Source organism: Agrobacterium pusense, assembly GCF_013285525.1.
GTDB classification, from domain to species: domain Bacteria; phylum Pseudomonadota; class Alphaproteobacteria; order Rhizobiales; family Rhizobiaceae; genus Agrobacterium; species Agrobacterium pusense.
Map to the genome: position 1 here is coordinate 622,574 of NZ_CP053856.1, position 112,364 is coordinate 734,937.

The following is a 112,364-nucleotide window of genomic DNA, read 5'->3' on the forward strand; positions in this document are numbered from 1 at the left end:
TCGCTGGAGCTTTCGGACACCGACGCTTCCAACACCGCCTGCCCGGGGCTGACAGTCTCCATGGTTTTTCCAGACAATAGCCGCTGAAGAGAGCCGGCGAGTGTATTCCGGCGGGGAGTTGTGCCCCGCCAGATGACAACCCTCGCGTTAGAACGTGTAGGCCAGGCCCACCATCGCAAACGGCTGGATATCTTTTTTGGACAGCGGGCTGTCCTTGGCATCGCCCAGCAGGAAACCGACGCCTCCGGTGCCGGTGATCGACCAGTTCTCGGTCATCAGGTAGGTGACGGAGGCGCTGGCGTCGACGCGCTTGAAGCCGGATTTGGCGTCGAAGCGGCGCAGGCCCGAACGGGCGGATTGCGCCGAGGTCACACCGAAATAGGATTTCATGTGCTTGTCGTCAGCCCAGGTGGCGGAGAGGTCCGCTCCGAGGATGAACTGGTCGACCTTATGGGAAACGCTGGCGCCGATCGAGGCTGTCAGGCCCTCGCTGCCATTGATGGTCTTGTCGACCTTGGCGTAGATTTCGAAGGGTTCAGCGTCATAGGCGATAACGCCGCCAATGACGCCGCCTGCCTTGATATCGCCCATCCCGCGCAGGTTTTTCCTGTCGTCCTTTTCCTTGCGCCCGGGCTCCCAGCCGCCTTTCACTCCCAGCCGGAATCCGTTGCTGTTCAGCAGGTTGACGGTGACGCCGCTGAAATCAATGCTCAACATGTCCCCATAGGCGACGGAGACCAGCGGCACGGCGCCGGCCTCCAGCTTGTCCGACCCCTCATATTTCGGGGCATAGGCGGCGCCGACACCGAGCGTGATTTTCCAGTCGCTGGAACTGCTGTAGCGGGAATTATCGAAACCGGCCTGCAGATCGGCAATGCGGTCCGATTTGCCGATATCGGCGGCGAAAACCGGCGCGTAGACCGCTTGTGCCACCGGCACCGCCGTCAGGCAAAGCGCCATGGCGCACAGGCTCTTTTGCCATTTCATTGTAAAAATCTGTTTCATGATCATATCCGTTGCAGCACCGCGTGTTTGAAAACCGGGGAGTCGGGTTTCGTTGAGGAGAACGCTACGTGGGCACAATTGCGGAGACATTACGCGGCATTGCGATGCGCCGGCGAAACCGTGGTCGCGCCAGCAGGGTTTCGGAAAATTCGGCAAAAGCGGTTTTCCTGATCGCAAAGCGCGCCGCATTTGTTACAACGCAGGTGATATGTGCCTGCAGGCTTCGGTGATGCAACGGCAGGATGGCTAGCGTGGGGAGAGCGGCCCGTCCTGAAAATCCGGTATGGCCGAAGGACAAACGGGCTCGGGAGAGGGAGAGAAGCATTGACGAAACCGGAAAGCGCCGAAAGGCGGCTGAACGACGTGCTGGCGGGCGTGATCCGCCCCTATACGCAGACCGAGCTGAAATCCGTGCTCTCCACTCTGAAAGACATCGGCAGAAGCGAGCCGGCGGTGGCCGCGCTGCTTGCCGACGAAAGCGCCCTGAAAGACTTCGTTGCCGCGGCCTTCACGCTCTCCCCCTACCTGCGCGACATGGCGGCGGCCGATGAGGGGCTGTTGTCACTGGCCATTTCAAAACCTCTGGAGCCACTGCTCGCCGATCTTGTACGTCAGGCGCGCGATTGCTGGAAACCGGGAGAGGACGGCGGCATACCGAGCGAAAACGAGGTAATGTCGAGGCTCCGGATCGCCAAACGGCGGCTCTCCTTCGTCGCGGCACTTGCCGATCTCGCCCGAATCTTCACTGCGCGTGACACAACCCGCTGGCTGAGCGACATGGCGGATGCAGCACTCTCCGCTGCCATCGATCACCTTCTGCTGTCGGCCCATGAGAGTGGCAAGCTGAAACTGAAGGATGTTGCCGCCCCCAGCGAAGGATCGGGCCTCATCGTGCTCGGCATGGGTAAGCTCGGTGCCCGCGAACTCAACTATTCCTCCGATATCGACGCCGTGGTGTTTTTCGAACCCTCCGCCGGGATCATGGACGACCCCTACGACGCGACGGAGAATTTCGGACGCATGATGCGCCGTCTGGTGCGCATCATGCAGGAGCGCACGGCCGATGGTTATGTCTTCCGCACCGATCTGCGGCTGCGGCCAGACCCGGGCTCCACACCGCTCGCCATCCCCGTGGAAGCGGCCCTGCTTTATTACGAGGGCAGGGGCCAGAACTGGGAGCGCGCTGCCTATATCAAGGCACGGCCGGTGGCGGGCGATATCAAGGCGGGTGAGAATTTCCTGCGCGAGCTCACGCCCTTCATCTTCCGCAAATATCTCGATTATGCGGCGATTGCCGATATTCATTCCATCAAGCGGCAGATCCACGCCCATAAGGGCCACGGCGCGATTGCGGTGAAGGGCCACAATGTCAAGCTCGGGCGCGGCGGCATCCGCGAGATCGAGTTTTTCGCCCAGACGCAGCAGCTGATCGCCGGCGGCCGAATGCCGGCGCTGCGGGTGCGCGCAACACAGGAGGCGCTGGCGGCGCTGACCGAGGCGAAATGGATCGACGCCGAAACCCGTGACAGCCTGACGGATGCCTATTGGTTCCTTCGCGAGGTGGAACATCGCATCCAGATGGTGCGCGATGAGCAGACCCATGTGTTGCCCGATACCGAAGCCGAACTGAAGCGCATCGCCTTCATGCTGGGTTTCGAGGATACCAAGGCCTTCTCGGAAAAGCTGGAAGAGGTGCTGCGGCTGGTGGAGCGGCGTTATTCGGCGCTGTTCGAACAGGAAGTGAAACTGTCAGGCGAGGCCGGCAATCTGGTGTTCACCGGTCAGAAGGACGATCCCGATACGTTAAAGACGCTCTCCGCCCTCGGTTTCGAGCGGCCGGAGGATATCTCCCGCGTCATCCGCACCTGGCACAATGGCCGTTACCGGGCGACGCAGTCGGTCGAGGCCCGCGAGCGGCTGACGGAATTGACGCCGGACCTGCTGCGCGCCTTTGGTGAGAGCAAGCGGGCCGACGAGGCGCTGCTGCGCTTTGACAATTTCCTCTCCGGCCTGCCGGCAGGCATCCAGCTTTTCTCGCTGCTCGGCAACAACCCGGCGCTGCTCGACCTGCTGGTAACGATCATGTCCTCCGCGCCGCGTCTGGCGGAAATCATCGCCGCCCGCCCGCATGTCTTTGACGGCATGCTGGACCCGGCTTTGATGAGCGACATCCCGACACGCGACTATCTCGCTCACCGCATGGGCAGTTTCCTCTCCAATGCCCGCCATTACGAGGATATTCTCGACCGGCTGCGTATCTTTGCCGCCGAGCAGCGCTTCCTCATCGGCGTCAGGCTTCTGACCGGCGCGATCCGTGGCGAAGTCGCCGCCCGTGCTTTCACCCATCTTGCCGATCTGGTGATCGAGGCGGCGTTGAATGCGGTGCTGGCTGAGATGGAGGCGGCACATGGGCCCTATCCCGGCGGCCGTGTCGCCGTGATGGGAATGGGCAAGCTCGGCTCCTTCGAGCTGACGGCCGGATCGGATGTCGATCTCATCCTGCTTTACGATTATGATGATGCCGCCCATGAATCGACCGGCGCAAAACCGCTCGATGTGGTGCGTTATTTCACCCGCGTGACCCAGCGGTTGATTGCCGCCCTGTCGGCCCCGACGGCAGAAGGCGTGCTTTACGAGGTCGACATGCGGCTTCGCCCCTCCGGCAACAAGGGGCCGGTGGCGACCCGCATTTCCGCCTTCGAAAAATACCAGCGTGAGGAGGCCTGGACCTGGGAACACATGGCGCTGTCGCGCGCCCGCCTGATCTGCGGCGATGCCTCGCTGATGGAAGATGCGCGCCGCATCATTGCTTCCGTCCTGTCGCAAAAGCGGGATGTGGCCAAGGTCTCGGCCGATGTGCTGGAAATGCGCAGCCTCATCGAGCAGGAAAAACCGCCGGAAAACAATTGGGACTTCAAACTCATCAATGGCGGCCTGATCGACCTCGAATTCATCGCGCAATATTTGGCGCTGGTAGGGCCTGCGAAGGGGCTTGCCGCGCACGAACCGGGGCGCAACACGGCCGAGGCGCTCCAGGCGCTCGCCGCTCCGGTCATGGAGCCGCAGGCCTTCGATGACTGCATGGCGGCGATGGGGCTTTATACCGAGATATCGCAGATCGTTCGGCTTTGTATCGATGGGGCGTTCAATCCGAAGGAAGCGCCGGCGGGCCTCACTGATCTCGTGTGCCGAGCGGGGGATTGCCCGGATATTCCGACGCTGGAGGGAGAGGTGAAGCGGCTGGCGAAGGCGGTGCGGAAGGCGTTTGTGGCGGTGGTGAAGAATGGGGGGTGATGTCGGTGGGTGTGGCTTACCCCCCTCTGCCCTGCCGGGCATCTCCCCCACAAGGAGGGAGATCGGCAAGATGCGCTATCGCCACTTCATTCTCTAACGTCGAGATGGGCAAAACCTTGCCGCATATCTATCTCCCCACCTGTGGGGGAGATGCCCGGCAGGGCAGAGGGGGGTGAACCACGCCCACCAAGCTTCAATGCACCGTCCCACAAACCCCCGCCGCATGCGGGATGATAATCGTCACCACCGTGCCACGCCCCTCACAGGAACGAATTTTCATCGTTCCGCCATGCAGCTTCACCAGCGAGCGGGAAATCGCAAGCCCGAGACCGGAGCCGCCCTGGCTCTTGGCATATTGGCTCTGCACCTGCTCAAAGGGCTGACCGATCTTTTCCAGCGCCTGTGTCGGAATGCCGATACCGGTGTCGGCGATGGTGAGGATCATCGCAGCCTCATGCACATGGGTGCGCAGCGCAATGCTGCCGCCGTCGCCGGTGAATTTCACCGCATTGGAGAGCAGGTTGAGCATGATCTGCTTCATGGCGCGGCGGTCGCCCTGCATGGTGAGGCCGGCGCAGACCTTCTGCTGCACGGTGATGTTCTTCTGTTCGGCCTGGATAGCGGTCAGACGCAGGGTCTCTTCGATCAGCGGCGCGAGATCGATGGTCTCGCGGTTAATGCGCATATGGCCCGCCTCAATCTTCGACATGTCGAGAATATCGTTGATGACGTTGAGCAGATGTTTGCCACTGTCATGGATGTCGCGCGCATATTCGGAATATTTGGGAGAACCCACGGGGCCGAACATCTCGTTCAGCAGTATTTCGGAGAAGCCGAGGATGGCGTTGAGTGGCGTGCGCAGCTCATGGCTCATATTGGCAAGGAATTCCGATTTCGCCCGGTTGGCGGCCTGGGCGCGCTCTTTTTCGGCAAGGTAGTTGGCGTTGGCGTCAGAAAGCTCGGTCTTCTGGCGCTCCAGCTTGTGCTGCGAGGCGGAGAGATCGCCGATGGTGGCCATCAGTCGCCGCTCGGAATCGCGCAGCCGTTCCTGGTGGCGCTTCAGAAGCGTGATGTCGGTGCCGACTGAGACGAGGCCGCCATCGCGGGTGCGGCGTTCGTTGATCTGCAGCCAGCGATCGTCGGCAAGCTGCACCTCCGTGGTGCGGGACAGGCCGGACTGATCGGGATCGGCAACGCGACGTTCGACGACCGGCCGGGCTGCTGCGGCATAAACCGTGGATTTCTCCGTGCCTGCCACCAGCACGCTGTCCGGCAGGCCATAGGCCTTCTGGTAATGGGTGTTGCACATGACGAGACGGTCGTTCTTGTCCCACAGCACGAAAGCTTCGGACGTGGATTCGATGGCGTCGGCAAGGCGCTGGTCGGCCTCGGCATAGCGCTGCGCAAGGCGGTGCTGTTCGGTGACATCCATGGCAATGCCGATGACACGCGGCCCATTATTGGTGCGGATGACCTGGGCGCGGGCACGCAACCAGACATAATGGCCCTTGGTGTGGCGCATGCGGAAGATCTGGTCGATCTGGCGCAGGTTGCCGCAGCCGACAGCCCGGGCAAGCTCATAGAGATTGCCGTCTTCGGAATGCATCATTCGCGCCGCATCGGAGAAGGACAGCGGTGTCGCCTTGGGCGGCATACCGAGAATCTCGTAAAGCGAACCGGACCAGAACATGCGCCGGGTGGAAAGGTCGAAATCCCACAGGCCGCAACGGCCGCGCGAGAGCGCCGTCTCTACCCGCAGGTTGGATTCGGCGAAGATGTCGTCGGCATCGCGGGCGCGCTTCACCTGCATGTAATAGGCATAGAGCACCACGAGCAGGATGGAGGAAATGCCCGCGAACAGCGTGACATTCATGGCGATTTCGCTGCGCCAGAACGAGCGGATCGGCTGCAGCGACCGCGCCGCGATGACCATGGCACCATCGTTTCCGAAGGGGATCATCGTCGCGTAATGCTGCTGGCCGTCTATATTGGTCTCGATGGTTCCGGGAGCGCCGGGAAAACGCTGCACGATGGCGATTTCCGGCAGCAGGGCAGGCAGGGAGGTGCCAATGTAAAGCATTGCCTCCTTGCCGGAACCGGCAAAAATACGACCGTTGCTGCCCGACAGCAGCACCATGGTGCCATCGGCAAGACTGCCCTGCGGCAATGCGGCGACAAGGCTTGCCTCGGCGCGGGTGCGGTCCTGCGAGGTGAAAACAGTGCCGTCGTTCAGCAGGGCCGCCTTCGCGGTCAGCGCCGTCAAAGCCGTGGAGTGGCGGGCGGCTTCTTCCATGCGGCTGTATTCGGCGACGATGCCCAGCATGCGCGAGGCCGCCACGACCACCAGAAATGCGAGGATCAGAATGGGAATGAGGCGCTTCAGCAGGGTCTCGACCTGCGGCATGGGCCGTTCCGCGCCGCTCATCAAACCCATCAGGTCACTGGAAAGCTTTTCGCCCCAGGCCGCTAGATCAGAAAATTTGGCATACGGCCGCTCATCGCCCGCAGTCGCCCGCCGCACGTTCGTCATTGTCCCGCCTTTTAGATGTCCCCGTGATTCGAAGCGCCGCCGCTCGAATATCTCTAATGAATCAAATGCGATTCGCCCTGTCCAGAGGCAAAAGTTAAAAGAATTTTAACCCCTTGAACCGACTCCGTATTTTTTCGGGACAGTCTGTTTCCGCTTCGGCAAAAGCGGGATTCATGAAGAAAAACAGTGAGGCGGCGCTTCAATTCCGGCTGCTTGGGAATGCCGCGTGTAACGTTTCAGGCTCCGTCGAAGGCATCGAGAGCAGGACCAAGCGCGCTGATCACGCCATTTCCGGCGGCAGGGAGACCGGTGAGCACCGCGCTGATGATATCGTCACGGCTCGCACCGCGCGCCTTGGCTTCCATCACATGAAAACCGACGCCGCTTTCCAGGCGGAGGGCGGCAAGAATGCCGATGTAGATCAGGCTCTGTGTCTTCACGTCGAGCGTGGACGCGGCCCCGAGAGCCTGCACGGCCTGAAACCACGCCGCCTTATGGTCTGGAGCATCGCTGATGAAACGCTGAAACGAAGCGCTTGTTCTGGACATATCCGTCATCTGAGGTTCCTGTCTGATCCCGGGCCAACCGCGGCCCTTCGCACGAAAGATGCTGCATGATGCACGACGCCGCCTTGATGGAAATCAAGACGGCGTCGCGGAATGGGTCAGAATGTCGGAGCTTCGGCGGAAAGTCAGCCCTTCAGGACACGCCCGACGATATCGCTCACATCCGTCGAGAGGCCTTTCGCCTCGGCAATGGTGGAAAGCGCTGCTTTCGCATGGTCGGCACGGCTTGCCTCAAGTGAGCGCCAGGAGCGCATGGACGTGAGAATGCGGGCGGCAAGCTGCGGATTGCGTTTGTCGATGGCGATGATCTGCTCTGCGAGGAACCGATAGGCGGCGCCATCGGCACGGTGAAAGCCGGTAGGATTGGAAAAGGCGAGCGTGCCGACGAGCGAACGCACCCGGTTCGGATTGGTGGCGATGAAATGTTTCGATTTCATCAGTGCCTTGATACGATCAAGCGCGCCTTCGCCGGGAATGGCGGCCTGCAGCGAAAACCACTTGTCGAGCACGAGTGCATTGTCGGCGAAGCGTTTTTCGAAAGCGGCAAGCGCTTCCTTCGTTTCCGCGCTGTCGGGGAAGCGCTGCGTCAGCACGCTGAGTGCATGGGCGAGATCGGTCATGTTGGTGGCGCCGGCATAGGCCTTCGCCGCCCGCTCCGGCGTTCCCTCGGCAAAGGCGAGGAAGGTCAGCGCACCGTTGCGCAGTGAACGCCGCCCGGCGCTTCCGGCATCGGGGCTGTAGGCCTCGCCATTGGCAGCATCGTCGGCAAGCCGCCGCAGTGTGTCCTGGCCGGCTGTCGCAATCGCCGTGATCGTGGCGTTGCGCGCCTTGTGGATGGCATCGGGATCCGTGTTTCCGCCGAGTTCGCGGGCGATATCGGTCTCGCTGGGCAGGGCGAGTGCCTGCGCCCGGAATGCTGGTTCAAGCGCGTCGTCGCCGATGATTTCGATGAGCGTCGCGATCAGGTCGGCATCGGTGCGGACGTCTTCGCCTTTCTGCACCGCCTTGGTGGCGGCGATCAGCACGGGCAGGGCGAGATCGGTCAGCGCCTGGAAACGCGCGAACATATCCGTCTCATGCCGGGCAATCTGCACCAGGTCGGCAGCATTCTGCTCGAAATGCAGGTTGATCGGCGCGGAGAAGCTGCGGTTGATCGATAGCACCGGCCGCGAGGAAATGCCGGAGAAGGAGAAGGTCTGGTTGCGCTGGGTCAAATGAAGTACGCCGTCGCGATACTCGCCGCCTTCAACGGCCTGCGGTTCGGCGATCTGACCATTATCGAGGATCAGCGCCAGCGAAAGCGGAATGTGGCGTGGCTGCTTCACCGGCTGGCCGGGGGTCGGCGCGGTCGTCTGTTCCAGCGTCAAGCTGAAAGTGGCCTTGCCGGCATCGTAAGCGGACGAAACGGAGACTAGCGGCGTGCCGGCCTCGGTGTACCATAGCGAAAACTGCGAGAGATCGCGGCCGCTGGCATCGGCAAAGCTCCTGACGAAATCTTCGACTGTTGCAGCTTCGCCGTCATGACGTTCAAAATAGAGGTCCATGCCCTTTTTGAAGTCTTCAGCGCCGAGGATCGTGGCGATCATGCGGGTGACTTCGGCACCCTTTTCATACACGGTCGTCGTGTAGAAGTTGTTGATTTCGCGATAGGTATCCGGGCGCGGCGGATGCGCCAGCGGACCGGAATCCTCCGGGAACTGCTCCGACTTCAGGTGGCGCACATCGGCAATGCGCTTCACCGGCCGCGAGCGCATGTCGGAAGAAAATTCCTGATCGCGATAGACCGTCAGGCCTTCTTTCAGGCACAGCTGGAACCAGTCACGGCAGGTGATGCGATTGCCTGTCCAGTTGTGGAAATATTCATGCGCAATGATGCGCTCGATATTGGCATAGTCCGCATCCGAGGCGGTTTCCGGGTCGGCCAGCACGAATTTGTCGTTGAAGACGTTGAGACCCTTGTTCTCCATCGCGCCCATGTTGAAATCCGACACGGCGACGATCATGAAGATGTCGAGGTCGTATTCGCGGCCGAAGCGCTCTTCGTCCCATTTCATCGAACGCTTCAGCGCATCCATGGCATAGGCAGCGCGCGGCTCCTTGCCGTGCTCGACATAAATCTTCAGCGCCACGTCCCGTCCGGACATGGTCGTGAAAGTATCTTCCACCACGCCGAGATCGCCGGCAACGAGAGCGAACAGGTAGCTCGGTTTCGGATGCGGATCGAACCAGGCCGCGAAGTGACGGCCTTCGTCGTAATTGCCGCCGCCCAGGAAATTGCCGTTCGAGAGCAGCAGCGGATTACCTTCCTTTGCCGCGATGATCGTCACCGTATAAGGCGCCAGAACATCCGGACGGTCGGGGAAATAGGTGATGCGGCGGAAACCTTCCGCTTCGCATTGGGTGCAATAAACGCCATTGGTGCGGTAAAGCCCCATCAGCTGCGTATTGACCTGCGGGTTGATGTAATTGGTGACGCAGATCTCGAAGGGAGATTCAGCGGGAAGGTCGCGGATGGTCAGGCTGTCCGGTGTGGCCTCGTATTGAGCGGCGGGCAGCTCCACCTGGTCGAGCAGCAGGCTGGAAAGCTTCAGCTCGTCGCCATCAAGAACCAGCGGTGCATGCCGGTCGGCGCTTTCGCGCCGGTGGAAGATCAGACGGGCTTCGACCTTGGTATTTTTAGGGTCGAGTTCGAAGGTGAGATCCACCCGCTCCAGAACGAAATCGGTGGGGCGGTAATCCGCCAGGTGAACGATCTGGCCCGTGTCTGTTCGCATGACTGTCCCTGAATAACTTTGCGTGGTCTTCCCGGCATCATGTCGTCATAAGGCCCGGATGTAAAATGGGTAGAATATTCGTCACGATCATGTGCGCGTCGGAGGACATTCTGTCCCGCCATGGAAGGCTTTGCCGGCCATGCAGACGATCCTCCCCGCTGCCGGACCAACGGACCATCGCAGCAAATGTTGAACGATTGCTGAAATTATATTTTATTTTCTTCAAATTTTAGCACGTGCCACTTTTTGCCCTCGCGCCTGCCTTGCGAGGCTTCGATTTCTCCACGCCATCAACTGAATTCAGGGATAAATCACATTTTTTGTTGTAAAGCGCCGGAGGAATGCTCTAGCCTTGCGCAAATCCAATTCCCCGCGTCGTCTCCCCCGCATGAAACCTCCCGATGGCGTGTCTGCGCAGCCGATATGAGTAACTGCTAATGAACGCCGAACCGATGAATCCCTTCCGCGGGATCAGCATGAAGCTGATTTCGGTTGGCTTTTTTCTTGTCATGCAGACCTGTATAAAGGCCGCGGGGGATGTGCCGGCCGGCCAGATCACCTTCTTTCGTTCGGCTTTCGCCATCATTCCGATTGTCGTTTATCTTGCCTGGCTTCACGCGCTCGCAAGTGCGCTGCACACCAACAATCTCCTCGGCCATTTCAAGCGCGGTTTTCTTGGAATCCTCTCAATGGCCTGCGGCTTTTACGGGCTGACCATGCTGCCGCTGCCGGAATTCATCGCCATCGGTTATGCCTCGCCACTTCTCGCCGTGGTTTTTGCCGCCTTTATCCTGCATGAGAAGGTGCGCATTTATCGCTGGAGTGCAGTCTTCGTGGGAATGATCGGCGTGCTGGTCATTCTCTGGCCGAAGATGACGCTTCTCAGGGAAGGCGGGTTTGCCGCGGGTGAGGGGCTGGGCGCCATTGCCGTGCTGTGTGGTGCCGCCCTTGGCGGGCTGGCGATGATCCAGGTGCGGCAATTGGTGGAAACGGAAAAGACGCCAACCATCGTGCTTTATTTTTCGCTCACCGCCACCCTGCTGTCGCTCATCAGCGTTCCCTTCGGCTGGAGCGTGCTGACAGTGACGCAGACCCTGCTTCTGATAACCAGCGGCATCTGCGGCGGCGTCGCGCAAATCTTCCTGACGGAGAGTTACCGGCACGCCGAGGTCTCGGTCATCGCGCCCTTCGAATACAGTTCCATCGTCTTCGGCATCGTGGTTTCCTACGTCCTTTTCGGAGACATACCCACGCTGACGATGCTCATCGGCACGGCGATCGTGATCCTGGCCGGCATCTTCATCATTTTCCGTGAACATCAGCTGGGATTGGCGCGACGCGCGGCGCGCAAGGCCTCGACGCCGCAGGGGTGATGTTGCATCTGCGGCTGTGTGTTGAGTCGGCCTTTATGACGAAGCGAAATTTCTCTCGCCGTCATCCTCGGGCTTGTCCCAAGGATCTGCAAATGTTTCGATTTTGGATAAGTGCCTAGATCCTCGGGTCAAGCCCGAGGATGACGGCGAGAGCAAGTGGCGTGTCCATCACTTCACCGCCCTTGATCGTACACCCACAAAAGCAAAAGGCGCCTTCCCGAGGAAAGACGCCAGCGCGCAATCATATCTGTAAGCCGGTGTAAGCCGGCCTGAGTGCTTCTCAGCGCTCGCGGAAATCCGCGAAGACTGCCGAGGGACGCGTCACGCGGACCTGCTGCATGGCAGCGCGTGCGGTCAACTGTTCGTTAGCGGCTGCGCCGAAACGATGGTAGCCCTGACTGGAGCGAGGGCCGAGGCCCGCCAGGCGGAGCGATTCAAAGCCGGAATGCACCGGACGGAAGCGAGTGGTCATTGCCTTGGTTCCTTTAACCGAAATTCCTCCCAAGACATGGCCGTATATCGCAGCGCAGCATGGATTCGGCAAGTTGACCAAATGCGCCGCTGTTATGCGTAATGCGCATGGCTATTTTCATAATTCATTTACATTGAGCACGAATGAGGCAATCAGCCTTCGGCGATCTTTGCCCGAAACATCAATAAATCCTGCCATGCCAAGGACTTACTGGCCGGTGCGTTCAATAGTTCCTGGGGGTGCAGGCTGGCGAGCGCCGGCAAAACAAGGTGTCCGGCTGCGACATCACGCCACTGTCCCCGCAATGTATGGATCGTGCCGGTGCCGCCAAAGAAGAAACGTGCGGTAAAGTTGCCCAGAAGCAACAGGTGTTTTGGCTCCGCAAGGGCGATCTGGCGCTCGATGAAGGGGCGGCAGATATCCATTTCGGCTTGGGTCGGCGGGCGGTTGCCCGGTGGCCGCCACGGCACCACATTGCCGAGCATGATGGTGCTGCGCTCAAGGCCGATGGCCGCCAGCATCCGGTCAAGCAGCAGGCCGGTCTTGCCGGCAAAGGGCAGGCCCTCGCGATCGTCATCCGCATCCGGCATGGGGCCGATGACCATGATGCCCGAGGAAGCGTCACCTTCGGTGAAGATCGTATTGCGGGCGCTGTTCTTGAGGTTGCACCCCGAAAAACCCTCGAGCGCGGTTTTCAGTTCGGCAAGCGATCTCGCGCTTTCTGCGGCAAAACGCGCCGCTGCCACCGCCTGCTCATCCGGCATGGCGACATTCTGCTGAACGGCTGGACTTGCCGGCGCTCCGCGCGCGGGAGCACTGCGCGTTGCTCCCTGCCGCTGCGGCACATCGGCGCCGCGATCCGCGGGCCTTTCAGTCTGCCGTGCAGATGTCGCCGCCGCCTGAACAGGCGCGGACCGGGCAGGGCGGGCGGCGGCAAATTCGGCGAAACGGTCTACGGGCGCCTCTTCCAGCAACCAGTCGACGCCCGCATCCGCATGGAAATGCAGGAGGGCGGCGAGTTCGGCCGGGGAGAGGTCTTGAGCGGCGATCATGGGCGGAAATTACCCCATGTTCCCCGCCCGGGGAACCCGCAAATCACACTGTCCAGCGCTGAATATCGCCGCTTTCGCCGATCATGGCGAGACCATGGGCAATCGAAAGCAGCTCGCCGCCGCTTTCGATGCGGTCGGCGTCGAAACGGCGGGTGAAAAGCTCCCGCACCGCCGGCACGAAGGAGGTTCCGCCGGTCAGGAACACCTTGTCGATCGCACCTGGCGCAACCTGCGTCTTTTCCAGAACCTCGTCGAGCGCTTCTTCTATCTTGGCAAGGTCCTCGGCGATCCAGCTGTTGAAATCGCTGCGCTTCACCATCTTGCGTCCGGCCTTGCCGAGCGGCGCAAAGTTGAACTCCGCTTCTTCCGCCGAGGAGAGCGCCATCTTGGTGGCGGAAATAGCCTGATAGAGCGGGTAGCCCTCGTCATGCTCAACGAGGTCGATGAACATTTCCAGCTTTTCCGGCTCCAGCGCCGAGCGCACCAGCGACTTCAGATCGGTGAATTCCTTCGAGGTCTTGAAGATCGACAGCTGGTTCCAGCGGCCGAAATTCACGTAATAGCCGGAGGGCACATCCAGCACCTTGTCGAAACTCTTGAACTTGCTGCCCTTGCCGATCTCCGGCGACACCAGATTGTCGATCATGCGGAAGTCGAAATGATCGCCCGCAACACCGACGCCCGAATGGCCGATGGGGGTGGCGGAAAGCTTGCCGGCATGGGTTTCGAAACGGATGAGCGAATAGTCGGTGGTGCCGCCGCCGAAATCCGCCACCAGCACGTTGGCGTCCTTCTTCAGGCTTTGCGCGAAATAATAAGCGGCCGCCACCGGCTCATAGACATAGTGGATTTCGGGAAAACCGGCCCGGCTCAGCGCCTCGTTGTATCGGGCAAGCGCCAGCGTCTCGTCCGGATTGCTGCCGGCAAAACGCACCGGCCGGCCGGCAATGACAGTCGATACATCATCGGGCCATTCCGTCCCGGCATAGGTCTTCAGCTTGCGCAGGAACACTTCCATCAAATCCTCGAAGCTCTGCCGCTTGGCGAAGATCAACGTGCCCTGAAACAGCGGGGAGGCCGCAAACGTCTTGATCGACTGCAGGAAACGGCAGTCGCCGGCATTGTCGATGAACTGGCGGATAGCGGCGTGGCCCGCCTCCACATGCAGGGCGGCCGCGCCGAGGCCGGCATCCTTCATGAAGGAGAGGGCCGTGCGCATGCTGTCATCCGTACCGGCGCTGCTGGTAAAGCGCATGGAATGGCTTGCGCCGCCATTGTCGGAAAGAGCCATGACCGTATTTGTCGTGCCGAAATCGAGGCCGAGAGCCCGCTTTTGCGTCATCGCCATATTCCTTGTGTCGATAGAAGAACCCGCCCGGCCTTGGATGGCCCGGCGTGAAAATAAGGGATGCTCTTGGCACCCCGATGTCAGAGGAGGGCGGTTGATTGCACAGGGCGGGCGGAATGGCAAGCGCCGTGGGTCTTTTTTCGGTCGAACGCCCGTGCCCGCGTGCCAGTCGCAAAGTTGCGGCAATCCTGGCAACGCACGGTAAACGGGATTACAATTCCTTTAAGAAAGAACAGTGTAGTTCTAGGCGACGGCTTTAAGGGAATTCTGTTAAAGCCAGCTTTGTCGAAGTAAGCGGATCGAAGACGTATCCATTTTGCTGTCGGGCGTAAATATTTATTAAATTTCGGAATGTCCATATGGACATGCTGTATTTGGTTTTCGGTCGTTTTTAGTTTTGGAAATTATATGCCCCACAAAATCAGCCAGCATGCAGTGGAGGATGCAGCGCCGGACGATGCCGGTGTCGTTCAAGGCGATATGGGCGTTTTCTCCCGGCAGCTCATGGCCCTTCTGGAAGCATCGCAGCAGGGATACGCTTTGTTTGATGGCAGCGATGAGTTGCGGTTCGCCAACAGCGCCTTCCGCGCCGCGCTCGGTATCGAACAGCGAGATTTTCCGAGCTGGGTGGAACTGATGCGCAGTGGTTTTCGCAACGCGACCGGTACGGCCATCGAGACATCGGATTTCGAACTCTGGCTGCGCTCGGCCAAGACGAGGCGCGGCAAGCTGCCGTTCCGGACCATTGAGACCAGTCTCAATGACGGGCGCTGGATACTGACGACCGAGACCACGCTGCCGGGAGGCTGGATGCTATGCGTCGTCACGGATGTTTCCGAACTTGGCATCGAATTGCGCGATCTGCGCCAGGAGCGGGACAGGGCGCTGAAATCCGCCCTGAGCGACGAGCTGACCGGGCTCGGAAACAGGCGTTACGCCATGGATGCGCTCAACCACCTGCTTGGGCCCAACAAGGCGCAGGCGCTCGCCGTCATCATCATGGATATCGACCACTTCAAGAGCGTCAACGATCGCTTCGGCCATGCCTACGGCGATCTCGTGCTGAAAGATTTTGCAGGACGGCTGTCCGCCGCTGCCGGGCGTGACGACCTTCTCGGCAGGATTGGCGGGGAAGAGTTTTTGCTGGTGCTCAGTGGCTCGCGCATGCACGGCGCCGAAAGCCTGATGCGGCAGCTCCTGTCGTCACTGGCCGATGCAGCCCCTCTGCGCGACATGCCCGAGTTTCGCTACAGCTGCTCCGCCGGGATCGCCTTTGCCAATCCCGGGGAGAGTACAAGCGACGTTTTGCGCCACGCCGATACCGCGCTTTATGAAGCCAAGAATACCGGGCGGAACCGCTACGTGATTTACGGAACGGCGTCGTGACAGCACCCAGTCGTCAGTTCGACTTTGCCGCGCCGCCATCCACCCTGAGCATCGTGCCGGTGATGTAGCTTGCGGGCACCGAGCAGAGGAAAGCGCCGGCGGCAGCGAACTCCTCCACCGTGCCGAGGCGGCCTGCAGGAATGCTCTTGACCGAGGCCTCGCGGATTTCCTCGATGCTCTTGCCGAGACGCTTTGCATTGGCGCCATCGAGCTCATCGATGCGGTCGGTGTGGATGCGGCCGGGCAGAAGCAGGTTTGAGGTAATGCCGAAACCGGCCACTTCGGAGGACAGCGTCTTGCTCCAGCCCACAAGCGCGCCGCGCAACGTGTTGGAAAGGGCAAGATTGGCAATCGGTTCGAATACGCCTGACGAGGCGACGGTGAGGATGCGGCCGAAACCCTGCTCCTTCATGCCGGGCAGAAGCGCATTGGTCAGCGTGATGACCCGCAGCACCATCGACTGGAAGAACGTATCCAGCTTCTCCGCCGTCATCTCCTGAGCGAGGCCCGGCGTCGGGCCGCCGGTATTGTTGACGAGAATGTCGATGCCGCCGAGCTTTTCCCTGACGGCCTGAACCATGGCCTCGACAAAATTGTCGTCGGCAAGATCACCCCAAACCCAGTCGGCCTTGCCTTTGCCAAGGGCGTTGATGGCCTTGCAGTTCGCTTCCAGCTTTTCACCGCTCCTGCCGACGAGAAGGACATTTGCACCCTCCTTTGCCAGCGCCGTCGCAATGCCAAGCCCAAGGCCGCGTGAAGAGGCGAGAACGAGGGCGCGTTTGCCGGAAATGCCGAAATCCATGGGTTTTGTCCTGTCTTGTGAGTGCTGTATGTGGTGTTTATAGAGCATTTCCAGGAAAAGTGGACCCCGGTTTTCCGTCTGGAAATGCGCCGAAACAGAGAGTTAGGCGTTTTCTCGATTCGAGGAAAAGCAAAATCCCCCTGTGAAGGCGGGCCCGGTTTTGAAGGTCGAACAAGTGTCATGACAGAACAATCTTTGCTGAAATTCTCGATTGCCGTCACGGTTCTGCTGGCGTTGTTCGGCATCGGGGCGGGCCTGTTTTCCGGCTCCTTCGCGGTCGTCTTCGACGGTGTCTACGCCCTGACGGATGCTTTCATGACGGTGCTCGCATTGCTCGTGGCGCGGCTGATCTCCGCCGCCGCGGCACCCAGGCCGGGCGGCCGGCTGGTGGAGCGCTTCACCATGGGCTTCTGGCATCTGGAGCCAATGGTGCTCGGACTCAACGGCACGCTTCTGATGGGGGCGGCGATTTACGCGCTCATCAATGCCATCGACAGCCTGATGGATGGCGGCCGGTCGATCGAGTTCGATTACGCCATCATCGTCACCTTCGTCAGCTTCGCCGTCTCGCTCGCCATGGCATGGTTTGTCAAACGGCAGAACCAACGGCTGAAATCCGCCTTCGTGGCGCTGGACGCTAAAAGCTGGCTGATGAGCGCGCTGCTGAGCGTGGCGCTGTTCATCGCTTTCGCCATCGGTTACGGGCTGACGGGAACGTCGCAGGCATGGCTGTCGCCCTATGTCGACCCGGCCGTGCTGGCGCTGGTCTGCCTCGTCATCATTCCCATGCCACTCGGCAATGTGAAACAGGCGCTGGCCGACATACTTCTTGTCACCCCGCTGGAGTTCAAACAGCATGTCGACAGGGTGGCGGGGGAGGTCGTGGCGAAGTTCGGCTTTTCCTCGCATTACTCCTATGTGGCCCGGGTTGGCCGCGGTCGCCAGATCGAACTCTTCTTTATTGTTCCCAGAAACTGGCCGCCGCGGCGGCTTGAGGAATGGGATGCGATCCGCGACGAGATCGGCGAAGCGATAGGCGGCGAGGGGAGTGACCGTTGGCTGACGATCGTGTTCACGACGGATGAAGAATGGGCTGTTTGAGCGGGGTGTTGGAAAGCAAGGTCTGCTTCGTCCCCGGGAGTGGGCCAAGTGGCCCGCGCCTTTAAAACTGGCGGCGCTCACGGTCCCTTGGTTTCGTTTTCCTTCTTCGCCTGATCATGATGCCATTTGATGGCGAAGAACATGCCCGTTCCCAATACGAGAATTTTGAACGGCAAGAAGACGATAGGGAAGAAGTCCCACATTTCAGATATTCCAGCTATGACGTGACGATATATTTCTTAGGAATATTAGCTCAAAACCGCTGCGTCCGACACCGGCCATATTGACGCAGATGCGGTCGCGATCTCCCTTGTCATGCGATCGGCCCGCCCATCAATCGCTTTTGGCCGCCTGATTATAGGTTGGCTATGCCCGCCCAATGCCCGCAACCCTTGACGCATTCCCCCGTCGATCATATCCTCATTATTACGTGAACGTAAAAGTAATAAACAATCATCAGGTTGTCTGACAATTGACTGGCGTGCGACATGTTTTGCCGCTATAGAAGCTCGACAAAGGCGTGCCGCTTTGCAAAGACGGATGCTGATGGATACGGTGTCGCGGATGGACTTTTTGTCCGGCGCAGGCGGTGCGTCGCAGGTGTGGAAAAGACGATAACAACAGCCGGATGGGACCGGCGATCTGAGAGGATGGAAATGACGGAAGCGATGGAACTGCCCGAACGCGAAGCGATGGAATTCGACGTTGTTATCGTCGGTGCGGGTCCGGCCGGTCTTGCCGCCGCAATCCGGCTGAAGCAGGTGGAGCCGGAGCTCTCGGTCGTTGTGCTGGAAAAGGGCGCGGAAGTCGGTGCCCACATCCTCTCCGGCGCCGTGGTCGACCCCATCGGCATCGACAGGCTGCTGCCGGGATGGCGCGACGAGGAGGGGCATCCCTTCAAGACCGAGGTCAAGGACGACCAGTTCCTGTTCCTGGGGCCGGCGGGCTCCATCCGCCTGCCGAACGCCATGATGCCGCCATTGATGAACAATCATGGCAATTACATCGTCTCGCTTGGCCTCGTCTGTCGCTGGCTGGCGGAAAAGGCGGAAGGGCTCGGCGTCGAGATCTATCCGGGCTTTGCCGCCACGGAAGTGCTTTATAACGACGAAGGCGCTGTCATCGGCGTTGCCACCGGCGATATGGGCATCGAGAAGAATGGCGAGCCGGGCCCGAACTTCACCCGTGGCATGGAACTGCACGGTAAATACGTGTTGATCGGCGAGGGCGTGCGCGGATCGCTCGCCAAGCAGCTGATTTCCAGATTCGACCTGTCCAAAGATCGCGAGCCGCAGAAATTCGGCATCGGCATCAAGGAGCTCTGGCAGGTCAAGCCGGAGAAGCACAAGCAGGGCCTCGTGCAGCACTCCTTCGGCTGGCCGCTCGGCTTCAAGACCGGCGGTGGCTCTTTCCTGTATCACCTGGAAGATAACCTCGTTGCCGTCGGTTTCGTGGTGCATCTCAATTACAAGAACCCCTATCTCTATCCCTTCGAGGAATTCCAGCGGTTCAAGACGCATCCGGCGATCCGCGATACGTTCGAGGGCGGCAAGCGCATTTCCTATGGCGCGCGCGCCATCACGGAAGGTGGTTACCAGTCAGTGCCGAAGCTCACCTTCCCGGGCGGCGCGCTGATCGGCTGTTCCGCCGGCTTCGTCAACGTGCCACGCATCAAGGGAAGCCATAATGCGGTTCTCTCGGGCATGCTCGCGGCGGAAAAGATCGCCGCGGCGATTTCCGCCGGCCGCGCCCATGACGAGGTTACCGAGATCGAGGCCGAATGGCGCGAAGGCGATATCGGAAAGGACCTGAAGCGGGTCCGCAACGTCAAGCCGCTCTGGTCGAAGTTCGGCACGCTCATCGGCGTCGGCCTCGGCGGTCTCGACATGTGGACGAACCAGCTGTTCGGTTTCTCTTTCTTCGGCACGCTGAAGCACGGCAAGACGGATGCGCAGAGCCTGGAGCCCGCCTCCAAACACAAGCCGATCGCCTATCCGAAGCCGGATGGCGTTCTGACCTTCGACCGCCTGTCCTCCGTCTTCCTGTCGTCCACCAACCATGAAGAGGACCAGCCGGTCCATCTTCAGGTGAAGGACATGGAGCTGCAGAAGCGCTCCGAACACGACGTCTTTGCCGGTCCCTCCACGCGTTATTGTCCAGCCGGCGTTTATGAGTGGGTGGAGAAGGACGGCCAGGAAGTCTACGTCATCAACGCCCAGAACTGCGTGCACTGCAAGACCTGCGACATCAAGGATCCGAACCAGAACATCAATTGGGTGCCGCCGCAGGGCGGCGAGGGGCCGGTTTACGCCAACATGTGACGGTGAAGCGATCCTGCCTCATGATGCTCGGGCTTGTCCCGAGCATCTGCAACGGTGATTTTACGATAGGTGGACGGATACTCTGCGGAGCGCCGTTTCCGTCGGCGAAAGCTCGTCGCGGTCATGCAGTTCGTCGGTCCGCCTGGTTCATTGTGTCTGCCACGGCACCAGAGCAGCGCCATTGCCCTCTTTCCCGTCAGTATTTGTGGATTGCTCTTCGATTTCTTACATATAGGATGTTGGGGTGTTGTAGCATCATGTGGCCTGTGGATCGCGGGCAGTGAATGCGATAACGCCTTGAACGTGCATATGGTCCTAGGTGCCGTCGCCAGACGGCAGGGAGTGAAGGAATGTCCGGCTTTCAAAGGCTGAATATCGTGCGGAAGACAGGCTTGGCTGGCAGCGTCGCGGCGCTTGCGATGGCTGCCTTTTCTTTCACTGGCAATCCGGTGGCTGCCGCGAGCTGTCGTTCCGATGCCATGGCCGGCATAGACTGGCGCGAATGCAACAAGCGCCTCCTGATGCTGGGCGGCAGCAATCTCGACTCGGCGATGCTCTACGGTACGGATTTCACTTATACGGATCTGCGCGGTTCGTCGCTGAAGGGCGCTAACCTTGAGAAGGCCAAGCTCATCCGCGCTGCCCTTGGCGAGGCGAACCTTCAGGGCGCCAATCTGACGAAGGTGGAAGCCTATCGAAGCGATTTTTCCGCCGCCGACGCCACCAACGCGAAATTCGTGAATGCCGAAATGCAGCGAACCAAATTCGAAAACACCAAGCTGGACGGCACGGATTTCACCAAGGCTGAACTCGGCCGCGCCGATTTCGAGGGCGCAACGCTGAACGGCTCGAAATTCTCGCTCACCAACCTGTCGCGGGCCCGGTTCGGTGGCGCGAAGCTGGGTGGCCCGGTCGATTTCACCAGCGCCTTCCTGCTGCTGACTCGGATTGAGGGGGTCGATCTTTCCACGGCCACCGGCCTTGACCAGAAACAGATCGACATCGCCTGCGGCGACGCCAAGACCAAACTGCCGAATGGCCTGACGGCGCCCGCCTCCTGGCCGTGCCCGGAAGATCCCGACGACGAGTGATAAAAGGCCGCGCGGTTTTGCGCGGCCCGAACCTCGCCGTAAGCGGAAGGGAAGCGTTCGCCATGCGAACGCTTCATCGGCGATCAGAAGCCCGAAAGCACGATCTTGCCCTTGGCCTTGTTGCTCTCGATCAGTGCATGCGCCTTGATAAGATTTGCGGCATTGATGGTGCCGAAAACCTCGGTCAGCGTCGTCTTGATCTTGCCGGCATCGACAAGCTCGGCCACGTGGTTGAGCAGCTTGTGCTGCTCGATCATGTCAGGCGTCTGGAAAACGGCGCGGGCGAACATCATTTCCCAATGGATGGATATGCATTTGCGCTTGAACGCCATGATGTCGAAACCGCCAGCCGGATCGTCGATCAGGGCGAAACGGCCCTGCGGTGCGATGGTCGCCACGCTGTCGGCCGCGTGGATGTCGCTGTGGGTGGTGGAGAAGACGAAGCCCGGCGCACCAAGGCCAAGCGCTTCCACCTGCGGCGCGATGGGTTTGCTGTGATCCACGACGTGATGCGCGCCGAGCTCCTTTACCCATTCGATCGTTTCCGGCCGCGAGGCAGTCGCGATCACGGTCAGGTCGGTCAGCGCCCGCAGAAGCTGAACGGCGATGGAACCGACGCCGCCCGCGCCGCCGATGACGAGAACGGCGCTGGCTGCACCCGGAACCGGCTCATTCACCCGCAACCGGTCGAATAGGGTCTCATACGCGGTGATGGCGGTCAGCGGCAGGGCGGCGGCTTCCTCGAAATTCAGGGACTTCGGCTTGGCACCGGCGATGCGCTCGTCGACCAGATGGAATTCGCTGTTGGAGCCGGGACGGTTGATGACGCCGGCGTAAAACACCTCATCACCCGGTTTGAACAGCGAAACCTTGTCGCCAACGGCCTTCACCACACCCGCTGCATCGAAGCCGAGCACACGGGCCTCGCCGTTTTCCGGCGACTGGTTCCGACGTACCTTGGTATCGACGGGATTTACCGAAACGGCTTTCACCTCCACCAGAATGTCGTGTCCCTTCGCTTCCGGCTGTGGCAGATCGATGTCGATGAGGGCATCCTTGGCAGTGATGGGCTGGCTCGTCCTGTAACCGATGGCGCGCATGAAAAGTCTCCTTTGCTTGTTTGCGTGCCTCTTACTTGATACATATGAACAACGATCGCAAGAATGCACATTTTGTGATGATACATACAAAAAGGATACTGTGATGTCGCGACCACGCGCCAAGCTCACCGGCAACTTTCCCGGCTGCCCGGTGGAATCGGCCCTGAGTTTTCTCGATGGCAAATGGAAAGGCGTGATCCTCTATCACCTCATCAATGAGGGGACCCTGCGCTTCAACGAACTGCGCCGCCATATTCCAAGTGTCACCCAGCGCATGCTGACCAAGCAGCTGCGGGAACTGGAGGAGGCGGGTTTGATTTCGCGGACCGTTTTCCCCGTCGTGCCGCCGCGCGTGGATTATGCGTTGACACCGCTTGGCGAGACGATGCGGCCGGTGATTTCGGCGCTGAAAAGCTGGGGCGATGCGCACGTCGTCTGCAAAAACGGCGCGAAATACACGCAGCTTCCGCAGGTGGCGGAGAAGGCGGCCTGAAAGAAATCACGGGTAAGAGCGCGTGCCGGGACATCATTTTTCATGGTGCGATGCAACACGGATTTGCCCCGATTGATGCATAATGCTGCGATCTCGATTCGCAGCAGGGACATCAAAGCACATGAGCATGGGTTGGATGGAGGCCGGATTTCTCGGTCTTTTGCAAGGACTTACGGAGTTTCTCCCAATTTCGTCGAGCGCGCATCTGAGGATCGCCGGGGAGTTCCTGCCCTCCGGCGCCGACCCCGGCGCTGCCTTCACCGCCATTACCCAGATCGGCACGGAAATGGCCGTGCTGGTCTATTTCTGGTCCGACATCATGCGGATCGCTGCCGCCTGGCTCCGGCAAAACCTTCGTCTCGGCCCCTATGACAAGGCCGATGCACGTCTCGGCTGGCTGATCATCGTCGGCTCCGTGCCCATAGTGCTGCTTGGCCTTCTCTTCAAGGACGCCATCGAGCATTCGCTCCGAAACCTCTACATTACTGCCGTGATGCTGATCGTGTTCGGTATCGTTCTTGGCGTCGCCGACAGGATCGGGAAAAAGCGCTACAAGCTCAACCAGCTGATCTGGCGTGATGGTATCCTCTTCGGTTTCGCGCAGGCCATGGCGCTCATCCCCGGCGTTTCGCGTTCCGGCGGCACCATCAGCGCCGGCCTGCTTCTGGGTTATACCCGCGAGGCGGCGGCCCGTTATTCCTTCCTGCTCGCCGTACCCGCCGTCTTCGGCTCCGGTTTCTACCAGCTGTTCAAAAGCATCGGCGAAGACAATCCGGTGGGCTGGGGCCCGACAGGCCTCGCGACCCTGATCGCCTTCATCGTCGGTTACGCCGTTATCGTCGTTTTCCTGAAGCTGGTTTCGACCAAAAGCTACATGCCCTTCGTCTGGTACCGCGTGGTCATCGGCTTCGTCCTGCTTGGGCTTTTGGGAACCGGCGTCATCAGCGCCGGCGGCTGAAGGGCTTCGCCAGTTGACCGGATACTATTAAGCTGAGTGGCACCATCCGTACTCCGTCACCCCGAACTTGATCCGGGGTCCAGCGCGATCAAGTCATTGATCGCAAAAGACTCTTCTCACGGTGCAGACGCGCCGTGGCTGGATGCCGGATCAAGTCCGGCATGACGGAGGAGAGATTATGACGTGCCGCGAAATGTAGAAGGCCCGCTCTTTCGAACGGGCCTTTGTGTTTAGAGCAATGTACCGCTCAAGATCACCAGCGCCACCGAGAAATAGATGACGAGCCCGCTGACATCCACCAGCGTGGCGACGAAGGGGGCCGAAGCGCTGGCGGGATCAAGCCGCAGACGTTGCAGCACGAAGGGCAGCATGGAGCCGGCGAGCGAACCGAAAGTGACGATACCGACGAGGGCCGCAAAAACCGTGGCACCAACGAGCAGCCAGTGCTCACCGTAGTCGTAGAAGCCAGCCTGCTGCCAGACCGTGAGCCGCAGGAAGCCGATGGCGCCCAGAATGCAGCCGAGCGTCAGGCCCGTCGGGATTTCCCGAAGCAGCACCCGCCACCAGTCGGAAAGCTTCAGTTCGCCCAGCGCCAGCGCCCGGATGATGAGCGAAGTGGCCTGCGAACCGGAGTTGCCGCCCGAAGACATGATGAGCGGTATGAACAGCGTCAGCACCACGGCCTTTTCCAGCTCGCCTTCGAAATGCTGCATGGCGCTGGCCGTCAGCATTTCGCCGAGGAACAGTGCTGCGAGCCAGCCGGCGCGCTTGCGGATCATGTCCGGAAAGCCGATCGTCATGTAGGGCTTGCCCAGCGCCTCCATACCACCGAACTTGTGGGCGTCTTCCGTGGTATCGGCGATCATGGTGTCGATCACGTCGTCAACGGTGACGATGCCGAGAATATGCGAGCGGTCATCCACTACGGGCAGCGCCAGAAGGTCGTGCTTGCGGATCAGCCGCGCGACATCCTCCTGTGACATCAGGGGGCTCGCACAGACAATGCCTTCCTTGGATGCGACCGAAAGAATGGAGGCGCCCGCTTCGCCGGTCAAAAGGCGGCGCAGCGTCACGACGGTGGTTAGCGTCCCGTCCTCGGCCAGCACATAGATGGCATAGACCGTTTCACGCGACCGCTCGACGACGCGGATGTGCGAAAGGGTCTGTTCCACCGTCCAGTTGTCCGGCACGCTAACGAATTCCGTGGTCATGATCGAGCCGGCCGTGCGCGGCGGGTAACCCATCAGGTGCTTGATGGAGAGCGCCGTGGTGCGGTCCAGCCGGGCAAACAGCTTGGCACGCGGTTCTTCGGCCATTTCCGCCATGACGTCGGCCACGCGGTCGTCCGACATCAGGTTGACGAGGCGCGCGGCCTGTTCGACCGGAATATCGGCTATGATCGCGGCGGCACCATGCAGTTCCGGCCGGTCGAGAATGGCGACGGCCTTTGCCTGCGGCATGGCGAGAAGGGCGGCTGCGGCGGCGCCGACATCCAGCGTGTTGAGGTGCTCGACGCGTTCGGCAATGGTGGTGGAGCCGGCATTTCCGCTACGAAGAAGGCGTGCGGCCTTGCTGGCCCTCTGGGAGAGGTTGTGGAAGTTCATGATTGCTCACCTTTCCGTCGATTCGCCGATCACGGCGAACGCGGTGGTGAGCCGACAGCGGTCGGATCAGTTCACGTTCGCCGGTCTCGGCAAAGGCAATCGACTGCTACTGTCGCTAGACATCTAATGATGCTCCGTTGAAATCCGCGCCGTGCCCAAGGCATGCGCGTAAGGCCGTGTTGCGCCTGAAACCGGAAAGAGTCAAGCGCCCGATTGTGAATTTTCCGTAAGCTTCGAAAGGGCCGGGTCAAGCCGCCTTTTGACGCCTCTCTACGGTGACGGAAACAAGAAAAACGCCAAGCCCGAGAAGGGAAAGAACGGCGCCCACATAACCCGTCGAGGCGTAACCGAAGCCCATGGCTATGACGAGGCCGCCGAGCCAGGCGCCAAGCGCATTGGCGATGTTGAAGGCGGAATGGTTCGAGGCGGCAGCCAGCGTCTGCGCATCCTGCGCCACATCCATCAGCCGCGTCTGTACGGCCGGGCAGGCGGCAAAACCGCAGCCGATCAGGAAGACGCAAAGGCAGAGCATGAAGGGATCCTGCGCCGTCATGCCGAAAACAGCCATGACAAGCACATTGAAGGCCAGCATGCCGCCAATCGTGCCGTTGAGCGAGATATCGGCGAGCCTTGAGCCGACGACATTACCGACATTCATGCCGATGCCGAACAGCGCCAGCACCACGGAGACCGTGGAAACCGGCATCATCGCCACGTCAGTCGTGGTCTTCGCGATATAGCTGAAGACCGAGAACATGCCGCCAAAGCCGACGGCGGCAATGGCGAGCGTCAGCCATACCTGTACGCGGCGGAAGGCGCCGAGTTCGCGCCATACGCTGGCGCCTTCTTCCACCCTGTCACGCGGCTGGAACAGCCAAAGCAGGGCCACCGTCAGAAGTGCGATGCCGCCGACAAGCATGAAAGCCGCGCGCCAGGACAGCAGCTGGCCGAAGAAGGTGGCGAGCGGAGTGCCGAGCAGGGTGGCGATGGTGAGGCCGAGCATGACGCGGCCAACAGCGCGGGCGCGCTTGTGGATTGGCGCCATCGAGGCCGCCACGAGCGCCGCAACGCCAAAATAGGCCCCATGTGGCAGGCCGGTGATGAAGCGCAGAATGGTGAAGCTCACAAAATCCGGCGCGACGGCGCTCAGGATGTTTCCAGCCGCAAAAAGTCCCATCAGACTGAGAAGCAATGTCCGGCGCGTGATGCGCGCGGCGAGAACCGCGATGATCGGCGCGCCAATGACGACGCCCAGCGCATAGGCGGTGATGACATAACCCGCTTCCGGCACCGTGACGCCATAGGTCGAGGCGACGTCGGGCAAAAGGCCCATGATGGCGAATTCGCCGGTACCGATGCCAAAACCGCCGGCAGCCAGCGCCAGCTCTATAAGCGCAATGGCAAGTGGGGAGAGGACCACGGCAGGCGCAGCCGTGTAAACGGTTTCATTCTCCCCGCCAGGGCGGGCTTCGGAGATGTTCGAGTGGCTCATCGTGACCTGAAAGCGGGAAGGGCCCACAGAAAAAAGGGCAAGACCGTATGGGAGCGGTCTGCCCTGACTGGAGATGCGCGGTCATGAAAATGACCTTAAGTGACCTCTAACATGAAATGATGCGTTGCGGTAGAGCGATTCTCGGCAAAAGACGATCTTCACGCGATGGTGTTCGGAACTCTATATAAGGCCAGGCATTTACGCGCGGCTGCGAATGTTACGGGACCGGGTTGGAAACATGAAGCTCATTGCAATTTTCAATCGTGACGGCGGCACATTTCGCACCACCGACATGGAAGCCTATTGTGATCATGCCCGCGAGGTCTTCACCCGCGCCGGACACGTGATCGATTGCCGTCTTGTCTCCGGAAAGGACGTCGTCGAGGAAATGGAACGCGCCGCCGAGGAGCCGGGCATTGAAGGCATTATTGCCGGCGGCGGAGATGGCACCATTTCGGCGGCTGCCGGCATTGCCTGGAAACAGGGCATCGCGCTCGGCATCGTGCCGGCCGGCACCATGAACCTCTTCGCCCGCTCGCTGAAGCTGCCGCTCGACATTCGTCAGGCACTGGAGACGCTGGCGAATGGCGAGATTGCCAGTGTCGACATCGCCAGCGCCAATGGCCGCCTCTTTGTCCACCAGTTTTCCGCGGGCCTGCATTCGCGCATGGTGCGCTATCGAAACAATCTCGCCTTTGCCTCCCGTCTCGGCAAGATCAAGGCGAGCATCCGCGCCGCCATCAGCGTCATCCTCAACCCGCCTGTCTTCGAGGTGGAATACACCGTTGATGGCCGGACGCAGCATCGAAAGGTATCCGCCATTTCCGTCTCCAACAATGAATTCGGCCAGAATTCGCTGCTGGTGGCGGATAACGTCTCCGGCGGCCATCTGGGTTTTTATCTCACCGATCCGTTACGGCCGTCCGGTGTCGCCAGACTCGCCCTGGATATTCTGCGCGGCAAGTTCAAGCAGAATGCCGCCGTGACAGCCATGACCGTGACGGATGTGGAGCTGCATTTTCCCAAGAAACGCCATGATGTCCGCTGCGTCATCGATGGCGAGCTGCTGCCGATGGAACGCGACGTGGCGCTGGAAGTGCACGCCGGCGAGTTGAAGGTGCTGGTGGGGCGGGCGTTCTTCGCTTAGCACAAACCGACTGTGAATTAGGCCATCGCCGCCTGTTCTTCTGCCGGCGGGGAGAAAAACAAGCGGCGATGCCGTATCCTCCCTAGCCCCCGAAAACCTCCAGTCTTGCCAAATCGAAGCCGCCCGGCCATGGTCGGCGGGTGCGATGGCGTGCGCGCTGTCGCTTCTATGGGAGTGCGATCTGTCATGAATGAAATCTCCAACCCCCTCTCCAACCTTGCTGCCATCGATGCCGCCCATCATCTCCATCCCTTTTCAGACATGGGCAAGCTCAACGCCGCCGGCACCCGCATCATCGAGCGCGCGGAAGGGGTGTTCATCTACGACAGCACCGGCAGGAAATATCTCGACGCTTTCGCAGGCCTCTGGTGTGTGAATATCGGTTACGGACGCCGCGAGATCGCCGATGTGGTACGGCGTCAGATGAACGAGCTCCCCTACTACAACGCGTTTTTCGGCACCACCACGCCGCCCGCGACGCTGCTGGCGCAGAAGATCGCTTCGCACGCCGGGCCTGGCATGAACCACGTGTTCTTCACCAATTCCGGCTCGGAAGCCACCGATACCTGGTTCCGCATGGCGCGGGTCTACTGGAAGGCCCTCGGCCATTCCGCGAAGACGAAGGTTATCGCCCGCCGCAACGGCTACCACGGCTCGACGGTGGCCGGAGCCTCGCTGGGTGGCATGAAGTGGATGCACGAGCAGGGCGGCCTGCCCATCGATGGCGTCGCCCATATTGGCCAGCCCTATTGGTATGCCGAGGGTGGCGATCTTTCTCCGGCCGAATTCGGCCTGAAGGTGGCTCGCGAACTCAATGAGAAAATCGACGAATTGGGCGAGGAAAACGTTGCTGCTTTCGTGGCCGAACCGATTCAGGGAGCCGGTGGCGTCATTGTACCGCCGGAGACCTACTGGCCGGAAATCGCCCGTATCTGCAAAGCGCGCAATATTCTGCTAGTCTCCGATGAGGTGATCTGCGGTTTCGGTCGCCTGGGCTCCTGGTTCGGCTACCAGTATTTCGGCGTGGAGCCGGACTTTGCCCCCATCGCCAAGGGCCTGTCCTCGGGTTATCTGCCGATTGGCGGCGTGGTCGTGTCGGATCGGGTGGCGGAAGTGATGTTGTCCGAGGTCGGTGATTTCAACCACGGCTTCACCTATTCCGGACATCCCGTCTGCGCCGCCGCCGCGCTGGAAAATCTCCGCATCATCGAAGCGGAGGGTCTGGTGGAGCGGGTGCGCGACGATATCGGCCCTTATTTTTCCGAGGGCTGGAAAAGCCTTGAGGATCACGAACTGGTGGGCGAAGCCGTCAATGTCGGCTTGATGGGTGGACTGCAGATCACGGTGGACAAGGCGACCCGCAGACGCTTCGGCAAGCCGGACGATGTTGGTATAACGGTGCGCAATCATTGCCTTGCAAACGGCCTCGTCATGCGCGCAACGGGCGACCGAATGCTGGCTTCGCCGGCGCTGACCATCAGCCGTTCGGAAGTGGATGAGATCATAGAGACGTTGCGCAAGGGGCTCGACCACCTGCGTGATACGCGCGAGCATTTCTAGGGAAAGTGGACACCGGTTTTCCGTTAAAGAATGCGAAAAGAGATGCCAAGGGAGGACTGAAATGGCAGGACAGGAACACCATTACGCCGTAAAGGTGACATGGACGGGTAATCGCGGCAAGGGCACGTCGGGCTATGGCGACTACGAACGCGACTACACGATTTCCACCGAGGGAAAGGCTGATATAGCCGGCTCGTCCGATCCGGCTTTCCGTGGCGATCCCGCCCGCTGGAACCCTGAAGACCTGCTGGTCGCTTCGCTCTCGGCCTGCCACAAGCTCTGGTACCTGCATTTCTGCTCGGTCAACGGCATCATCGTCGAAGACTATGTCGACGATGCCGAAGGCACGCTCGTCATGGAAAAGGATGGCGCCGGGCAGTTCAGCGAAGTGGTGCTGAAACCGGTCATCACCATCTCGAAGGGCGATCCCGCCCGGGCGGATGCGCTGCACCATGACGCGCACGACAAGTGCTTCATCGCGCGGTCGGTGAATTTTCCGGTGCGGGTGGAGGGGACCGTGAAGGTGGTTTGAGGCTCATGCCAGTTGCAGACCGAGATGATCGGCCATCGGCTGAAAGTCTCGGTCGTTTTGCAGCAGCTTATGGCCATGCTCAATACAGTAGGTGCCGATGATGAGGTCGTTGCTTTTTCTAATCGTATAGCCGTGATTGCGTAGAAAGCGATAATTTGCGGCAGCCTTGATGGCGAGTTGGGGAGACATCATCGCGACGCAGGGAAATTCTCCCAGCATTTGTTCAAGATGCCGTGCATGATGACCGTCCCGTGCGCCTCTAAGCACCTCAAGAAGAATGATATCGCCGATCAGAACTTCGCCCTGCGCCATTAAGGCGCGAAACTTGGCGGAGAGAGTTGGCATGTCTTTTCGAATGAATGAAATCCAGGCAGAGCTATCTGCTACGATCATTTTCCCTTCTTCACATCCCAATCCGTTTCAGCGTCCCAATCCGTCCGCATCTCGTCCAGATTGCCCTCCCAATCCGTGCCTTCCAATGCATCGAGGGCACGCATCTGGCGGTGAATTCGCACCAGATCGCGCAACGCCTTCTCCACCGTCGCCTTTTTTGTCGAAAGGCCGGTAATTTCCATCGCTTCGGCGATCAAGGCGTCATCAAGATCAATATTCGTACGCATGGATAATCCTTGGTGTATCGATTTTCAAAATCATACACCAAGGCATGCTTCTGCGATATCTCTTTTTACTGGAACGCCGTCTCGTAGAAGCTTCTGAGCTTGCGCGAGTGCAGCGTTTCCGTCGGCATGGCGGCAAGCTTCTGCACGGCGCGGATGCCGATCTGCAGATGCTGGGCGACCTGGGTGCGGTAAAATTCCGTCGCCATGCCTGGCAGCTTCAATTCGCCATGCAGTGGCTTGTCGGAAACGCACAGCAGAGTGCCGTAGGGCACGCGGAAGCGGAAGCCGTTGGCCGCTATGGTGGCGGATTCCATGTCAAGCGCGATGGCGCGGGACTGCGACAGGCGCTTGACGGGACCGGCCTGATCACGGAGCTCCCAGTTGCGGTTGTCGATGGTAGCGACGGTGCCGGTGCGCATGATGCGCTTCAGTTCGAAGCCCTCGTAACCCGTGACTTCGGCGACTGCACCTTCCAGCGCCAGCTGCACTTCGGCAAGCGCCGGGATAGGCACCCACACCGGCAGGTCGTCGTCAAGCACGTGGTCTTCGCGCACATAGGCGTGGGCCAGAACGTAGTCGCCCAGCCGCTGGCTGTTGCGCAGGCCGGCGCAATGACCAACCATCAGCCACGCATGCGGGCGCAGCACGGCGATGTGGTCGGTGATCGTCTTGGCGTTGGAGGGGCCGACGCCGATATTGACGAGCGTAATGCCGGCATGACCTTTTTTCTTCAGGTGATAGGCCGGCATCTGCGGCAGTCGGGCCAGCACCGCGTCCGTCTCGGGCTTATCGGAACCCGCATGGGTGATGATGTTGCCCGGCTCCACAAAGGCCGTGTAACCCTCGCCGCCATTCTTCATCATCTGCCTCGCCCAGGCAGCGAATTCGTCGATATAGAACTGGTAGTTGGTGAACAGCACGAAGTTCTGGAAATGGCTGGCGCTCGTCGCCGTATAATGGCTGAGGCGCGCCAGCGAATAATCGATGCGCTGCGCCGTAAAGGGCGCAAGCGGCGCCGGCTCGCCCGGCACCTGATCATATTCGCCATTGGCGATGAGATCGTCGGTATTGTTGAGATCGGGCGTATCGAAGAGATCACGCAGCGGCACGTCTGACAGCGACGAAGCCGCCGCTGCCTCGACATACGCGCCTTCACCGAAAGCGAAATGCAGCGGAATGGGCGTAGCCGATTCCGACACCGTGACCGGAACGCCGTGGTTCTTCATAAGAAGCCCCAGCTGTTCCTTGAGATAGTGGCGGAAAAGCTCAGGCCGTGTGATCGTTGTCGTATAGACGCCGGGCGCGGTTACGTGGCCATAGGAAAGGCGGGAATCGACATGGCCGAAAGTGGCGGTCTCGAGGCTGACCTGCGGGTAGCAGGCGCGGTAACGCCCGGCAATCGGCGCGCCCTTGGCAAGGTCTGTGAAGGAATTGATCAGGAACGCCGTGTTGCGTTCGTAGAGCGCGCTCAAAGCCGCAACAGCTTCTTTCGGGTCCGTGAATGTCTGCGGCGCGAAGGGCTCTGGACTGATGAAGGTGAGGGGCGGAATCGTTGGTTTTGCTATTGTCATGGCCCATTATAAGAGGCCAATTTCGACAGGCAAGCGACAGAAATACGAAGAAACTGAAAAGAAACGCGAAAATGCAGCCGGACAATGCTGGCGCGGCAGAAACTCAGCCGAGCGCGCCGCGCTGGAGGCTCATCAGCAGCACGAAGCCGGCGCCTTTGGAGGCGGGGCGGGGATCGGCCTTGTAAACCGCAAGTCCGGCCACCGGGCCGAGAAAGATCGAGGCCATCAGCATCAGCCGCAGTGCGGAGAACAGGCCGTTGGAAAAACTGGTGGTCATTGGCCGGTCCTCACAATACGACGGGGCAATTGGCGGCGGGCGCCGGGCCGTGCTGGCATGCGATTGCCGCACCGGCATTCACGCGCTGGAAACTGCGGTTCGGATTAACGACGAGCGAGGCGAAGGACATGGCGAAGATCGCCATGAGAAACGCGAAGATTGCCAGTCGGCTGATCAGCTTTGTCATGTCCATTCCCCTTTATCGGAGTTGATGGACAGAGTTTTGCCATAGTCGGACTGAACGCACCCTGAGGCCCCGGTTCATATGGTGTTCAGGGATGTTAACGGGCGGTGACATGGCGGATTGATGCCGCAGTGGTGCGCATGCCCAGCTTCAGGACAGGGGGATGTCCGCGCCTGGCGCAAGATCGGTTAGCAGTTTCTCCAATTCTTCACCTTGGGTCACGTCGACAATCGGCACCCGGTGTTCCTGCGCGGATGCCAGCATCTCGGTGTTCTCACGTAGCGAGCGTTCGATGAAGGCGTCCATGATCCGCTGCCTCATCGCCGTTGCATCTTGGTAGCGTGCTTCAGAGCGCATTCTTTCGAGAAGAAAATCATTGTCGGCATGAAGAAATACGCCCGCCACCGTGCTGTCGAGGAGAGGCGATATGAACTCCGGTCGCAGGGCGGCGCCCTCGAAGATCGTCGTAGTCCCTGTGCCGGATCTTCTGTCAATCATCGCGCGGATCAGCGGCCAGATGTTCTGGTGATGGACCTTGAGAAACCAGTGGATCGTATCCGCCGACAGCTGTGTGTAATATTCCTCAACCGGCACCGGAATACCCGGCCATGGCCTCCCCGGATGGCGGGCGAGACTGTCGGTCGATATCGCCTCGCAGCGCAGCCTTTCGCTGAGCAGGCCGGCCAGCGTGCTTTTGCCGACATGCGAGGTGCCCGCGATCAGAATTGTCGAAAGGGTGGGGCGCATATCGTTGCTCTCATTGGCATCGGATGCAGCGATAATAAACGGATATATGGTTTCCATGCGACGTCTGTTCGCAGCCTGCGCGCGATTCCTGGCAGCCACCGCGCTCTGCGTCGCGAGACGGCAGGCTGGGGGACAAAAGCCCGCCTGCCGTTCCCTGTATTACAGCCGTGTCCAGGTCTGCGATTTGCACAGAACCTTCAGCACGCAACCCTTCATGCTCAGCGAATTCCCCGAAACGGTGCCGGAGCCGCTATAGGTCTTGTCATTGGCGGGATCGGTGATCTCACCCGAGTAGCTGTTTCCCTTTCCCGAAAGCTTGCCGATCTGTTTTCCGGCATGCTTGCCGGTCTTCAGCGTCACGCAGAAAGCACCGCCGCAGGGGCCGATCACGGCGGTTTCGCCGCTGGCCGTCTTCCAGTTGCCTTCGATCGCCTCGGCGGCAAAGGCAATATTGCCGCTCATCAACAGGGCAGCTGCAATCGTCATCATAAGCTTCATGAAATTCCTCCCGAAATTCGCGCAGGCTTTTCCCAGGCCGTAGCGGCCAAAGACGCGATGCGCAGATCAAACTCTCTTCAGCATGCCTCCACCATCTCTGGCCGGCGGCCGCCGTGCGGTGCAACGATTGCTCCTCCCACCGCGCTCTTCCGTGTCCGTTTTATCCTCGTGACAGGCAGGGCGGATAGTATTTGACGTTCACGTAAAAGGAAACAGAAATTTGCGGTGCCGGTGCAGCGTTGGCGTGTGCGGGAAGGGCGAAGGAGAGCAGTTTCGAAAATCTCGGTTCTTATCGTGGTGAAGGAAGGGTTTAAATCCAATTGTAAAGCTTTCGTAAAATTCACCGGAAAGTCCTTAATTTCCGCAGGCAATGATATTTAACAAAAACCCAATTTTACCAATCGTTTGCAGTTTGTTTGCGGCACATTAATCATGCCTTTTAAGCGAGCGTTGAAAGCCTCCTGGCATAGTGAACTCATCAAAAGCGCAGGGAAAACCTGCCGGACGGAAGGACAAAAAAGCCGCAAAAGACGGCAGTCCGGAAGACGCCTCGGCAAGAAGGCGCACGATGAAAACAGGTAGAACGACAGGGATTAAAACAATGGCACGCTTTGACATCAGTAATATCGAAATGGCTGCCGGTGGCGAAACCCGCGCCGACACCCTTTGCAATCTCGGCCTGGTCTATGCGACCGGCCGGGGCTGCAAGGTGGACCTGATCGCGGCCCACAAATGGCTTAACATCGCCGCGATCCGCGGATCGGAGAGAGCGGCTTCTCTCCGTGCGGATCTCGCCCGCAACATGACGAAAGCGGAACTGGCCGAAGCCCTTCGCGCCGCCCGCGACTGGATGACGATGCACTGATCCATCCCCGCGACCCATGAGATTGCCGGTCCGGTTCCCTCCAGTCCCGACGACCGGCCCAAACGAAAGTAAAACCCGAAGGGGAACGCGGCGAGGGCTCCGAAACGAAGCTTTTGCGCTGACACATCGAACCGCGACCGGCAGGAACAAGGCCGGCGCGGTTTTCTTATGTTCTGCAATGTGTCTTCGCCGGAAAATGATTCTCGCGCAGGGGCTTGCGGGAGGATGTTGATTCGATGCGTGTAACGCGCGGCACTTTCCAACCCTCATTCCTGTGACAAACACAGGAATGAGGGTGGGTTGAGAGCTTACCCGATGGCCTTGAGAACCTTCGGCAATGCCTGCTCGAACAGATCGAGCTTGTCACCCGGCCCAACGCTCACGCGGATGCAACGGTTAAGCGGGGCCACGCCCGGCATGCGGATGAAAACCCCATGGTCCATCAGCCCGTCAACGATGGCGCGCGCATAGGCGCCGTCGCGGTGGCAATCGATGGTAACGAAATTGGTAGCGGAGGGCAGCGGTGAAAGGCCGTTATTGCGGGCGACAGCGGAAATACGATCCCGTGCCTCGGAAATCTTGCCAACCACCTCATGCAGATAGGACTGGTCCTTGAGCGCTGCCAAAGCGCCGGCGATAGAAATACGCGCCATGCCGAAATGGTTGCGGATCTTGTCGAAGGCTTCGACATTGCCAAGCGTACCGATGGCGTAACCCACGCGGGCGCCGGCGAGCCCGTAAGCTTTGGAGAAGGTGCGCATGCGCAGGATATTGGGCTGGCCGATCAGCGCGTCGATAGCAGGCACCGCGCTCGCGGGCGCGGTTTCGCAATAGGCCTCGTCCAGAATGAGCAGGCAGGTTTCCGGCAACGCACGGGCAAATGCCACCACCTCGCTCGCATCCCACCAGCTTCCCATGGGATTGTCCGGATTGGCGAAATAGACGAGCGGCGCGTTTTCCCTGTGAACGAGGTCGAGAAGCCCGTCGAGGTTTTCGTGGTCGTCTACATAGGGCGTGGTCACCAGTTTTCCGCCAAAACCGTTCACGTGATAATTGAAGGTGGGGTAGCCTCCCAAAGAGGTGACAACAGGCGTGCTTGGTTCCACGATCAGCCTGGCGATTTCACCGAGCAATCCGTCCACTCCGCCGCCTATGGCGATGTTGCCGCGGGAAACCCCGTGGTGGATGGCAAGCGCTTCCTTCAGCTCGAAATTTTCCGGATCGCTATACATCCAGGTTTCAGCCGCCGCATCGCGCATCGCCAGAAGCACCGATGGGGCAGGGCCGAAGCCGCTTTCGTTTGCACCGATTCGCGCCTCCACCTTCACGCCGCGGTTCCTTTCTATGGCCTCCGGGCCGACGAAGGGAACGGTGGAGGGAAGCGAAGCGGCAAGCGGCGTGAGGCGTGAAAAAGCGGACATTGACAGAAGTTCCGGGACCTGTGTTTGAAAACCCGGCTCACAATAGGTGCAAAAAAACCGGACGCAAGCCGCGCCCGGGGGTTAGATGAGTGTTTGGCAACAGATTTTTGGTTCGCCACGGCACAACGCAAAGATCGGCGGGCTGACGCGCGGTTGCCGCTCAGACGCTGGTCTCGAAGCTCAGCCGGCGGACATGGTGCAGAAATTCGGCATCGATCAGCATGTTGAAGCCGATCGTCACTTTTTCCTCTTCCCGGCGGATAAGCGTGCAGCCGATTTCGTCACGGATACCGAGAATTTCCAGATAGAAGTTGACCGGCATTTCCAGATCGGCACTGACATCCAGCTCCGCGCCGTAGAGCGAAATGGTGCGCACCAGGCAGCGCATGGTGTCCTTGGCGCTCAGGTGGTGCCCTATGAAGGTGATCTTGCCGGGCCGGTCGATCTGAAATTTCTCATACATCTCGTCCTGCGGGACGTTTTGACCGATATCCATATGTAGAGCCATGACAACCTCCCGGATTGCCTCTTCCGTCTGATTTTAACGCGGCTTCCTTGCCAGGGCGTGAAGGAAATATCCGCAATTGTCTCTTGTCCGTATCGACATGGGCCAGCTTTGTGTACGCAACCCGTGTTTCGCCTGTTTAAAACGCACTTTATCTCGACTGGTTGCAGAAGGCGGGCGCCCGTTTTGATAATCGGGCACGCTTGCACAGGGCTGGAGCCTCGTGCGGTTGACGCCGGCCGTACTTGGCGTTACGCCTGATCGCGCAACATCGCTTCACAGCCTCGGGCGTCATCGGCCGGCTGTGATTGTCCTGGGAGTGGAAAGTGACTGGAAGGCTGGTAATCGTCGGGGCGGGGCAGGCCGCTTTTGCGCTGGCGTCGAAGCTCCGTGTGCTGAAGGACGAGCGTGCCATCACCATCATAGGCTCGGAAGATGCCTACCCCTATCAGCGGCCGCCGCTCTCCAAAAAATACCTCCTCGGCGAGATGAGTTTTGACCGGCTGATGTTCCGCCCGGAAGAATGGTATGCCGAAAACAATGTCGATATCCGGCTTTCCACCTGGGTGGAGGAGATAGACCGCGCCGGCAAGACCGTGCGCATGCAGGATGGCAGTACGCTTTCTTATGACCGGCTGGTTCTTGCGACCGGGGCCGCGCCCCGGCTGCTGCCCGCCAGCATCGGTGGCGATCTCGACGGCGTGCTTACCGTCCGTGACAGGCGCGACGCCGACCGCTTGACGGAGGAGATGAAGCCGGGCCGCAGGCTGCTGGTCATTGGCGGCGGTTATATTGGCCTTGAAGCTGCCGCCGTTGCCCGCAAGCTTGGCCTCGAGGTGACGCTGATCGAAATGGCCGACCGTATTCTCCAGCGCGTGGCGGCGAAGGAAACTGCGGATATCATGCGCGGCATTCATCAGGCCCAGGGCGTTTCCATCCGCGAAAAAACCGGCCTCGTGCGCCTCGTCGGCATGGACGGGCGGGTTGCTGCGGCCGAACTTTCAGATGGTTCGACGATCGACGTTGATTTCGTCATCGTCGGCATCGGCGTGACACCGAACGACCGGCTTGCCCGCGAATCGGGTCTCGATGTTGGTAACGGCATCGTGGTTGACGAATATACCCGCACATCCGACCCCGCCATTCATGCGGTGGGCGATTGCGCGCTTCTGCCCTGGCGCGGCCAGCAGGTGAGGATCGAATCGGTCCAGAACGCGGTCGATCAGGCTGAGGCGGCCGCCGCCGTACTGGCCGGCATGGAAGCGGTATACGACGCGAAACCCTGGTTCTGGTCGGATCAGTACGATGTGAAGCTGCAGATCGCCGGCTTCAATCTCGGTTACGGCGAGACGATTTTGAGGCCCGGCGCAAGGGAAGGCAGCTGGTCCATCTGGTATTTCCGTGATGGCCGCTTCGTGGCTGTCGATGCCGTCAATGACGCCAAGGCCTATGTTGCGGGTAAGAAACTGCTCGATACAGCCGCCCAACCCGACCGCACAATCCTGGCGGATCCGTCCGCCGATCTGAAATTACTGCTCTCCTGAGGATATCATGCCCGTTGCCGAAAACCGTTTCAAAACCGCCATTCATGCCGGCAAGCCGCAGATTGGCCTGTGGCTCGACATGGGCGAGGCCATCACGGCGGAAATCGCCGGAACGGCTGGCTTCGACTGGCTGGTGATCGACGGTGAGCACGGGCCGAACGACCTGCGCAGCATCATCGACCAGCTGCGCGCGCTTGCCACCTCTGCCGCCGAGCCGGTGGTGCGTGTGCCTGTCGGGGAGAGCTGGATGATCAAGCAGCTTCTGGATGCTGGCGCCCGCACGCTTCTTGTGCCCATGGTCGATTCAGCGGCACAGGCGGAAGCTCTCGTCAGCGCCATGCATTACCCGCCGCGCGGCATTCGCGGCATGGGAGCGGCCGTCGCCCGCGCTTCCGCTTTTAATACGATAACGGATTATGCCGACAGCGCCTCGGCCAGCGTCTGCCTGCTGGTGCAGGCGGAAACCCGCGCGGCAATCGAAGATCTCGACAATATTCTTGCGGTGGACGGCGTGGATGGCGTCTTCATCGGCCCGGCGGATCTCGCCGCGGACATGGGTTATCTGGGAAGGATTGACGAAGCGGCGGTGCAGGCGGTTATCGAAGCGGCGATCGTGAAAATCGTCGCGGCTGGCAAGGCCGCCGGCATCCTCACCTTCAATGAAACCTATAATCGCCGTTATCTTGAACTCGGCGCGTCGTTCGTTGCCGTGGGAGCCGATGTCACGGAATTCGCCAATACGCTGCGTGCGCTTTCCGCCCGCTACAAGGGTGGGCCGGCAGTGACGCCGTCCGGATCAGGATATTGATCAATCGTCGTTACTGGCGTTCAGCTTCTCCGGCGGAATACCTTCCTCGCCGGAGGCGAGATAACCGCCATTGATGAGGGCGGAGCGGACGATGCGCTGGATTGCCTCGTCCCTGTCGATGCCGTGATCCCTTGCAAAATCAGACAATGCTGCCTCAAGATCGTCGCTGAACCGCATATTCGCCCCCTTCATTCCTGCTTTTTCGCCAATGCATAAAGGCAAGGCGGGCAAACCCGCCTTGCCTTGATTTAATGCCCCGTTCGTCATCAGCGCCAGCGATAAAGGCTGCTGTTCGACGAACTCTGCTGCGTGCTCGTGCCCACCGCATAACCGATCGCGAAACCGAGTGCGCCGACGATCGTCAGCAGGGAAGTGGCGGTGCCTGGATTTTCCTTCACGGCTTCCACGACATTCTGGCCCTGCGCCCGGACATTATGCGCCGCCTTGCGAACGCGACCGCGCGCCTCATCCAGAAATTCCGATGCATCCTCGCCAACACCTTCCGCACGGGCGGAAACGGATTTGGACAGGGATGCGATCTGCGAACGCAGTTCTGCGATCTGGTTTTCGATCGTGTCTTCGACAACATTCAGTTTGGTCTGAGCCATTAGAACACCTCTTTTGTTACCGAGGCGGAAACGTGCGGGCCCTGAAGAAGTTCCGCAACCGGGCGTAAAGTTTGACCCGCGGTTTATTTGGCCAACAGGTTTTTTGGCTTCTTGGCGAAAAAGCCTTGCAATCATTTTTCTTACGCAATAATCAGGCCGCACCGGAGAGGTGGCCGAGTGGTCGAAGGCGCTCCCCTGCTAAGGGAGTATACGTCAAAAGCGTATCGTGGGTTCGAATCCCATCCTCTCCGCCATTCATTCCTTTAGAACCCACCGACAACGATCGATAATCCCTAGCGTGCGAATCGCAAGTTGTTGCCTCGATTATCTTTAAATTACGTAGGGCGTAATTGCTGCGGGCCTGTTCAGGCCCGGTTAAGCCCGCACGCGGGAATTTAGCGGTTTGGGAACTAAGGACTCCTATGTGCGTTTGAGTCCGCTATCGGGAGCTAAAATCATGAAGCTATTAAACGCAGCAATCTGTCTAGTGTCTCTGGGAGTTCTGGCCGGATGCGTCGACGAGCCGGGTTACCGTTCTGGAGGATATTATACGACTGGTGTGTATTATCGATCGTATGACCGCGACCGCTACTACCGGGACTACGACCGCCGTCACTGGGGTGACCGCAGGGAATGGCGCGACCAACGCGATCGCAGGGACTGGCGCGACCGCAACCGGAGTCAAACCGATTGGAGGGATCGGGGACAGCCACGTATGGAGCCGGGGACGGGAAGTCGCCGGGACTCGGGAAAGGCACCGGTTATCTTGCCAAATGGTCGCGCGATTTACCCTGACTAAAAACGTCATCACAGGCGTTAGCTCTGAGGGCACCGCGGTGCAAGAGAGGGCTCTCTGCATTTAGAGGAGCGGCCGTGGGTGATCACGGCTTAAAGCGATGGGTACATTTCAGTCGGTTCTATCGGCTCGGGCGCGCAGGAATCATCGTGTGTGCGCCGTCGGGTCCCACCAGTTGCCCCACACCATGTGGCGAGCTTTTACTGATACATATCCAAAAATCGTGATTAGGATTGGCCGATAAAGTGTGATTCCTGGCCGGCTGGATGCCGCGAGAATACGTGTCTGTCTGACAGATATCGCGGAGCACGGCAGCCTGTTGGGCACTTTGTCGCATATTCAACGTCCAGAGATAAAACACTGGAGCCGCGTCGCCCACTCTACGGCTGCTTAGACTGTCGCGTGCGAATTTGTACGCCGTGTTCTGACGAATCATTGCACGAGAATCGCTTGCCTCATCATCTCTTTCTCCATTGTTGTTTCGCTCCCATACGATGCCGGAGGCGGGAGGACGCGGAATAGAGCAAAAAAATCCATGCGGCTTTGCCTGCTTAGCAAGGGTTCTCTAAAAACGCCATTAGATGAGAAACACCCTACCGGTTGCCCTAACCAACGGATTCTCAACGGAAATCTTAACGTATCGTAAAGTTTATGCAGGCCCGCGCAGGGCTGTGTGTTGTTTCCGCAACAAACCGAAATGAAGCATGTACGTAAATGCTATTTATCGAATGTTGGCGATTGCAAGCGACGAAACCTTTTGTATTTTCACCACCAGAAGCGAGGCGGTGGATCGTTTGGCTTCTAAGAACACGGGAATGGGGCAGGGAATGCTGTCCTTCAGCGAAAAAACCCAGACCCACTTAAAAACTTTGACTGGAGGTCAACCATGAACATCAAGAGCCTTCTGATCGGCTCCGCTGCGGCTCTCGCAGCAGTATCCGGCGCTCACGCTGCCGACGCTATCGTCGCTGCTGAGCCTGAGCCCCTGGAATACGTTCGCGTTTGCGACGCTTTCGGCACCGGCTTCTTCTACATCCCCGGCACCGAAACCTGCCTGAAGTTCGACGGTTACATCCGTTTCCAGACTGACTTCGGCCGTAATCTGTCCGGTACGTCTGACTGGGATTCCTTCACCCGCGCTCAGTTCAACATCGACACCCGCACCGACACCGAGCTCGGCGCTCTGCGTGGCTACATCGGTTTCCGCGGTCAGGCTGACAACGACACCAACCGTGGCGTTGTTGTCGACCAGGCGTTCATCGAACTCGGCGGCCTGAAGGTCGGTTACTACTACAACTGGTGGGACGACGGTCTGTCTGGTGAAGTTGACCAGCTGTCCTCGAACGACACCCGTCTGAACGCTATCCGTTACACCTACGATGCTGGCTCCTTCTATGTTGGCGTTGCAGTTGAAGAACTCGAAGCTCCGCTCGACGCAATCTCGACGCTCGGCGTTGTAAAGGGCGGCTCGATCGAAGGCCCGAACAACGTTGGTATCAGCGGTATCATCGGCGCCAAGTTCGGCGGCGTAAACGCTAACCTGCTCGGCGGCTACGACACCGACCAGGAAAACGGTGCGATCCGTGCAATCGTCACGGCTGACATCGGTCCGGGTACGTTCGGTATCTCCGGCGTATGGGCTTCGGGCGCTAACGCGTACTACGAAGAGTCTGAGTGGACTGTTGCTGCTGAATACGCAATCAAGGCAACCGACAAGCTGACCATCACCCCCGGCGTTCAGTACTTCAGCAAGATCGATATCGGCGCTGACAACGACTTCGTTGGCGATCGCGATGCATGGCGCGCTGGTGTAGCTGTTGGCTACAAGATCACCCAGGGCCTCTCCACGCTCGTTTCGGTTAACTACCAGGACGTCGACGGCACCGAAGGTGTAAACGGCGGCGGCGACAGCTGGGTTGGTTTCGTTCGCCTTCAGCGTTCGTTCTAATCTGATCTGACATTGTCAGTGATGGAAACCCCGGCAGAAATGCCGGGGTTTTTCTTTTGGGTAGGCGCTTTAGCCGGCTATGAGGCAAAGGCAGGAATCGCGCGAGGCAAGGCTTCGGCGCTTTGCTGAAACACCCAATGTGACTTGCATTGATTCGCCATCAAGGAATTCAAATTTACTTCTGAGGCTGATTCTCCAAGGAAGAGAGGGCTGATCCTCGCTCGCGCCCGTGCCTTTGGACAATTTCTCATGACCTTGTTGTGTCAGAATTTTGGAGAAATGCGTCGCTTCATGTTGTCGGTTTGGCCGGACTCTTCGTTAAGTGACTGAAAAGCATAGTTTATTAACTCATTTTTAACAAACAGCTCCCCGTCGGTTAGAATTGTAGCTATTTCGCAACAATGAGAAACTAAGGACACCTTACTGTCTTCCTTCTGTCATGATTACGATTGCCTGTCCGGCCGGTTTTGGCTCTAATCATCCTCATAAGCGGCACGCATTTCAGAAGTGCTTCCCACCCGCTGCTTAGAAGATTAAGTTTGACTGGAGGTCAACCATGAACATCAAGAGCCTTCTCATCGGCTCCGCTGCGGCCCTCGCAGCAGTATCCGGCGCTCATGCTGCCGACGCTATCGTCGCTGCTGAGCCCGAGCCCCTGGAATATGTTCGCGTTTGCGACGCTTTCGGCACCGGCTTCTTCTACATCCCCGGCACCGAAACCTGCCTGAAGTTCGGCGGTTACATCCGTTTCCAGACGGACTTCGGTCGCAACCAGTCCGGTACGTCTGACTGGGATTCCTTCACTCGCGCTCAGTTTGAAATCGACACCCGCACCGACACTGAACTCGGCGCTCTGCGCGGCTTCATTGGTTTCCGCGGTCAGGCTGATAACGACACCAACCGTGGCGTCAATGTTGACCAGGCTTTCATCGAACTCGGCGGCCTGAAGGTCGGTTACATGTACACCTGGTGGGATGACGATCTCTCCGGCGAAACCGACATCCTCTCTTCGAACACGACTCGTTCGAACGCTCTGCGTTACACCTACGATGCCGGCTCCTTCTATGCAGGTATCTCGGTTGAGGAATTGGAAACTGCACTTGACAGCGTTTCGAACCTCGGCGTTGCTAAGGGTGGCTTCATCGAAGGCCCGAACAACGTTGGTATCAGCGGTATCATCGGCGCCAAGTTCGGTGCGGTTAGCGCAAATCTGCTTGGTTCCTATGACACCGACCAGGAAAATGGTGCGATCCGTGCAATCGTCACGGCTGACATCGGTCCGGGTACTTTCGGCCTTTCCGGCGCATGGGCTTCCGGTGCAAACTCTTACTACGAAGAGTCTGAGTGGACCGTTGCTGCTGAATACGCCATCAAGGCAACCGACAAGTTGACCATCACCCCCGGTGCACAGTACTTCGGTACGGTTGATATCGGCGCTGACAACGACTTCGTAGGCGATCGCGACGCTTGGCGCGCTGGTGTAACGCTTGACTACCAGATCACGCAGGGCCTTGCTACGAAGGTTGCTGTTAACTACCAGGACGTTGACGGCACCGAAGGTGTTGACAGCGGCGCTGGTGATCAGTGGACCGGTTTCGTTCGCCTTCAGCGTTCGTTCTAATCTGATCTGACATTGTCAGTGATGGAAACCCCGGCAGAAATGCCGGGGTTTTTCTTTTTGAAGACCGGATGGGACTGTAAGTCGTCGGGCATCGCGTGTGCTTTGAAGTATCGACCAGCCTACCTGTCGCTCATCAGCCCAAGCCGTCGGTGTCATCCCTGGGCTTGCCCCAGTGATCCAATCACGTCGCATGAAATCTGAACGCTGCAGATGCTCGGGACAGGCTCGAGCATGACGCGAGGAACCTTAGGCTTCACAGTGGTCAGAAGCGCTCGCCGGCAGGTGTTTGAATGCGCCGCTCGTCGGCTGAGGAAACCGCCTTTACCCGGAGCGCCCATGGCGCAGATCATCAACGATATCGGCCTGTTGGCCGAGCCTCGTCTTGTAGACCTGATAATTCTCCATCACCCGCTGCACGTAATTGCGTGTTTCGGGGAAGGGGATGCGCTCGATCCAGTCAACCACCTCATCGATAGGCTTGCCGCGCGGGTCGCCATAACGGGCGATCCATTCCGGCACACGTTTCGGGCCGGCATTATAGGCGATGAAGGTGAGGATGTAGGAGCCGCCGAAGCTGTCGATCTGCTCGCCGAGATAATGGGCCCCGAGCGTGGCGTTATAGCCCGCATCGCTGGTTAGCATCGCCTGCGTGTAGGGCAGGCCGTGGCGGCCGGCCACGCCCTTGGCGGTTCCCGGCAGCAGTTGCAGCAGGCCGCGGGCATTGGCGGCGGAGACGGCGGCGGGGTTGAAGGCGCTTTCCTGCCGGGCGATCGCATAGGCAAGCGCCTTTCCGGAGCCGGCAATATTGGCGCTGGTGGGAATGACGCCGAGCGGATAGGCGAGTGCGGCCGCATCGATACCGCGGCTGAAGGCCGTCTTGCCGATCTGCAGCGAGACCTGATGATTACCGTTGCCCTCAGCCCGCGCCGCCAGAATGGCAAGCTCGCCGGGACTGTCGAGCTGTTCGGCCAGCGACCTGTAAAGGCTGTCGGCGCGCCAGCCGTAACCTGCCGCCTCCAGGCGGTCTATGGCGCGCACGGCTTCGCGGCCGGCAAAGCGTTCTCGGTCGCCATTGCTCGGGCTGGGATAGGTCACGTTCAGCGTCTTCGTGCCGATCCGTGCAGCGGCAAGCTGGCCGTAAAACGTACCGGGATGGGCTGCCGCCTTTGCAAAGAAGTCGCGTGCATCGCCGGGTCCTCCGGCTTCGGCCGTCCTTCCGAGCCAGTAATAGGCGCGGGAGGCTGAAAGTGGCCGGTTTGATGTCTGGAGCAGGGCGTTGAAATGACGCGAAGCCGTGGCCGGGTCGCGCATCGCCCGCAGAGCATACCAGCCGGCATGAAACTCGGCATCGGCGACATCCACCGCTGATGTGGCATTGTGATTGGCGACGATACGGTAGGCTTCGGCAAAATCGCCGAGATCGGCGAGACCGCGAGCGATGATTCGCCGCTCGTTCCACCATTCGCCGGGATTGACCAGCTTGGCAGTATCCTTCGGCGCCTGCCGCAGAAGAGCCGCCGCTTCCGGATATTTCTGCTGGTTGCGCAGGTTCTCCACGCGCGCGAACAGGAACGCGGGATCATCGCGCCAGCCGGCATCCACCTTGCCGAGCAGGGCGCCGGCATTGGCGGATCGCTGCAGCACAGCCGCCCAGGCATTGTAAAGGGACTGCGCCTTGCCGAGTTCGCCGAAACGTTTCGCCTGGCTGATGCGGCTGCGATACATCAGATAATCCATGCGCGCCTTGTGGTCCGCGGCCGTCAGATAGGCAGGGAAGGCGGCCAGCACGCGGTCTTCCATATCCTTGTCCATGCCTTCGCTCACCCACAGCTGGCGAATGAGGCGCTGCGAATCCACGACCTTGCCGGAGGCGGCCAGCGCCTTGGCGAGAACCACCGTGCCCTCCGCCGTTTCCGGCTTGCTGCCGCCGAATGCAGCAAGCACCTGCTGTGCCGGCGGGTCCTCGCGATAAAGCGCTTTTTCGGAATTGGCCCGCAAAGTCGCGGCGCCCGGCCAGCCGGCGAGTTCCCGCTGTGCCGCAGCGATTTCGGCTGAAGGCACATCCTTCTGGCCCGAAACGGCGATTGCCCATGTGAGGATGTGACGGTCCAGACTGCCGGTCGGCATGGCGTTGCGCAGCGCGATGCCCCGCGCCGCATCGCGCCCGGAAAGCGCGTCGAGGCCTGCCTTCAGCTGGCTCGCATCATCGGGCCGGTTAAGGCGGGGAATGGCGCCGGTCACCTCTGGCGAAGCGGGCATGAAAGCGGGAACGGTGGGCGCATCCGGCTTCACATAGGGAACCGGCGCGGCGCCCTCGGGCAGCGGCCCGGCCAGCGCGTTCCACACGGTTGCGGCAAGGCCCGCCGCCATCAATCCCCAGACTGTTTTTTTCATGCCGTTCTTCATCGTGTAACGGAGTTGCCGACTTTCTTCTAATATCGCTACATTGCAGCGGGATTGCCGAAAAAAGGTCTGATCTCCCGCCTGGAAATCTTGGGATTTCAGGCTTAATGAAATGTTAAGCGCGACCCTGCAATTCAATCAACTTTTATTCACCGGCCCGCGAGCAATGTCGCTTTTCGCTATGTGCATTTAATGCTTGCAGATCACGGCCCGAACACTGTCACACTTCCGACAATTTCGGACAAAATACGCTGCCTTTGCGCTTGTCGGCGCCAAGGGCTGGCACTAATGTGTGCCGGTTTTAACCATCGAATGCGGCCGAAGCATGAACCGGCTCGGCGCCAGGAGCTTTGCATGTTCAAGGGATCAATTCCCGCCCTCATTACCCCGTTCACGGACAATGGCGCCGTGGACGAAAAGGCTTTCGCCGCCCATGTGGAATGGCAGATCGCCGAAGGCAGTAACGGACTTGTGCCGGTGGGCACGACGGGGGAATCCCCGACGCTTTCCCACGACGAGCACAAACGTGTCGTTGAACTGTGCATCGAGGTTGCGGCGAAACGGGTTCCGGTCATTGCGGGTGCAGGCTCCAACAATACCGATGAAGCGATCGAGCTGGCCCTGCATGCGCAGGAAGCGGGTGCGGATGCGTTGCTGGTGGTTACCCCCTATTACAACAAGCCGACCCAGAAGGGCCTGTTCGCCCATTTCTCCGCCGTCGCGGAAGCGGTGAAGCTGCCCATCGTCATCTACAATATTCCGCCGCGCTCGGTGGTGGATATGTTGCCGGAAACCATGGGCGCCCTGGTCAAGGCCCATAAGAACATCGTTGGCGTCAAGGACGCGACGGGCAAGATCGACCGTGTTTCCGAACAGCGCATTTCCTGCGGCAAGGATTTCGTCCAGCTCTCGGGTGAAGACGGTACCGCTCTAGGCTTCAACGCCCATGGCGGTGTCGGCTGCATTTCCGTCACGGCCAACGTGGCACCGCGCCTCTGTTCGGAATTCCAGGCGGCGATGCTTGCCGGCGATTATGCCAAGGCGCTGGAGTACCAGGATCGCCTGATGCCGCTGCACAAGGCCATCTTCATGGAGCCAGGCGTCTGCGGCACAAAATATGCGCTGTCGAAGACGCGCGGCGGCAACCGCCGTGTGCGTTCGCCCTTGATGAGCACGCTGGAACCGGCAACCGAAGCAGCCATCGATGCGGCGCTGAAGCATGCCGGCCTGATGAACTGAGACAGGTCTGAAAAGCCAGAAGGCGCGCAATGGACCGCTTCGCAGCAGAAGCCGTCCCGCGCGCCTTTTCTTTTCGTGGCGACGATACTAAATAGAGGTTCGAAAACCGCTCTCGGCGGCAGGCCGAAGGCGCAATAAGAAAAACAAGGGATTGAAATATCATGGCCCCCAAAGGCAGCCAGCGCGTGGTGAACAAGATCGTTGCGGAAAACCGCAAGGCCCGTTTCAACTACGAAATCGTCGACACCTATGAGGCAGGACTGGTGCTGACCGGCACCGAGGTCAAGTCGCTGCGCGAAGGCAAGGCGAACATTGCCGAATCCTACGCGTCGGACGAGGGCGATGAAATCTGGCTCATTAATTCCCACCTGCCGGAATATCTGCAAGCCAACCGTTTCAACCATGAGCCGCGCCGCCGCCGCAAGCTGCTCCTGAGCAAGCGCGAGATCAACCGCCTACGCGCTGGCATCAACCGCGAAGGCATGACGCTGGTGCCGCTCAAGATCTACTTCAACGACAGGGGCCGTGCGAAGCTGGAACTGGCGCTCGCCAAGGGCAAGAAGCTGCACGACAAGCGCGAGACGGAGAAGGAACGCGACTGGAACCGGCAGAAGTCGCGGTTGTTGAAGGGTGGGGCGGCCTAAGTTCGCCGCCTTTCGCAGCATGCTCCTCCGTCATGCCGGACCTGATCCGGCATCCAGTCGCAGCGCGTCTGCGCTGTGAGAAGAGCCCTTTCAGCCCAAGGACTTGGGCTGGCTGGATCCCGGCTCAAGGCCGGGATGACGGGAGTGTGTTACTGCCCGCTGCGCCCGTCACGCCGCCCGGTACGTCCGCTCCACATGCGTCTTCGTCGTCGAAACGCTGAACCGGCTGACAAGCGCCGCCAGGTTGGCGCTGACATCGCTCAGATTGTGCGTGGCTGCATTGGTCTCTTCCACCATCGCCGCATTCTGCTGCGTCAGATTGTCCATGCTGTTGATCGCCGCACTGATTTCCTGAATGCCGACGGATTGTTCCTGCGCCGCCTTGGTGAGCGAGGTGATGTGATCCTTGATGTGATCGACCTTGCTGCCGATCGTATTCAGGGATTCACCCGTTTTGTTCACCAGCGAAACGCCCTGCATCACATCCTCGGAAGACTTGGCGATCAGTGTCTTGATTTCCTTTGCGGCGGTGGCGGAGCGTTGCGCCAGTTCACGCACTTCCTGGGCGACGACGGCGAAACCCTTGCCAGCCTCGCCGGCGCGCGCGGCTTCCACGCCGGCGTTCAACGCCAATAGATTGGTCTGGAACGAAATCTCATCAATGACGGAAATAATCTGGGTGATCTTCTGCGACGAGTCCTCGATGGCGCCCATCGCTTTCACCGCATCCGTCACCACATTGCGAGAGCGTGCTGCTTCGATGGCCGAACTTTCGACGATGGCCTTGGCCTCCTCGGAACGTTGCGCCGACAATCTGGAAATGGTGGTGATTTCCTCAACGGCTGCGGCGGTTTCCTCAAGCGCGGCCGCCTGCTGCTCCGTCCGGCGGGCCATGTCATCGGTGGCGGAGGTGAGCTCGCGCGTATTGCCGGAAATCTTGTTCGCTTCCTCCACGATCTGGGCGAATGCACCGGCGAGATTGCCGACGGCGGTGTTGAAATTGGCGATCAGCCCTTCGAATTGCGGCGCGGTCTTTTCGTTGATGCTGGAGGTGAGGTCGCCGTTGGCCAGCCGGTCGAGGGCACTGTTGAGGAGCGTGAGAATATGGTCCTGCTCCTTCTTCATCTGCGCCTGTTCGGCCTCTACCTTATGCCGCTCGGCGGCGAGCACGTCGAGATAGACGGAAATCGAATAGTCCATGTCCAGAAGGGCGGCCTTGATGGTGGCGGACAAGGCGTCCTTCACCTTCCTGGCCTTCTTCTCCATGAATAGGCCCTTCAACTCCGACTCGATCAGGGCCTTGACGATGCCGTCAAGCATCAGCGCATAACCGCCAATGTACCATCGCGGCTCCAGCCCCAGTCTGGCATGGGTGCGGCCGATCGCGGTCACGGCATTTGTATAGTCCGCGTTGAATGTACCGGAGGCGATTCTCGTCCAGTGTTTGAGTTGCATGCCCTTGGCGTGCTGCACATGTGCGTCATTGGCAAAGAACTTCGCCGTCTCCGGCACCGAGCGCACTTTCGCATAGAAGCGGTCCAGCGACGCATCGAGAGAGCCGGTGATGACGCCCTTCATGTCTGAGAGATTCTGTCGCTGCTCGTGGCCGAGCCCCAGAAAATTCAGTCTTTCTTCGAGCTGTCGGTCGGTTTTTTCTTGGCCATGCATGTCTAGTCATCCTGCTTTGGCACCCAAATCATGTCTTTGGTGCCGTTACTTGATTTAGACACGTCTAAAATTAACCAAGATATAATTTTCCCCGGCCGGATTTGACGGTTGTTAATTTCAGCGGGAATTTTTCCCTGCCGATAGGGGGTAAACAAAAACGCGTCAGTCTTTGAGACGGACGCGTTCTTGAAATATCGGTGATTGCGAAATCGGGATCAGACCGTCTCGGGGCCTTCCGCGTGCCGGGCAGGGCGCTCATTCGGATCGCGTCCGATTTCGGCTTTCAGCGTCATCAGGTCGATGAAGTGATCGGCCTGGCGGCGCAGGTCGTCGGCGATCATCGCGGGCTGGGTGGCCATGGTGGAAACCACGGAAACCTTGCGGCCCTTGCGCTGCAGCGCGTCCACCAGCGTGGTGAAATCGCCGTCGCCGGAAAACAGCACCAGGTGATCGACCGTTTCGGACTGCTCCATGGCGTCGACCGCCAGTTCGATATCCATGTTACCCTTGATCTTGCGGCGGCCGAGCGCGTCGGTAAATTCCTTCGCCGGCTTCGTCACGACCTTGTAACCGTTATAGTCTAGCCAGTCGATCAGCGGGCGGATCGAGGAATATTCCTGATCTTCGATCAGGGCCGTGTAATAATAGGCGCGCAGCAGATAGCCGCGCTTTTGAAACGCCTTCAGAAGCTTGCGGTAGTCGATATCGAATCCCAGGCTTTTCGATGCTGCATAAAGATTGGCTCCATCTATGAAGAGCGCAATTTTCTCCCGTGGATCGAACATTCCATCCCATTCCTTTTTTTTGGAAAGGCCATTATCTGGCTTTTATATCCGGTCGATAGCGCTAAATATCATGTCGTATCAACGCGCTTTGCGTACCGCCGTTGCGTTTAAGTAAGCTACCTTCCCCCTTATTCCAAGACAATTCTTCCAGACATTTTGTTCATCAGGCGCCAAACATCGAGGATAAGGTGCCAAAAGACGCCAAAGACAGGAAAAACTTGAATTCCGCGGCCAATGGCTGTATCGGAAGCTGGAAAGCTTCGTCGCGAGAAATTCCAGGTGTTTTCCGCAAGGCACGAAGCGCAGATTCAATAGGTTAGAGCAACCCTTGTGCATCCTGAAGACCGCACGGCGCTCTGATCCACGACATTACGACCCGCAAAGGACAGGCAATGGCCCGCGTCACAGTTGAAGATTGCATTGATAAAGTAGACAACCGTTTCGAGCTGGTGCTTCTCGCCAGCCACCGTGCGCGCCAGATTTCTCAGGGCTCTTCCATCACGGTTGACCGCGATAATGACAAGAACCCCGTCGTTGCGCTGCGTGAAATCGCCGACGAGACGCTGTCTCCCGACGATCTGAAGGAAGACCTTATCCATTCGCTGCAGAAGCACGTGGAAGTGGACGAGCCCGAGCCCGATCCGGTCACGCTCGCTGCCGCCGCTGCCGACAGCGAAGAAGACGACCAGCCGGAGACCGTCACCTTCGACCAGATGTCGGAAGAAGAACTGCTGGCCGGTATCGAAGGCCTTGTGCCGCCGGAAAAAAATGACGATTATTGATCCGGTTTTATGACGCCTTTGGCAGATGGCGGTTACCGTCTGTCAATAGTTGCCGTCATAATCTGATCCTTATTGATGCAGCATTGTGCGCCGACCCCAAGGTTGGCGCGCTTTCTTTTTGTGGAATATCGCATGATGCGGCAATACGAACTCGTTGAGCGGGTTCAAAAATATAAACCGGATGCGAATGAGGCCCTGCTGAACAAGGCCTATGTTTACGCGATGCAGAAACACGGCCAGCAGAAGCGGGCCAATGGCGACCCCTACATCTCGCATCCGCTGGAAGTTGCCGCAATCCTCACTGAAATGCATCTCGACGAATCGACCATCGCGGTGGCGTTGCTGCACGATACGATCGAGGACACCACCGCAACTCGCGCTGAAATCGACGAATTATTCGGCGAAGACATCGGCCGGCTGGTGGAGGGGCTGACCAAGCTCAAGAAGCTTGATCTCGTCACCCGCAAGGCGAAACAGGCGGAGAACCTGCGCAAGCTGCTGCTCGCCATTTCCGATGACGTGCGCGTTCTCCTGGTGAAGCTCGCCGACCGCCTGCACAACATGCGTACCATGGAATACATGCCGGCCGACAAGCGCAGCCGCATTTCCGAAGAGACGATGGAAATCTATGCGCCGCTCGCCGGCCGCATGGGCATGCAGGACATGCGCGACGAGCTGGAGGACCTGTCCTTCCGTTATCTCAATCCGGAAGCCTATGAGACGGTGACAAACCGTTTGCAGGAACTGGAAACGCGCAATGAAGGCCTCATCAAGAAGATCGAGGACGAGCTGCGTGAATTGCTCGTGGCGAACGGCCTCATCGGCGCGGGCGTCAAGGGTCGGCAGAAAAAGCCTTATTCGGTGTTTCGCAAGATGCAATCGAAGTCGCTCTCTTTCGAGCAGCTGTCTGACGTCTACGGTTTCCGCATTCTGGTCGACGACATTCCCTCCTGCTATCGGGCGCTCGGCATCGTGCACACACGCTGGCGTGTGGTGCCGGGCCGCTTCAAGGATTACATCTCCACGCCGAAGCAGAACGACTATCGCTCCATCCACACCACCATCGTTGGCCCGTCGCGCCAGCGTATCGAGCTGCAGATCCGCACCAAGCGCATGCATGAGATCGCCGAATTCGGTATTGCCGCCCACGCGCTCTACAAGGACGGCGAAAACGGGGAGGGCGATCTGCTTTCGCCGGAAAGCAACGCCTATTCCTGGCTGCGCCACACCATCGAATCGCTGGCGGAAGGCGACAGCCCGGAAGAATTCCTTGAGCATACCAAGCTGGAACTCTTTCAGGATCAGGTGTTCTGCTTCACGCCCAAGGGCAAGCTGATTGCCCTGCCGCGCGGCGCGACGCCCATCGATTTTGCCTATGCGGTGCACACCAATATCGGCGACACCACCGTTGGCGCCAAGATCAACGGCCGGATCATGCCGCTCGTCACCCGGCTGAACAATGGCGACGAGGTGGAGATCATCCGCTCCGGCGTGCAGGTGCCGCCCGCCGCATGGGAAGAGGTGGTGGTGACGGGCAAGGCCCGCTCGGCCATTCGCCGCGCCACCCGTATGGCCATCCGCAAACAATATTCCGGCCTTGGTTATCGCATTCTCGAGCGCACCTTCGAACGCGCCGGCAAGGCCTTCTCCAAGGAGGCGCTGAAGCCGGTCCTGCATCGGCTGGCGCAGAAGGATGTCGAGGACGCCATCGCGGCCGTCGGCCGTGGCGAGGTTTCCTCGCTCGATGTGCTGCGCGCGGTATTCCCGGATTATCAGGACGAGCGCGTGACGGTGAAGATGACCGGTGACGACGGCTGGTTCAACATGCGCAGCGCCTCGGGCATGGTCTTCAAGATACCGGGCAAGTCCCGTTCGGCGCTGGAGGATGACGGTGCGGCCGAAATGCTCGACGGGCCTGACCCGCTGCCCATTCGTGGCCTTTCCGGCAATGTCGATGTGCATTTCGGGCCGGCCGGTGCCGTTCCGGGGGACCGCATCGTCGGCATCATGGAAAAAGGCAAGGGCATCACCATCTATCCAATCCAGGCGCCGGCGCTTCAGCGCTTCGACGACGAGCCGGAACGCTGGATCGATGTGCGGTGGGATCTGGACGAAGCGAACAAGTCGCGCTTCATGGCGCGGGTGATGATCAATGCGTTGAACGAGCCGGGCACGCTTGCCTCGGTGGCGCAGTCGATCGCAACGCTCGACGTCAATATTCGCGGGCTGAACATGGTCCGCATCGGTACTGACTTCTCCGAGTTGGCGCTGGACGTGGAAGTCTGGGATCTCAGGCAGCTGAACCAGCTTCTGTCGCAGCTCAAGGATCTGGATTGCGTCTCCACGGTCACGCGTGCCTTTGATTGAGGCATTTTTGATGCCTTTGAGATAGCGGAAGGCCGCTGTTATGCGTTCTGCGCATGGCAGCGGCCTTTTCCTGTCTCTGGTGGTTAATGCGGTTTGCGACTATTTTCCTCTCAGAAATTGAAGAGAAGGAAACGCGGCGTGCCGGTGGATGAACACCGATGAGAAACGCCAGTTCCAAACCGAAAGGACCGAAAATCATGTTTACTCCGCTTCGCAAGATCGCCCGCGCCGTTCGTGGCAAGACCACCCAGGAACGCGAATTCGAATATCTCAGCGGCTCGGTATCGAATGTCGACCTCGAGTTCCGTCAGCGCGAAATCGACCGCGGCCTGTTCCGCCGGTAATGCGCTCAGCGCATGGCAGCCAATCGCCATGCGTATGGACACGGAAAGCGCGGCGGTAATGGCCTGTGTTTTCCTGTGCACCGAAAGCCCAGGAGATACGCGCCTCAGCGCGTCTCCTCCATGCCGCTGTCCAGTGTGACTGATCGGGTATGCTGCATTTGCAATGATCAGCGTGGGATAACCGGGCAAAAGTTCTTTGTTGCCTACCACGCTCTTGGCTCGGCCGGGGTGATGAAGTAGACTGCCCCCATGCCGTTTCGCCGCCGTGAACCCCTTGGTTTTTCAGAGAAGATTCGCGACCTCTTCTGGCCGCGAACGGGTTTTTCCCGTTCGTTGCGCTATATGAAGTTGCGCCTGCTCAGGCTTTCCGCCTCTCCCCATTCCATTGCCGCCGGTGTCGCCATCGGTGTGGGTGTGGCGTGGATGCCGTTTCTCGGTGTTCACATCATCATTGCCATGGCGCTCGGTTTCCTCATGCGCGTCAACCTCGTGGCGGCGGCACTCGGTACGACTTTCGCCAATCCGCTGACATTTCCTTTCATCTGGGCCTCCACCTGGGAGCTGGGACATGTCATTCTCGGGCGAAAGACGTCGGAAAGTGCTGCGCATGTGGATTTCGTGGCGCTGTTTAGCCATCTTGAATTCCGGCAGATATGGACGCCGGTACTGGAACCCATGACCATTGGTGCGGTTCCGCCAGCCATCATCAGCGCGGTCATCGCCTATATCGCCGTTTATGGGCTCATCAACGGTTTTCAGCGCCGCAAGATGGAAAATCTCGCGCATCGCGCCGCCAACAAGAATGCTTCTCTGGAGATGTTGAAATGATCATTGGATTGGGAAGCGACCTGATAGACATCCGGCGCGTTGAAAAATCGATCGAGCGCTTCGGCGAGCGTTTCACCCATCGGTGTTTCACCGATATCGAGCGCGCCAAATCCGATGGCCGCAAGAACCGCGCCGCGTCCTATGCCAAGCGTTTCGCCGCCAAGGAGGCCTGTTCCAAGGCGCTTGGCACCGGCCTTGCGAACGGCGTTTTCTGGAAGGACATGGGCGTCGTCAACCTTCCGGGCGGCAAGCCCACCATGGTGCTGACAAACGGGGCAGGGGAGCGACTGGCGGCCATGCTGCCCGCAGGCCATCGCGCCAATATTCACCTGACGATCACGGATGACCACCCTTACGCTCAGGCATTTGTGATCATCGAGGCGCTTCCCGTGATCGATTGACGCCTGGGGGCACCGTTGGGCGCGCTCTATTTGCACGGCTGTCACAGAAGCGCTTCCCTTCGGGCTGGAAAGGTTCTAGAGAAGTCGCAGAAATATGAAAGCGTTGCGGGCCGCGTGAAACAGCATCACCCGCCCCAGGCGCGATAAGCAACGGCCCGTCAGCTTCTTGGATCGAAGAAGCCGGGAAACAATCAGGCAGGTCTTTAAGTGTCGGAAAAAGCGGAAAAGAAGCAGAACGCCCTTTGGGAGAACGTCAAGGTCATCATTCAGGCGCTGCTGCTGGCGATGGTCATCCGCACCGTGCTGTTTCAGCCCTTCACCATCCCGTCGGGCTCGATGATGCCGACGCTGCTGGTCGGCGACTATCTTTTCGTCAACAAGTTCTCCTACGGCTATTCTAAATATTCGCTGCCTTTCTCGCCGAACCTGTTTTCGGGCCGCATTCTGGAATTCAGCAAGCCGAAGCGCGGCGATGTCGTGGTCTTCCGCCTGCCGCCCAATCCTGAAGTGGATTACATCAAGCGTCTGGTCGGCCTGCCGGGCGACCGAATTCAGGTCACGAATGGCGTGCTGTTCATCAACGGCCAGCCGGTGCCCAAGCAGCCCGACGGCACCTTCACGTCGGATTATCGCGCCGATCCGGGCGCCAACGTACCCGTTTTCCGCGAAACGCTTGACAATGGCGTTACCTACGACACGCTCGATCAGTCGCCCGACTCGCGCGGCGACAACACCCGCGAATTCGTGGTCCCCGAAGGCCATTATTTCATGATGGGCGACAACAGAGACAATTCGCTAGATAGCCGCTTCGATGTCGGTTTCGTGCCGGAAGAAAACCTGATTGGCCGCGCCAGCGTCATCTTCTTCTCTTTGGGCAACGACACGCCGTTCAGCCGCATTTGGGAATGGCCGGCCAACATGCGTTGGGACCGCCTGTTCAAGGTTGTGGGATGAGCAAGACCAAGCCGCTTTCCGCGGACGAGATTTCCCGTCTGGAAGCGTTGATCGGATATGAGTTCAAGGAAAAGGCCCGGCTCGACCGGGCCTTGACCCATGCCAGCGCCCGCTCCGCCGCGGCGGGCAATTACGAACGTCTGGAGTTTCTGGGCGACCGCGTTCTGGGTCTCTGCGTTGCAGAGCTTCTGTTCTCCATCTTCCGCAATGCGTCCGAAGGTGAGCTTTCGGTGCGTTTGAACCAACTGGTCAGCGCCGAATCCTGCGCGTCGATCGCTGACGAGATGGGCCTGCACAATTTCATCCGCACCGGATCCGACGTCAAGAAACTCACCGGCAAGGCGATGCTGAACGTGCGCGCCGATGTCGTCGAAAGCCTGATTGCCACCATCTATCTGGATGGCGGCCTCGATGCGTCGCGCAAATTCATTCTGAAATATTGGCAGGGCCGTGCCACGAGCGTGGATGCCGGACGGCGTGACGCGAAAACGGAACTGCAGGAATGGGCGCACGCAAAGTTTGCGGTCACCCCATCTTACCGGGTTGACGATCGCTCCGGACCGGATCACGATCCCCGCTTTACGGTGACTGTTGAAATTCCCGGCGTAAAGCCGGAAACCGGCGTCGAGCGTTCCAAGCGCGCGGCCGAGCAGGTGGCGGCAACCAGATTGCTGGAACGCGAAGGCGTCTGGCAGAAAAGCTCTACCTGAAACTGAGCTGACCGGCGACGGCAGCTGACTATCAAGCGCATGGCGAGCCCTCTGGCCGCATGTTGAATACCTCTGACCTTGAATGGATATCATGACCGATCACGAAAACCCCGCCTCGACAGGCGAAGACAATGCCCTTCCGACCCGCTCCGGCTTCGTTGCCCTCATTGGCCCTACAAATGCCGGTAAGTCGACGCTGGTAAACCGGCTGGTGGGCGCCAAGGTTTCCATCGTCAGCCACAAGGTGCAGACGACGCGTGCGGTCATGCGCGGCATCGCCATTCACGACAACGCGCAGATCGTGTTCATGGACACGCCCGGTATCTTCAAGCCGCGCCGTCGGCTGGACCGCGCCATGGTCACCTCCGCCTGGGGCGGCGCGAAGGACGCCGATCTCATTCTTCTTTTGATCGACAGCGAGCGCGGCCTGAAGGGCGACGCTGAGGCGATTCTCGAAGGCCTGAAGGACGTCCCCCAGAAGAAAATCCTCTGCCTCAACAAGATCGACCAGGTAAAGCGCGAAGACCTCCTGAAGCTCGCCGCCGCCGCCAATGAGACGGTCGCCTTCGACCGCACCTTCATGATCTCGGCGACCAATGGCTCCGGTTGTGAAGACCTGATGAACTATCTGGCTGCCGAATTGCCGGAAGGCCCATGGTATTATCCGGAAGACCAGATCTCCGACCTGCCCATGCGCCAGCTTGCCGCCGAAATCACCCGCGAAAAGCTGTTCCTGCGCCTGCACCAGGAACTGCCCTATGCCTCGCATGTCGAGACGGAAAAGTGGGAAGAGCGCAAGGATGGCTCAGTGCGCATCGAGCAGGTGATCTATGTCGAGCGCGACAGCCAGAAAAAGATTGCGCTCGGCAAGAACGGCGATGCCATCAAGGCGATCTCCACCGCCTCGCGCAAGGAACTCTCGGAAATCCTCGAACAGCCGGTGCATCTCTTCCTGTTCGTCAAGGTGCGCGAGAACTGGGGCGACGACCCGGAGCGTTTCCGCGAAATGGGGCTGGAATTCCCGCGAGGCTGAAAGCGCGTCATTCCCGCGTTTCTGTGAGGATACAGAAACGCGGTGGGAGGAGCGCGATGTCTTTGTTCCCGGCAGGGAACCGAATATCCTTGGAACGGGTTGTTCCAAAAACAATTGGGCGCAACCTTTTTTCATGATGGATAATCATGTCACCCAAAAAACCGAACGGGATTTCCACCACCCCCTGCCAGCAATGCCCGCTGCGCGATCTACCGCATTTCAGGGACTTTTCTTCTTCGGAACTGGATTTCGTGTCCCGTTTCAAGACGGGGGAATTGGCGGTGGAGAGCGGCTCCGTCATTCTGATGGAAGGCTCACACAGCGCTCACCTCTACACGGTTCTTGCGGGCTGGGCATTTCGCTACAAGACTTTGGAGGACGGCCGGCGGCAGATCCTGAATTACGTGATGCCGGGCGACCTCGTCGGCCTGCAGGGCACGGTGATGGGGGAGATGCAGCACTCGGTTGAGGCCTTGTCGCCGGTCACGCTATGCGTCTTCGAGCGATCGCGCCTCAACAATCTCTTTACCGACCACCCGACGCTTGCCTATGATCTGACATGGATTGCGGCGAGCGAAGAGCGCATGCTCGACAGTCATCTGCTCAGCATCGGCCGTCGCACGGCGCTTGAGCGCGCGGCCTACCTTATCGCTTTCCTTTACAGCAGGGCGAAAGCGGTCGCGCTGCTGCAGGGGGAGGCGACGATCCCTGTCACCCAGCAGCACGTGGCCGATACGCTCGGCCTCTCCATCGTCCACACCAACAAGACGCTGAGAAAGCTCGTCGATCGCGGGCTTATCCGCTGGACGGACAAGGGCTGTCTGGTGCTGGATGACGCCGGACTGGCGCAAGTTGCGGGCTGGGAAAGCGACGGCAAGCGGCAGAGACCGTTTATCTGATCTTCCGACATGTCTTTTTTAAATGACGGGCGAGCCGCAATTTGCGACTGCTCCCATGATATCTCACTGGAGAATCGTTTCGAAGACGACGGCTTCGAGCCTGACGGCTCTCTTTGTTAGGAAGAAAAATATGGTGCCACAACGGGTTATCATCGTTGAGGATGAATATCTGGTGGCGCTCGATGTTGAGGCGGTTCTCCAGTCGATGGGTGTGGAGACCGTTATCATCGCCACGACGCTTGCGCAGGCGAGGAAGGCTCTCGAAGAGGATGGCGCCGATTGCGTGCTTCTCGATGTCAGCCTTTCTGACGGTAAAAGCTATGATTTTGCACGCCACTTGCGGTCTGCGTCCATTCCTTTCGGTTTTGTCAGCGGTTACGGCGACACGACCGGATTCCCCGAAGATCTCCTGCATGCGCCCTTGCTCGGCAAGCCTTTCGGAGAAAACGAAATCACCGATTTCGTCCTCCGCCTCGTCGATGCGGCGCGTGTTACCGTAAAAGAATAACGTTTCGCCGCCGGATCGGTTATGATCGGGCTTGAATCGAAATTCGGACAGGTTTCATGCAGTGGCAGGATGAGGCGATCATTCTCGGCGTAAAGCGCCATGGCGAGACGAGTGTCATCGCCGAGGTGATGACCCGCACACGCGGCCGCCATCTCGGCATGGTGCGCTCCGGGCGCTCCCGCAGCATGCAGCCGGTGCTGCAGGCGGGAAACCGGGTAGACGTCGTCTGGCGCGCGCGCCTTGACGATCATCTCGGAGAATACCGCATCGAGCCCCTGCAACTGCGCGCGGCGCAATTGATGGAAACGGCCACCGCCGTATACGGCGTCCAGGCCATGGGGGCGCTGCTGAGGCTTTTGCCGGAGCGCGATCCGCATCCGCATCTTTATCAGGCGCTCGATATCATTCTCGATAATCTCCACGACCCGGCCGATGCAGGCGAACTTTTCGTGCGCTTCGAGTTGGCGGTGCTGAATGATCTCGGTTTCGGGCTTGATCTTACCGAATGTGCGGCGACGGGGCTGCGCAACGATCTCATCTATGTCTCGCCGAAAACGGGAAGGGCGGTCTGCCGCACGGCGGGAGCGCCCTATGCGGACCGGATGCTGTCGCTTCCGGCTTTTCTCGGCGAAGGCCAGTCGAAAGCCGCTGATCCCGAGAGCCTTGCGGCAGCTTTTCGCCTGACCGCCCATTTCCTCAACCGCCATGTCTACGATCCGCGCGGGCTCAATGAAAACGCCGCCCGCGACGGTTTCGTGCAGGCGGCGCTGAAGGCTTTGGAGCGCAGGGGGTCGCCGCCCGCACTGGACAGGGCCGGTTAATTCCGGGCCATCGCTATTGGGCGAAGGCCGGCCGTGGGGCGGGGCGTTCTTCAATTGGCCAGTGCACGACGGCCGCAAAAATCCCCATGCCGACGCCAAGCCACCAGACGAGGTCGTAAGAACCGAACCTGTCATAAAGAAAGCCGCCCAGCCAGACGCCAAGGAACGAGCCAATCTGGTGGGTGAGGAACACGACGCCGCCGAGCATGCCGAGATGGCGCGTGCCGAACATGATGGCCACCAGCGCATTTGTGGGCGGCACGGTGGAGAGCCAGAGGATGCCCATGACGGAAGCAAAGAGAATGACTGAAAGCGGCGATTGCGGCAAAAGCAGAAAGGCAGTCACGACCACGGAACGGGCAATATAGATATAGGCCAGGAAATAGGGCTTGGAATAACGCTGTGCGATGACGCCGGCGGCCAGCGATCCGATGATGTTGAAGAAGCCGATGAGCGCCATGGCAATCACCGCGTAGCGTGGTTCGATACCGATATCGCCGAGATAGGCCGGGAAATGCGCGGTGATGAAGGCCACCTGGAAACCACAGACGAAGAAGCCCGTCGTCAGCAGCAGATAGCTCTTGTGGCCAAGCGCTTCCTTCAGCGCTTCGCCCGCGGTCTGCTGGAACTGCGCCTGCGACTGGGTGCCGGAGGACGAGTTTCCGCGCATGAAAAAGGCGAGCAGCGGCACCAGCATCATCATGGCGGCGAGCCAGACGAGACTGTCCGACCAGCCATAGGTGGAAATCAGCCCCTGGCTGATAGGTGCAAACAGGAACATGCCTGCCGAACCCGCCGCCGTGCCGATACCAAAGGCGAATGAACGCTGCTGCGGCGTGACATGGCGGGCGAAGGCGGAAAGGATGACGCTGAACGACCCTGCGGCAATGCCAAGCCCAACGAGAACGCCGCCGCCGAAATGCAGCCAGAAGGGCGATGTGCCGAAGGACATGCAGATGAGGCCCGTCGCATAAAGAAAGCCCGAGAGCACGAGCACGCGGCCCGTACCGAACTTATCGGCGATGGCGCCGAAGAAGGGTTGGCCGAGACCCCAGAAGAGGTTCTGCAGCGCCATGGCAAGGCCGAAGGTTGAACGATCCCAGCCGGTATCGGCCAGCATCGGCAACTGGAAAAAGCCCATGGCGGAGCGGGGGCCGAACGTCATGACCGCAATCAGCGACCCGGCTGCGATAATCAGCCAGGGCATGCTCTGGCGAGTGGCTTGCGACATGAATATTCCCCCCTCGCAGCGCCCGCCTCTGAAAGAAGCGCAAAGCATGCCGCGGATTCCACAATGATGGGATGAATATTATCTTTTGTCAGCCGGCCCCACTAGCGACTTTTCTTGACGGCCATTATTCATGCGATTGATGGAATGCGGCCTAAGAGGCGACGATGAAACAGAATATCTACGACGATCCCGGGTTTTTCGAGCGCTACAGCGCCATGCCGCGTTCCGTGGAAGGTCTGCGTCAGGCCGGCGAGTGGCACGAATTGCGCGCCATGCTGCCCCCGCTGAAAGACAAGTCCTTTCTCGACCTCGGTTGCGGTTTCGGCTGGCATTGCCGCTTTGCCGCGGAGCTGGGCGCACGCCATGTCGTCGGCATCGATCTCTCGGAGAACATGTTGCGCCGCGCTGCCGAGATCAATGGTGGGCCCGGCATCGAATATCGCCGCGCCGCTATCGAAGACATCGATTTTCCGCGGCAGAGTTTCGATGTGGTGCTGAGTTCCCTTGCCCTGCATTACGTCCGCGATCTCGACGTGGCATTCGCAGGGATTTTCGCCGTGCTGAAGTCGGGCGGCGATTTCATTTTTTCCATCGAGCATCCCGTTTTTACGGCGCTGGAAAAACAGGACTGGTTTTACGGCGAGGATGGCGAAATCCTGCACTGGCCACTCGACAACTACCAGAACGAGGGCGTGCGCCGCTCCAACTGGATGGCGGACGATGTGGTAAAATATCACCGCACCGTGTCAGCTATCGTCAACGGCCTCCTGTCCGCTGGTTTCAACCTGACGCGTCTGGCGGAACCACGTCCGGATCCGGCTTTGATGGCCGAGCGCCCGGAGTTGAAGCATGAAAACCGCCGCCCGATCTTTTTGATCGTCGGTGTGAAGAAGTCGTGACATGACCCTTGCGTTGTATCGCCGGGGTGCACAAAGATTGAGATCGGGGCGTCAGGCTCGAAGCTTGCCTTGTTTCATAGTGCTCCGTCCCTCCTCATCTCTGTGCTTGTCACAGAGATCCAGCCAGCCCAAGTCTTTGGGCTGAGGGATTGTTTCGCCGCGCAGACGCGCATCGGCTGGATTCCTGTGACAAGCACAGGATGAGGGGAGCGAGGGTTTGACGACAGGTTAAAGCGCTGCCTGATGCCCAGAGGATTCCGTTTGAACCGGACTGACTTAGCGCCTCTTGATCGCCCAGCCTTCGGGCCTTTCCTCGATCACCTTTGCGACGTCGCCGACAGACAGCCTGCCTTCACCGCGCGGTGTCACGTTCCAGCCGAACAGCGGGCCGGGCACGCGCCGGTCTGCGGACATGCGGATGCGGCCCATGGCCTTCATGGGAGAGGACACATCGCGGGAGCCGGTCGTCTGATCCTGCGTGGTCATGATGCAGCGGGCGCAGGGTTTGACGAGATCGAAGCGAATGCCGCCGATCTCGATGGCCTCCCACGCGTCTTCCGCCCATGGTTCGTCCGTCTCAAGCACGATATTGGGCCGGAACCGCTCCATGCCAACGCCGTCTTCGCCATTTTCGCGCATGTTGTCGTTCAGCGCGGCAAGCGAGGCGGTGGTGGTGACAAGGATCTGGTAGCCATCCGCAAAGGTGACGGGCGTTTCATTGCCTGTCCACTCGAGGCTCGCGATGCGTTTGGAAGCGTTATCGAAAAAGGCGAGCTTCACTTCGCGTCCGAGCCATGCCGAGAGCGTGTCATTGGTCACAGCGTCGGCCATATTGGCGCTGACGATCGATTTCCATACCGCCACATCCATGCGCTCGCCGGATGGCCTTGCGACGATCTCGCCGTGCTGGTCGCGCGAAAGCAACATGCCCCCGTCCTCGTGCCGCGCCAGAACCGTGGCAATGGCAGGCAATTCACGCTGGGTGATGAAGTGGCCCGACGGGTCCACAAGCATGGCGCGACGGTCACCCGGCAGACCCTCGGCCGACACGGCGCTGTCCGGGAGGGAAATGCCGCGCGCGCTTTTCAGCGGGTAGATATTAAGCTCTGTCACGCGCATCATGCTTCCTCATATTTCATCGAGAAACAGGTCCAGCACCTGTTTCAGCCGCTCATGGCGGGCTCTGGCCATCTGCCTGCCGGTCTCTGTGCGAAAACCATCTGCCAGCTTGAACAGCTTGGTCTCGAAATGGTCGATGGCAAAAGCGCGGTCATCAAGCGGCCGTTCCTTCGCCAAGGGGTCGACCGGATCGTAAAGTGCGGAGCCCATGCGTCCGGCAATATAAAAGCAGCGCGCCGCGCCCACCATGCCTATGGCATCCAGCCGGTCGGCATCCTGAAGGATTTTAGCCTCCAGCGTCTGCGGCTCGATATTGGCGGAAAAGCTGTGGGTGATGATCGCATGCGTGACGGCGTCGATATCCTGCTTCTTCCAGCCGAGGCCGGCCAGAATGCCTGAAGCCTTTTCTGCCGCCAGCCGTGATGCCTGTGCCCGCAAGGGCGAGTTTTTCTCCACGGCCACACAATCATGCAGCAGCACGCTGGCCGCCAGCACGGTGCCATCGCCGCCTTCACCCGCATGGATGCGCATGGCATTGCGGAAGACGCGGTGAATATGGGCCAGATCATGCGACCCGTCGCCCGCATCGGCGGCGTGCGGGATCAAATCCTGCGCAAGCGCCGCATGGGGCGCGAAAGCCTCCGCAGCGATCATGCCTGCGGCTTCCGGGTGAGGATTTTCTGGTAGAACAGGCCGATGCCGATGAGCACCGCGCCGAGCCCGATGAAGGACAGCGCCCGGAGCACGCCTTCGAGGTTGCTCATGTCGATCAGGAAGGCCTTGGCAACCGAGATCAGCACGAAGGCGGCCGATGCCAGACGCAGGCTGCGGGCATTAAAGCGCGAGCCAAGCACGAGCAGCAGGACGCCGATCAGCAGCCAGACCACCGAGTAGCTGTAGGTCTCGCCCTGCATAAAGCCCTTCCAGTCAGCAATGTTCTCGCCTTGCCAGAAACGGCGCACCGAAAGCGTGGCCCAGGCAAAACCGAGCGCTGCTCCCGCCACCGCCAGCATGCTGACATAGGGCGGCGGACGTTTTCCGCGCGCGTAATAGGCGAGGCCGCCATAAGCGAATGCCGGCAAAAGGTAACCGATCAGCAGCAGGTTGAGGACCGGTATGCGGCCGGTATTCTCGCCGGTGAAATAGGGGTTGAGCGTGAAGAAATGCATCGTCAGCACGTTGATGACGGCGATGACGCCGGCGATCATCGAGCCGTAACGGAAGACGGGGCTGGGGCTTTTCAAATCCAGCGTCATCAGGACACCGGAGAAGCCGATGGTCAGCAGCGTGTAGATCGACTGCTCGCCGAGAGTCGGCACATTGCTGTCGAGCGTACCGCCATTCATTGCGTGGCGAACGAGGATGGCCACGGCCAGAAGTCCCATGACGCTGGCGATGGCCTGCAGGAAGTTCTTGATCCGCATGCCCGGCCAGTCGCGCAACAGCCACGCGGAGACGATGGCCAGCAAGGCAGGGATGCCATAACCCGGCAGCAGCGCGTTGAAGACCGGCGTCGTGCCGAGATTTTGCGGCCCGACGATTGTCGGCTCCCAGGCGATCCGGCCAAGAACGGCAACACTTGCGACAGCCATGACCCAGGGCAGTATATCCCAGTTGCGGTAGCGGCTCGCCAGCACGTAAAGGAAGCCGATGACGGACAGCAGCACTGTCGTCGCGAGCCCTTCCGTCAGCGTGTGCAGGCAGAGCGCGAAGGCGGCGAAGGAGCCGAGCACAAAAATGTTCAGCGGCTTGCGATAGGCCTCACTGTTGCGCCGGTGCAGCCATTCAGCACCGGCAAGCAGCACGAAGCCAAGGCCGAGACCATAGGCCGCGTGCAGCCAGTCGCGGCCGAGATTGCCATATTCGACGAAGCTCGCCGTGGCGAGCCAGACAGGGAACAGGGCGGCAATGCCAGCCCAGAGCTGGGCGAAATCCGCATCTTCTGCGCCCTTGCGTTTCAGGAAGGAAAAGGCGCACAGCACGAAGATAGCCCCAAGGCCGAGCGCCATGGCAATTTCCGCAGCGTAGCCTGTGCCCACGGGCGGAAGCGTCACGCCGGTATCATTCACGAGACCAATAAAATCGATGCCACGCCGCGACATGAGCGACACCGCAGACTGCGCGCCGAGCGCGGCGATGATCGCCGGCCAGACGGCATAGTCACGGGCAGCACCGAGTGCTGCAAGAGCTGCAATAAGCGCTGAAACGATAAGCGCCGGGTGAGTATCGACGCTGCCTTCGGCAAAGAGGAAGCCGATGGCCGGCAGGATCACCGCCATCGGTACGGTGAGGTTGAGGGCGAGCGACGGGCGCAGCAAAAGCCGCATGATGCGAATCGCGCGCCGCTCGGGAGCCGCCGTTTCGGCAGCGTCCGGAGGCGTGGTGTCGTACTGTTTTCCGGGCCAAAGGAAGATCGTGCCAGCGAGCATAATGAGCAGGGCAAGAGTCGGCGGTTCGGCACTGATTGCATCCGAAAAGCCGATATATCCGAGAGCCCAGAGGCCGAGTCCGGCATTGGCAAGCGACGGGACCACCGTCCAGCCCTGCCGGCGCGCCGCTGCCGCGGTTGCGAGCCAAGAGACGGTGAGGAAGACGAAGAGCGCCCAGATGTTCGGCGTTTCGGTGGAAATCAGCGCCGGCGTCAGCATCGAACCGAGAAGTCCGAGACCGGCGAGCGCCTGTCCGTGCAACAACGACAGGCCGATGGTGGCGAAGGCGACGAGGCCGAGCAGGATAAAGGCGGTGCCGGGGCCGATATAGTCGTAGATGCCATAAGCCGCATAAACCACACCGAACAGCGTCAATGCGCCGGCCGCAGTGAGCACACCCGGTATCATGGCATTGGAGTAGGTGGTGGCGATGCCTGGCACCGCCTTGCGGCGTATCGCTTCACCGGCAAGCCCGAGAAAGAGGCCGAAAATGGCGGCGAGCGATAGCCTGACCGCCGGGCTGAGCAGGCCTGATTCGATTGAATATTTGACGAGGAAAATGCCGCCGAGCGCCAGCGCCAGCCCGCCCGCCCAAACCGCCCAGCGCGCGCCGAGCAGGCTTTCGAAGCTTTCTTTCGCTGCCGGGGCAGACGCGGTATCAGAAGCCGCCACGGATACGGCATCGGCGAGTGGCGCAGCGGGGGCGTCTTCGCGCGCCACGTCTTGATCCGCCGCAGCGGTGCTGGCTTCTGAACGCTCGAAGGCATCTTCATCCCGGATGCCCGCTGGTTCCAGCGCCGTTTGGCCTTCCGTCTCTGCTGCGAAATCAGTCTTTTCGGCGGTTTCCGTGTTTTCCGCCAGTGCCGCAGCAGGAGCGGCCACGCCCGCCGCCATCAGCCGCTTGAGGCTGTGAACCTCCCGTTCGAGCGACTTGATGCGGCTTGAATTGCGGATGCTTGCGACCAGCGTGTAGATGAAGGCCGCGACAAGGGCGAGGATAAACAGCGGGATTTCCAAACGGACTCTCCAATTATGAAGCTGTTTTTAAAGCCCTTTTGGTGAATTTATGCAAGGCCCGGTTGATGAGGTTGTGGGTTACCGAGGGGAGCGAGCGCTCGCATCCGCGTCTTCTCCCCGAGGGGAGAAGTCTGCGGCAGTGGGATGAGGGGGCGAGGGTAGAAATAAACCGAGAGCTTGCCCCCCCCCTCAACCGACCCTTCAGACCACTTTCTCCCCTGGGCGAGAAGAAATGGGCGACATCCGCTCGGCTTATGCGCATCCCCCGAAAATCAGGGAACATCCGCCAGCCAGCGCCGCGCCACTTCGATATCCGTGAGCCCGAGTTCGTGCCCATCCTCCAGCGTTTCCACCTCAACCCTTGCGCCGTTTGCCGCAAGCCTGTCATGCAGCACGCTCGCCCCGTCGCGGTATTTGTCGCGTTCTCCCGCAACAAGCAGGAAGCTGCGGCCGGAAAGATCACTTTCCGGCCATGTTTCGAGAACAGGCATCGGGCGGTACAGCAGGGCGTCCCCGGCAAGCTCCGGATAAAGCGCGGCAAAGGCCGCATAGAAGTTTGCCCCATTGGAATGGCCGATAAACCGCAGTTTCGAACGATCGAGCCCATAGGAGCGGATTGCCCCTTCCACGAATGCGGCGAAGGCTTCCGCTTCCGAGACGATATCGTTCTGGTCGAAGCTGAAATCGGGATAACGCCGGAACCACCGGGCAATCCCTTCTTCCGTACTGCGGCCGCGGACGCCGAGAAGCGTCGCGCCCGGTGCTGCCCGGTGCGCCAGCGGCATCAGGCTTGTTTCACTTCCGCCGGAACCGTGCAGCAGAATCATGGTGCTGCCATCAGGCTCTTCGGGCGTGTAGAAACGGTGTACAAAGGGCAGGTCGCGATAGACGATGCGCTCTTCGCCAGGCATCGCAAATTGCGGCAGGGCGACACGCACATCCGCCTCATCCTTCATGAAGAGCGGCGGGATGAACAGTTTTTCGCCGAGCGATTCCAGCGGTTCGTCCACTGTCATACCCGGCCCGTCGGTTGCCATTTCGATCAATACCCCGCCCGGTTCGCGGACGTAGAGCGAATGGAAATATTTGCGGTCATGGGCGTTGGTGGTGCTGGAGTTCAGTGATTTCAGCCCGGTTAGAACCGAGTTCAACTCATCCATGTCTTTCGCGCGGAAGGCTATGTGATCCACCGTGCCAGTGCCCGGCGCGCTGGACCAGAAGCCCGTGGCGTCGCGCACATCGATAATGTCGCCGCTCCCGGAAACGAGCCGGCGAATTGCGCCCGTCTGGCTTACCTGCCTATATCCGAAGTGTTTTTCGAGAAAAGCCACGGTTTCTTCCGGCACTTCGCTCAGCACGGTCGCACCGTAGATGCGGCGAATGGCGTCCTCTTCGGTAATGTCTTTCGTCACGTGCGGCGTAGCGTCGTCAAACGCCTGAGTGCCGACCAGCTTGACGATCAGGCCGTCAGGGTCTTTCAGCCGAATCACGGGCTCCCCGAATTCGTCGGAGGGACCTTCCGCCCGGATGCCGAATCTCAGCGCCCGCGTTAGCCAGAAGCCGATGGCGGCAGGATCGATCGCCACGGAAATTTCCAGCGTCTGGCCATAACCCACGCGACCTTGGCCACCATCCTCCCACACCAGAAAAGTCAGCAGGGAACCGGGCGAGGCGATGTCATCGCCATAGAGCAGATGAAGCTGCATGGCGTCTTCGAAGCCCGCCGTGCGTTTGGCCAGCCGCAAGCCCAGAAAGCCGGCGTAAAAATCCACATTCGCCTGCACCTTTCGGGTGATCATCGTGATGTGGTGTATGCCCAGTGCAGAATTCATCTTGCCCCCGCTGTAGCCGCCTGCTGTTCGTGGCCTATTTGTCTCACGCTGCCCCTGATCCGCAACCCCGGCAAATGAGAACGCTGTGTTCTCTGCGTGAACGATACTGCTCTCGCTTCGTTGCATGCGCGATGTGCAGAATGCCGGCTTTTTGCCTGGCTCGCGAGTAATTGTGCATATAAAATAAGCATACAAAATAACGGCTATTTTGTATGCAATTTTGTCTTGCCTTGGAGGTCGGAATTGGGTCTTATGCAACCAATCCAACAAAACCATCAGGGGGAACAGATGATTTTAACGCGCAGGTTGTTGACCAGAGCTCTGGCCATTACCGCCATCGGTGTGTCCGCCGGCTTTTCGCTGCCAGCGGGGGAGGCGCGGGCAGAAACGCCGGTGAAATTCACGCTCGACTGGAAGTTCGAAGGTCCGGCCGCCGGTTTCCTGCTGGCACTCGACAAGGGGTACTTCAAGGCCGAGGGCCTCGACGTCACCATCGACAGCGGCAACGGCTCGGTCGAAGCCATTCCGCGTGTCGCGACCGGCGCCTACCAGATGGGTTTCGGCGACATCAACTCGGTGATGAAGTTCCTCGATGAGGATCCGAGCCAGAAGGTCAAGGCCGTCTATATGGTTTATGAGCGGCCCACTTTTGCCGTTGTTGGCCGCAAGTCGCTTGGCGTCACCGGCGATCCGAAATCGCTGGAAGGCAAGAAGCTCGGCGCGCCGCCGCCGGATGGCGCTTTTGCGCAATGGCCGGCTTTCAAGCAGGTCGCCGGTCTCGATGACAGCAAGATCAAGATCGAATCGATCGGTTTCCCGGTGCGTGAGCCGATGCTCGCCAAGGGTGATGTCGATGCGGTTTTCGGTTTTGCCTTTTCGGTGATCCTCAATCTCAAGAAGCAGGGCATCGGTGACGATGATATCTCGACCATTCTGATGGCCGAGCACGGCTTGAATCTCTATGGCAATGCAGTGCTGGTAAACACTGATTTCGCTGAGAAAAACCCTGAAGCGGTGAAAGGTTTCCTGAAAGCGCTGGCGAAGGGTTTTGCTGATTCCGTCAAGAACCCCGAAGAGGGCGTGGCTGCTGTTCTCAAGCGCAACGAAACGCTCGACAGTGCCATCGAACTCGAACGCCTGAACATGGCCAACAGCATGAACATCAAGACGCCCTATGTGGTGGAAAACGGTATGGGCGGCGTCGAGCCAAGCCGGCTTGCCGCCTCGCTGGAGACGCTCAAGGTGTCCATGGGCCTGAAGGGCAACGTCAAGGCGGAGCAGGTGTTCGACGCGACCTACCTGCCGGCCAAGGCAGAACGCATGCTTCCCTGATGGGTAAAATGAGCGGGTGCCGCAGGTTTCTTCTCCCCGCCGGGGAGAAGTCCGCGGTAGCGGGATGAGGGAGCAAGCTCTCGGTCTACCGCTGACGTTTCCCCCTCATCCGACCCTTCGGGCCACCTTCTCCCCCATCGGGGAGAAGAAACAAGCGGCAACGCCGGGTATGGCCGGCAGCCTAAGGAATTGCGGCGGGAGTAACGAAGGCCATAAGCGCCCGTTCCAGCCTGAAAATGGGGATCGCGATGTCACATCTCGTGGAAATAGATAATGTCGACATGCGCTACGGCGGGTCGGCCGGCACGCTGGCCGTCTCCGGCTTGAACCTGACGGTCGACAAGGGTGAATTCGCGGCCGTGGTCGGCCCGTCTGGCTGCGGTAAGTCGACCCTGATGAAACTGGTGACGGGGCTGCATATTCCGCAGAAGGGCAATGTCATCGTCGCCGGACGGCAGGTCACGGAGCCGGTTTCCATAGTCGGCATGGCGTTTCAGAACCCGACAATGCTGCCCTGGCGCACGACGCTCGAAAATATCCTGCTGCCGCTGGAGATCGTCGAAAAACATCGCCGACGTCTGCGCGCCCACAAGGCGGAATATGTCGCGAAAGCCGAGCGCCTTCTGGAAATCGTCGGCCTCAAAGGTTTTGGTTCGAAGTATCCGTGGCAGCTTTCCGGCGGCATGCAGCAGCGCGCCAATCTTTGCCGTGCGCTGATTCACGAACCGGAACTGCTGATGCTGGACGAACCTTTCGGTGCGCTCGATGCCTTCACCCGCGAGGAATTGTGGTGCGTCATACGCGACCTGCACGCCGCGCAGCGCGTCACTATCATCCTGGTGACCCACGATCTGCGCGAGGCGACATTTTTGGCCGACAAGATTTTCGTTATGAGTGCGAGGCCGGGCCGGGTGCTCGCCGAACACCGCGTGCCATTTGCACGCCCGCGCCAGCTCGACATCATGTATGACAAGGGTTTTAACGACATGGTGCAGGAACTGCATGGCGAAATCGCGCAGGCGAGGGTGGCGGCATGAGCGCGATCGTGGAAAGCACCGTGGCGGCCGAACCGCCGAAGCCGCTGATTGCCCGCGTCAACTGGGTGAAAGCCGCTCCCTGGCTTTATACGCTGGCGCTCTTCGTGGTGTGGGAACTGCTCGTCCATGCGCTGAAAATGCCGCCCACGATCCTGCCATCCCCGGTAAGGGTGGGCCAGGCCATCATGCAATATTGGTCGCCGATCTGGAAAAACTCGCTGCAGACACTTTATACGACGACACTGGGCTTTGCCCTTGCCGTGGTCGCCGGTCTTGCTATTGGCCTGTTCATTGGCTGGTCGAAAACCATCTATGCCGGGCTTTATCCGCTGATGATCGGTTTCAACGCCATCCCCAAGGTGGCGCTGGTGCCCATCCTCGTCATCTGGTTCGGCATCGGCACGGTTCCCGCCGTTCTGACCGCCTTTTTGATCTCCTTCTTCCCGATCGTCGTTAATGTGGCGACCGGGCTTGCCACCATTGAGCCGGAAACCGAAGACGTGCTGCGGGCGCTCGGTGCCAAGAAGATGGACATCATGTTGAAGGTCGGTATTCCGCGGTCCATGCCCTATTTCTTCGGCTCACTCAAAATCGCGATCACGCTCGCCTTCGTCGGCTCAGTCGTCTCGGAAACCGTCGCCTCCAATTATGGCCTCGGCAACATGATGAGTTCGGCGCAGAGCCAGTTCAATGTGCCGCTGGTCTTTGCCGGCCTGCTGATGCTCGCGGTGGAAGGCATCGTCATGTATGCCATCATGGCCTGGCTCGAAAAGCGCATGACGGGCTGGGCGCATCGCTCCACCATGGGGCAGTGAGTCTTTCTTTTCTCCGCCGGGAGACGGTGGCCCGAAGGGCCAGATCAGGGGGCGACGGCACAGATATGCGGAGAGCTTGCCCCCTCAACCCGCTGCCGCGACCTTCTCCCCGGCGGGGAGAAGGCGAAAGACCTGCTTGCTCGGCCTCACGCTCCGGAAAGCCGCGAGCCTGCTATAGCTCAATGCGCCGCCATTTCCTTGACGATATCGGCGCCGTCCATCAGGAACGGATAATAGGTTGGCCAATTGGTCACTTCGTCCAGCAATGCCTTGCGGTCGTTGCCCCAATAGAGATGGTAATGGCCGGCCTTGACCGGTGCGATGGAGTGATCGCTGAACTGGATGAATTGCGGTGCGGCCTCATCGCCGCCGGTTTTCTTGAAGATGTAGCGGACACCACGATTGCCCTTCTTGTAGGTCAGGATTTCGTGGCCGTCGCTGACATAGGTGCCTTCAGCGGGTTTGCCATTTTTATAAAACGCCACGCTGCCGCTCTTGATGACGATACGGTTCACGTCGGTCTTGTAGCCGACCTCGTAATAGGCGCGGTATTCGGCGGCCGTCTTGTCGCCATGAGCCGCCTTTTCCGCCATGACGGGATCGAGCGAGCCGTTCAGCAGGTAGGGATAAACGGATTGCCAGTCGCCTTCCCAATCGGAAAGTGTGCGTGGTTTCACCTGGGCATCCTCGAAATAACCCTTGTAGATCTGCTTTTCAGCTTCGGTCATCTGATGGCCGTGATCGTGCCCGTGCTCATGGCTGTGGGCTGCGGATTTGTCGCCACCGGCAGCCATTGTCGTGGTCGCCGCCAACAGCATGGAACCAAGTGCGACAGCGCCGGTGAGGCGGGTGATTGTCTTCTGCATTGTTTCGGCTCTCTCCTAAGATAGGTTACGTAATAACATTACGTATGAAGCTATAGAGATCGCATCAGCCGGATGCAAGTGCGCTACAGCGCGAGGCACCGAAAAAGCGCGACGGCTCTTGCAACCATCGCGCTTGCAGAAAAATGGGGGTGACGTCTCAGGCCGGCTGTGCGCTCACTTCCGCCTTACGCTCGTCGAACGCGAGTTTCATCGCTTTCGTCACATCGCGGGTCGTCACGAAATAGCTGTCGCTACGCACCCAGTAACGCAATTTGACGGTGGCGCTGTCGGCGCTCACCGAATCGACAAAGGTGACAGGGGCTGGGTCAAGCAGCACCCGGCTTTCCGAGCGTACGACATTCATCAGCATGTCCTGCGCAGCGGCGAGATTCTCATCGTTTTTCACCGTCAGGCTCAATTCGTGACGGCGAGAAGGAAAGCGGCTGAAATTGGTGATCGGCACGTTCCAGAGCGTCGAGTTGGGCGCCAGACGGTAAAGGCCGTCGCTGGTCTTCAGCTCGGTCGCAAACAGTCCGATCTCGATGATCGTCCCGCTGACGCTGCTGGTTTCGATATATTCCCCGACCCGGAAGGGACGCAGCACCAGCAGCATGATGCCGGCGGCAATGTTCTGCAGCGTTCCCTGAAGTGCGAGGCCAATGGCAAGACCGGCGGCGCCGAGGGCCGCCAGAATTGAGGCCGTCTGCACCCCGAACTGGCCCAGCACCATCACGATGACGAGAATGAGGACGACATAACGAATGGCGCCCGCGAAGAATCCGGCAAGCGTCGCATCGAAGCCGCGAATGCGCGACAGGCCCTGAAAGGCCCAGCGTTGAAGAAAGGCAGCGGCCAGCCAGCCGACGATTAACAGCAGAAGTGCACCGATCACCGAAAAGGAATATTGCACCGCCAGTGCGCTCGCCTGTCTTACGGCCGCTTGCGATGCGACAATGATATCCGTTGCCTGTTGTTCCATGAATCGTCCCGTGATTTTATTTGCGTTCAGGGTTGGTAACGACTGCGTTCCGAAGGGGTTCCGCCAAAACCGGTTGTCAACTGCGAAGTGGCAGCACGAAAGGCACATTGCCGTCGGTGTCCGCGCCCCTGCCTATCGCCTTGATAGCCGCCTCCAGACGACCCTTCCGGCCGAGCAGCCGGTCGCCGATGGCGATGATGCGGGCATTCGGAGTGGCATAGGGCGAGGCGGCGCGCAGACGCAGCGCAAGTTCAGTCTCATCCTGATCAGGGTAAAGACTGAGCGCGGCGATGACGGCAGCCGCAGGCGAGCGCGAAACGCCCATCCAGCAATGGATAAGCAACGGGGCCGTCTGATCCCATTCATGCGCGAACTCGATGAGCTTCAGCACATGCGCATCGTCAGGGGCGATAAGATTGCCGGTACCCTTGAAGCAGATGTCGTTCATCGCAAGCGTCAGATGCCGTTCGGCGGCAATAACCGCGGGGCGGTGAAATGTCTGCTCCCTGGCGATCAATGTCACCATTTCCCGGGCCTTGTGCTTCACGGCCATTTCCGCGATCCGTCCGAGCGGTGAAACCACGATGGCCGTCATTTGGCACCCCCGGGGTTCGTCCCGCGCATGGTCTCGATGGCCTCAAAACGCTGGATGAACAGCTTTTGCGCTTCCGTGGAGGGAAGCGGCGTGATGTCGAACATGTCGCGGGTAATACCGCGTGGCAGGCCGAAAAATTTTTGCGCCTCGGCCGTGGAAAAACCGGCAAGCTCCGTCGCCTCGAAAAAGGCGGCGACCGTGTCGGCCTTCTTGATGCGGTCCTTCAACTCGCGCGATGCATGCGGCGGCAGGCCGAAGCGCAGATGCACGGCGGCCTCAAGCCGCTTTTCCACAGTCTTGTAACCGCCGCCGACCACGGATTTGAACGGAGAGATCATGTCGCCGATCACATATTCCGGCGCATCGTGCAGAAGCGCCATCTGCATTTCATCGGGGGTCGCGGCCGTGCACATGCGGCAGAAGATCGTCTCGACGATGAGGCAGTGCTGAGCGACTGAAAAGGCGTGGTCGCCACGCGTCTGGCCGTTCCAGCGGGCAACGCGGGCAAGCCCATGGGCAATATCGGCGATTTCCACGTCGAGCGGCGAAGGGTCGAGCAGATCGAGCCGCCGTCCGGACAGCATGCGCTGCCAGGCGCGCGGGCCTTTGACGGAGGCCACCTCTATTCCTCCGCCTGTGCCGCCGGATCGGCCGCCGGGAAGGAAAGACCGCTCCAGGCGGGCAGGGCAACGGCGACGGGAACAGTTTCCGCGAGAAGCGGCGTGCCGGACGCGAGCGCCGCGGCAATGCGGTCGATGCGCGCGACGGCGAGTGCCTTGTTGCCGCAGACGGTGCCGAGCGTGCCGACGGATTTGCCCTGTGCGGTAATGTCCACGCCGCTGCCGGGGAGGGCGTCCTGCGCTGAAACAAGGACAACACGCCGCCTTGCCGTGCCGCGATGTTTCATGCGCGATACAACTTCCTGGCCGACAAAGCAGCCCTTCTTGAATGACACCCCGTCGTTCACATCCATCAGCACGTCATGCGGAAAAGCATCCTGCAGCGCATAGTCGCGGCCAGCTTCGGCAATGCCGTATTCGACACGCAGCACATCATAGACGGCTGCGTCGCCAGCGGCAGTTGCGCCCGGAATGCGGAATAGATCGAGACCCGCCTTGGCGAAACGGCCGTCCCTTAACGCCGGCTGAGGTGGCTGTTCCCCCCAGAAAACGCTCACACCTTCGGCGGCTTCCGCTTTCAGATCGACGGGAGCGCGCAGCTTGTACATCGTCAGGCGGCGCAACAGCGCTTCCTGTTCGGACGCGGTGATCTCGATGAGATAGTCCGTTCCGTCGCGCGCGATGAGGAAATCGAACAGGATCTTGCCCTGAGGGGTCAGAAGCGCGCAGGCGCGGGCTTCCCCTTCAGGCAGATGCTCCACATCGGTGGTAATGAGATTGTTCAGAAACTCCTCGGCGCCGGTGCCGGAAATCCGGATCAGGCGGCGGTCGGGAAGAAAAGCGGAAGGCATGGCGTCACCGTTCGGTTCGTCGAGACTATGCGTCTGGGCAACAGCACATGTACCGGTGCCGGACGCTCATTCCGCACAGTTAGGATTTTTGCAAAAGAACGGCAAGCGCCGGGATAGGATCAATCGCCGGCGGTGAAGAACTTCCACTTGCCATCAGGCGAGATGCCGATGCGATAGAAGCTGTAATTGCCGTATTCCTGCATATCCGCAAGGTCGCCGGCGGTGATGATGCGCAGCAGTTCCACTTTTTCCGGCGGTGTCAGCGTGTTGAGCGGCTTTCCGGCGAAATAGGGGAAAACATAGGCTTCGTCCGGCGTGCCGGCATCAATATGGGCGTAACCGGTCGACAGGAGGTCGATGATGATCGCCAGCACTTCCAGCCCGTCGGTATCTCCTGAATAGCTTTTCAGTGCTGCGATCGGGTCTTCGCCGTCATTGCCGTCGATGCGGAATTCTTTCTGGCCAGCAGCGATGAATGGCCGCAACTTTTCAATATCGCCCGTCGCTGCCGCGTCGATGATCTGTTGGCGCAGCTTGCGTACGGCTTCCGGTGCCTTGGAAATATCGTGCTCGATGACCACTGACATTTCGGGGGTATTGTCCGGCTTGGAGGATTGCTGGTTCGTCTGGGCGGCAGATCGGTCGACCAGAGGGTCGGGCAGGGGAATGCCTTCCGAATCGCCCTCGATTTCGTCCGGCTCGGCGGGCGCGGTCTGCTCAGGCTGTTCGCCCTTCTGAGCCTGTGGCTCGCCTTCGTTGTTCTGGGCCGGCTTCAGCTCGGAAAGCGCAAAGGCTTGGCCCGGCAGGCCAATCGACCCGGCGGTCAGAGCGAGCACGATGGATAGCAGGGCGGAAGAGCGCAAAAGCCCCTTGCTCAGGCAAGACATGATAGACCCCGGCTTTACTGTATCACCCGCTGCGGAGAAAATTCGCCTTGAAGCATGCGCTGACGCAGCGATTCCAGCATTGCTTCCGCGCCAGCCTCGCCGTGGATCCGGATGGTTTCGCGCATGGCCAGAGCGATTGCAGCATCGGCGATGATCTCCGGCTCGATGCCGTCGGCCATGCCGTCAGCCCATGCCTCGTTCTGGTGTTCCAGAGCGACCTGCATCTTTTCATGCACGATCATATCGTCGATTTCGTTACGGCTTGTCTGCATTTTTCATCCTCGACAGGGCGGGCAAGTCCTTACCACCCTGTTAACAACACTAGCAGCCTTTTATCAAAACGGCACGGGCTGCGGCGAAAAGAGGTTAATAATCCTCTAATTTCCGAACCTGGACGCGATTTCCTGAGCGAGTGTTGCCCCTTCGTTACGGTAGTTCTCTTCTGCCATGATGGCGGCACGTGTGCAACTGGTGTGGATGGCCGCAAAGGAGCGGTATCCACGGTTGAATGCAGCCGTCATGCGCTGACGTCGTTCAGGTTCGTTGGCCGTGTCCGCAGCCAGAAGGTCGCCCATCGATTTGCGCCAGTCCTCCGGTCCGGAAGAAGGGCACAGCGTTCTCAGATATTGCACCGCACCCAATATTTCCGACAGCCGTGCCAGCTTGTCGTCATAGGGCGCGGGTTTGGGAGGCGCCGTTTCCGCAGGACGTGCCTCGGATGCTGCCTTGGAAGGCTGCGCGTAAACGGCGCCGTTTTGCCCGGTCGGCAGCATGGTCAGGAAAAGAGACAGGAAAATGGTTGGTCGTATCAAAATTTTATTCTGCCCCACACATACTCGTGAACATCCGGCGGGCGGACGGGTCTAGATAATCGCGATTCTGCCCTGCTGGCAATCATGCTAGCAGCCGCTCGGCGCATTCCACCACGCTTTCTGGGGCCGGCAGTCGGCGGATTTCCGCAAGCGTGTACCAGCCTGCGTCCGCTGCGTCATCACCGACGGTCACAAGCGGATCGGCATCCGTTTCCACGGTGAAGACGGAGAGCAAAAAATGGCTCGTCAGGGTCCCGTTTGCATCGTGCGAGGGAAGATCGTAGGTCGCGAAAAGTTGCGGATCGCGTGCGACAATGCCGGTTTCCTCGTGCAGTTCACGTAGCGCCGTCTCGGCCGGCGTTTCGCCTTCCTCGGCCCGGCCGCCGGGAAAGGCGAACATGTCCTTCGAGGGCGGGTTGATGCGGCGCACGAGCAAAAGCCGGTCGCCATTTCTGACGATGGCGGAGGAGGCGAGGCGGGGCTTGATACGTACGGTCATGTAAGGTTTCGCGTGTCTCGGTCGGACGGTCTGGAAAAATCGATTCCGGTTTCTGCGCCGATGTTATAGTCCAGAATCGGTTCGATTGTGCAGGCAGAAGACGGTGGAATGAAGATCTATCTTATCTATGCGTTGGCGGCTCTTGCCGAAATTGCCGGCTGTTTTTCCTTCTGGGCCTGGCTGAAACTTGGCAGAACGGCGTGGATATTGTTGCCGGGCATGTTGTCGCTGGCCGCCTTTGCCTGGCTCCTGACGCTGGTGCCAGCGGAGGCCGCAGGCAGGGCGTATGCCGCTTATGGCGGCATCTATATCGCCGCTTCGCTTTTGTGGCTCTGGGGCGTCGAGGGCCACGCGCCGGACAAATGGGATATCGCCGGCGGCGCCGTTTGTCTCGCAGGGGCCACCATCATCCTGTTCGGGCCGCGGGGTTGAGGAGAAACATATGTGCGGACGTTTCGTCCTGAAAGCGACGCCGGAAGAGATTGCCGATTATCTTGACCTGATCGGGCTAGAGGATTTCCCCGCCCGCTTCAATATCGCGCCCACGCAGCCGATACTGATTGTCATGGAGGGTGAACGGCAGGAGCGCGGCAGTAACCTGCCCAATCGCCGGGCAGTGCTGGTTCGGTGGGGTTTCCTGCCCGGATGGGTCAAGGACCCGAAGGATTTTCCGCTGCTCATCAACGCGCGTTCGGAAACGGCAATCGGCAAGGCTTCCTTCCGCGCCGCCATGCGCCATCGCCGTGTGCTCGTGCCTGCGACCGGCTTTTATGAATGGCGACGTCCGCCGAAGGAAGAGGGCGGCAAACCGCAGCCCTATTTCATTCGCCCGAAGAAAGGCGGCATCGTCGCCTTCGCCGGTCTCATGGAGACATGGTCTTCGGCCGATGGTTCGGAGGTCGATACCGGCGTTATCCTCACCACGGCCGCCAATGCCGCCATCGGGCGCATTCACGACCGCATGCCCGTTGTCATCGCGCCTGAGGATTTCAGCCGTTGGCTCGACTGCAAGACCCAGGAACCACGCGAGGTCGCCGATCTGATGCGGCCGGTTCAGGATGATTTCTTTGAGATGATTCCCGTCTCGGACAAGGTCAACAAGGTCGCCAATGTCGGCGCCGATCTCATCGAGCCAGTGCCGGAAAGCGTGCCGCTGGCAAAGATCAAACCGGCGAAGGACGAGGGGCAGATGTCGCTGTTTTGACGTCTTTGCGCAGCGTGTGAGGCTGGTTATCTAAGCTCTGACATTGCCGCCAATTCTTCTCCCCGAGGGGGAGAAGGTGGCGCAAGGGTCGGATGAGGGGGCTACGGCAGAGATATACGGTGGGCTTGCCCCCTCATCCCGCTGCCACGGGCTTCTCCCCGGCGGGGAGAAGAAACAAGCCTCATCCGCTGGCTCCCCATGCCTCAGTTCCGGAAGAAACTCAGCCGTTCCGCCCGATCTTCTGCAAACCTTCCTGGATCATGATATCGGAATAGACGCGGTTGCGGCCGTTCGCCTTGGCGAGATAGAGCAGCTGATCGGCGGCATTCAACTGGTTGTCGAAGGGCTCGCCCTTCTCGATCTCTACGACGCCGAGCGAAATCGTCAGTGCGAGGCTGCTGCCGCTCAATTGTCGGCCGCTTTTTTCCACATGGGCGCGCAATTCTTCGCAGAACGCATAGGCGGCGTGGGCATCCAGGCCACGCAGGAAGACCGCGAATTCCTCGCCGCCCAGACGGGCGGGGATATGGCGGTGCGCGTCGCACTTGTCATGCAGAAGCTCCGCCAACTTTTTTAGAGCCCGGTCGCCCGCATCGTGCCCCAGCGTGTCGTTGATCTTCTTGAAGTGATCGATGTCGAGGATGGCGACGGCGCCATTTTCGTCATTGTCATTGATAACGTCCATGAGCGCACGGGTGCGCTCGAAAAAGGAGCGGCGGTTTGGCAAGCCTGTCAGATGATCGCGCTCGGCCAGTTCGCGCAGGCGCTTGAGCTGTTTCAGCGTTTCTATGTTGTTGTCGATACGGCACTGCAACTCTTCCGGCACGAAGGGGCGATAGACGAAATCCGACGCGCCCGCTTTCAGGAAGCTTGCAGAAAGCAGCCGGTCCGTGGAGGATGATATGCCGATCACGCGCAGATCCTCCGAGGAGCGGCTGTCGCGAATGCGGCGCGTAAGTTCGTAGCCGTCCATATCGGGCATGTGATAATCGGTGATGACGAGCTGGATGGACGGGTCCTGCGCCAGGATTTCCAGCGCGCGATTGCCCGAATGCGCCTCGCTGACCTTGAAGTTCTGCCGTTCCAGAATTTCCACGAGGCCGGAGCGCGCGGTCCGCGCATCATCGACCACCAGAACGGAAAACTGCCTGTTGGTCAGAATCCTGTCGACGGTTTTGACCACCGCGTCGACGGTGCGGTGACCGTCCTTGACGATATAGTCGATGATCTTCTTCTCGGCATAACGCTTGCGCGCCTCCTCATCCACTGTGGCGGTGAAGACGATGGCGGGCACTTTGCGTTCGGAGAGCAGCGCCAGAATTTCACCCTTCGGAGCGTCGGGAAGATTGAGACCCGTCAGCGCCAGCGTGAAATCATGGGCGCGCAGCAGGGTATCGGCCGCGGCCATGCTGTCGCAATGGATCACCTCGGCCTGCGTCTCTTCCGAAAGGCGCGTCTTCAGCAGCATGGACAGAGCAACGGAATCTTCAATCAGAAGGATTTTATCCTGCATGCCGCCCAAGCCCCCCATGGCCGTTTTCATGATGTCTCCACGAAACTTCATTCTTTCGCCACCGCACGTCACGGTATTGGAAATCTTGGTAACCGCAGAGGAATGAATCTCTAAAGTAGAAAATCTGTAATTTCTCAGTAATTGATGCGAGACTGTCCGTACAGTCGTCTCGTGGAAGTCGAATACTTTAGCATGGTTTTGTTGCAGTCACGTTACACTATAACGGATTGGCTCCATGGTCCTGGCCGGAATGGCGCATGACGGTAGCAAAAGAAAACGGCGCCATTCATAGCGCCGTGTTGTGCTCGGTTACCCCGGATTGACCATCTTCGGTCAGCTGACCTATCACGCGCCGACCTGTCCGATTTAAGAAAAATCGTTTATTTTCAAGCGGTTTTGGCTGCGGGCTTGCGCTTCAACATCAGCGCTGCGGCCGCGACAGCCTTCAGCCCGAGCGGGCGGTAGTGGCTTTTGAGGTCCGGCTTTGCCTGCGGCTGTGCCTTCGTCTCGTTCGTCATTTTCTCTCTCCACAATTCACGCCAAACGCCGTTGCGATGCGTGTGAGCCCCTTCTTTCGCGGCTAATCTTGACGGATTCGAGGCGGAAAACGCAAAGCCGGCCGTTCAGGGTGCGACATTTTGCGCCACGGCGCAGATAGGTGAAGCAAGAAAAATGATACCTGCGGTTTTAAATGCTGCGATCGAGGCCATTGCCGCCATTTCCGTCGTCATGCGCGTCCTCTTCGATCGTCAGCGTACCGTATCGGCGGTGCCAGAGCCGCGCGCTGATGGGAATGAAGACGAGATAGGCGGCAACGGTGAGAACCAGCACCTCCCAGGTGAAGCTCATCAGCATGGCCACATAGAGAACGACGACGAGGATCATCGGCAGCACGAGATCGCGGCGGATACGGCTTGTGCCTGATTTTCCCGACCAGACCGGGAGGCGGCTGATAAGGAGATAACCGATCAGCACGGTATAGGCGGCAGCGACATAAGCGAATGGCTTGTCCGGCTCGACGCCGAGGAAGCCGAGATAGACCGGCAGCAGCACCAGCATGGCACCCATCGGGGCAGGGACGCCGACAAAAAACTCGTTCTGCCATGGCGCCTTGACCGGCCGTTCGATCATGACGTTGAAGCGCGCCAGGCGCAGACCCGCGGCGATGACATAGATGAGGGCGGCGATCCAGCCGATCGACCGCGCCTGATCGAGAAGATAGGCATAGACCACCAGCGCGGGCGCGACACCGAAATTGACGATATCGGCCAGACTATCCATCTGTTCGCCGAATTTGGACGTCGCTTTCATCATGCGGGCGATGCGCCCGTCTATGCCGTCGAGGAAGGCCGCGAGTAGCACCATGCCAACGGCGAGTTCGAAACGCCCTTCGATGGCCAGCCGCACGCCGCTGAGGCCGGCGCAGATGGCCAGAACGGTGATGAGATTGGGAACAAGCAGGCGAAAGGGAATTTCTCTCAGGCGCGGCCCGCGGCCGCTGTCCTTTCTGCCCTCATGTTTTCCGTTCTGCGGCGGTTCGGCGATCGGCGTTTCCATGGCGCATGTCTTTCCTGATCGTCATCAGCCGCGGCGGCTGAGGAGCGGACCCTTGGCGGAACCGAACTCTGCCAGCACGGTCTCGCCGGCGATTGCCGTCTGACCCACGGATACACGCGGCTGGAAGCCTTCCGGGAGGAAGATGTCAAGGCGCGAGCCGAAGCGGATAAGGCCGAAACGCTCGCCGGCATCGACGGGCTCGTTTGGCTTGACCCAGCAGACGATGCGCCGAGCGACCATGCCGGCGATCTGCACGACGCCGACCTTGCCATGCGACGTTTCGATGACGAGGCCGTTGCGCTCATTGTCCTCGGAAGCCTTGTCCACCTCGGCATTGAGAAACAGGCCGGGACGGTAGGCAACATTGACGATGCGGCCGCGGACCGGCGAACGGTTCACGTGGCAGTTGAAGACGTTCATGAACACCGAGATACGCACCATCGGCTCCTTGCCCAGCTCCAGTTCCAGCGGCGGGATGACGGTCTGTACGGCGGAAACCCTGCCATCGGCGGGGCTGATGATCAGGTCGTCATCCTGCGGCGTCACGCGCTCGGGATCGCGGAAGAAATAGGCGCACCAGGCCGTCAGCACCAGGCCGACCCAGAACAGCGGTTCGGCGATCCAGCCGAGCACCAGCGATGCCACGAAGAAAGCGGCTACGAAGACATAACCTTCCTTGTGGATCGGTACGATGGTGTTGCGAATGGTGTCGAACAGATTCATATGGTTCCTTGCTCCGGTTTTGTCTGTCGCGTCTATATGTGGTCGTGATACGACATGATCCATACGGACGTGCGACAAATTTTGCCTAGCTGGTTACAGCCAAACGGACCGCCCGGCAATGGTCCCCTTGCCATGCGGGGGCCGTTATCAGGCGTTTATGCGCCTCAATGCGCTGGTTCGCCGCGGTCCACGACACCGAGATCGTCGGTTTCGCGAACATGGCGCAGCATCTCTTCGGCCCGGATAGCTTCGCGCTGGCGGCTCCACATCGAGGCGTAAAGACCGTTCTGGGCCATCAGGGATGTATGCGTGCCGCGCTCCGCGATCAGCCCTTCCTTCAGCACGATGATTTCATCTGCGCCGATTACCGTCGAGAGCCGGTGGGCGATGACCAGTGTGGTGCGGTTTTTCGAAACGATATCAAGCGCGCTCTGGATTTCCTGCTCCGTATGCGTATCGAGCGCCGAGGTCGCCTCGTCGAGAATCAGGATCGGCGGTGCCTTGAGGATCGTCCGGGCAATCGCCACACGCTGCTTTTCGCCACCGGAGAGCTTCAGCCCGCGCTCCCCGACCATGGTGGCGTAGCCATCCGGAAGCTTTCCGATGAAGGCGCTGATCTGGGCTGCATCCGCTGCCGCCGTGATGTCTTCGTCATTCGCCGAAGGGCGGCCGTAACGGATATTGTAGGCCAGTGTATCGTTGAACAGCACCGTATCCTGCGGAACCATGCCGATGACGGAACGGAGGCTCTTTTGCGTCACGTCGCGGACATCCTGCCCGTCAATCGTGATCGCCCCTTCCTGGATATCGTAGAAACGGTAGAGTAGCCGCGAGATCGTTGATTTTCCTGCACCCGAAGGCCCGACAATGGCAACTGTCTTGCCCGCCGGCACGTCGAAGGAAATGCCCTTCAGGATCGGTCTCTCGGCATCATAGGCAAAATGCACGTCGCGGAACGAGATCGCGCCGGGACCGGCGGCGAGCGGCGTCGCACCCGGCCTGTCGGTAACCTCGGCTTCCACTTCCAGAAGCTCGAACATCTGCTCGATATCGGCGAGGCCCTGGCGGATTTCGCGATAGACGAAACCGATGAAATTGAGCGGCACGGAAAGTTGCAGCAAAAGTGCATTGATGAAGACGAAATCACCGATCGTCTGTTCGCCGCGCTGCACGGCAAGCGCCGACATCACCATCATGACGGTGGAGCCAAGGCCGAAAATCACACCCTGGCCGAAGTTCAGCCAGCCGAGCGAGGTCCAGATCGAGATCGCCGATTTTTCGTAACGCGCCATTGCGACATCGAAGCGCTGCGCCTCCATCTCTTCATTGCCGAAATATTTGACGGTCTCGAAATTCAGCAGCGAGTCGATTGCCTTGGTATTGGCATCGGTGTCGCTGTCGTTCATCGCGCGGCGGATGGAGATTCGCCAGTTGCTGGCCCGGACAGTGAACCAGATATAGGCCCAGACGGTGATGACCGTGACGAGAACGTAGGAAAAGCCGTAGGACGCCCAGAAGATGATTGCCGTCAGCAGGAATTCGATGAAGGTCGGCGCGGTGTTGAGGATGGTGAAGCGGACAATGGTTTCGATGCCCTTGGTGCCACGCTCGATAACCCGCGAGAGCCCGCCGGTCTTGCGCTCCAGATGGAAGCGCAGCGAAAGCCGGTGCATGTGTACGAATGTTCTGTAGGCCAGCTGGCGGACCGCGTGCTGACCGACGCTGGCGAAAAGCGAATCGCGCAGCTGGTTAAGCCCGACCTGTATCAGCCGCGTCAGATTATAGGCGATGACAATGGCGACCGCGCCCAGCAGGAAGGCCGGGACCAGCCCCGCCATATCGAGCCTGCCATTCAGCGCGTCCGTCGCCCATTTGAAGAAATAGGGGACGGAGATGAGGACCAGCTTGGCGACAACAAGGTATACGGTGGCCCAGACCACCCGCATCTTCAGATCCCACCGCCCCTCCGGCCACATATAGGGCCAGAGATTGATCAGCGTCTGGGTGGGATTGCTGGAATCCGCAGAAATGGTTTTTTTCTTCGTGGCCATCATACTCTCCGGTCACTGCCGGAAGCCGACAGCATGACGGCGGCTTTGGTCAAGCCGCCGCGCGCGTCACAGATAGGATCGTTGCGGATTTACCGCAACGGTTCAGTTGCTCAAGTGCCACCTTTCAACCGCTTGCGGTGAAGTTCTTCCGCATTCGGCAGGGCCTCTTTCGGCACGCCGAAAATCTGGCCGGGCTCGATCAGGTCAGGGTTTTTGATCTGGTCCTCATTGGCGAGATAGATCGTGGTATAACGGACGCCCTGACCATAGACGCGGCGCGAAATCTGCCACAGCGTGTCGCCACGGCGGATGATGACGCTGTTCTGGCTTTCGGCCAGCGGCGCCTGCTCGAAGGTCTGCGGACCGGCTGGCGCCTGTGGCGCGGGAGCGGGCGGCGCGGTGATGTGGAGTTCGGCAAGCCTGCTGGCCAGCGAAGCCAGCCCCTTGCCGATTGCCGCCACGTCATTCGGCCAGGCTTCGACCGATGTCAGCAGCTGGCGCGCCTTGCCGGCGATGTCGCCGGCGAAGGCTGTGAAGTCCGGCTCGGTGGCTGCCGCGGTGCGGAACTCCGAAAGCGATTTCAGCGCAATCACCACGGCAGAGCGGCCGGCTATTGCCTGATCGAGCGCCGGTGTCGGCTGGTCCCTGTAGAGATTGGAGAGGATGCCAAAGGCCTTGGCGACATCGGTGCGCAGCTTTTCGAAAGCGGCGCGGTCGCTTGCCGTGCTCTGGTTTTCGGCCGGCACTGCGGTCGTTGCCGCTGACGAAGAAGCAGACAACGTCTGCATCGCGACGGTTGCCTGGTCGGTCTGCGGCCTTTCGAACGGAACGCGCACGCGCACTTTCGCGGTGCCGTCGGCATTCAGCTCCTCGACGGTGATGATGTGGCTGCCAACGGCGAGATCGACGTCGCCTTCGATGACAAAATGCCCGGAGGCTTCTGTTGTGGCCTTGCCGATTTCCCTGTCATCGACCAGCGCGCGAACCGTCGAACCGGCGGGCGCAGAACCCGCGACGAAAATCTTCGATCCCTCGAACTCGACGGCAGTGACCTGGACGCTCGACGTCAACGGAGCGGCGGCAGCGCCGGCAAGCGGTACGGAGGCCGCATTGGCGTTGGTCGCAGCCGTTGCCGCAGGCTGTTGTGATGGCGTTTGCGGCTGAAGCGACGGAGGGGCCGCCTCCGGCATGGCGAGGACCCGGCTTGCCTTGCCGGGCTTTGAAACCATGGCCAGAAGCTCGCCGGCCTTGCCTTCCGGAACGGAAACCGTCGCCACTTCCTCAGACTGCGTCGCCTTGCCGGCGGTATCGGTCGAACGCAGCACCAGTTCATGGTCGCCGGGCGGCAGGGGATTGTCGAAAACGGCTGCGAAATCGCCGGAGCCGTCGATCGTTGTCTGGGCGACGACCTTGCCGTTGCTCAGGATTTCAAGTTTCGCACCCGGCTGCGCCTTGCCGGCAACAACCGCCGAACCATCAGGCTCGACGCGCAGGACGTCGAAAGTCGGCGCGCCGGAAGAGGTCTGCGTGGCATCGGCTGGCGCCGCCGCCGGCTTCGCCGCTTCGGGCGCGCCATCGTCGGTGCCGGCGAAGACGCCCGCGAGACGACGCACCTGCGCCGCCGCTGCCGCCGCATTGTCAGGCAGGCCGCGCAGGAAGGCCGTGGTGCGCTCGGCGGCGGTGCGGGCTGTGGTGATGAGCCGCGACGTCGTTTCATCCAGCGACTCGGGAATTTCGATATTCGTCAGTTCCTTGAGCGAGGTCTCGACCTTCTTGCGCGCCGCTGCGAAATCGGCGTCGGAGGGAACCTTGCTGTCGGCGAAAAGCGTGGTCAGATCCTTGATCGACTGTGTGGCGGAAGCCGCCAGACGGCCGACCTTGTCGGCGATATTGGCGGTTTCTTCTGCCGCATCGGACAGGATGTCGCCCGCCTTGTCGGCGCCCATTTCCACGCTGTTCTTCACGGCGTTGCCCGCCTCGTTGATGGCGTCGCCGATCGGCTTGCCGTCGTTTGAAATCCGCGGCAGGACGAAAAAGATCATGAGCAGGGATGCAATCCCCAACACGATCAGCGCCAGCAAACCGGCTTTATTGTTTTTCATCCTGGGTGCTCCGGATAATTCAAGCTTTTCACACGAGTTGAGATTGCTAGCGTCTTACCTAGCGCCAGACAAGCGGTGAGTGGCCAAAAGGCCATATTTGCAAGGGATTTCCCAAATTTTCTTGACGTGCCGCATCGCACATAGTTCCTTCCCTTCATGACGGACAAAAATACAGCGATTCGATCCATCTGCGTTTATTGCGGCTCCCAGCCCGGACGTGATCCCGCCCACATGGAAGCAGGCCGTGCGCTTGGGAAATCCATTGCCGAAAACGGCATTCGCCTGGTTTATGGTGGCGGCACCAAGGGCATCATGGGCGCAGTTGCCAGCGGCGTTCTTTCCAATGGCGGCGAAGTGACGGGCATCATACCGGAATTTCTGGTCGACATGGAGGCAACACGTCATTCTCTCGGACAATTGAACGAGCTTGTCATCACCAAGGACATGCACGAGCGCAAACACATGATGTTCGAGCGCTCGGATGCTTTCGTCACCCTGCCGGGCGGTGTCGGCACGCTGGAAGAGATCGTCGAGATCATGACCTGGGCGCAGCTCGGCCGTCACGCGAAGCCAATGGTCTTTGCCAATATCAACGGTTTCTGGAACCCGATGCTGGAACTCGTGCAACATATGCGCGACCAGGGCTTCATCCACCGCGCGCACCTTCTCAACCCGCTCATCATTGACGAGGTGAAGGATATCGTGCCCGCCATCATCGACCGCGCGCTGGCGCAGCAGAACCCTGAAGGCGACCCTTCGGTGATTTCGCGCCTGTAGGCCCGGCGATTGTTAACGGCCGCTCGGGCGGCTCGTTACAATTTTAAATGTATATTAATATAGATTTAACGGCGGCATCCTTCCGCCCGTCCTTTTCGTGGCCCGGCGACTGATCCTGTGTCACCGTTTCCCAGGCGTTGGTTATCGCGGAATTTTGCTCCGCCGCCTCGGGTGGGTGTCATCGGCAATGATTGCTTTCGTGATGCGGCTGAAGAGCCGGACGCATTTCATTATCAAGAGAAACCCGCTGCGGGGCAGGGAGGTCGTGTTCGGTTCGGTCGCCCGCCGCCGGGCGGAGGCAAAGACGCGGCTTGCGATCGTCATCGCTGTCTTCATTGCGATTTACGCCGTCGCCGCGGCGCGCCTCGTTCAATATGGGCTTGCCGAACCCGTTTCCACCGCATGGATCAATTCCGGCGTCAACGCTATCGCCTCACGGCCTGACATCGTCGACCGCAACGGCACGCTTCTGGCGACCGATCTCAACATGGTATCGCTTTATGCGGATCCGCGCAGGATCGTCGATCCGGACGAGGTGGTGGAAAAACTCGCGACCGTCATTCCCAATTTGGACTGGCGCGAGACGCATCGTAGATTGCGTTCGGATACAGGCTTCCAGTGGTTGCGACGCCAGCTGACGCCGCGGCAGCAGGCGGATATTCTCAATCTCGGCATACCGGGTATCGGTTTCCGCCCGGAAAAACGGCGGTTTTATCCGGGCGGCCCAACCGCTTCGCATATTATCGGCCACGTCAATGTCGACAATCAGGGTCTCGCCGGCATGGAGCGTTACCTGGACCAGCAGGGGCTGGCCGATCTGCGCGCTGTGGGTCTTGCCAGCGGCACGCCACTGGAACCGGTGCGGCTGTCCATCGATCTCAGGGTACAGAACATCGTTCGCGACGTGGTCGTGAAGGCGAAAAGTGCCTATCAGGCCGAAGCCGCCGGTTCGGTGATCCTCGATGTGGAGACGGGCGAAGTGCTGGCCATGGCTTCCGTCCCGGATTACGATCCGAACGAACCTTCCCGCACCCTCGCCGATGGCAGCGTCGACAAGGAGTATGAAAAAGGCTGGTTCAACAGGATGAGCAACGCCACCTTCGAGATGGGCTCCACATTCAAGAGCTTCACGCTCGCCATGGGTCTGGATGCCGGGGCGATTACGCTCAATTCGGTGGTGGATGCGTCGCGGCCGATCCGCATGGGCGGCTTCACCATCAGGGATTTCAAGGGAAGAAACCGGCCGCTCTCCATTCCGGAAGTGTTTCAATTTTCATCGAATATCGGCACGGCTGCGGTGGCTGACAGGGTCGGTGTCGAGGGCCATCAACAATTCCTGACGAAGCTTGGTCTGCTGACCAGAATGGACACGGAAATGCCCGGCGTTGCCACGCCGACCCAGCCGAGAAACTGGAAGAAAATCAATTCCGTCACCATCTCCTTCGGCCATGGCGTTGCTACCACTCCGTTGCAGACGGCGGTGGCCGCTGCAGCCCTTATCAATGGCGGAAGCCTGATCTCTCCGACCTTTCTGCCGCGTTCGAAAGAGACTGCGGCATCGCTTGCGCGCAGCGTCATCAACGACAGGACGAGCGCCGACATGCGTTACCTGTTCAACTGGAACGGCATCAAGGGCTCCGGCCGTGGCGCACAGGTGGAGGGGTTTCATGTCGGCGGCAAGACGGGGACGGCAGACAAGGTGATCAATGGCCGTTACGCCAAGGACATCAATTTCAACGCCTTCGTGGCCGGTTTTCCCATGCACAAGCCGAAATATGTCGTGCTGACCATGATCGATGCGCCAAGGACCGGCGTGAATGGCGGCCGCACGGCAGCCTCAACAGCGGCCCCCATGACGCGCGAGATCATCGCCCAGACGGCGGGCCTTCTCGGTGTCAAACCGCGCTTCGGCTACGAGGGAAACCCGCAATTGCTGGTGGATTACTGACGCCTGGCTACCTCACTCCTGTTTCAGGGAGCAGGAGTGAGAAAGGATTTGGTCATCGCTTGAGCCGCAGCAGGCTTGAGCCGGTGTAGATCGCAAGCGCCACCCAGATCATTGCGAAAGCCGCCAGACGCACCATGTCGAACGGTTCCTTGAAGATGAAAATGGCTATCAGGAAGATCATCGTCGGCGCGATATATTGCATGATGCCGATGGTGGAGAGCTTCAGCAGTTTCGCACCATTGCCATAGAGAATGAGGGGAACGGCGGTGATGAGACCGCTTGCCGCCAGAAGCCAGGTATCGGCGGAATTGCCGCCCATGAAATGCGCCTGTCCGCTGAACGCAAGCCAGATCATGACCAGCACGGCGGGAATAGACAGCAGCATGACTTCCAGCAGGAAGCCCTGCGTCGCGCCTATGGGCAGGGTTTTACGGAAAAAGGCGTAAAAGCCCCAGGAAACGGTGAGCGCGATGGAAACCCATGGCAGGCTGCCCGCATGCCAGGTGAGGATGGCCACCGCAACCGCCACGAGGCTGATGGCGGCGATCTGCGCCGGATAGAGTTTTTCCTTCAGCAGTACGGCACCGAGGAAGATGCTGAACAGCGGATTGATGAAATAGCCGAGCGCGGCATCAAGTGCGCGACCCGCGCCGATCGACCAGATGTAGACGCCCCAGTTGATGCTGATGAGCGCAGCCGTAAGACTCGCCATCGCAAGCATCTTCGGACTTCTCAGCGCCGTACGGATTTCAGCCGTACGCCCGAGCACGATCAGCACCACCGCTGCGATCGGCACCGACCAGACGACGCGATGCACGATGACCTCGATCGGTGAAATATGTGCAACCGCCTTCATGTAGAAGGGCAGGAAACCCCACAAAAGATATGCGGAAAGCGCGAAAGCAAAACCGCGCGCGCTGTCGCCGCCCTCTTGGGCTGGAAGCGTTTTGTCGAGTGCCATGGGAGTACCGCCAATTGTTCGGATGGCGTTTTATAACGGATCGGCACAATGGCGGCCAATTCATTTCCGTGAAGGGTTCATGAGAAAAACTGCATGAATAAGAGGCGCTTTGCCTTTCAAACGTGCTGATCAGCGCCGGGTAGATGATCCCCGCAGGAAACCCCTGCGTGAATCATCATCTTATCCTGCCGCCACAACGTGCTGAAATAAATACTATTTCCCGACAAAACGGTCGTTGGCGCGGATCAGCTGGTCGAGAATGCCGGGCTCGCTCATCGCATGTCCCGTGGCCTCGATAATGTGGAAATCCGCGTCCGGCCAGGCCTTGGCCAGCTGCCAGGCATATTTCAGCGGGCAGGGCATGTCGTAACGTCCATGCACGATGACACCGGGAATATTCCTGAGCTTGCCGGCATCGCGCAGCAATTGTCCTTCCTCAAGCCAGCCGCCATTAACGAAGAAGTGGTTTTCGATGCGGGCGAAGGCAATCGCGTATTTGTCTTCACCGAAATCCTCGACGCGGTCGGGATCGGTGACGAGTGCAATGGTCGCGCCCTCCCATTGGCTCCATGCTTTCGCGCATTCCAGCTTCTTCGTTTCGTCAGTGCCTGTGAGATAGCGATTATAGGCCTGCATCATCTCGCCGCGTTCGGATTCGGGAATGGGTGCGATGAATTTTTCCCATTGATCCGGATAGATTTCAGAGACGCCGAACTGGTAGTACCAGTCGAGTTCCGGCCGGGTGACAGTGTAGATACCGCGCAGGACCAGTTCGCTGACGCGGTCCGGATGGGTTTCGGCATAGGCGAGCGCCAGCGTCGAACCCCAGGAGCCGCCGAACACCAGCCATTTCTCGAAGCCGCAGAGTTCACGCAGTCGTTCAATATCGGCAACCAGATGCCATGTGGTGTTGGCTTCGAGTTCCGCGTGTGGCGTGGAGCGACCGCAGCCGCGCTGATCGAACAGGATGACATCGTAAAGATCGGGATCGAATACCCGGCGATGGGTGGGGTTTACCCCGCCGCCCGGGCCCCCGTGCAGGAAGACCGCCGGCTTAGCGCCGCGTGTGCCCACCCGCTCCCAGTAGATCGTGTGGCCGTCACCCACGTCGAGCATGCCGGTCTCGAAGGGTTCGATCTCTGGATAAAAGCCGCGCAGTTCTTCAGTCATGTTTTATCGTTCCTCAGGCGGCCATTCGGCCGTGTCATGATCCGGATGTTGGTAGGAGGTGATCTCGGCCTCATCGACGCCCTGTTCGACTGCCGGTTTGGCGAAGAGCTGCTCGATCCACGGCATACGCTTGTGGATGTTCACCTGCACCTGCGGCTCTATCTTCTCGGGATGGTCGAAAGCGCCGATCGCGATCTCCACGCCGCCGGGATAATGATAGGTCAGCGGTGTGCCGCACTTGTTGCAGAAACCGCGATGGATTTTCTGCGACGAGCGGAAGAGGGCAGGCTGGCCGCGTGTCCAGGTCAGATGTGCCTGATCGGCAGTCAGAAGTGCGCCAAAGAAATTGCCGAAATGTTTCTGGCACATGCGGCAGTGGCAGATGGAGGCCCTGCCGAGCTTGCCCGCATGGAACCGCACGGCGCCGCACTGGCAGCCGCCGGAAAAACCCGTTTCGCTCATTGTCTGTTCTCCGGTGGCCAGTTTTCGGTGTCGTGGTCGGGGTGTTGATAGGAAACGAGATTGGCAAGGTAGTCGACCTGCGTCAGGTCGTCCTCGGTCGCAACGGCGGGCAGGGTGTGGAGGTTGTCGACAAAATCGATCTTCCGTTCCACGCCCCACTGGATGGTTGGCGGCAGCGCGGCGGGATCGTCGAAGGCGCCGGCCGCCACCGCAATGCCATCCGGGGCCTCATAGGTTAGCGGCGTGCCGCATTCGGGGCAAAAGCCGCGCTTCACGACGCTGGAGGACTGGAAGCGTTTCGGCTCGCCGCGCGTCCATGTGAACTCCACATTGCGAACTGAAACCAGTGGCGCGTAATAAGCCCCGAAAGCCTTCTGGCACATGCGGCAGTGGCAAATGGAACTGTCTTTCAGGTCGCCAGTGGCGCGAAAACGGACCGCGCCGCATTGGCATCCGCCGGTATATGTCGTCATCTTCGGTCCTCCCGGATCGTTCTGATAATGTGGAGACAGACATTATCTAAGTCTGTGAGGACGTCATGGTTCCAGAAGCGGAGGATGGTCCAGCCGTCTTTTTCAAGCCGCACGGTTCTTTCATGATCGTAGTGTAAAGCTGCCTCGGATGTATGTTGAGAGCCATCGATCTCGATAATAAGTCGATGATCGGAACAGGCGAAATCGACGATAAAACCGGCAATCGGCATTTGTCTGCGGAAACTCAAGCCTTCAAGGCGATGGGCGCGAATTGCGTTCCAGAGTTTCAGCTCGGCATCCGTCATTACTTTCCGCATTTGCTTCGCGTATTTGCGATGCATTGGGTCTACATCTGCATGCGGCATGATCTGGCTCGCCGTTTAGTGCCTCGCCTTAGATTGGTTGAGGGAACTTAAAATCGCAAGCGTATTGTGGTGGGCGAGGATACCCCCCTCTGCCCTGCCGGGCATCTCCCCCACAAGGAGGGAGATCGGCATGACGCGCCTGCGTCGCTCCATTTCGACCGAAGAGAAATGCGGGGCCTAACAACGAGTCGATCTCCCCACCTGTGGGGGAGATGCCCGGCAGGGCAGAGGGGGGTAAACCGCAAGCCGCAGCCTCAAGCGCTGGACGCAAGCCCTACCGCTTCAACTCCCAGGTCGTCGTCCGCTCCCCGGTCTCCTTGTCCTTGCCATCCTTCAACTGTATGCCCTTCTCCGAAAGCTCATCGCGCAACCGATCGGCCTCTGCAAAGTTCTTCGCCTTCAGCATTTCCAGACGCAATTCCACCAGAGCGTTGACCGCCGAAACGATGGCCTCGTCCATTTCAGTTTTCTTCGGCAGCACGCCCAAGAGGGCAGCACTCGCCGCGAAGGCCGGCAGCTTGGATGGGTCCACATTGGCCGCGTGCGCCAATGCGTGCAGCGCCTGCACGGCCGCAACGGTGTTGAGATCGTCGGCAAGCGCCTCGAGCACGGTTTCATCCGGCGCGGCATCGGAGGCTTCCGCCGCCGGCCATTTGGCGAGCAGGCGTTCGGCCTCTTCCAGACGCTTTACCGAAAAATCGATCGGCTCTCTATAATGCGTCATCAGCATCGCAAGACGCAGAACCTCGCCCGGCCATTTCCGGCCGCCGAATTTCTCCGTGTGCAGCAATTCATAGATCGTCACGAAGTTGCCCTCGGACTTCGACATCTTGCGGCCTTCCACCTGCACAAAGCCGTTATGCATCCACACGTTCGCCATGACATGCGTGCCGTGCGCGCAACGGGATTGGGCGATTTCGTTCTCGTGATGTGGAAAGATGAGGTCGAGCCCGCCGCCGTGAATGTCGAAAACGTCACCGAGGTAGCGGCCGGACATAGCCGAGCATTCGATATGCCAGCCGGGACGGCCGCGGCCCCAAGGGCTTTCCCAGCCGGGCTCGTTGTGGGAGGAAAGCTTCCACAGCACGAAATCGCCGGGGTTCTTCTTGTGGGCATCCACCGCCACGCGCGCGCCCGCCTGCTGCTCGTCCAGCGGACGCTTCGAAAGCTGCCCGTAATCCGCCATGGAGCGAGTGTCGAACAAGACCTCGCCCCCGGCCGCATAGGCGTGGCCGCGTGCGATCAGTTTCTCGATGATGTCGATCATCTGTGCGATATTGTCGGTCGCGCGCGGTTCGACACTTGGCTGAAGGCAGCCCAGCGCCGCGACGTCCGCATGGAACTGGTCAGCCGTCTTTTCCGTCACGGCGTGGATGGCATCGTTGAGCGGCAGATGCGGATAGTCCCGCAGCGCCCGCGCATTGATCTTGTCATCGACGTCAGTGATGTTGCGGGCATAGGTGACGTGATTTTCGCCATAGACATGGCGCAGCAGCCGGAAGAGAACATCGAACACGATGACGGGTCGCGCGTTGCCGATATGGGCGAAATCATAGACCGTCGGGCCGCAGACATACATGCGCACGTTTTCAGGATCGATGGGCGCAAATTCCGCCTTTTCGCGGGTCAGCGTGTTGTGAAGTTTCAGGCGCAAGGACATGCGGCAATTCCCTAGAGGCAGTCAGTTGTCCTGACCGGGCCGTTTGTCTGTAAGACCTTGCGGGAGACGAAAACGAGCCGGCCGGTGGCGAACCAGCAAAATTATTTCAGCAGCAGGTGCAGATCGTCGTTTTCATGACTTGCGTTATGGCGCGGCGGTCATGCGCGGTCAAGCGTTTCTCTCGTGACGTTGGCTGACCCGCCGACCGGCATCACTCCGGCGGACGGTAATCCACGAACCGGTTTTCCCGGACCAGGAAGAGCTTGCCGGTCTCTTTGAGATCGGGCGAAGCAAGCGGCAGGATGGCTGCGGCTACCTCTGACGGGTGCGGCACGGTGGCGGGATCTTCGCCGGGCATGGCCTGCGCGCGCATCGCCGTGCGCGTGGCACCGGGATTGATGCTGTTGACGCGAAGCGCGCTCTTCTGCGTCTCCGCCGCCCAGGTGCGGGCAAGTGCTTCCACAGCTGCCTTGGAGGTGGAGTAGACGCCCCAGAAGGGACGACAGCTATGAGCGGCACCCGAGGACAGGATCAATGCCCGACCGGCGTCAGATTTGAGAAGCAGCGGCTCGACCGAGCGGATCAGCCGCCAGGTGGCGGTGACGTTGATGGTCATGACCCTTTCGAAAACCTTTGCCTCGATATGGCCAACCGGTGAGATCACGCCGAGAACACCGGCATTGGCGACCAGAATATCCAGCTTGCCCCAGCGCTCGTAGATATTGGCGCCCAGCGCATCGATGGCTTTCATGTCGGAGAGATCGAAGGGAACCAGCGTCGCGGTGCCGCCGACGGCCTTAATGGCGTCGTCCAGTTCCTCAAGGCCGCCCACCGTGCGGGCGCAGGCGATGACATGCGCGCCGGCCCTGGCGAGTTCCAGCGCGGTGAAATAGCCGATGCCGCGCGACGCGCCGGTGACGAGAGCGATGCGGCCCTTGAGATCGATAGTCATGGTCTCCCCCGAAATGATTGCGCTTCCTTGTACGAAGCCGCAGCCGCCTGCTGCAAGCAATTAAATTGCCGCAGCTCGCGGGCTGATAAAAGGCAAGAAAAAAGCGGCCACCGGAGACCGGTGGCCGCTTGTTCTGTCGGGATTATCAGCCGTTGCTGGCCAGCATGGAAATCTTGCTGCCCATCGCCTCGCCGTTCTTGTCGAGGAGGCGGGTCGGATAATCGCCGGTGAAATAATGGTCGGTGAACTGCGGCCGCGCCGGATTGCGGTTTTCACCGCCCACCGCGCGATAAAGCCCGTCGATCGACAGGAACGCCAGCGAATCGGCGCCGATATATTTCGCCATCGCCTCGACATCCGCATACTGGTTCGCCAGCAGCTTGTCGGCATCAGGCGTGTCGATGCCGTAGAAGTCCGGATGGAAGATCATCGGGCTGGCAACGCGTATATGAACTTCCTTGGCGCCGGCCTCGCGGATCATCTGCACGATCTTGACCGAGGTCGTGCCGCGCACGATGGAATCATCCACCAGCACCACGCGCTTGCCTTCGATCATCGCCCGGTTGGCGGAATGCTTGAGCTTGACGCCGAAGGCGCGTATCTGCTGGGTCGGCTCGATGAAGGTGCGGCCGACATAATGGTTGCGGATGATACCGTATTCGAAGGGAATGCCGCTTTCCTGCGCAAAACCGAGCGCTGCGGGCGTGCCGCCATCGGGAACGGGCACCACCACATCGGCTTCGAGCGGTGCTTCCTTGGCAAGGTTCATGCCCATGTTCTTGCGCGTCGTGTAGACGTTGCGGCCGCCGACGACGGAATCGGGACGGGCGAAATAGACATATTCGAACAGGCAGAGACGCTCCGGCTGCGGTTTCGAGGGCTTGCGCGCGTCGATGGTGATCGAACCGTCAGGCTGGATCTCGCAGATGATGACTTCGCCGTTTTCAACGTCGCGCACGAATTTCGCGCCGATGATATCGAGAGCACAGGTCTCCGAGCAGAAGATAGGCTTGCCGTCCAGCTCGCCCATGACCAGCGGGCGGATACCGATCGGGTCACGCGCGGCAATCAGCTTGGTGCGGGTCATCGCCAGCATCGAGTAACCGCCTTCCATCTGCCTGATGGCATCGATGAAACGGTCGGCGGTGGAGGAATGACGGGAGCGGGCGATGAGGTGCAGCACGACTTCGGTATCGGAGGTCGACTGACAGATGGCGCCTGTCGCGATGATCTGGCGGCGCAGTGTCAGGCCGTTGGTGAAGTTGCCGTTATGGGCAATCGAAATACCGCCTTCTTCCAGTTCGGCAAACAGCGGCTGTACGTTGCGCATCGCCACTTCGCCCGTGGTGGAATAACGGGTGTGGCCGATGGCGATGGAGCCGGGCAGGCGGGCAAGCGTTGCCGGATCGGTGTAATGATCACCGACGAGGCCCATATGGCGTTCCTGATGAAAGCGCTTGCCATCGAAGGAGACGATGCCGGCTGCTTCCTGGCCGCGATGCTGCAGGGCATGCAGGCCAAGCGCGGTCAGCGCCGAGGCGTCGGCATGGCCGAGAATGCCGAAAACGCCGCATTCTTCATGCAGCGTATCGCCGTCGATCTCTTCCTTGAAAGTGGCCTCAGGAAACTTGGAATGCGAAAGCGGCTCAATCATCCGGCTTGCCCTTGCTCTCTACCGAGAAAAAAGAAAGACCATTCCGGTGAGTGTTTCCCCCGGTCGGTCCGTCTGTGTCGTGCTTGATATTTAGCACAAATAGCGCGCCTTGCATGCATTGCAAGACGCGACACTGTGTCAATTATTCGTTGCCGGCGGATTTGTTGCCGGCACATCTTCGGCAGGCGCCTGCGTGGTCGTCTGTTCCTGCGGTTTTCCAAGGATGCGAGCGCGGATCTGCGGCTCGATATCGTCAGGCAGAACCGCCTCCAGCTTGCCAACCAGCCCGTCAAGGAAGGGCTTGGACTTCGCCTGCGTCACCCATTCCGGCTGTGTCTTCACATCCACCAGCCAGTTCCAGAAGGCGACGGCGACCACTAGAAGCAGGATGCCGCGCGCCGCGCCGAACAGGAAGCCCAGCGTGCGATCCAGTGCGCCGATGCGGCTGTCGATGATGAAATCGGCAATACGCGAGGTGATGAAGGAAATCACGATCAGCGAGACGAGGAAAACGACGCCCGCCGAACCGGCAATGGCGATCTTGTCGTCATCGGTATAGTTGCGCGCATAGGGCAGCAGGACCGGATAAAGATAATAGGCGGCGGCGACCGAACCGGCCCAGCTCGCAATCGACAGGATTTCGCGGGAAAAACCGCGGACCATCGCGAGAATGGCGGAGAAAAGAACAACGGCGATGACGATGCCGTCGAAAATTGTAATGGGCATATACCAACTCCGGAGGTGCGACGCCCTGTCAGGCGCTGCCTTGCCAATTTTGCGATCCTCTTACACCACTGTTTCCTTTGGCGAAAGGATCAATATTCGTCGTCCTCAACCTGTTTGAACCGGTTGCCGGAGCCGGCGATGCGGGCCACGAGGTCCGGAAGGCTTTCGATTTCCGTCCAGCGCCCCTTGCCGCCTTTCGGCAATTCAGCCGAAGCAGAAGGCAGAAGTGCGGCGGAAAAGCCGAGTTTTTCAGCTTCTTTCAATCGCTGGCCCGTATGCGAGACCGGGCGCACCGCGCCCGACAGGCTGATTTCGCCGAAATAGACGCAATCGGCGGGCAGGGCAAGACCGGCAAGCGAGGAAACCAGCGCAGAAGCAATAGCCATATCGGCGGCCGGCTCGGAAATCCGGTAGCCTCCGGCGACGTTGAGATAGACATCGTGCTGACCGAGCTTCACGCCGCAATGGGCCTCCAATACCGCGAGAATCATGGCGAGTCGCGACGAATCCCAGCCGACCACCGCGCGGCGCGGTGTACCGAGCGAGGTTGGCGCGACCAGCGCCTGCACTTCAACGAGCACGGGGCGTGTCCCCTCGATGCCGGCAAAAACCGCAGCGCCCGGTGATTTTTCGTTGCGTTCTCCCAGAAACAGTTCGGATGGATTGGACACTTCCCTGAGGCCGCGATCCGACATTTCGAACACGCCGATTTCATCGGTCGGCCCGAAGCGGTTCTTGACGGTTCGAAGAATGCGGTAATGGTGGCCGCGGTCACCTTCGAAATAAAGGACGGCATCGACCATGTGCTCCACCACGCGCGGGCCAGCGATCTGGCCTTCCTTGGTGACATGGCCGACAAGCACCATGGTCGCGCCTGTCTGCTTGGCGAAACGGATCATCGCCTGCACGCCGGTGCGCACCTGTGTCACCGTGCCGGGGGCGGAATCGGCGGTATCGCTCCACAATGTCTGGATGGAATCGATGATGACGAGATCGGGCCGCTTGCCTTCGGAAATCGTCGCCAGAATATCCTCGACATTGGTTTCCGCCGCCAGAAGCACATCGGTTTCCGCAGCCCCCAGACGTTGCGCACGCAGACGCACCTGCGCCACCGCCTCTTCGCCGGAGACATAGATGATGCGATGGCCGCGCCGCGAAAGGGCGGCGGCCGCCTGCATGAGGAGCGTCGATTTGCCGATGCCGGGATCCCCACCGATCAGAACGGCCGAACCGCGCACGAAACCGCCGCCGGTCGCCCGATCAAGTTCGCTGATGCCGGTCGGGATGCGGGGGGCTTCTTCGATTTCACCGGAAAGCGAGGTGAGTGTGACTGGCCGGCCCTTCTTGGGAGCCTTGCCCGGGCCGGATCCGATGCCGCCCATCGGGTCTTCCTCGACGATGGTATTCCACTCGCCGCAGCCTTCGCATTTTCCCGCCCATCGGGTATGAACCGTGCCGCAGTTCTGGCACACGAATTGAGTCTTGGCTTTGGCCATCTATGTCAGTTTTCTTCTTGTTTGAAATGTTCTGCGGAGATGTCTTGGTGGCCGTGGAGGACGCGCAGGACCGTAAGCTCATTCTCGTTGATGCGGAAGAAAATCACGCGGCCCCGATAGGCAATGCTGCGAAGCCCTGCTCCATAGCTGCTTCGTGAGACGCCGGACAGGCCGAGCGCCGCTAGCGATTCGACCTTGTCAAAAATTTCAAGCGCGAGACGGTCGGCCGCGGCCGGATTTTCCACTGCGATATAGGCGTGATCTTCAGCGACGTCCTGCCTTGCCCGCGCGGTCCAGATAACGGTCCGGATATTAATGATCGGTCCCCGTTTTTTGTTGCGCGGACAGGTTCTTGATGTCGCTCAGGAAAGCATCTCGCGACCGATAGCTGTGAACACGGCCGGCGTCAGCATCATCAATTCCTTCCTGCAGCAGCAGCTTGAGTGCCGCTTTCTTTCCCTCATCGCTGCCCAGCAAGCGAAGTCCAGCGGAAATCACTGCATCCGCATCGCTATAGACGCCAGCCGCCACCTGCTCCTCGATGAATTTCTCGTCCTGCTCGCTCAAATGGATTTCGGGCATTTCGATCTCCTTTTGTTCTCTTTTAACACAGGTCGCGTGAGCTTTCCAAGCGCTAAAGGCGCGTCTCAGTCATCCGCCATCAGATATTGCCGCTCATATCGCAGACCAAGTCCTGTCAACATCTCATAGCCGATCGTTCCTGCCGCCCGTGCACTCTCGTCTACGGGCACATTGGGACCGAAAAGCTCGACATAGTCTCCGGTTCGAATGGCATTGGCCGGAACATCCGTCACGTCGAAGATGGTGAGGTCCATTGTGACGCGGCCAGCAACCGGCACCTTGTGGCCGTTGACGACACCGTATGCGCCGCCATGGCCCATTTCGCGCAGCGGAATGCCGGAACCGGACAGCGAACGCTGGTATCCGTCCGCGTAACCGACAGTCGCGATGGCGAGGCGGCTTGCGCGTTTCAGCAGAAAGGTGCCGCCATAACTGACGGTCTGGCCTTCGCCCGCATCGCGGATCTGGATGATGCGCGCTTCGGCTTTGGCGACCGGCCGCATGGGATTTGCAACGTCGTTGACCGCCTCTCCGCCATAGAGCGCTATGCCGGGACGGGTAAGGTCGAAATGATAATCCGGGCCGAGAAAGATACCGGCGGAAGCCGAGAGGCTTGATTCGATACCTTCGAAAGCAGTGCTAACCATCCGGAATGATTCGAGCTGAGCCCTGTTCATCGGCGAGGAGGGCGTGTCGGCACAGGCGAGATGGGACAGCACCAGAACCGGGTCAAAACTTGCCGGCCGGGTCACGTCGTCGGCCAGAAACAGCGCATCGTCGAGCGGCAATCCGAGACGGTTGAAGCCGGTGTCCACATGCAGTGCGCAGGGGTGATCACCACGCTCGGCTACCGTCGCCATCCAGAAGGAGAGTTGCTCCTCGGAGGCAAGAACCGGCACCAGATCATTGTCGAAGACCTGCCGTTCCTGGCCCTGCCAGATGCCTGACAGGACGAAGATGCGTGCTTCAGGTGCATAGGAACGCAGGGTCTCACCCTCGGCAACCGTTGCCACGAAGAAGTCGCGCGCGCCGGCATGGTAGAGCGCTGCGCCGCAATCCTCGATGCCGAGGCCATAGGCATCGGCCTTCACGACGGCCGCTGTCCGCGCCTTGCCGGAGCGTCTCCTCATGTCCCGCCAATTATCGGCCAGCGCACCGAGATCGACGGTCAGCCGCAGTGGCGCTTGTTCGAAAGCGTCGGTTTCGGTTTCAGCGAATGTATCCTCGAAGTCGTCTGTCATGCCATGCGTCCGGTTGATTTTGGAACCGACCAGACCCTAGCACTTTTGTTCAAGACGGTAAGGATCGAATGCTCTAAACTTCGCTCATGCACAATGTTTCGCAGGAACAGGCCCTCGATTTCATGCCCGTCGCCACGACGGAAACCACGCGTTTCTGGCGGGACGGACGTTTTGGCGGCATGGAATGCCTGAGTGCTACGTTTCTCACCCATGAATATTCGCCTCACGCCCATGACACGTTTTCGATAGGCGCCATCGAAAGCGGCTCGCAGATTTCCACCATTCACGGCACCACCGAACAGACGGGGCCGGGGCATCTCTATCTCATCAATCCCGACGAGATTCACGATGGTGCACCAGGCGGCGGCGGTTACCGTTACCGGATGATCTATCCTGACACGGCACTGCTGCGCGATATCATCGAGGATGTGACGGGCAGGGCCTTCCACGGTACGCCGTCATTCCCGAAGTTTCTGCCGCGCGATCCGCAGATGGCGGCCGCCTTTCAGATGGCGCACCGGCGTCTGGAGGAGAAATCCGGTGCCCTCGAGGCGGATGAGGGCATGTTCTCGGTTCTCGCCGCCCTTTTCGGCAGGCATGGCAGCGCCATTATCCTGCCGGTCGAAAAGCGCGAGAAAACGGCGGTTTACACCGCCCGCGACTATCTTTCCGACAATTACGAGACCGATATCGGCCTTGAGGAACTGGCTTCCATTGCCGGTCTCAGCCGCGCACACCTTATCCGTGCTTTCAGGAAAGAGTTCCACATCACCCCGCACGCCTATCTGACCGACGTGCGCATCCGCAGGGCGCGTCGGCTTCTGCGCGCCGGCGAGATGCCGGCCGAGGTGGCGGCGATGTGCGGTTTTGCGGACCAGGCGCATTTCACCCGGCATTTCAAGGCGCGCACCGGCATTACCCCGGGCCAGTTTCGCATGGGGTGATGCCGGCACACGCATTCCTGTGTGACGTCACTTTCGTACAAGACCGGTGGATGTCTTACGCGTAATCGCTCTCCTGAAAGGGAGAAAGCGATGTCGATATGGGACAAAAGGACGGAATTCGTCGCGGGATTACGGGCCGCCGCGCCATTGCTCGTGGCCATGGTGCCGATCGGCGTCGTGTTTGGCGCGGTCGCCATCGGCAAGGGCCTGTCGCCGCTCGAAGCCTCGCTGATGTCGCTGCTGGTCTTCGCCGGCGGCTCGCAATTCGTGGCGATGGACTTATGGGCCCATCCGGCTAGCTGGAGCGCGCTCGGCTTTGCGGCGCTGCTCGTCAATCTGCGCCACGTGCTGATGAGCGCTTCCATCGCTGGCAAGCTGGACGATTTCCGGGGCTGGCGGAAATATGCGGCCATGCTGGTGCTGACGGATGAATCCTGGGCGTTGTCGGAGTTTCGTGTCATCGCCGGCAGGCTGACGGCGGGTTTCTTCACCGGCGCTGCATTGTCGATCTATATCGTCTGGAACCTGGCCACCCTCACCGGTGCTTTGCTGGGTTCGGTCATGGGCGACATGTCGGTCATCGGGCTGGATTTCGCCTTTCCCGCGGTGTTTATCGTGCTGCTCATGGGGTTCTGGAAGGGCCGGGAAACGGGCTCGGTGCTTCTGGCAAGCGCCTCCGCCGCCTGTCTCACCCATGCGCTGGTGCCCGGAGCCTGGTATATCGCCGCCGGTGCGCTCGCGGGCCTCGCTGTCGCCGCCTTCGGCCATGATGAACAGGCGGAGCAGCCGGCATGACCCTCGACCTCAATACGCTGCTGACGATTCTCGCCATGATGGCGGCAACCGTCGCAACACGCCTCGGCGGCCTGTTGCTTGTCAGTCGGTTTACCCTGACCGCGCGCCTTAAAAAGGCCCTCGGCGTAGTGCCGCCCGCCGTCCTGATGGCCGTCGTCACGCCGACTGCGCTTGCCAGCGGACCGGCGGAAACCATCGCCTGCGCGGTCACCGCTGTCGCGGCGCTGCGCCTCAGCCTTCTGCCGGCGGCAACAGTCGGCGTGGCGGCCGTGGCGCTGCTGCGCGGAATCGGTTTGTGAAGCGATCCCCTCAACCGGCTGAAAAGACTCTCTCCAAAGGGCCGCAGGAAGCGCCGGCCCGTTAGAATATCGTCTCAGCATCCTATCAAACCCAGATCGAAGCCCCTGAGACGGGGTTGAGGAGGTGGCATCTGGCGGCTATCCAATGGCCTGTGGCATTTGTCACGCAGCGGCCGGCGGGAGAGAGAGATGACGGGCATTCGTGAAATTGCATTCGAGCCGCTTTCCAGGATTTATGCCGAAGACCTGAAGTCCTCATGGCCGTCGATCACGTTTTTGCTGCTGACGATCCTGTGCGGGTCTCTTCTCGCTTCCGCCGGTCCTTATGTGTTTTCCCGCCTGATCGACGATCTGCCGGACGCTCCGCGGCAGTGGATGCTTGGATTTTCGTTTTATGCCGGCCTGACGGCATTGGCGACGGCCATTCAGCGCTCTACGCAATATATGTCGGTCATCCATTCGGAACGGCTGGAATATGTGGCTACGACGCACTTCTTCGAGCGCATTGTCCATAAAAACGCGTCATTCTTCAATGATCACAACCCGGCGGAAATTCAGGCCGCACAGACAAGGGGCGCTTCGGCCGCATCTGCAATCATGCAGATCGGTCTTATCTATTTCGTTCCGGGCCTCGCCACGTTTGTGTTCAGCACCCTGTTGCTGGGGGCGGTCCTCAGTGCGGATCTGGTGGCCATCGTCATTCTCTATGGTGCGGCCTTCATCGCGCTCACCCTTGCCTCGAACCGGCTGACCTCGCCATTTCTGGAAAAGGCCATCGAAGCCGGACAGCAGAATGCCGGTTTTGTTGGAAACGCCATAGGCATGATCGAGCCTTTGCGGCACACGGGCAGCACGGCGTGGATGAAGCGTCGCTTTGCGGAGAATGCGGGCTCGATCTACCGGAACTGGCGGCTTTATTCCCTGCGCCGTATCGGTTTTGTCTTTACCATCTCGCTCGCTCTGGGCGTGCAGATGATCATAGGCTTTTATCTCCTTCTGCCGCGCTACGAGGCCGGAGAGCTCTCGATCGGCGATATCGTTCTCTTCAACACGCTTCTGCTTCAGCTCAACATGCCTTTCGAACTGATCGGGCAATCCATCAGTGAGGCGCTACGGTCCTTCGCCCACTTCGCGCCCTATGCCCGCATGTGGAATGAGCCAGAAGAGCAGGAGGAGTCTCCGGATACACGCCCGTTGCGGCTGTCGGGCAGAGTGATAGAGTTCCGTCAGGTGGGCTTTCGCTACGAAAACGGTCGCGGCGTTGAAGGCGTCTCTTTCACCGCAACGCCAGGACGTCTGACCTTCATTACCGGCGAGACCGGCTCCGGCAAATCGACACTCTTCCGGCTTTTGCAGAAAACCATGGTGCCGCAATCCGGGCGCATCACTGTCGATGGCGCCGATCTCACAGCCATCGGCCGGGACGACTGGTTCGCCGCGGCGGGTATCGTTCCGCAGGAGGTGCAATTGCTGAACGATACGTTGCGCAGCAATATCGTGCTCGGGCGGGCGCTGGATGAGGAAAAACTGCGCCGCTCCGCCGAACGGGCCGCCATCCTCGACAGGATTGAGGCGATGCCGGAGGGTTTCGATACGATTGTCGGTGAAAGGGGCCTGAAGCTTTCCGGCGGCGAGCGCCAGCGGGTTGCCCTTGCTCGCGCGCTCTACGGCGAACCGGCCATTCTGCTGCTCGATGAGGCAAGCTCGGCGCTGGACGAGGAGACGGAGCGGGAAATCATGGAACAGCTGAGACGGGTCGACAGCGATATCACCATCATTGCCATCACCCACCGCCAGAGCAGCATTCGCGCCGGCGATCAGGTCATTGCATTGCCTAAGGGGATAATCGATGAATCGGGTTCTGAGGGATCAGTTCCAAGCCGTTGAAAAGACTCCGCCCCATCCCTGAAACAGGACGGGGCGTTATTGATAGAAGGCTGCCTCGCCTCAATGTTCTTCGTATTGGCTGAAGCTCGGATCGGCCAAGTCCGTAAAGCGGGTGAATTCGGACTGGAAGGCAAGCTTCACGGTGCCGGTCGGTCCGTGACGCTGCTTGGCGATGATGACGTCAGCCGTGCCTTTTACCTTGTCGAACAGCGCTTCCCACTCTGCATATTTCGGATCGGCAGGATCGCGCGGCTCCATGTTCTTGACGTAATATTCCTCGCGGAACACGAACAGCACCACGTCGGCGTCCTGCTCGATGGAACCTGATTCACGCAGGTCGGAAAGCTGCGGGCGCTTGTCTTCGCGGCTTTCCACCGCACGGGAGAGCTGTGACAGCGCGATGATCGGAACATTGAGTTCCTTGCCCAACGCCTTCAGGCCTGTGGTGATCTGGGTGATTTCCTGCACGCGGTTTTCGCCGCTCTTGCCGGAGCCGGTCATCAGCTGAACGTAGTCGACCACCAGAACATCGAGGCCGCGCTGGCGCTTCAGGCGGCGGGCGCGCGCGGAAAGCTGGGCAATCGAGATACCACCGGTCTGGTCGATGTAAAGCGGCACCTTCTGCATCATCTGTGAGCAGGCGACGAGTTTTTCGAAATCGGCCTCGGTGATGTCACCGCGACGGATTTTCGACGAGGAAACTTCGGTCTGCTCTGAAATGATACGCGTTGCCAGCTGTTCGGAGGACATTTCGAGCGAGTAGAAACCGACAACGCCGCCATTTTTCGCCTTGAACGAGCCGTCCGGCTGCACTTCCTGCTCATAGGACGCGGCGATATTGTAGGCGATGTTGGTCGCAAGCGAGGTCTTGCCCATACCCGGACGACCGGCAAGCACGATAAGGTCGGAACGCTGCAAGCCACCCATGCGGGCGTCAAGCGAGTGGATGCCGGTGGAGATGCCGGAGAGGTTACCGTCGCGCTCGAAAGCCGCGCCCGCCATGTCGATCGCCAGCGCCACCGCGTCGTTGAACGACTGGAAGCCGCCGTCGTAACGGCCGGTTTCCGCCAGTTCGAACAGGCGCCGTTCGGTGTCTTCGATCTGTGCCTGCGGCGGCATGTCGAGCGGCGCGTCATAGGCGATGTTGACGACATCCTCGCCGATCTGGATCAGCGCGCGGCGCAGCGCCAGATCATAGATCGCCCGGCCGTAATCTTCCGCGTTGATGATCGACACGGCTTCTGCCGCCAGACGCGCGAGATACTGCGCCACCGTCAGGTCGCCGATCTTGTCGTCGGCCGGCAGGAAGGTCTTGATCGTCACCGGATTGGCGGTCTTGCCCATGCGGATGATATCGCCTGCCACCTCGAAAATCTTGCGGTGCAGCGGTTCGTAGAGGTGCACGGGCTTCAAGAAGTCCGATACGCGGTAATAGGCGTCGTTATTGACGAGGATGGCGCCGAGCAGCGCCTGTTCGGCCTCGATATTGTTCGGCGCTTCGCGGTAATGCGGTTCCGCCGGTTGCGCGGGGGTGATCTTTCTCACAGCGTCGTTCATGGTTTGCGCGATCTCCCTTTGCCTGTTCTTACACCTCGGGTTTGGCTTTCTGTGCCATTGCAGTCAATGATATTGTTGCAACACTCCATGGCAGGCCGACGTCCGCTGAGCGAAGTCGGATCACATCTTCAGTTGTCCCCAGCAATCCACAGGCGGGATGGGGACAAAGCGGGAAATTTCCCGGCAACGTGATTCGCCGCCATGAGTTTACCGCATGGCAGACCCGGCACGAAAGAAACTTGAAAATCGTCAGCCTTACGAATAAATAGGCAGAAAATAAGTAGTGTACTAATTATAAGGCTTGCTGACATGTCCCGCGAGACCGACAAGGAACAGCTTCTCGATGAAGTTTCCGCTTTCACCCGCAAACTGCGCGCGTTTTTCGATGCGCGGGTAGGGGAAAGCGGGCTGACGCTGGCGCGTGCGCGTGCGCTTTTCGCGCTCTCGCGGCGCGGACCGTTGACGCAGACGGAGCTTGCCGAGGAAATGGAAATCGAGACGCCGACACTGGTGCGGGTGCTCGATGGCATGGAGAAGCAGAACCTCATCGAACGCCGATCCGATGAGAACGACCGGCGTGCCAAACGTATTCACATGACGGCGGAGGGCGAAGAAACCTCGCAGACGGTGCAGGAAATGGCAAAGTCGCTGCGTTCGGAAATCGCCGCCGATATCTCCTCGCAGGAGCTGGCAATGGCGCTGGATGTCATGCGGCGGCTTTCGGCCAATCTGCAAAATCTTGCAGCGGGGAGGGCGCAATCGTGAGCACCTCTTTACCGCTAACGGCAGCGTCGGACGCCGCCGAAAAGGACAGGCCCGCCAATGGCCCCACAGAAACGACGGGCCCGGCTCAATCACCGGACGCCGGCGCCGGGAGCGGCACGCAGGCTCCGTCTGCCGCAGCTGCACCTCAGCCGGTGGAGCGGCCATTGTGGCTGCGGCTGTGTTTCATTTTTGCAGGCCTGTCGTTTTTCATTACGCAGGGGCTCGGCATGAACCTCGTCATGGCCAATATCTACCAGCTGCAGGGCGAATTTTCGGCGACGGTGGCCGAGGTTGCCTGGTTATCCGCTGCCTATATGGCACCCTATGCCACTTTTTCCATCGCCTTGTTCAAGGTGCGCGCGCAATATGGCCTGCGGCCCTTCGCCGAACTTTCGATCATCGCCTTCGTGGTTGCTTCCTGCCTCAACCTCTTCGTGACGGACCTGCATTCGGCCATCGTCATCCGCTTCGTCAGCGGCATGGCCGCCGCGCCGATTTCATCGCTCGGCTTTCTCTATATTCTTGAGGCCTTTCCGCCCGCACGAAAATTCTCACTGGGATTCAGCATTGCACTGACAGGTACGCTGTTGTCGGCGCCGCTTGCGCGCATGGTGTCACCCTCGCTGCTGGCGATCGATGGCTGGAATGCCCTTTATTCGATGGAGGTCGGTTTTGCGCTGATTTCCTTCGCCATGATTTACGTCCTCAAGGTCACACCGCCACCGCGTGCGAAGGTGATCGAGCGTATGGATATCCTCAGCTATCTCCTGTTTGCGGGCGGTCTCGGTTGCCTTGCAGTCATGCTGACGCTCGGCCGGTTCTACTGGTGGTTCGAAACCTGGTGGCTTGGCGCGCTGCTGGCGACATCCATCGCGCTTCTGACACTGATGGCTTTCATCGAATTGCCGCGTAAGAACCCGTTGCTCGACCTGCGCTGGATTTTCTCCAAAACCAACCTGCACGCCATTGCCGTCCTGCTTGTCTACCGGGCGGTCTCGTCGGAACAATCCTCCACCGCGGTCAGCTTCTATCAGCAGCTTGGCTTGCTCAACGACCAGACCACCATGCTTTATGCCCTCGTGCTGCTTGCCACCATTCTTGGCGGGGCGGCCTGCGCATGGCTGATGTTGACGAAATATGTCGAAACCGCCCATGTCATTGCGCTGACACTGATCGCGGCTGGTTCCTTTATGGACAGCCAGTCGACGAACCTCACCCGCCCCGAACAGATGTATCTCAGCCAGATGATGATCGCCTTCGGTGCGGCCATGTTCCTGCCGCCTGTCATGGCGAAGGGTTTCGGCGCAGCACTGGCCCGGGGTGCGCCTTATCTGGTGAACTTCATCACCATCTTCCTGTTTACGCAGATCACCGGTTCCATGCTGATGACGGGCCTGCTCGGCAGTTTCGTAACGCTGCGGGAGAAATTCCACTCCAATGTGCTGGTGGAGAACATCCTGCTCACCAACCCTCTCGTTGCCCAGCGTGTCTCCCAGCTTTCCGGTGCTTACAGCCATGTCATCACCGATCCGGCATTGCTGAAGGCGGAGGGGTTGTCGCTGCTTGGCCAGCAGGTCAGCCGGGAAGCCTATGTGCTTGCCTATAATGACACGTTCCTGCTCATCTCCGTCGTTTCCGCGCTGGCGCTGGCCGCGCTTTTGATCCACCTCGCATGGTTGCGCATCCGCCCCTTCCTTTTCCGGGAGGACATCGATGCCGCACCGGCCCCCCAGTTTTGAACCTTCCAAGAGTGCCAAAATGTTGAAGAAGTTTTTTACTCCCGTTTCCATTCTCGTGCTGCTCGGCGGTTTCGCCGGTGTTGCGCTCGTGCTTTACGCCTGGCGGCTGCCGCCCTTTCTCTCCACCGTGGAAATGACCGACAACGCCTTCGTGCGCGGTTACGTCACGACCATGAGCCCGCAGGTCAGCGGATATGTGGTGGATGTGCCGGTGAAGGATTATCAGGAGGTGAAGCAGGGTGCTTTGCTGGCGAAGATCGATGACCGCATCTATCGCCAGAAACAGGCGCAGGCGGAAGCAACGCTCGATACGCAAAAGGCGGCTCTCGATAATTCCCGCCAGCAGGAAAATGCAGCCAATGCCCATATTCTTTCCAGCCAGGCCGCGGTCGACAGCGCCGAAGCCTCGCTGAAACAGGCCCAGCTGGCATCCGACCGGCAGGATAATCTCATAAAAAGCGGCGTGGGAACTTCCAGCCTTCAGGAAGAAGCCCATGCCGCACTGGAAAAGGCGCGGGCATCGCTCTCGCAGGCGAAAGCCGCCCTTGAGGTTTCACGGCAGGATCTGCAGACCATCATCGTTAACCGCAGTTCCCTGCAGGCTGCGGTCGCAAATGCCGAAGCGGCCGTCGAGCTTGCCCGGATCGACCTCGCCAATACCGAAATCCGTGCGCCCGTGGATGGCAGGCTCGGCGAAATCGGCGTGCGCACTGGCCAATATGTCACCGCCGGCACGCAGCTGATGGCCGTTGTGCCGCATGATGTCTGGGTTATCGCCAATTTCAAGGAGACCCAGCTTGCGGGCATGCAGGTCGGCCAACCGGTTACGATTTCCGTCGATGCGCTGCATCGCCGCAAACTGACCGGCCATGTGGAGCGTTTTTCGCCCGCCACGGGATCGGAATTCGCCGTCATCAAGCCCGACAATGCGACCGGCAATTTCGTGAAAATCGCCCAGCGTCTCGGTGTGCGCATCACCATCGACGCGGATCAGCCGCTGGCGGCAGAACTTTCGCCCGGCATGTCTGTGGTGGTGCATGTGGACAAGAGCAAGGCGCCCGATGGGGCGAAGACGGCGGCGAGGTAGTCTGGCGTTGAGTTTGCGGAGGGGGGTATCCCTCCGCAAACTCAGACCACGCAAACAAAAAACCCCGGATGTCGCCATCCGGGGTTTTCCTTTGACCGTTAGGCCAGATCTTACTCGTCGTCGCCGTCGCGGTCAGCTTCCGGATCGAAGAAGTCTTCCGGACGCAGCGCGTCTTCGTCAACGCCGTAGATGGCGTCAGCGGAGGTGAGGCTTTCGCCCTTGGCCTGACGCTCTGCTTCTTCAGCCGAACGGGCAACGTTCAGCTCGACCTGCAGCTCGACTTCGGCGTGCAGGTGCAGGGTAACGTTGTGCAGGCCGATGGTCTTGATCGGCGTGTTCAGCTCCACCTGGTTGCGGCCGATGTTGAAGCCTTCGGCAGCCAGGATTTCAACGACGTCGCGGGCAGCAACAGAACCGTACAGCTGACCGGTTTCGCCAGCCGAACGGACAACGATGAAGGACTTGCCTTCGAGTGCTTCGGCAACCTTCTGGGCTTCCGACTTGCGCTCGAGGTTACGAGCTTCGAGCGTTGCGCGCTCGGTTTCGAAACGGGTCTTGTTGGCGGCGTTGGCGCGCAGCGCCTTGCCCTGCGGCAGCAGGAAGTTACGGGCATAGCCGTCGCGAACCTTGACGGTTTCGCCCATCTGGCCGAGCTTGTTGATGCGTTCGAGAAGAATAACGTCCATCTTCTTGATCCTTTCTATGGTTTGGTTTCGTTCGTAGTGTCGGTTTTCCGCGCCGGCGTCAGGGAGATCGTGCTGCGCACGTCGCTGAGGCCGAACACGAGAATGATGAACAGCGGGCAGACAAAGACCGCCGAGAGATATGCGAGAACGAGTACGGGCAGGCGCCAGTCCTTGCCGCGGGCGCGCTTGTGCAGCGAGGCATAACCCGCCATCAGGAAGCCCGCGCCAAAGGTGCCGCAGATGACCGCGCCGATCATGGCCGCCACGCCGCCAAGGAACATGGCGAGAATGCCGGCCAGGAAAATGAAGATCGCGTTGCGATGCATGCGCAGTGCCGAGGGAATATCCTCACGCGGGCGCAGGCCCTTGCCGAAAGAGCCGACCAGCCGGGTCGCGAAATAATGGGCCCCAAACAAAAGGATGACCCAGAGACCACCCTGAACAATGGGAAGCATCAGCACGAGCAGCGATTTCGTTTGCGCCAGCGCCTCTGCATTGGGCTCGAACAGCGGTTCGCGGTTCTGCACCGATGTCATCATGATATCGACCATGCGCGCGACCAGATCAGGGCCGTAACCGATCATCCAGCCAAGAATGACGACGGCGACCGAAACCAGAATGCACAGGTGCAGTACGATGCCGGAGAGCGGATACCAGGCAAGCAGATCATCCGGGCCGCCGATTTCGGAAGCCGGGCGCGCCAGATTGGCGAGATGCGAAAGCCAGCCCGCCGGGATCAGCGTGAAGATCGCGATGGTCAGCGCAAAC

At 59.8% G+C, this 112,364-nt stretch carries 108 protein-coding genes and 1 tRNA gene (2 of these 109 running past the window's edge); 47 read left to right on the forward strand and 62 right to left on the reverse strand.

The window, feature by feature from the left end; genetic code table 11:
• On the forward strand, nucleotides 1-87 hold the 3' portion of the coding sequence (locus HQN82_RS03060; RefSeq protein ID WP_037091522.1) for a sensor histidine kinase. The gene continues 1,323 nt to the left of window position 1, outside the view; 87 of the gene's 1,410 nt are visible here — the last part of the coding sequence; its start codon lies off the left edge, out of view; its stop codon occupies nucleotides 85-87.
• Between the two features lie 60 nt (nucleotides 88-147).
• On the opposite strand, the gene HQN82_RS03065 is transcribed toward HQN82_RS03060, so the two are convergent.
• Nucleotides 148-1,011, reverse strand: coding sequence for a MipA/OmpV family protein (locus HQN82_RS03065; RefSeq protein WP_173614538.1), 864 nt, complete (start codon nucleotides 1,009-1,011; stop codon nucleotides 148-150).
• Between the two features lie 318 nt (nucleotides 1,012-1,329).
• On the opposite strand from HQN82_RS03065, the gene HQN82_RS03070 reads away from it, so the two are divergent.
• The gene (locus HQN82_RS03070) at nucleotides 1,330-4,299 is read left to right on the forward strand and encodes a bifunctional [glutamine synthetase] adenylyltransferase/[glutamine synthetase]-adenylyl-L-tyrosine phosphorylase (protein WP_112766961.1); all 2,970 of its coding nucleotides are present in this window, start codon (nucleotides 1,330-1,332) and stop codon (nucleotides 4,297-4,299) included.
• Between the two features lie 193 nt (nucleotides 4,300-4,492).
• On the opposite strand, the gene HQN82_RS03075 is transcribed toward HQN82_RS03070, so the two are convergent.
• From HQN82_RS03075 to pepN, 3 genes are all read right to left on the reverse strand, one after another.
• Nucleotides 4,493-6,829, reverse strand: a complete 2,337-nt coding sequence (locus HQN82_RS03075; RefSeq protein WP_022555875.1) for a PAS domain-containing sensor histidine kinase — start codon at nucleotides 6,827-6,829, stop codon at nucleotides 4,493-4,495.
• 236 nt (nucleotides 6,830-7,065) lie between these two features.
• A complete protein-coding gene (locus HQN82_RS03080; protein ID WP_022555876.1) occupies nucleotides 7,066-7,386 on the reverse strand; it encodes a carboxymuconolactone decarboxylase family protein in 321 nt (106 codons plus the stop codon).
• Between the two features lie 134 nt (nucleotides 7,387-7,520).
• Nucleotides 7,521-10,169, reverse strand: a complete 2,649-nt coding sequence (pepN, locus tag HQN82_RS03085; protein WP_112766901.1) for an aminopeptidase N — start codon at nucleotides 10,167-10,169, stop codon at nucleotides 7,521-7,523.
• A 437-nt stretch (nucleotides 10,170-10,606) separates the two neighbouring features.
• On the opposite strand from pepN, the gene HQN82_RS03090 reads away from it, so the two are divergent.
• Nucleotides 10,607-11,542, forward strand: a complete 936-nt coding sequence (locus HQN82_RS03090; protein ID WP_004440828.1) for a DMT family transporter — start codon at nucleotides 10,607-10,609, stop codon at nucleotides 11,540-11,542.
• 280 nt (nucleotides 11,543-11,822) lie between these two features.
• On the opposite strand, the gene HQN82_RS03095 is transcribed toward HQN82_RS03090, so the two are convergent.
• The 3 genes from HQN82_RS03095 to HQN82_RS03105 all read right to left on the reverse strand — a co-directional run bounded on the left by HQN82_RS03095 (nucleotide 11,823) and on the right by HQN82_RS03105 (nucleotide 14,408).
• A complete protein-coding gene (locus HQN82_RS03095) occupies nucleotides 11,823-12,014 on the reverse strand; it encodes a hypothetical protein (RefSeq protein ID WP_004440829.1) in 192 nt (63 codons plus the stop codon).
• Nucleotides 12,015-12,166: 152 nt separating this feature from the next.
• Complete coding sequence (locus HQN82_RS03100) at nucleotides 12,167-13,066, reverse strand: uracil-DNA glycosylase (protein WP_006699367.1); 900 nt, start codon at nucleotides 13,064-13,066, stop codon at nucleotides 12,167-12,169.
• A gap of 43 nt (nucleotides 13,067-13,109) precedes the next feature.
• Nucleotides 13,110-14,408 (reverse strand): Hsp70 family protein, encoded by a 1,299-nt coding sequence (locus HQN82_RS03105; protein ID WP_112766902.1) that lies wholly within the window; start codon nucleotides 14,406-14,408, stop codon nucleotides 13,110-13,112.
• Nucleotides 14,409-14,822: 414 nt separating this feature from the next.
• On the opposite strand from HQN82_RS03105, the gene HQN82_RS03110 reads away from it, so the two are divergent.
• Nucleotides 14,823-15,800, forward strand: coding sequence for a GGDEF domain-containing protein (locus tag HQN82_RS03110; protein WP_162699447.1), 978 nt, complete (start codon nucleotides 14,823-14,825; stop codon nucleotides 15,798-15,800).
• A gap of 13 nt (nucleotides 15,801-15,813) precedes the next feature.
• Here the strand turns inward: HQN82_RS03110 and HQN82_RS03115 are convergent, their stop codons facing one another.
• On the reverse strand, nucleotides 15,814-16,602 hold the full coding sequence (locus tag HQN82_RS03115) for an SDR family oxidoreductase (protein ID WP_004440837.1): 789 nt from the start codon (nucleotides 16,600-16,602) through the stop codon (nucleotides 15,814-15,816).
• A 180-nt stretch (nucleotides 16,603-16,782) separates the two neighbouring features.
• Here HQN82_RS03115 and HQN82_RS03120 point away from each other — a divergent pair, with 180 nt between their 5' ends.
• Nucleotides 16,783-17,703 carry a cation diffusion facilitator family transporter gene (locus HQN82_RS03120; protein WP_112766903.1) on the forward strand — a complete coding sequence of 307 codons (921 nt, stop codon included), beginning with the start codon at nucleotides 16,783-16,785 and terminating at the stop codon, nucleotides 17,701-17,703.
• A 77-nt stretch (nucleotides 17,704-17,780) separates the two neighbouring features.
• On the opposite strand, the gene HQN82_RS25645 is transcribed toward HQN82_RS03120, so the two are convergent.
• Nucleotides 17,781-17,906 carry a hypothetical protein gene (locus HQN82_RS25645; protein ID WP_004440843.1) on the reverse strand — a complete coding sequence of 42 codons (126 nt, stop codon included), beginning with the start codon at nucleotides 17,904-17,906 and terminating at the stop codon, nucleotides 17,781-17,783.
• A gap of 453 nt (nucleotides 17,907-18,359) precedes the next feature.
• On the opposite strand from HQN82_RS25645, the gene HQN82_RS03125 reads away from it, so the two are divergent.
• Both HQN82_RS03125 and HQN82_RS03130 read left to right on the forward strand, forming a co-directional pair.
• Nucleotides 18,360-20,024, forward strand: a complete 1,665-nt coding sequence (locus HQN82_RS03125) for an electron transfer flavoprotein-ubiquinone oxidoreductase (RefSeq protein WP_006699372.1) — start codon at nucleotides 18,360-18,362, stop codon at nucleotides 20,022-20,024.
• Nucleotides 20,025-20,374: 350 nt separating this feature from the next.
• On the forward strand, nucleotides 20,375-21,115 hold the full coding sequence (locus HQN82_RS03130; protein WP_004440847.1) for a pentapeptide repeat-containing protein: 741 nt from the start codon (nucleotides 20,375-20,377) through the stop codon (nucleotides 21,113-21,115).
• An 83-nt stretch (nucleotides 21,116-21,198) separates the two neighbouring features.
• Here the strand turns inward: HQN82_RS03130 and HQN82_RS03135 are convergent, their stop codons facing one another.
• Nucleotides 21,199-22,215, reverse strand: a complete 1,017-nt coding sequence (locus HQN82_RS03135; protein ID WP_037091498.1) for a zinc-binding alcohol dehydrogenase family protein — start codon at nucleotides 22,213-22,215, stop codon at nucleotides 21,199-21,201.
• 103 nt (nucleotides 22,216-22,318) lie between these two features.
• Here HQN82_RS03135 and HQN82_RS03140 point away from each other — a divergent pair, with 103 nt between their 5' ends.
• Together HQN82_RS03140 and HQN82_RS03145 are read left to right on the forward strand one after the other, a co-directional pair.
• Nucleotides 22,319-22,708: a winged helix-turn-helix transcriptional regulator gene (locus tag HQN82_RS03140; protein ID WP_004440851.1), complete on the forward strand. Its 390-nt coding sequence runs from the start codon at nucleotides 22,319-22,321 to the stop codon at nucleotides 22,706-22,708.
• Between the two features lie 121 nt (nucleotides 22,709-22,829).
• Nucleotides 22,830-23,666 (forward strand): undecaprenyl-diphosphate phosphatase, encoded by an 837-nt coding sequence (locus tag HQN82_RS03145; protein ID WP_035210175.1) that lies wholly within the window; start codon nucleotides 22,830-22,832, stop codon nucleotides 23,664-23,666.
• Between the two features lie 230 nt (nucleotides 23,667-23,896).
• Here the strand turns inward: HQN82_RS03145 and mgtE are convergent, their stop codons facing one another.
• Together mgtE and HQN82_RS03155 are read right to left on the reverse strand one after the other, a co-directional pair.
• Nucleotides 23,897-25,270 carry a magnesium transporter gene (gene mgtE / locus HQN82_RS03150; protein ID WP_004440855.1) on the reverse strand — a complete coding sequence of 458 codons (1,374 nt, stop codon included), beginning with the start codon at nucleotides 25,268-25,270 and terminating at the stop codon, nucleotides 23,897-23,899.
• Nucleotides 25,271-25,517: 247 nt separating this feature from the next.
• Nucleotides 25,518-26,762: an MFS transporter gene (locus HQN82_RS03155; protein WP_112766904.1), complete on the reverse strand. Its 1,245-nt coding sequence runs from the start codon at nucleotides 26,760-26,762 to the stop codon at nucleotides 25,518-25,520.
• A gap of 238 nt (nucleotides 26,763-27,000) precedes the next feature.
• Between HQN82_RS03155 and HQN82_RS03160 the strand changes: the two genes are divergently transcribed.
• From HQN82_RS03160 to HQN82_RS03170, 3 genes are all read left to right on the forward strand, one after another.
• Nucleotides 27,001-27,909: a diacylglycerol/lipid kinase family protein gene (locus HQN82_RS03160; RefSeq protein ID WP_037091492.1), complete on the forward strand. Its 909-nt coding sequence runs from the start codon at nucleotides 27,001-27,003 to the stop codon at nucleotides 27,907-27,909.
• Nucleotides 27,910-28,095: 186 nt separating this feature from the next.
• A complete protein-coding gene (locus HQN82_RS03165) occupies nucleotides 28,096-29,469 on the forward strand; it encodes an aspartate aminotransferase family protein (RefSeq protein WP_162699448.1) in 1,374 nt (457 codons plus the stop codon).
• 61 nt (nucleotides 29,470-29,530) lie between these two features.
• The gene (locus tag HQN82_RS03170; RefSeq protein WP_112766906.1) at nucleotides 29,531-30,001 is read left to right on the forward strand and encodes an OsmC family protein; all 471 of its coding nucleotides are present in this window, start codon (nucleotides 29,531-29,533) and stop codon (nucleotides 29,999-30,001) included.
• Between the two features lie 3 nt (nucleotides 30,002-30,004).
• Here HQN82_RS03170 and vapC read toward each other — a convergent pair whose 3' ends face one another.
• From vapC to HQN82_RS03205, 7 genes are all read right to left on the reverse strand, one after another.
• The gene (gene vapC / locus HQN82_RS03175; RefSeq protein WP_112766907.1) at nucleotides 30,005-30,394 is read right to left on the reverse strand and encodes a type II toxin-antitoxin system VapC family toxin; all 390 of its coding nucleotides are present in this window, start codon (nucleotides 30,392-30,394) and stop codon (nucleotides 30,005-30,007) included.
• Nucleotides 30,391-30,621 (reverse strand): type II toxin-antitoxin system VapB family antitoxin, encoded by a 231-nt coding sequence (locus HQN82_RS03180; protein WP_006699381.1) that lies wholly within the window; start codon nucleotides 30,619-30,621, stop codon nucleotides 30,391-30,393. Before HQN82_RS03180 ends, vapC begins: the two co-directional genes overlap by 4 nt.
• Before the next feature lie 65 nt (nucleotides 30,622-30,686).
• On the reverse strand, nucleotides 30,687-32,192 hold the full coding sequence (gene amn, locus HQN82_RS03185; RefSeq protein WP_004440865.1) for an AMP nucleosidase: 1,506 nt from the start codon (nucleotides 32,190-32,192) through the stop codon (nucleotides 30,687-30,689).
• 103 nt (nucleotides 32,193-32,295) lie between these two features.
• On the reverse strand, nucleotides 32,296-32,469 hold the full coding sequence (locus tag HQN82_RS03190) for a hypothetical protein (protein WP_004440867.1): 174 nt from the start codon (nucleotides 32,467-32,469) through the stop codon (nucleotides 32,296-32,298).
• 10 nt (nucleotides 32,470-32,479) lie between these two features.
• On the reverse strand, nucleotides 32,480-32,662 hold the full coding sequence (locus HQN82_RS03195; RefSeq protein ID WP_035210174.1) for a hypothetical protein: 183 nt from the start codon (nucleotides 32,660-32,662) through the stop codon (nucleotides 32,480-32,482).
• Between the two features lie 141 nt (nucleotides 32,663-32,803).
• Nucleotides 32,804-33,400 (reverse strand): AAA family ATPase, encoded by a 597-nt coding sequence (locus HQN82_RS03200; protein ID WP_112766921.1) that lies wholly within the window; start codon nucleotides 33,398-33,400, stop codon nucleotides 32,804-32,806.
• A gap of 159 nt (nucleotides 33,401-33,559) precedes the next feature.
• A complete protein-coding gene (locus tag HQN82_RS03205) occupies nucleotides 33,560-33,898 on the reverse strand; it encodes a DUF2147 domain-containing protein (protein ID WP_004440872.1) in 339 nt (112 codons plus the stop codon).
• Between the two features lie 601 nt (nucleotides 33,899-34,499).
• Between HQN82_RS03205 and HQN82_RS03210 the strand changes: the two genes are divergently transcribed.
• Entirely contained in the window at nucleotides 34,500-34,763 is a 264-nt protein-coding gene (locus HQN82_RS03210; protein WP_112766908.1) for an SEL1-like repeat protein, read from the forward strand.
• A gap of 308 nt (nucleotides 34,764-35,071) precedes the next feature.
• Here HQN82_RS03210 and HQN82_RS03215 read toward each other — a convergent pair whose 3' ends face one another.
• Together HQN82_RS03215 and HQN82_RS03220 are read right to left on the reverse strand one after the other, a co-directional pair.
• Nucleotides 35,072-36,184 carry a pyridoxal phosphate-dependent aminotransferase gene (locus HQN82_RS03215; protein WP_112766909.1) on the reverse strand — a complete coding sequence of 371 codons (1,113 nt, stop codon included), beginning with the start codon at nucleotides 36,182-36,184 and terminating at the stop codon, nucleotides 35,072-35,074.
• Nucleotides 36,185-36,344: 160 nt separating this feature from the next.
• Complete coding sequence (locus tag HQN82_RS03220) at nucleotides 36,345-36,692, reverse strand: hypothetical protein (protein WP_004440878.1); 348 nt, start codon at nucleotides 36,690-36,692, stop codon at nucleotides 36,345-36,347.
• A gap of 323 nt (nucleotides 36,693-37,015) precedes the next feature.
• Here HQN82_RS03220 and HQN82_RS03225 point away from each other — a divergent pair, with 323 nt between their 5' ends.
• On the forward strand, nucleotides 37,016-38,233 hold the full coding sequence (locus HQN82_RS03225) for an NAD(P)/FAD-dependent oxidoreductase (protein ID WP_173614539.1): 1,218 nt from the start codon (nucleotides 37,016-37,018) through the stop codon (nucleotides 38,231-38,233).
• Nucleotides 38,234-38,240: 7 nt separating this feature from the next.
• Nucleotides 38,241-39,041, forward strand: a complete 801-nt coding sequence (locus HQN82_RS03230; RefSeq protein WP_173614540.1) for an aldolase/citrate lyase family protein — start codon at nucleotides 38,241-38,243, stop codon at nucleotides 39,039-39,041.
• Here HQN82_RS03230 and HQN82_RS03235 read toward each other — a convergent pair whose 3' ends face one another.
• Nucleotides 39,042-39,218, reverse strand: a complete 177-nt coding sequence (locus HQN82_RS03235) for a hypothetical protein (protein ID WP_004440886.1) — start codon at nucleotides 39,216-39,218, stop codon at nucleotides 39,042-39,044.
• Between the two features lie 89 nt (nucleotides 39,219-39,307).
• Nucleotides 39,308-39,649, reverse strand: coding sequence for a hypothetical protein (locus HQN82_RS03240; protein ID WP_004440887.1), 342 nt, complete (start codon nucleotides 39,647-39,649; stop codon nucleotides 39,308-39,310).
• A gap of 163 nt (nucleotides 39,650-39,812) precedes the next feature.
• Here HQN82_RS03240 and HQN82_RS03245 point away from each other — a divergent pair.
• From HQN82_RS03245 to HQN82_RS03260, 4 genes are all read left to right on the forward strand, one after another.
• Nucleotides 39,813-39,903 (forward strand) — tRNA-Ser (locus tag HQN82_RS03245).
• Nucleotides 39,904-41,149: 1,246 nt separating this feature from the next.
• The gene (locus HQN82_RS03250) at nucleotides 41,150-41,335 is read left to right on the forward strand and encodes a hypothetical protein (protein WP_034495850.1); all 186 of its coding nucleotides are present in this window, start codon (nucleotides 41,150-41,152) and stop codon (nucleotides 41,333-41,335) included.
• The gene (locus HQN82_RS03255) at nucleotides 41,332-42,393 is read left to right on the forward strand and encodes a porin (RefSeq protein WP_173614541.1); all 1,062 of its coding nucleotides are present in this window, start codon (nucleotides 41,332-41,334) and stop codon (nucleotides 42,391-42,393) included. Before HQN82_RS03250 ends, HQN82_RS03255 begins: the two co-directional genes overlap by 4 nt.
• 556 nt (nucleotides 42,394-42,949) lie before the next feature.
• Entirely contained in the window at nucleotides 42,950-44,014 is a 1,065-nt protein-coding gene (locus tag HQN82_RS03260; RefSeq protein ID WP_034495848.1) for a porin, read from the forward strand.
• Nucleotides 44,015-44,335: 321 nt separating this feature from the next.
• Here HQN82_RS03260 and HQN82_RS03265 read toward each other — a convergent pair whose 3' ends face one another.
• On the reverse strand, nucleotides 44,336-46,408 hold the full coding sequence (locus HQN82_RS03265; RefSeq protein ID WP_173614542.1) for a lytic transglycosylase domain-containing protein: 2,073 nt from the start codon (nucleotides 46,406-46,408) through the stop codon (nucleotides 44,336-44,338).
• Between the two features lie 363 nt (nucleotides 46,409-46,771).
• Between HQN82_RS03265 and dapA the strand changes: the two genes are divergently transcribed.
• Complete coding sequence (dapA, locus tag HQN82_RS03270) at nucleotides 46,772-47,656, forward strand: 4-hydroxy-tetrahydrodipicolinate synthase (RefSeq protein WP_004440897.1); 885 nt, start codon at nucleotides 46,772-46,774, stop codon at nucleotides 47,654-47,656.
• Between the two features lie 161 nt (nucleotides 47,657-47,817).
• Nucleotides 47,818-48,300 (forward strand): SsrA-binding protein SmpB, encoded by a 483-nt coding sequence (gene smpB / locus HQN82_RS03275; protein WP_004440898.1) that lies wholly within the window; start codon nucleotides 47,818-47,820, stop codon nucleotides 48,298-48,300.
• Nucleotides 48,301-48,468: 168 nt separating this feature from the next.
• On the opposite strand, the gene HQN82_RS03280 is transcribed toward smpB, so the two are convergent.
• Together HQN82_RS03280 and HQN82_RS03285 are read right to left on the reverse strand one after the other, a co-directional pair.
• Complete coding sequence (locus HQN82_RS03280) at nucleotides 48,469-49,968, reverse strand: globin-coupled sensor protein (RefSeq protein WP_173614543.1); 1,500 nt, start codon at nucleotides 49,966-49,968, stop codon at nucleotides 48,469-48,471.
• Nucleotides 49,969-50,183: 215 nt separating this feature from the next.
• Nucleotides 50,184-50,753 carry a LabA-like NYN domain-containing protein gene (locus tag HQN82_RS03285; protein WP_004440903.1) on the reverse strand — a complete coding sequence of 190 codons (570 nt, stop codon included), beginning with the start codon at nucleotides 50,751-50,753 and terminating at the stop codon, nucleotides 50,184-50,186.
• A 392-nt stretch (nucleotides 50,754-51,145) separates the two neighbouring features.
• Between HQN82_RS03285 and rpoZ the strand changes: the two genes are divergently transcribed.
• The 11 genes from rpoZ to recO all read left to right on the forward strand — a co-directional run bounded on the left by rpoZ (nucleotide 51,146) and on the right by recO (nucleotide 60,400).
• A complete protein-coding gene (gene rpoZ / locus HQN82_RS03290; RefSeq protein WP_003521126.1) occupies nucleotides 51,146-51,535 on the forward strand; it encodes a DNA-directed RNA polymerase subunit omega in 390 nt (129 codons plus the stop codon).
• Between the two features lie 132 nt (nucleotides 51,536-51,667).
• Nucleotides 51,668-53,902: a RelA/SpoT family protein gene (locus HQN82_RS03295; RefSeq protein WP_004440906.1), complete on the forward strand. Its 2,235-nt coding sequence runs from the start codon at nucleotides 51,668-51,670 to the stop codon at nucleotides 53,900-53,902.
• 197 nt (nucleotides 53,903-54,099) lie between these two features.
• Nucleotides 54,100-54,246: a hypothetical protein gene (locus tag HQN82_RS03300; protein WP_003496944.1), complete on the forward strand. Its 147-nt coding sequence runs from the start codon at nucleotides 54,100-54,102 to the stop codon at nucleotides 54,244-54,246.
• Between the two features lie 249 nt (nucleotides 54,247-54,495).
• Nucleotides 54,496-55,074, forward strand: coding sequence for a DUF2062 domain-containing protein (locus HQN82_RS03305; protein WP_006699396.1), 579 nt, complete (start codon nucleotides 54,496-54,498; stop codon nucleotides 55,072-55,074).
• Complete coding sequence (gene acpS / locus HQN82_RS03310; RefSeq protein ID WP_004440912.1) at nucleotides 55,071-55,475, forward strand: holo-ACP synthase; 405 nt, start codon at nucleotides 55,071-55,073, stop codon at nucleotides 55,473-55,475. The genes HQN82_RS03305 and acpS overlap by 4 nt, the downstream gene beginning before the upstream one ends.
• A 207-nt stretch (nucleotides 55,476-55,682) precedes the next feature.
• Complete coding sequence (gene lepB, locus HQN82_RS03315) at nucleotides 55,683-56,429, forward strand: signal peptidase I (protein ID WP_003509951.1); 747 nt, start codon at nucleotides 55,683-55,685, stop codon at nucleotides 56,427-56,429.
• The gene (rnc, locus tag HQN82_RS03320; RefSeq protein ID WP_004440914.1) at nucleotides 56,426-57,139 is read left to right on the forward strand and encodes a ribonuclease III; all 714 of its coding nucleotides are present in this window, start codon (nucleotides 56,426-56,428) and stop codon (nucleotides 57,137-57,139) included. Before lepB ends, rnc begins: the two co-directional genes overlap by 4 nt.
• A gap of 82 nt (nucleotides 57,140-57,221) precedes the next feature.
• Nucleotides 57,222-58,172 (forward strand): GTPase Era, encoded by a 951-nt coding sequence (gene era, locus HQN82_RS03325; protein WP_022555902.1) that lies wholly within the window; start codon nucleotides 57,222-57,224, stop codon nucleotides 58,170-58,172.
• A 146-nt stretch (nucleotides 58,173-58,318) separates the two neighbouring features.
• Nucleotides 58,319-59,071 (forward strand): Crp/Fnr family transcriptional regulator, encoded by a 753-nt coding sequence (locus tag HQN82_RS03330; RefSeq protein WP_004440919.1) that lies wholly within the window; start codon nucleotides 58,319-58,321, stop codon nucleotides 59,069-59,071.
• Between the two features lie 130 nt (nucleotides 59,072-59,201).
• Nucleotides 59,202-59,579, forward strand: coding sequence for a response regulator (locus HQN82_RS03335; RefSeq protein WP_004440922.1), 378 nt, complete (start codon nucleotides 59,202-59,204; stop codon nucleotides 59,577-59,579).
• 56 nt (nucleotides 59,580-59,635) lie between these two features.
• Nucleotides 59,636-60,400, forward strand: coding sequence for a DNA repair protein RecO (gene recO / locus HQN82_RS03340; protein ID WP_006699397.1), 765 nt, complete (start codon nucleotides 59,636-59,638; stop codon nucleotides 60,398-60,400).
• A gap of 13 nt (nucleotides 60,401-60,413) precedes the next feature.
• Here recO and HQN82_RS03345 read toward each other — a convergent pair whose 3' ends face one another.
• Entirely contained in the window at nucleotides 60,414-61,631 is a 1,218-nt protein-coding gene (locus HQN82_RS03345) for an MFS transporter (protein WP_004440927.1), read from the reverse strand.
• Between the two features lie 164 nt (nucleotides 61,632-61,795).
• Here HQN82_RS03345 and HQN82_RS03350 point away from each other — a divergent pair, with 164 nt between their 5' ends.
• Nucleotides 61,796-62,530 (forward strand): class I SAM-dependent methyltransferase, encoded by a 735-nt coding sequence (locus tag HQN82_RS03350; RefSeq protein ID WP_173614544.1) that lies wholly within the window; start codon nucleotides 61,796-61,798, stop codon nucleotides 62,528-62,530.
• A 276-nt stretch (nucleotides 62,531-62,806) separates the two neighbouring features.
• On the opposite strand, the gene HQN82_RS03355 is transcribed toward HQN82_RS03350, so the two are convergent.
• The 4 genes from HQN82_RS03355 to HQN82_RS03370 all read right to left on the reverse strand — a co-directional run bounded on the left by HQN82_RS03355 (nucleotide 62,807) and on the right by HQN82_RS03370 (nucleotide 68,927).
• Nucleotides 62,807-63,649, reverse strand: coding sequence for an MOSC domain-containing protein (locus HQN82_RS03355; protein WP_173614996.1), 843 nt, complete (start codon nucleotides 63,647-63,649; stop codon nucleotides 62,807-62,809).
• Nucleotides 63,650-63,658: 9 nt separating this feature from the next.
• On the reverse strand, nucleotides 63,659-64,303 hold the full coding sequence (locus HQN82_RS03360; protein WP_006699400.1) for an HD domain-containing protein: 645 nt from the start codon (nucleotides 64,301-64,303) through the stop codon (nucleotides 63,659-63,661).
• On the reverse strand, nucleotides 64,300-67,095 hold the full coding sequence (locus HQN82_RS03365; protein WP_173614545.1) for a DUF2339 domain-containing protein: 2,796 nt from the start codon (nucleotides 67,093-67,095) through the stop codon (nucleotides 64,300-64,302). Before HQN82_RS03365 ends, HQN82_RS03360 begins: the two co-directional genes overlap by 4 nt.
• A gap of 272 nt (nucleotides 67,096-67,367) precedes the next feature.
• Complete coding sequence (locus HQN82_RS03370; RefSeq protein ID WP_112766968.1) at nucleotides 67,368-68,927, reverse strand: VOC family protein; 1,560 nt, start codon at nucleotides 68,925-68,927, stop codon at nucleotides 67,368-67,370.
• A 288-nt stretch (nucleotides 68,928-69,215) separates the two neighbouring features.
• Between HQN82_RS03370 and HQN82_RS03375 the strand changes: the two genes are divergently transcribed.
• From HQN82_RS03375 to HQN82_RS03385, 3 genes are all read left to right on the forward strand, one after another.
• On the forward strand, nucleotides 69,216-70,259 hold the full coding sequence (locus tag HQN82_RS03375) for an ABC transporter substrate-binding protein (RefSeq protein ID WP_107339821.1): 1,044 nt from the start codon (nucleotides 69,216-69,218) through the stop codon (nucleotides 70,257-70,259).
• 248 nt (nucleotides 70,260-70,507) lie between these two features.
• Entirely contained in the window at nucleotides 70,508-71,296 is a 789-nt protein-coding gene (locus HQN82_RS03380) for an ABC transporter ATP-binding protein (RefSeq protein ID WP_004440947.1), read from the forward strand.
• Nucleotides 71,293-72,111, forward strand: coding sequence for an ABC transporter permease (locus HQN82_RS03385; RefSeq protein ID WP_037088925.1), 819 nt, complete (start codon nucleotides 71,293-71,295; stop codon nucleotides 72,109-72,111). The genes HQN82_RS03380 and HQN82_RS03385 overlap by 4 nt, the downstream gene beginning before the upstream one ends.
• 179 nt (nucleotides 72,112-72,290) lie before the next feature.
• Here the strand turns inward: HQN82_RS03385 and HQN82_RS03390 are convergent, their stop codons facing one another.
• The 9 genes from HQN82_RS03390 to HQN82_RS03430 all read right to left on the reverse strand — a co-directional run bounded on the left by HQN82_RS03390 (nucleotide 72,291) and on the right by HQN82_RS03430 (nucleotide 78,220).
• A complete protein-coding gene (locus HQN82_RS03390) occupies nucleotides 72,291-72,977 on the reverse strand; it encodes a ZinT family metal-binding protein (protein WP_173614546.1) in 687 nt (228 codons plus the stop codon).
• A gap of 157 nt (nucleotides 72,978-73,134) precedes the next feature.
• The gene (locus tag HQN82_RS03395) at nucleotides 73,135-73,956 is read right to left on the reverse strand and encodes a mechanosensitive ion channel family protein (protein WP_072494232.1); all 822 of its coding nucleotides are present in this window, start codon (nucleotides 73,954-73,956) and stop codon (nucleotides 73,135-73,137) included.
• 76 nt (nucleotides 73,957-74,032) lie between these two features.
• Nucleotides 74,033-74,551 carry a tyrosine phosphatase family protein gene (locus HQN82_RS03400; protein ID WP_022555910.1) on the reverse strand — a complete coding sequence of 173 codons (519 nt, stop codon included), beginning with the start codon at nucleotides 74,549-74,551 and terminating at the stop codon, nucleotides 74,033-74,035.
• Nucleotides 74,548-75,171 carry a YfbR-like 5'-deoxynucleotidase gene (locus HQN82_RS03405; protein WP_022555911.1) on the reverse strand — a complete coding sequence of 208 codons (624 nt, stop codon included), beginning with the start codon at nucleotides 75,169-75,171 and terminating at the stop codon, nucleotides 74,548-74,550. Before HQN82_RS03405 ends, HQN82_RS03400 begins: the two co-directional genes overlap by 4 nt.
• Before the next feature lie 2 nt (nucleotides 75,172-75,173).
• Nucleotides 75,174-76,022: a CAF17-like 4Fe-4S cluster assembly/insertion protein YgfZ gene (gene ygfZ, locus HQN82_RS03410; RefSeq protein ID WP_173614547.1), complete on the reverse strand. Its 849-nt coding sequence runs from the start codon at nucleotides 76,020-76,022 to the stop codon at nucleotides 75,174-75,176.
• A 119-nt stretch (nucleotides 76,023-76,141) separates the two neighbouring features.
• The gene (locus HQN82_RS03415; RefSeq protein ID WP_004440964.1) at nucleotides 76,142-76,909 is read right to left on the reverse strand and encodes a hypothetical protein; all 768 of its coding nucleotides are present in this window, start codon (nucleotides 76,907-76,909) and stop codon (nucleotides 76,142-76,144) included.
• Between the two features lie 14 nt (nucleotides 76,910-76,923).
• Nucleotides 76,924-77,181 carry a hypothetical protein gene (locus HQN82_RS03420; RefSeq protein ID WP_003501987.1) on the reverse strand — a complete coding sequence of 86 codons (258 nt, stop codon included), beginning with the start codon at nucleotides 77,179-77,181 and terminating at the stop codon, nucleotides 76,924-76,926.
• 105 nt (nucleotides 77,182-77,286) lie between these two features.
• On the reverse strand, nucleotides 77,287-77,721 hold the full coding sequence (locus HQN82_RS03425) for a TIGR02301 family protein (RefSeq protein WP_037088929.1): 435 nt from the start codon (nucleotides 77,719-77,721) through the stop codon (nucleotides 77,287-77,289).
• Nucleotides 77,722-77,803: 82 nt separating this feature from the next.
• Entirely contained in the window at nucleotides 77,804-78,220 is a 417-nt protein-coding gene (locus HQN82_RS03430) for an NUDIX hydrolase (RefSeq protein WP_035210146.1), read from the reverse strand.
• A 108-nt stretch (nucleotides 78,221-78,328) separates the two neighbouring features.
• Between HQN82_RS03430 and HQN82_RS03435 the strand changes: the two genes are divergently transcribed.
• On the forward strand, nucleotides 78,329-78,652 hold the full coding sequence (locus HQN82_RS03435) for a YnfA family protein (protein ID WP_006699408.1): 324 nt from the start codon (nucleotides 78,329-78,331) through the stop codon (nucleotides 78,650-78,652).
• 10 nt (nucleotides 78,653-78,662) lie between these two features.
• Complete coding sequence (locus HQN82_RS03440; RefSeq protein WP_045534179.1) at nucleotides 78,663-79,424, forward strand: SOS response-associated peptidase; 762 nt, start codon at nucleotides 78,663-78,665, stop codon at nucleotides 79,422-79,424.
• A gap of 220 nt (nucleotides 79,425-79,644) precedes the next feature.
• On the opposite strand, the gene HQN82_RS03445 is transcribed toward HQN82_RS03440, so the two are convergent.
• The 6 genes from HQN82_RS03445 to HQN82_RS03465 all read right to left on the reverse strand — a co-directional run bounded on the left by HQN82_RS03445 (nucleotide 79,645) and on the right by HQN82_RS03465 (nucleotide 87,370).
• The gene (locus HQN82_RS03445) at nucleotides 79,645-80,937 is read right to left on the reverse strand and encodes a GGDEF domain-containing response regulator (RefSeq protein ID WP_034496256.1); all 1,293 of its coding nucleotides are present in this window, start codon (nucleotides 80,935-80,937) and stop codon (nucleotides 79,645-79,647) included.
• A 386-nt stretch (nucleotides 80,938-81,323) separates the two neighbouring features.
• On the reverse strand, nucleotides 81,324-81,455 hold the full coding sequence (locus HQN82_RS25650; RefSeq protein ID WP_004440985.1) for a hypothetical protein: 132 nt from the start codon (nucleotides 81,453-81,455) through the stop codon (nucleotides 81,324-81,326).
• A gap of 169 nt (nucleotides 81,456-81,624) precedes the next feature.
• Nucleotides 81,625-82,494 carry a CDP-diacylglycerol--serine O-phosphatidyltransferase gene (gene pssA / locus HQN82_RS03450; protein WP_004440987.1) on the reverse strand — a complete coding sequence of 290 codons (870 nt, stop codon included), beginning with the start codon at nucleotides 82,492-82,494 and terminating at the stop codon, nucleotides 81,625-81,627.
• Between the two features lie 24 nt (nucleotides 82,495-82,518).
• Nucleotides 82,519-83,217 carry a phosphatidylserine decarboxylase gene (locus tag HQN82_RS03455; RefSeq protein ID WP_004440992.1) on the reverse strand — a complete coding sequence of 233 codons (699 nt, stop codon included), beginning with the start codon at nucleotides 83,215-83,217 and terminating at the stop codon, nucleotides 82,519-82,521.
• A gap of 164 nt (nucleotides 83,218-83,381) precedes the next feature.
• Nucleotides 83,382-85,268 (reverse strand): ABCB family ABC transporter ATP-binding protein/permease, encoded by a 1,887-nt coding sequence (locus HQN82_RS03460; protein ID WP_173614548.1) that lies wholly within the window; start codon nucleotides 85,266-85,268, stop codon nucleotides 83,382-83,384.
• Nucleotides 85,269-85,378: 110 nt separating this feature from the next.
• Nucleotides 85,379-87,370 (reverse strand): LysM peptidoglycan-binding domain-containing protein, encoded by a 1,992-nt coding sequence (locus tag HQN82_RS03465; protein WP_173614549.1) that lies wholly within the window; start codon nucleotides 87,368-87,370, stop codon nucleotides 85,379-85,381.
• 156 nt (nucleotides 87,371-87,526) lie between these two features.
• Here HQN82_RS03465 and HQN82_RS03470 point away from each other — a divergent pair, with 156 nt between their 5' ends.
• Together HQN82_RS03470 and HQN82_RS03475 are read left to right on the forward strand one after the other, a co-directional pair.
• Nucleotides 87,527-88,147 carry an LOG family protein gene (locus tag HQN82_RS03470; protein ID WP_006700139.1) on the forward strand — a complete coding sequence of 207 codons (621 nt, stop codon included), beginning with the start codon at nucleotides 87,527-87,529 and terminating at the stop codon, nucleotides 88,145-88,147.
• A gap of 187 nt (nucleotides 88,148-88,334) precedes the next feature.
• Nucleotides 88,335-90,095 carry a peptidoglycan D,D-transpeptidase FtsI family protein gene (locus tag HQN82_RS03475; protein WP_112766975.1) on the forward strand — a complete coding sequence of 587 codons (1,761 nt, stop codon included), beginning with the start codon at nucleotides 88,335-88,337 and terminating at the stop codon, nucleotides 90,093-90,095.
• 52 nt (nucleotides 90,096-90,147) lie between these two features.
• On the opposite strand, the gene rarD is transcribed toward HQN82_RS03475, so the two are convergent.
• From rarD to alr, 13 genes are all read right to left on the reverse strand, one after another.
• Nucleotides 90,148-91,056, reverse strand: a complete 909-nt coding sequence (rarD, locus tag HQN82_RS03480) for an EamA family transporter RarD (RefSeq protein ID WP_022555918.1) — start codon at nucleotides 91,054-91,056, stop codon at nucleotides 90,148-90,150.
• Between the two features lie 213 nt (nucleotides 91,057-91,269).
• The gene (pip, locus tag HQN82_RS03485; protein WP_173614550.1) at nucleotides 91,270-92,226 is read right to left on the reverse strand and encodes a prolyl aminopeptidase; all 957 of its coding nucleotides are present in this window, start codon (nucleotides 92,224-92,226) and stop codon (nucleotides 91,270-91,272) included.
• 3 nt (nucleotides 92,227-92,229) lie between these two features.
• On the reverse strand, nucleotides 92,230-92,688 hold the full coding sequence (locus tag HQN82_RS03490) for a GFA family protein (RefSeq protein ID WP_173614551.1): 459 nt from the start codon (nucleotides 92,686-92,688) through the stop codon (nucleotides 92,230-92,232).
• Nucleotides 92,685-93,161 (reverse strand): GFA family protein, encoded by a 477-nt coding sequence (locus HQN82_RS03495; protein WP_072494242.1) that lies wholly within the window; start codon nucleotides 93,159-93,161, stop codon nucleotides 92,685-92,687. Before HQN82_RS03495 ends, HQN82_RS03490 begins: the two co-directional genes overlap by 4 nt.
• Nucleotides 93,158-93,526 carry an endonuclease domain-containing protein gene (locus HQN82_RS03500; protein ID WP_004441009.1) on the reverse strand — a complete coding sequence of 123 codons (369 nt, stop codon included), beginning with the start codon at nucleotides 93,524-93,526 and terminating at the stop codon, nucleotides 93,158-93,160. Before HQN82_RS03500 ends, HQN82_RS03495 begins: the two co-directional genes overlap by 4 nt.
• 274 nt (nucleotides 93,527-93,800) lie before the next feature.
• Nucleotides 93,801-95,186, reverse strand: a complete 1,386-nt coding sequence (gene cysS / locus HQN82_RS03505; protein ID WP_173614552.1) for a cysteine--tRNA ligase — start codon at nucleotides 95,184-95,186, stop codon at nucleotides 93,801-93,803.
• A gap of 211 nt (nucleotides 95,187-95,397) precedes the next feature.
• Nucleotides 95,398-96,138 (reverse strand): SDR family NAD(P)-dependent oxidoreductase, encoded by a 741-nt coding sequence (locus HQN82_RS03510; protein WP_006700145.1) that lies wholly within the window; start codon nucleotides 96,136-96,138, stop codon nucleotides 95,398-95,400.
• Nucleotides 96,139-96,283: 145 nt separating this feature from the next.
• Nucleotides 96,284-97,792, reverse strand: a complete 1,509-nt coding sequence (gene purF / locus HQN82_RS03515; protein WP_006700146.1) for an amidophosphoribosyltransferase — start codon at nucleotides 97,790-97,792, stop codon at nucleotides 96,284-96,286.
• A 138-nt stretch (nucleotides 97,793-97,930) separates the two neighbouring features.
• On the reverse strand, nucleotides 97,931-98,518 hold the full coding sequence (locus HQN82_RS03520; protein WP_004441017.1) for a CvpA family protein: 588 nt from the start codon (nucleotides 98,516-98,518) through the stop codon (nucleotides 97,931-97,933).
• A gap of 89 nt (nucleotides 98,519-98,607) precedes the next feature.
• Nucleotides 98,608-100,014 (reverse strand): DNA repair protein RadA, encoded by a 1,407-nt coding sequence (gene radA, locus HQN82_RS03525; protein ID WP_004441018.1) that lies wholly within the window; start codon nucleotides 100,012-100,014, stop codon nucleotides 98,608-98,610.
• Nucleotides 100,015-100,019: 5 nt separating this feature from the next.
• Complete coding sequence (locus HQN82_RS03530) at nucleotides 100,020-100,259, reverse strand: type II toxin-antitoxin system RelE/ParE family toxin (RefSeq protein WP_234794420.1); 240 nt, start codon at nucleotides 100,257-100,259, stop codon at nucleotides 100,020-100,022.
• Nucleotides 100,260-100,326: 67 nt separating this feature from the next.
• A complete protein-coding gene (locus HQN82_RS03535) occupies nucleotides 100,327-100,596 on the reverse strand; it encodes a type II toxin-antitoxin system ParD family antitoxin (protein ID WP_006700150.1) in 270 nt (89 codons plus the stop codon).
• A 65-nt stretch (nucleotides 100,597-100,661) separates the two neighbouring features.
• The gene (gene alr / locus HQN82_RS03540) at nucleotides 100,662-101,837 is read right to left on the reverse strand and encodes an alanine racemase (RefSeq protein ID WP_112766977.1); all 1,176 of its coding nucleotides are present in this window, start codon (nucleotides 101,835-101,837) and stop codon (nucleotides 100,662-100,664) included.
• Between the two features lie 86 nt (nucleotides 101,838-101,923).
• On the opposite strand from alr, the gene HQN82_RS03545 reads away from it, so the two are divergent.
• The 4 genes from HQN82_RS03545 (at nucleotide 101,924) to HQN82_RS03560 (ending at nucleotide 105,762) form a co-directional block, all read left to right on the forward strand.
• Complete coding sequence (locus HQN82_RS03545; RefSeq protein ID WP_173614553.1) at nucleotides 101,924-102,781, forward strand: AraC family transcriptional regulator; 858 nt, start codon at nucleotides 101,924-101,926, stop codon at nucleotides 102,779-102,781.
• Between the two features lie 90 nt (nucleotides 102,782-102,871).
• Entirely contained in the window at nucleotides 102,872-103,576 is a 705-nt protein-coding gene (locus tag HQN82_RS03550) for an AzlC family ABC transporter permease (RefSeq protein ID WP_107339810.1), read from the forward strand.
• Entirely contained in the window at nucleotides 103,573-103,875 is a 303-nt protein-coding gene (locus HQN82_RS03555) for an AzlD family protein (RefSeq protein WP_004441027.1), read from the forward strand. The genes HQN82_RS03550 and HQN82_RS03555 overlap by 4 nt, the downstream gene beginning before the upstream one ends.
• Before the next feature lie 189 nt (nucleotides 103,876-104,064).
• The gene (locus HQN82_RS03560; protein WP_173614554.1) at nucleotides 104,065-105,762 is read left to right on the forward strand and encodes an ABC transporter ATP-binding protein; all 1,698 of its coding nucleotides are present in this window, start codon (nucleotides 104,065-104,067) and stop codon (nucleotides 105,760-105,762) included.
• A gap of 60 nt (nucleotides 105,763-105,822) precedes the next feature.
• Here the strand turns inward: HQN82_RS03560 and HQN82_RS03565 are convergent, their stop codons facing one another.
• The gene (locus tag HQN82_RS03565; RefSeq protein WP_004441029.1) at nucleotides 105,823-107,319 is read right to left on the reverse strand and encodes a replicative DNA helicase; all 1,497 of its coding nucleotides are present in this window, start codon (nucleotides 107,317-107,319) and stop codon (nucleotides 105,823-105,825) included.
• Nucleotides 107,320-107,628: 309 nt separating this feature from the next.
• Between HQN82_RS03565 and HQN82_RS03570 the strand changes: the two genes are divergently transcribed.
• Genes HQN82_RS03570 through HQN82_RS03580 form a run of 3 tightly spaced genes read left to right on the forward strand, consistent with a single transcriptional unit; the run spans nucleotide 107,629 to nucleotide 110,910 of the window.
• Nucleotides 107,629-108,084, forward strand: coding sequence for a MarR family winged helix-turn-helix transcriptional regulator (locus HQN82_RS03570; protein ID WP_004441032.1), 456 nt, complete (start codon nucleotides 107,629-107,631; stop codon nucleotides 108,082-108,084).
• Nucleotides 108,081-109,823, forward strand: a complete 1,743-nt coding sequence (locus HQN82_RS03575; protein WP_173614555.1) for an MFS transporter — start codon at nucleotides 108,081-108,083, stop codon at nucleotides 109,821-109,823. The genes HQN82_RS03570 and HQN82_RS03575 overlap by 4 nt, the downstream gene beginning before the upstream one ends.
• A 19-nt stretch (nucleotides 109,824-109,842) precedes the next feature.
• Nucleotides 109,843-110,910 (forward strand): HlyD family secretion protein, encoded by a 1,068-nt coding sequence (locus HQN82_RS03580; protein ID WP_173614556.1) that lies wholly within the window; start codon nucleotides 109,843-109,845, stop codon nucleotides 110,908-110,910.
• A gap of 110 nt (nucleotides 110,911-111,020) precedes the next feature.
• Here the strand turns inward: HQN82_RS03580 and rplI are convergent, their stop codons facing one another.
• Both rplI and HQN82_RS03590 read right to left on the reverse strand, forming a co-directional pair.
• Nucleotides 111,021-111,596, reverse strand: a complete 576-nt coding sequence (rplI, locus tag HQN82_RS03585; protein WP_004441037.1) for a 50S ribosomal protein L9 — start codon at nucleotides 111,594-111,596, stop codon at nucleotides 111,021-111,023.
• 14 nt (nucleotides 111,597-111,610) lie between these two features.
• Nucleotides 111,611-112,364: the 3' portion of a DUF2232 domain-containing protein gene (locus HQN82_RS03590; RefSeq protein ID WP_173614557.1), read on the reverse strand. The gene runs 221 nt beyond the window's last position; only the last 754 of its 975 coding nucleotides appear in the window; its start codon lies beyond the right edge, outside the window — the gene reads right to left on this strand; it ends in the stop codon at nucleotides 111,611-111,613.

Bases quoted from the DNA above. Each gene is read 5' to 3' on its own strand.
- HQN82_RS03065 (WP_173614538.1), bottom strand. From the start codon at position 1,011: ATGATCATGAAACAGATTTTTACAATGAAATGGCAAAAGAGCCTGTGC.
- HQN82_RS03075 (WP_022555875.1), bottom strand. From the start codon at position 6,829: ATGACGAACGTGCGGCGGGCGACTGCGGGCGATGAGCGGCCGTATGCC.
- HQN82_RS03080 (WP_022555876.1), bottom strand. From the start codon at position 7,386: ATGACGGATATGTCCAGAACAAGCGCTTCGTTTCAGCGTTTCATCAGC.
- pepN (WP_112766901.1), bottom strand. From the start codon at position 10,169: ATGCGAACAGACACGGGCCAGATCGTTCACCTGGCGGATTACCGCCCC.
- HQN82_RS03090 (WP_004440828.1), top strand. From the start codon at position 10,607: ATGAACGCCGAACCGATGAATCCCTTCCGCGGGATCAGCATGAAGCTG.
- HQN82_RS03095 (WP_004440829.1), bottom strand. From the start codon at position 12,014: ATGACCACTCGCTTCCGTCCGGTGCATTCCGGCTTTGAATCGCTCCGC.
- HQN82_RS03100 (WP_006699367.1), bottom strand. From the start codon at position 13,066: ATGATCGCCGCTCAAGACCTCTCCCCGGCCGAACTCGCCGCCCTCCTG.
- HQN82_RS03105 (WP_112766902.1), bottom strand. From the start codon at position 14,408: ATGACGCAAAAGCGGGCTCTCGGCCTCGATTTCGGCACGACAAATACG.
- HQN82_RS03110 (WP_162699447.1), top strand. From the start codon at position 14,823: ATGCCCCACAAAATCAGCCAGCATGCAGTGGAGGATGCAGCGCCGGAC.
- HQN82_RS03115 (WP_004440837.1), bottom strand. From the start codon at position 16,602: ATGGATTTCGGCATTTCCGGCAAACGCGCCCTCGTTCTCGCCTCTTCA.
- HQN82_RS03120 (WP_112766903.1), top strand. From the start codon at position 16,783: ATGACAGAACAATCTTTGCTGAAATTCTCGATTGCCGTCACGGTTCTG.
- HQN82_RS25645 (WP_004440843.1), bottom strand. From the start codon at position 17,906: ATGTGGGACTTCTTCCCTATCGTCTTCTTGCCGTTCAAAATTCTCGTA.
- HQN82_RS03125 (WP_006699372.1), top strand. From the start codon at position 18,360: ATGACGGAAGCGATGGAACTGCCCGAACGCGAAGCGATGGAATTCGAC.
- HQN82_RS03130 (WP_004440847.1), top strand. From the start codon at position 20,375: ATGTCCGGCTTTCAAAGGCTGAATATCGTGCGGAAGACAGGCTTGGCT.
- HQN82_RS03135 (WP_037091498.1), bottom strand. From the start codon at position 22,215: ATGCGCGCCATCGGTTACAGGACGAGCCAGCCCATCACTGCCAAGGAT.
- HQN82_RS03140 (WP_004440851.1), top strand. From the start codon at position 22,319: ATGTCGCGACCACGCGCCAAGCTCACCGGCAACTTTCCCGGCTGCCCG.
- HQN82_RS03145 (WP_035210175.1), top strand. From the start codon at position 22,830: ATGAGCATGGGTTGGATGGAGGCCGGATTTCTCGGTCTTTTGCAAGGA.
- mgtE (WP_004440855.1), bottom strand. From the start codon at position 25,270: ATGAACTTCCACAACCTCTCCCAGAGGGCCAGCAAGGCCGCACGCCTT.
- HQN82_RS03155 (WP_112766904.1), bottom strand. From the start codon at position 26,762: ATGAGCCACTCGAACATCTCCGAAGCCCGCCCTGGCGGGGAGAATGAA.
- HQN82_RS03160 (WP_037091492.1), top strand. From the start codon at position 27,001: ATGAAGCTCATTGCAATTTTCAATCGTGACGGCGGCACATTTCGCACC.
- HQN82_RS03165 (WP_162699448.1), top strand. From the start codon at position 28,096: ATGAATGAAATCTCCAACCCCCTCTCCAACCTTGCTGCCATCGATGCC.
- HQN82_RS03170 (WP_112766906.1), top strand. From the start codon at position 29,531: ATGGCAGGACAGGAACACCATTACGCCGTAAAGGTGACATGGACGGGT.
- vapC (WP_112766907.1), bottom strand. From the start codon at position 30,394: ATGATCGTAGCAGATAGCTCTGCCTGGATTTCATTCATTCGAAAAGAC.
- HQN82_RS03180 (WP_006699381.1), bottom strand. From the start codon at position 30,621: ATGCGTACGAATATTGATCTTGATGACGCCTTGATCGCCGAAGCGATG.
- amn (WP_004440865.1), bottom strand. From the start codon at position 32,192: ATGACAATAGCAAAACCAACGATTCCGCCCCTCACCTTCATCAGTCCA.
- HQN82_RS03190 (WP_004440867.1), bottom strand. From the start codon at position 32,469: ATGACCACCAGTTTTTCCAACGGCCTGTTCTCCGCACTGCGGCTGATG.
- HQN82_RS03195 (WP_035210174.1), bottom strand. From the start codon at position 32,662: ATGGACATGACAAAGCTGATCAGCCGACTGGCAATCTTCGCGTTTCTC.
- HQN82_RS03200 (WP_112766921.1), bottom strand. From the start codon at position 33,400: ATGCGCCCCACCCTTTCGACAATTCTGATCGCGGGCACCTCGCATGTC.
- HQN82_RS03205 (WP_004440872.1), bottom strand. From the start codon at position 33,898: ATGAAGCTTATGATGACGATTGCAGCTGCCCTGTTGATGAGCGGCAAT.
- HQN82_RS03210 (WP_112766908.1), top strand. From the start codon at position 34,500: ATGGCACGCTTTGACATCAGTAATATCGAAATGGCTGCCGGTGGCGAA.
- HQN82_RS03215 (WP_112766909.1), bottom strand. From the start codon at position 36,184: ATGTCCGCTTTTTCACGCCTCACGCCGCTTGCCGCTTCGCTTCCCTCC.
- HQN82_RS03220 (WP_004440878.1), bottom strand. From the start codon at position 36,692: ATGGCTCTACATATGGATATCGGTCAAAACGTCCCGCAGGACGAGATG.
- HQN82_RS03230 (WP_173614540.1), top strand. From the start codon at position 38,241: ATGCCCGTTGCCGAAAACCGTTTCAAAACCGCCATTCATGCCGGCAAG.
- HQN82_RS03235 (WP_004440886.1), bottom strand. From the start codon at position 39,218: ATGCGGTTCAGCGACGATCTTGAGGCAGCATTGTCTGATTTTGCAAGG.
- HQN82_RS03240 (WP_004440887.1), bottom strand. From the start codon at position 39,649: ATGGCTCAGACCAAACTGAATGTTGTCGAAGACACGATCGAAAACCAG.
- HQN82_RS03250 (WP_034495850.1), top strand. From the start codon at position 41,150: ATGTACGTAAATGCTATTTATCGAATGTTGGCGATTGCAAGCGACGAA.
- HQN82_RS03255 (WP_173614541.1), top strand. From the start codon at position 41,332: ATGAACATCAAGAGCCTTCTGATCGGCTCCGCTGCGGCTCTCGCAGCA.
- HQN82_RS03260 (WP_034495848.1), top strand. From the start codon at position 42,950: ATGAACATCAAGAGCCTTCTCATCGGCTCCGCTGCGGCCCTCGCAGCA.
- HQN82_RS03265 (WP_173614542.1), bottom strand. From the start codon at position 46,408: ATGAAAAAAACAGTCTGGGGATTGATGGCGGCGGGCCTTGCCGCAACC.
- dapA (WP_004440897.1), top strand. From the start codon at position 46,772: ATGTTCAAGGGATCAATTCCCGCCCTCATTACCCCGTTCACGGACAAT.
- smpB (WP_004440898.1), top strand. From the start codon at position 47,818: ATGGCCCCCAAAGGCAGCCAGCGCGTGGTGAACAAGATCGTTGCGGAA.
- HQN82_RS03280 (WP_173614543.1), bottom strand. From the start codon at position 49,968: ATGCATGGCCAAGAAAAAACCGACCGACAGCTCGAAGAAAGACTGAAT.
- HQN82_RS03285 (WP_004440903.1), bottom strand. From the start codon at position 50,753: ATGTTCGATCCACGGGAGAAAATTGCGCTCTTCATAGATGGAGCCAAT.
- rpoZ (WP_003521126.1), top strand. From the start codon at position 51,146: ATGGCCCGCGTCACAGTTGAAGATTGCATTGATAAAGTAGACAACCGT.
- HQN82_RS03295 (WP_004440906.1), top strand. From the start codon at position 51,668: ATGATGCGGCAATACGAACTCGTTGAGCGGGTTCAAAAATATAAACCG.
- HQN82_RS03300 (WP_003496944.1), top strand. From the start codon at position 54,100: ATGTTTACTCCGCTTCGCAAGATCGCCCGCGCCGTTCGTGGCAAGACC.
- HQN82_RS03305 (WP_006699396.1), top strand. From the start codon at position 54,496: ATGCCGTTTCGCCGCCGTGAACCCCTTGGTTTTTCAGAGAAGATTCGC.
- acpS (WP_004440912.1), top strand. From the start codon at position 55,071: ATGATCATTGGATTGGGAAGCGACCTGATAGACATCCGGCGCGTTGAA.
- rnc (WP_004440914.1), top strand. From the start codon at position 56,426: ATGAGCAAGACCAAGCCGCTTTCCGCGGACGAGATTTCCCGTCTGGAA.
- era (WP_022555902.1), top strand. From the start codon at position 57,222: ATGGATATCATGACCGATCACGAAAACCCCGCCTCGACAGGCGAAGAC.
- HQN82_RS03330 (WP_004440919.1), top strand. From the start codon at position 58,319: ATGTCACCCAAAAAACCGAACGGGATTTCCACCACCCCCTGCCAGCAA.
- HQN82_RS03335 (WP_004440922.1), top strand. From the start codon at position 59,202: ATGGTGCCACAACGGGTTATCATCGTTGAGGATGAATATCTGGTGGCG.
- recO (WP_006699397.1), top strand. From the start codon at position 59,636: ATGCAGTGGCAGGATGAGGCGATCATTCTCGGCGTAAAGCGCCATGGC.
- HQN82_RS03345 (WP_004440927.1), bottom strand. From the start codon at position 61,631: ATGTCGCAAGCCACTCGCCAGAGCATGCCCTGGCTGATTATCGCAGCC.
- HQN82_RS03350 (WP_173614544.1), top strand. From the start codon at position 61,796: ATGAAACAGAATATCTACGACGATCCCGGGTTTTTCGAGCGCTACAGC.
- HQN82_RS03355 (WP_173614996.1), bottom strand. From the start codon at position 63,649: ATGCGCGTGACAGAGCTTAATATCTACCCGCTGAAAAGCGCGCGCGGC.
- HQN82_RS03360 (WP_006699400.1), bottom strand. From the start codon at position 64,303: ATGATCGCTGCGGAGGCTTTCGCGCCCCATGCGGCGCTTGCGCAGGAT.
- HQN82_RS03370 (WP_112766968.1), bottom strand. From the start codon at position 68,927: ATGAATTCTGCACTGGGCATACACCACATCACGATGATCACCCGAAAG.
- HQN82_RS03375 (WP_107339821.1), top strand. From the start codon at position 69,216: ATGATTTTAACGCGCAGGTTGTTGACCAGAGCTCTGGCCATTACCGCC.
- HQN82_RS03380 (WP_004440947.1), top strand. From the start codon at position 70,508: ATGTCACATCTCGTGGAAATAGATAATGTCGACATGCGCTACGGCGGG.
- HQN82_RS03385 (WP_037088925.1), top strand. From the start codon at position 71,293: ATGAGCGCGATCGTGGAAAGCACCGTGGCGGCCGAACCGCCGAAGCCG.
- HQN82_RS03390 (WP_173614546.1), bottom strand. From the start codon at position 72,977: ATGCAGAAGACAATCACCCGCCTCACCGGCGCTGTCGCACTTGGTTCC.
- HQN82_RS03395 (WP_072494232.1), bottom strand. From the start codon at position 73,956: ATGGAACAACAGGCAACGGATATCATTGTCGCATCGCAAGCGGCCGTA.
- HQN82_RS03400 (WP_022555910.1), bottom strand. From the start codon at position 74,551: ATGACGGCCATCGTGGTTTCACCGCTCGGACGGATCGCGGAAATGGCC.
- ygfZ (WP_173614547.1), bottom strand. From the start codon at position 76,022: ATGCCTTCCGCTTTTCTTCCCGACCGCCGCCTGATCCGGATTTCCGGC.
- HQN82_RS03415 (WP_004440964.1), bottom strand. From the start codon at position 76,909: ATGTCTTGCCTGAGCAAGGGGCTTTTGCGCTCTTCCGCCCTGCTATCC.
- HQN82_RS03420 (WP_003501987.1), bottom strand. From the start codon at position 77,181: ATGCAGACAAGCCGTAACGAAATCGACGATATGATCGTGCATGAAAAG.
- HQN82_RS03430 (WP_035210146.1), bottom strand. From the start codon at position 78,220: ATGACCGTACGTATCAAGCCCCGCCTCGCCTCCTCCGCCATCGTCAGA.
- HQN82_RS03435 (WP_006699408.1), top strand. From the start codon at position 78,329: ATGAAGATCTATCTTATCTATGCGTTGGCGGCTCTTGCCGAAATTGCC.
- HQN82_RS03440 (WP_045534179.1), top strand. From the start codon at position 78,663: ATGTGCGGACGTTTCGTCCTGAAAGCGACGCCGGAAGAGATTGCCGAT.
- HQN82_RS03445 (WP_034496256.1), bottom strand. From the start codon at position 80,937: ATGCAGGATAAAATCCTTCTGATTGAAGATTCCGTTGCTCTGTCCATG.
- HQN82_RS25650 (WP_004440985.1), bottom strand. From the start codon at position 81,455: ATGACGAACGAGACGAAGGCACAGCCGCAGGCAAAGCCGGACCTCAAA.
- pssA (WP_004440987.1), bottom strand. From the start codon at position 82,494: ATGGAAACGCCGATCGCCGAACCGCCGCAGAACGGAAAACATGAGGGC.
- HQN82_RS03455 (WP_004440992.1), bottom strand. From the start codon at position 83,217: ATGAATCTGTTCGACACCATTCGCAACACCATCGTACCGATCCACAAG.
- HQN82_RS03460 (WP_173614548.1), bottom strand. From the start codon at position 85,268: ATGGCCACGAAGAAAAAAACCATTTCTGCGGATTCCAGCAATCCCACC.
- HQN82_RS03465 (WP_173614549.1), bottom strand. From the start codon at position 87,370: ATGAAAAACAATAAAGCCGGTTTGCTGGCGCTGATCGTGTTGGGGATT.
- HQN82_RS03470 (WP_006700139.1), top strand. From the start codon at position 87,527: ATGACGGACAAAAATACAGCGATTCGATCCATCTGCGTTTATTGCGGC.
- HQN82_RS03475 (WP_112766975.1), top strand. From the start codon at position 88,335: ATGATTGCTTTCGTGATGCGGCTGAAGAGCCGGACGCATTTCATTATC.
- rarD (WP_022555918.1), bottom strand. From the start codon at position 91,056: ATGGCACTCGACAAAACGCTTCCAGCCCAAGAGGGCGGCGACAGCGCG.
- pip (WP_173614550.1), bottom strand. From the start codon at position 92,226: ATGACTGAAGAACTGCGCGGCTTTTATCCAGAGATCGAACCCTTCGAG.
- HQN82_RS03490 (WP_173614551.1), bottom strand. From the start codon at position 92,688: ATGAGCGAAACGGGTTTTTCCGGCGGCTGCCAGTGCGGCGCCGTGCGG.
- HQN82_RS03495 (WP_072494242.1), bottom strand. From the start codon at position 93,161: ATGACGACATATACCGGCGGATGCCAATGCGGCGCGGTCCGTTTTCGC.
- HQN82_RS03500 (WP_004441009.1), bottom strand. From the start codon at position 93,526: ATGCCGCATGCAGATGTAGACCCAATGCATCGCAAATACGCGAAGCAA.
- cysS (WP_173614552.1), bottom strand. From the start codon at position 95,186: ATGTCCTTGCGCCTGAAACTTCACAACACGCTGACCCGCGAAAAGGCG.
- HQN82_RS03510 (WP_006700145.1), bottom strand. From the start codon at position 96,138: ATGACTATCGATCTCAAGGGCCGCATCGCTCTCGTCACCGGCGCGTCG.
- purF (WP_006700146.1), bottom strand. From the start codon at position 97,792: ATGATTGAGCCGCTTTCGCATTCCAAGTTTCCTGAGGCCACTTTCAAG.
- HQN82_RS03520 (WP_004441017.1), bottom strand. From the start codon at position 98,518: ATGCCCATTACAATTTTCGACGGCATCGTCATCGCCGTTGTTCTTTTC.
- radA (WP_004441018.1), bottom strand. From the start codon at position 100,014: ATGGCCAAAGCCAAGACTCAATTCGTGTGCCAGAACTGCGGCACGGTT.
- HQN82_RS03535 (WP_006700150.1), bottom strand. From the start codon at position 100,596: ATGCCCGAAATCCATTTGAGCGAGCAGGACGAGAAATTCATCGAGGAG.
- alr (WP_112766977.1), bottom strand. From the start codon at position 101,837: ATGACAGACGACTTCGAGGATACATTCGCTGAAACCGAAACCGACGCT.
- HQN82_RS03545 (WP_173614553.1), top strand. From the start codon at position 101,924: ATGCACAATGTTTCGCAGGAACAGGCCCTCGATTTCATGCCCGTCGCC.
- HQN82_RS03550 (WP_107339810.1), top strand. From the start codon at position 102,872: ATGTCGATATGGGACAAAAGGACGGAATTCGTCGCGGGATTACGGGCC.
- HQN82_RS03555 (WP_004441027.1), top strand. From the start codon at position 103,573: ATGACCCTCGACCTCAATACGCTGCTGACGATTCTCGCCATGATGGCG.
- HQN82_RS03560 (WP_173614554.1), top strand. From the start codon at position 104,065: ATGACGGGCATTCGTGAAATTGCATTCGAGCCGCTTTCCAGGATTTAT.
- HQN82_RS03565 (WP_004441029.1), bottom strand. From the start codon at position 107,319: ATGAACGACGCTGTGAGAAAGATCACCCCCGCGCAACCGGCGGAACCG.
- HQN82_RS03570 (WP_004441032.1), top strand. From the start codon at position 107,629: ATGTCCCGCGAGACCGACAAGGAACAGCTTCTCGATGAAGTTTCCGCT.
- HQN82_RS03580 (WP_173614556.1), top strand. From the start codon at position 109,843: ATGTTGAAGAAGTTTTTTACTCCCGTTTCCATTCTCGTGCTGCTCGGC.
- rplI (WP_004441037.1), bottom strand. From the start codon at position 111,596: ATGGACGTTATTCTTCTCGAACGCATCAACAAGCTCGGCCAGATGGGC.